The organism is Streptomyces tanashiensis, from assembly GCF_014648895.1.
Classification (GTDB): Bacteria; Actinomycetota; Actinomycetes; order Streptomycetales; family Streptomycetaceae; genus Streptomyces; species Streptomyces tanashiensis.
Map to the genome: position 1 here is coordinate 683,542 of NZ_BMRZ01000001.1, position 110,726 is coordinate 794,267.

Consider the following 110,726-nt stretch of genomic DNA (forward strand, 5'->3'; position numbering starts at 1 on the left):
CATGCACAAGGTCATCGAGCACGTCCTCGACGACGGCGAGTTCCTGGAGACGCAGGCGCTGTTCGCGCCGAACATCCTGACCGGCTTCGGCCGGGTCGAGGGCTTCCCGGTGGGCGTGGTCGCGAACCAGCCGATGCAGTTCGCGGGCTGCCTGGACATCGACGCGTCCGAGAAGGCCGCGCGCTTCGTCCGGACCTGCGACGCCTTCAACATCCCGGTCCTGACCTTCGTGGACGTGCCGGGCTTCCTGCCGGGCGTGGACCAGGAGTACGGCGGCATCATCCGGCGCGGCGCGAAGCTGATCTACGCGTACGCGGAGGCGACGGTCCCGCTGATCACGGTCATCACGCGGAAGGCCTTCGGCGGCGCGTACGACGTCATGGGCTCCAAGCACCTGGGCGCGGACCTGAACCTGGCGTGGCCGACGGCGCAGATCGCGGTCATGGGCGCGCAGGGCGCGGTGAACATCCTGCACCGCAGGACGATCGCCGAGGCCGAGGATCAGGACACCGAGCGGGCGCGGCTCATGCGGGAGTACGAGGACGCGCTGCTCAACCCGTACATCGCGGCCGAGCGCGGCTACATCGACGGCGTGATCCTGCCGTCGGACACGCGCCCGCAGATCGTGAAGGGCCTGCGTCAGCTGCGGACGAAGCGGGAATCCCTGCCTCCGAAGAAGCACGGCAACATCCCGCTCTAGCCCCTCCGGACCCTCAAGGAGCCGACATGATCAAGGTCGTACGAGGCAACCCGACTCCGGAGGAGTTGGCCGCCGCACTGGCGGTGGTCCAAGCCCGGGCCGCGGCCACGGCGGCGGCGTCCGCCGAGGCGGGCGGCCCGGCGGTGCCGGAGGGGTGGTCGGATCCCTCCCGTATCGCACGGACGGTACGGCAGCGGCCGGGCCCGCGGGCCTGGGCGCGGTCGTACTGGCCCGTCTAGTCGTCACAGCCGGAAGGCCGGACCCCGTGTGCGGGGGGTCCGGCCTTTCGCATGCCGCGCCGACACCGCGCGGGCGTCACGTACGGCGGAGGAAGAGGGCGGAGAGCACGGCTCCGGCGGCGACGATCGCGGCGTTGACGAGGACCGCGAGGCCGATGCCGTCGAGGAGCACGGGCGCGGTGACGACGACGGCGCTCATGACCGGGGTGCCCATGGTGATGCCGATCTGCTGGGTCATGGTCGCGAGCCCGGTCGCCATGCCCTGCTCGCTCTCGGGGATGCCCGAGGTGGCGGTGACCATGAAGCCGACGATCGCGAGCATGTTGCCGACGCCGCCGGCGAAGGTCGCGGCGAGCAGCAGCGCGAGGCTGCCTCGGTCGTCGCCGAGCCCGTACAGGGCGAGGGTGGCGACGGCCTGGAGGAGTCCGCCGGAGACGAGGGCGGCTCGGGCGCCGAAGCGGCCGATGAAGCGGGAGGCGGCGACTCCGCCGAGGACCGTGCCGGCGCCGAGGACGCCGAAGGAGAGTCCGGCGGCGAGCGGGGAGAAGCCCAGGACGTCCTGGAGGTACAGGGTCATCAGGAAGACCAGCGAGGTCTCGGTGACGAAGGCGACGAGCCCGGCGAGATTGCCCCACACGACCGTGCGGCGCTTCAGGACGTGGATCGGGACGAGGGGCGAGGCGGCCCGCCGCTCGACGAGGACGAAGGCGGCGAGGAGCGCGGCGCCGACGGCGAGGGCGGTGAGCGCGGTGGGGTCGGTCCAGCCGTGCTCGCCGGTGACGGTCAGGCCGTAGACGAGGGCGAGCAGCCCGCCGGTGACGGTGATCGCGCCGGGGACGTCGAGGCGGGGCCGGACGGCCGGGCGGCTCTCCTTGAGGACGGCGGGGGCGACGAGGAGCACGGCGAGGGCCACCGGCACGTTGACGAGGAAGGCCCAGCGCCAGGAGAGCAGGTCGGTGAGGACGCCGCCGAGGATGGCGCCGGTGGTGAAGCCCGCGGACATGAGGGCGCCGTTCAGGCCGAGCGCCTTGGCCCGCAGCGGGCCCTCGGGGAAGGACGAGGTCAGCAGGGAGAGCCCGGCGGGGGTGACGGCGGCGGTGGCGAGGCCCTGGGCGACCCGGGCGGCCATGAGGACCTCGGGGCCGGTGGCGAGCCCGCCGGCGAGGGAGGAGACGCCGAGGAGGGCCATGCCGCCGAGGAAGAGGCGGCGGCGTCCGACCAGGTCGGCGACGCGCCCGAAGAGGAGGGTGAATCCGGCGGCGGCGAGGGCGAAGGCGGTGGCGATCCACTGGAGGCCGCCGAGGCTGAAGCCGAGTCCCTGGCCGATGACGGGCAGGGCGACGTTCAGGATCGAGAAGTCGACGGCCAGCATGAACTGGGCGAGCAGGAGGACGACGAGGACGAGCCGCATCCGGCCGGTCATCCGGGCTTCGGCACGGTCCGCGGCCGCGGGTGCGGGCGTCGGGTGATCGAGGGCAACCATGCGAGGGACCCCTTAATGGGAGGCTGGTTCCGTTAAGATGTCCCGTACCGTAGCAGAGTCGAAGGCGTTAATGGAACAGGAGACCCGTTTGACTGAGAGCCGGCCGGCCTCGCCCGGCACCATGCGCCCCGGCGGCCGCACCGCGAAGGTCCGCAGGGCGGTCCTCGACGCCACCCTGGACGCCCTCGCCGACACCGGGTTCCACGCCCTGAACATGGACCGGATCGCCGCGGGCGCCGGCGTCGGCAAGACCACCGTGTACCGCCGCTGGGGCTCCCCCGTCGGCCTGGTCACCGACCTCCTCCACGACATGGCGGAGCAGTCGCTGCCCGCCTCCGACACCGGCAGCCTCGCGGGCGACCTGCGGGCCAACGCCGAACTCGTCCGGGCCACCCTCGTGGACCCCCGGATGGGCGCGGTCTTCCGCGCGGTCATCGCCGCGGCGGCCTGCGACGAGGAGTGCGCCCGCGCCCTCGCCGACTTCTACCGGACCCGGCTCGCCGAATGGGCCCCGGTCGTCACCAGGGGCGCGGCGCGCGGCGAGATCCCGGCGGGGACGGACCCCGTCGAGCTCCTCCGCGCCGTCTCCGCGCCGCTCTACTACCGCTTCGCGGTCACCCGCGAGGAGCTGGACGGGGCCGTCGCGGAGCGGGCGGTGACGGCGGCGCTGGTGGCGGCCCGGGACGGGGTGTTCGTACGGGCCTGAGCCGGGCCCTCCGGACGCGAATAGTGCTTCCGCACGGGGGCGCCTGAGTATCCGTACTCAGGCGCCCCGCCCGTCCCGCCCGGAGGATCGGAGGCATGCTGTGGTCCGACCCGAAGAACCAGCCGCCGAAGTTCCTGCGCGACATGCAGGCGATGCTCCGCCGCACCGGCGTGCTGCTGGCGCTCGCGATGGTGGTGGCGATGTTCGTGGCGACCGCGCGCTGACCACGCGCGCGTACGGGCGGGCCACGCGCGTACGGGGGCGGGCCACGCGCGCGTACGGGCCGGGCCACGCGCACGGACGACGGACCACACGCGCGCGTGCGCACGCCCGCCACTGGCTACGCTGCCCCCATGACTGCTGATCCGCGCCGTGTCGTGCTCGCCTCCGCCTCCCCCGCCCGGCTCGGTCTGCTCCGGCAGGCCGGACTCGCCCCCGAGGTGATCGTGAGCGGCGTCGACGAGGACAAGGTCCACGCCCCGACCCCGGCCGAGCTCGCCCTCGCGCTCGCGGAGGCGAAGGCCGCCCATGTCGCCGCACGGCCCGAGGCGTTCGGCGCGCTCGTCATCGGCTGCGACTCGGTCCTGGAGCTCGACAAGCAGGCCCTCGGCAAGCCGGCCGACGCCGCGGAGGCCACGGCCCGCTGGCGGGCGATGCGGGGCAGGGTCGGCATCCTCCAGACCGGCCACTGCGTCTACGACACGGCCGCCAAGCGCTACGAGTCGGCGACGGCCTCCACCGTGGTCCGCTTCGGCGAGCCGACGGACGAGGAGATCGCCGCGTACGTGGCGAGCGGCGAACCGCTGCACGTGGCGGGCGCGTTCACCCTGGACGGCCGCTCCGCCCCGTTCATCGACGGCATCGACGGCGATCCCGGCAACGTGATCGGCCTGTCCCTGCCGCTGCTGCGCCGGCTCCTGCGCAAGCTGGACGTCGAGATCACCGACCTCTGGGCCTGACCGGCGGCCCGGAAGGCGCTACGCGGGCGCCGGCGCCTCCTCGGGGGCGTCGGCCTCCTTGTCGTCCTCCTTGCCGTACGCCACCAGGGTGAGGACCAGGAGTCCGAGCACGGCCACCAGGAAGGTGAAGGCCGGCCAGCCGAGCAGGGCGACGGCGACCGCGCCGAGGAGGCCGTGGACGATCGCGCAGCCGATGAGCAGCCCCCGGCCGAGACGGCCCGGGCGGCGGTCGCGGATGCCCGCCACGAGGGCGACGAGGGCGCAGAGGAGGAGGGCGGCCCCGGAGGCGATGCCGAGCCCCCAGGTGCCGGCGACCATCGCGTCGGGGTCCATGCCGTCGAGGGACATCGACTGGGCCTCCAGGAAACCCGCCATGACGGCGTTGATCGCGACGATGCCGGGCGCTTCGAGGAAGAGCACCGCGGCCGTCACGAGGGCTATCGGTCTGCGGGCCACCTCGGCCACCCCCTGGATTCGCCTGTTACCGACAGTACGATCGACAGCGCGAAGGCTACTGGCCGGTAAACCCTCGGACAAGAGTTCGCGCACGGCGGGCGACGGCGGACGGCGGGGCAAAGAATCGTTGAGCCATTCGTAGGGACTCCACAAAGAAACCCGAATGGGCCCTGGCTACAAGAACAGAGACCTGCGCCACACCTCGGAGCTACTGTGCCGTAAAGGAACCCTGCGTACCGTGGTGCGACAAGGGAATTCACGACCCGAGCGGGCCCGGGGTCACGCTCCGTGTGGGCAAGCTCACCACTGGGGACGGGTCGAAAGGCCGTGTCGGCAGTCCCTAAACTCAGCTTGTTTCAAGGAGGGAGCCATCGTGCGCAAGGTGCTCATCGCCAACCGTGGCGAAATCGCTGTCCGTGTGGCCCGGGCGTGCCGGGACGCGGGTATCGGCAGCGTGGCCGTGTACGCCGAACCGGACCGGGACGCTCTGCATGTCCGGGCTGCTGACGAGGCGTTCGCTCTGGGCGGTGACACCCCGGCCACCAGCTACCTGGACATGGCCAAGGTGCTCCAGGCCGCGAAGGACTCCGGTGCGGACGCCGTGCACCCCGGTTACGGCTTCCTCTCCGAGAACGCGGAGTTCGCCCAGGCGGTGCTCGACGCGGGTCTGACGTGGATCGGCCCGCCGCCGCAGGCGATCCGCGACCTGGGTGACAAGGTCGCCGCCCGTCACATCGCGCAGCGCGCCGGCGCGCCGCTGGTCGCCGGTACACCGGACCCGGTCTCGGGCGCCGAGGAGGTCGTGGCCTTCGCCCAGGAGCACGGGCTGCCGATCGCGATCAAGGCCGCCTTCGGCGGTGGCGGCCGCGGCCTGAAGGTCGCCCGCACCCTCGAAGAGGTCCCCGAGCTGTACGACTCGGCCGTGCGCGAGGCCGTGGCGGCCTTCGGCCGGGGAGAGTGCTTCGTCGAGCGCTACCTCGACAAGCCCCGCCACGTCGAGACCCAGTGCCTGGCCGACACCCACGGCAACGTGGTCGTCGTCTCCACGCGTGACTGCTCGCTGCAGCGCCGCCACCAGAAGCTCGTCGAGGAGGCCCCCGCGCCGTTCCTGACGGACGCCCAGAACGCCGAGCTGTACGCGGCGTCGAAGGCGATCCTGAAGGAGGCCGGCTACGTCGGCGCCGGCACGGTCGAGTTCCTCGTCGGCACGGACGGCACGATCTCCTTCCTGGAGGTCAACACGCGTCTGCAGGTCGAGCACCCGGTGACCGAGGAGGTCGCCGGCATCGACCTGGTCCGGGAGATGTTCCGGATCGCCGACGGCGAGGAGCTCGGCTACGACGACCCGGCCATAAGGGGTCACTCCTTCGAGTTCCGCATCAACGGCGAGGACCCGGGCCGCAACTTCCTGCCCGCGCCCGGCACCGTCACCCTCTTCCAGGCGCCGACCGGCCCCGGCGTCCGCCTCGACGCGGGCGTCGAGTCCGGCTCGGTGATCGGCCCGGCCTGGGACTCGCTCCTCGCCAAGCTGATCGTCACCGGCGCCACCCGCGAGCAGGCCCTGCAGCGCGCGGCCCGCGCGCTCGCGGAGTTCAAGGTCGAGGGCATGGCCACCGCCATCCCGTTCCACCAGGCCGTCGTGGTCGACCCGGCGTTCACCTCCGACCCGTTCCAGGTCCACACCCGCTGGATCGAGACGGAGTTCGTCAACGAGATCAAGCCGTTCGCCCCGGCCGGCTCGGAGGCGGACGAGGACGAGTCGGGCCGCGAGACGATCGTCGTCGAGGTCGGCGGCAAGCGCCTCGAGGTCTCCCTGCCGTCCTCGCTCGGCATGACGCTGGCGCGCACGGGCCTTGCGGCCGGTGCGAAGCCGAAGCGGCGCGCGGCGAAGAAGTCCGGCCCGACCGCCTCGGGTGACACCCTCGCGTCCCCGATGCAGGGCACGATCGTGAAGGTCGCGGTCGAGGAGGGCCAGGAGGTCAAGGAGGGCGACCTGATCGTCGTCCTGGAGGCCATGAAGATGGAGCAGCCCCTCAACGCCCACCGCTCCGGCACCGTCAAGGGCCTGACCGCCGAGGTCGGCGCCTCCGTCACCTCCGGCGCCACCATCTGCGACATCAAGGACTGACGTCGCACGCAGTACGGTACGAAGGGCCCGCAGGCAGCCGCCTGCGGGCCCTTCGCCGAGGGGGTCCGTTCCGCACATGCGCGCCGACGCACGCCGCAACCACGAGCGACTGCTCATCGAAGCCCGCGCCGCCTTCGCGGCACAGGGCGCCGACGCGCCCCTGGAGGAGGTCGCACGCCGCGCGGGCGTCGGGATCGGCACGCTCTACCGCCACTTCCCCACCCGGGCCGACCTGTTGAACGCGGTCTTCCAGGAGGCACTGGCCGAACTGCTCGACCGCTCGCGGGAGCTGGCCGACACGGACGAGCCGTGCCGGGCGCTGGTGGAGTGGCTGCGGGCTCTGATCGCCCACGCGGGCGAGTACCGGGGGCTCGCACACGCGCTGATGTCCGCCTCGTACGACCGGAGTTCGGCCCTGGCCCGGTGCAGCGATCCCCTGCGCGCGGCGGGCGAGCGGCTGCTCGAACGGGCTCGGAAGGCGGGTCAGGTGCGCGCCGACGTGTCGATCGGCGACCTGATGCAGCTCACCAACGCGATCGCGCTGGCGGCGGAGCAGTGCCCGGAGGACGCGGAGCTGGCGGACCGCCTGCTCGCGCTGACGCTGCGGGGCCTGAAGGACTGAGGGGTTTCGGGGACGGCGTGGGACCCCTGGGGGAGGGTCCCTCGGGCGACTTCAGCGGCGGCGCATGTCCGCGACCCGGGCCGTACGCTCCAGCGTCTCCGCGGCCAGTCCGCCGCCCGGTCCCCGGAACTGACCGGCCGCCATCCGCCCGCGCTGGACGGGGAGCGGCATGTCACGGCGGGGCCGGGCGCCCGGGGGGACCTGCTCACCGCCGGTGGGGCCGGTGGCCGCGCCCGTGCCGGCGACGGCGATCTGCACGCCCTGGTCGGCGAGGGCCTGGAGCTCGGTGGCGGCCCGCTCGTCGTGCGCGGGGGGCTCGTCGGTCACCAGGCGGGTGATGACGTCCGTCGGCACCGTCTGGAACATGGTGTCGGAGCCGAGCTTGGTGTGGTCGGCCAGGACCACGACCTCGGCCGCCGCCTGCACGAGCGCCCGGTCCACGCTCGCGGAGAGCATGTTGGACGTGGACAGGCCGCGCTCGGCGGTCAGACCGCTCCCGGAGAGGAACGCCCGGGAGACCCGGAGCCCCTGGAGCGACTGCTCGGCCCCGCTGCCCACGAGCGCGTAGTTGGAGCCGCGCAGGGTGCCGCCCGTCATGACGACCTCGACCCGGTTGGCGTGGGCGAGGGCCTGGGCGACGAGCAGGGAGTTGGTGACCACGGTCAGTCCGGGCACGCGGGCGAGCCGGCGGGCCAGCTCCTGCGTGGTCGTCCCGGCACCGACGACGATGGCCTCGCCCTCTTCGACGAGGCTCGCGGCGACGTCGGCGATGGCCGTCTTCTCCGCTGTGGCGAGATGGGATTTCTGCGGGAAGCCGGATTCTCGCGTGAATCCGCCCGGCAACACCGCACCGCCGTGGCGGCGGTCGAGGAGTCCTTCTGCCTCCAGAGCCCGTACGTCTCTCCGTACGGTCACTTCGGAGGTCTGGACGACGCGGGCGAGCTCGCGGAGCGACACGGCTCCATTGGCTCGCACCATTTCGAGGATCAACTGACGACGTTCTGCAGCGAACACGAAACTGACAGTAACGTGACCGGCCGATACTTTTCAGCACTATGCGCCGAATTGCAGAAGATGCGCACGGACGGGGCCTCCAAGTGGTATGGGAGACCCCGCCGTTGATCGGTTCCGCGCCAGGGCTATGCCCTGCCTTGCCGGGGGTTGTCCGGGTCGGCGAACCGTTCCCGCAGGCGGGAGGCGCGCCGGGACCTGGTGTTACGCCTCGCCCGCGGACTTCCGGGTGTGCAACTGCCGTGCCACTTCCGCGATCGAACCCGACAGGGAGGGGTACACGGTGAAAGCATTTGCGATCTGTTCGACCGTCAGATTGTTGTCGACCGCGATCGAGATGGGGTGGATCAGCTCGCTCGCCTTCGGGGCGACGACACAGCCGCCGACCACGATGCCGGTGCCCGGACGGCAGAAGATCTTCACGAAGCCGTCCCGGATGCCCTGCATCTTCGCGCGCGGATTGCGCAGCAGCGGCAGCTTGACGACCTTGGCGTCGATCTTGCCCGCGTCCACGTCGGCCTGGGTGTAGCCGACGGTGGCGATCTCGGGGTCGGTGAAGACGTTCGAGGAGACCGTCTTCAGGTTGAGCGGGGCCACCGCGTCGCCGAGGAAGTGGTACATCGCGATCCGGCCCTGCATGGCGGCGACCGAGGCGAGCGCGAAGACGCCCGTGACGTCGCCGGCCGCGTAGACACCGGGGGCGCTCGTACGGGAGACCTTGTCGGTCCAGATGTGACCGGAGTCCTTCAGCCGGACGCCCGCCTCCTCCAGACCCATTCCGGCCGAGTTCGGGATCGCGCCGACCGCCATCAGGCAGTGGGTGCCGGAGATGACCCGGCCGTCCGCGAGGGTGACCTCGACCCGGTCGCCGACCCGCTTGGCGGACTCGGCGCGGGAGCGGGCCATGACGTTCATGCCGCGGCGCCGGAAGACGTCCTCCAGGACGGCGGCGGCGTCCGGGTCCTCACCGGGCAGGACGCGGTCGCGGGAGGAGACGAGGGTGACCCGGGAGCCGAGCGCCTGGTAGGCGCCCGCGAACTCGGCGCCGGTGACGCCGGAGCCGACCACGATGAGCTCCTCGGGGAGCTCCTTGAGGTCGTAGACCTGGGTCCAGTTCAGGATGCGCTCGCCGTCCGGCTTGGCGTCGGGCACCTCGCGCGGGTGGGCGCCGGTCGCGATCAGCACCGCGTCGGCGGTCAGCGTCTCCTCGCTGCCGTCGGCGGCCGTGACGACCACCTGGCGGGAGCCGTCCACGGCCTGCCGGCCGGAGAGCCGGCCGCGGCCGCGCAGGACCCGGGCGCCGGCCCGGGTCACGGAGGCGGTGATGTCGTGGGACTGGGCGAGCGCGAGGCGCTTCACCCGTCGGTTCACCTTGCCGAGGTCCACACCGACGACCCGGGCGGCCTGCTCGATGTGCGGGGTGTCGTCCGCGACGATGATGCCCAGCTCCTCGTAGGAGGAGTCGAAGGTGGTCATCACCTCGGCGGTGGCGATCAGGGTCTTCGAGGGGACGCAGTCGGTCAGGACGGACGCGCCGCCGAGGCCGTCGCAGTCCACGACGGTCACCTCCGCGCCGAGTTGGGCGCCCACCAGGGCCGCCTCGTATCCGCCGGGTCCGCCGCCGATGATCACGATCCGGGTCACTGGGATCTACGCCTCGCGCTCTCGTTCTGCCGGGGGGTCCCCCCGCTGGGATGCAGTGCGTACGCCATTGTCCCGCACGCTTCAAGTGCGTACCCCATTCTCCCGCACGCCCGGCGCGGCCTCGCGCCGGGGCCTCCGAAGGGGTGCGGGAGGGCCGCCGGACGGCCGCGGGAGGGCGGGCCCGCGGGGCGCCGGCCGGTGCGCACGGCCCCCGTACGGCCCCCACCTCGGGGTTCTCCGGACACCCCGCCCCCTCCCGTACCCTCGGTCCCATGTCGCTCTACGCCGCTTTTGCCGGCAACCTCGACGCGCGGCTGATGAGCCGCCGCGCACCGCACTCCCCGCTGCGCGGCACCGGCTGGCTGAACGGCTGGCGGCTGACCTTCGGCGGAGAGCAGATGGGCTGGGAGGGAGCGCTGGCCACGATCGTGGAGGCCCCCCGTTCGCAGGTCTTCGTGGCGCTGTACGACATCGCGCCGATGGACGAGGACTCCATGGACCGCTGGGAGGGCGTGGGCCTCGACATCTACCGGCGGATGCGGGTGCGGGTGCACACCCTGGACGGCGAGGAGCCGGCCTGGGTCTACGTCCTCAACGCGTACGAGGGCGGGCTGCCGTCCGCGCGGTACCTGGGCGAGGTCGCCGACGCGGCCGAGTCGGCGGGCGCGCCGCACGACTACGTGATGGAGTTGCGGAAGCGTCCCTGCTGATCCGACCGGGTGGCCGGAATCCCCCATTCGTCGGAAACGACAAGACAACGATCGCATGTCCGTCAGCATCGTCATCTACGCGCGTAGGAATTCTCCGGCTACGCTGCTTCGCGTACCAAATCCGTCCGGGGCTCCCCTCGGACCCCCCTCCCCGAGGCGAGAGAGTCAGTGAACGCAACTGCCACCCCGTACGAGGCCGCCGAGGCCGCTGCCGCACGTCTTCGCGAGCTGACCGGCGTCGAGAACCACGACGTCGCCCTGGTCATGGGCTCGGGCTGGGCGCCCGCCGTCGACGCCCTCGGCGCCCCCGAGGCCGAGTTCCCGGTGACCGAGCTCCCCGGCTTCCCGCCGCCGGCCGTCGAGGGCCACGGCGGCAAGGTCCGCTCGTACAAGATCGGTGAGAAGCGCGCGCTGGTCTTCCTCGGCCGCACCCACTTCTACGAGGGCCGCGGCGTCGCCTCCGTCGCCCACGGCGTGCGTACCGCCGTCGCCGCCGGCTGCAAGACCGTCGTCCTGACCAACGGCTGCGGCGGCCTCCGCGAGGGCATGCGCCCCGGCCAGCCGGTCCTGATCAGCGACCACATCAACCTGACGGCGGCCTCCCCGATCGTCGGCGCGAACTTCGTGGACCTCACCGACCTGTACTCGCCGCGCCTGCGCGCGCTGTGCAAGGAGGTCGACGAGACGCTGGAGGAGGGCGTGTACGTCCAGTTCCCCGGCCCGCACTACGAGACCCCGGCCGAGATCAACATGGTCCGCGTCATGGGCGGCGACCTCGTCGGCATGTCCACCGTCCTCGAGGCCATCGCGGCCCGCGAGGCCGGCGCCGAGGTCCTCGGCATCTCGCTCGTCACCAACCTGGCGGCGGGGCTCTCGGGCGAGCCGCTGAACCACGAGGAGGTCCTGCAGGCGGGCCGTGACTCGGCCGCGCGCATGGGCGAGCTCCTGACGCGGGTCCTCGACCGGATCTGAGTTTTCACCGCGCCCCTCGCACCGGTCGGCCCCTGGGGGCCGACCGGGCTTCGGGGCGCTGCGGCGGCCTCCGACCGCCGGGGTGGTCCCGGCCTCCCGTCGGCCGGTGCCGCTGCGCGGTCCTCTTCCCCACCCCGCCCCTTCCCACAACCGGGGCTCCGCCCCGGACCCCGCGCCTCAAACGCCGGCGCGGCTGGATTTCCAGCCCGCCCGGCGTTTGAGGGCATGGCCGGAGGCCGTACGGGGTCTGGGGGCTCGCCCCCAGTTTCGGGAAGGGGCGGGGTGGGGGAAGGCTCCGCGCAGCGGCACCCCGCACCCCGCCTACCCGCCTCACCCACCGCGCACCCCGGCGCGCCCCGCCCCACCCCGAAAGGCACACCGTGACGCAGGACGACCTCCTCACCCGGGCCCAGGCCTGGCTCGCCGAGGACCCCGACAGCGAGACCCGCGAGGAGCTCGCGAAGCTCATCGAGGGCGGCGCGACCGCCGAGCTGGCCGCCCGTTTCAGCGGCACGCTGCAGTTCGGCACGGCCGGGCTCCGCGGTGAGCTCGGCGCCGGGCCCATGCGGATGAACCGCTCGGTCGTCATCCGGGCCGCCGCCGGCCTCGCCGCGTACCTCAAGGCCAAGGGCCAGGAGGGCGGGCTGGTCGTCATCGGCTACGACGCCCGCTACAAGTCGGCCGACTTCGCCCGCGACACCGCCGCCGTCATGACCGGCGCCGGGCTGCGCGCCGCGCTGCTCCCCCGCCCGCTGCCGACGCCCGTCCTCGCGTACGCCATAAGGCATCTGGGCGCCGTCGCCGGTGTCGAGGTGACCGCGAGCCACAACCCGCCGCGCGACAACGGCTACAAGGTCTACCTCGGCGACGGCTCGCAGATCGTGCCCCCGGCCGACGCGGAGATCGCCGCCGAGATCGACGCCATCCGGTCGCTGCACGACGTGCCCCGCCCGGAGGCCGGCTGGGAGACCCTCGGCGACGAGGTCCTGAACGCCTACCTGGAGCGTACGGACGCCGTCCTGACCCCCGGGTCCCCCCGCACCGCCCGGACCGTCTACACGGCCATGCACGGCGTCGGCAAGGACGTCCTGACGGCCGCGTTCGCCCGGGCCGGCTTCCCGCCGCCCGCGCTCGTCGCCGCGCAGGCCGAGCCCGACCCGGCGTTCCCGACGGTCGCGTTCCCGAACCCGGAGGAGCCGGGCGCCATGGACCTGGCCTTCGAGGCCGCCCGCGCCGTGGACCCCGACCTCGTCATCGCGAACGACCCGGACGCCGACCGCTGCGCCGTGGCCGTGCCGGACGCGGACGTCGAGGGCGGCTGGCGGATGCTCCGCGGCGACGAGGTGGGCGCGCTGCTCGCCGCGCACCTGGTGCACAAGGGCGCCACCGGCGTGTTCGCCGAGTCGATCGTGTCGTCCTCGCTGCTCGGCCGGATCGCCGATGCGGCGGGCGTCGGCTACGAGGAGACGCTGACCGGCTTCAAGTGGATCGCCCGCGTCGACGGCCTGCGGTACGGCTACGAGGAGGCGCTCGGCTACTGCGTCGACCCGGAGGGCGTCCGCGACAAGGACGGCATCACGGCGGCGCTGCTCGTCACCGAGCTGGCCTCGGTCCTCAAGGAGCAGGGCCGGACGCTCACCGACCTGCTCGACGACCTGGCGGTGGCGCACGGGCTGCACGCCACGGACCAGCTGTCGGTGCGGGTCGAGGACCTGGGGATCATCGCGAACGCGATGGCCGCGCTACGCGAGCGGCCGCCGGTCTCCCTCGCCGGTCTGACGGTCGTCTCGGCCGAGGACCTGACGAAGGGCACGGAGTCGCTGCCGCCGACGGACGGGCTGCGCTACCACCTGGAGGGCGCCTACAAGGCCCGGGTGATCGTCCGCCCGTCCGGCACCGAGCCGAAGCTCAAGTGCTACCTGGAGGTCGTGGTCCCCGTCGGTGACGGCAGCGAGCTGGGGACGGCCCGCGCGACGGGCGCGGAGCTGCTCGCCGCGATCAAGCGGGATCTGTCCGAGGCCGCCGGTCTGTAGGGCACGGTCGGAGGGCACGGTCGGAGGGCACGGCCGGAGGGCACGGCCGGAGGGCACGGCCGGAGGGCACGTACGGAATCGATTCCGTACGGGCCCTCCGGCCGTCCGGGTGAACCCCGTACGGCATGTGCCGTGCGGCGCGGACCGTGCGCCGGGTGCGCGCGCCGGGGTGACCCGGTGTCCGTCACCCCCGCGCCGGCGCCGCCCGGGCTCAGCCGAAGCGGCCGTTGACGTAGTCGGCGGTGCGCGGGTCGGCCGGGGAGCCGAACACCGTCTCCGTCGGGCCGTGCTCGACGATGACGCCGGGGGTGCCCTGCTCGGCGAGGAAGAAGGCGCAGGAGTCGGAGACGCGGGCCGCCTGCTGCATGTTGTGGGTGACGATCACGACGGTGACCTCGTCCTTCAGTTCGGCGATGGTCTCCTCGACGCGCCGGGTGGAGGTCGGGTCGAGCGCCGAGCAGGGCTCGTCCATGAGCAGGACGCGGGGGCGGACGGCGAGCGAGCGGGCGATGCAGAGGCGCTGCTGCTGGCCGCCGGAGAGCGCGCCGCCGGGCTGCCGCAGCCGGTCCCTGACCTCGCGCCAGAGCCCGGCCTTGGTGAGGCACTCCTCGACGAGGTCGTCCTTGGCGGCCTTGTCCGCGCGGATGCCGCCGAGCTTCAGGCCGGCGAGGACGTTCTCGTACAGGGACATCGCGGGGAACGGGTTGGGCTTCTGGAAGACCATGCCGATCTCGCGGCGGGCGTGGGTGATGCGGCGGCCCCGGTCGTAGATGTCGGCGCCGTCGAGGAGGACCCGGCCGGCGAGCGAGGCGGTGCCGGTGAGCTCGTGCATCCGGTTGAGGATGCGCAGGAAGGTCGACTTGCCGCAGCCGGAGGGGCCGATGAGGGCGGTGACCTCGCGGGCGGGCATGGCGAGGGAGACCCGGTCGAGGACCTTGCGGTCGCCGAACCAGGCGGAGACGGCGTCGGCTTCGAGCGCGCCGGCCCGGGAGGGTACCGGCGTGCCCGCCGGTACGGGCGGCAGGGTGACGGTGTCGGCGAGATCGGTCACGGGGTGACTTCCTTGCGGTCGGCGGGGTTCAGAGGAGGTTCGGGAGGAGTCGGGTCAGCTGGCCCGAGACGAGGACTCCGAGGGCGACGAGGACCGGGACGGCCGTGACCCAGGTCTGCCTGGTGCCCCAGCGCCGCCGGGCGGCGACGGTGAGCAGGGCGGCGGCGAGCAGCGCCTGGACGCCGAGGAGGATCCCGGGCCAGACGTCGGTCTCCCCGGCGAGCGGTTCCTCGGCCGCGGTGATCCACCCGGCCTTCAGCGGCCGGGGCGGGCTGGGCTGCGCGGTGCCGAGCAGCTTGGCGTCGACCCGGACGACGTCCTCGGGGGTGTACGCGCCGCCGCTCGCGGTCAGCAGGGTGAGCCGGCCCTCCCCCGGTCCGAGGCGGGCGGGCAGCGGGTCGCCGGGCCGGCGGACGGCCGTCACCTCGTACACGGCCTTCCCCTGGCCGGTCGTCACCTCGACGCGGGCGCCGGGCGGGAGCCGGTGCACGCCGAGGAAGGGGCTGCCGTAGCCCCACTGGCGGCCCATGATCACGCTGGCGCCGGGCTGGCCGGGCAGGGCCGTGTCCCGGCGGTGGCCGGGGCCGGACATGAGGACCCCGGAGGTGGTGCCCTCGGCGACGACCTCGCGCAGGCCGAGCGCGGGGATGCGGAGGAGGGCGACGGGGGCGCCGAGGGCGACGGGCCTGCCGTCGTAGGTCGACTGGCCCACGGGCGCGGTGCCGAGGGCGAGTTGCTCGCGCAGTTCGTCGTAGGCGGTGGACTGGTCGCGGGCGTGCTGGAGGTGGCCGACGACCGTGAGGTTGGCCGCGAAGCCGATGAGGAGGGCGGCGAGGACGCACAGGGCCGCCCCGGCCAGGGCGAGCCCGGCACGGGGGGCGGCGGGGGGCGGTGCGGTCGTCACGGGCGGGCGCCGCCCTCGCGACGGCGGGTGCGGCGGGTCTGGAGGACGGCCGCCGCGCCGAGGAGGCAGAGGGCGAGCGAGCCGAGCGCGGCGGACACGGCGGCGCTGGTGCCGGTGGCGGCGAGGCTGCCGGAGCCGCCGTTCGTGGTGGCGCCGGTGGATCCTCCGCTCGTACCGCCGGAGCCGGACCCGGAGCCGGAGGAGCCGGAGCCGGAGGAGCCGGAGGAGCCGCTGCCGTCACCGGTCGTGCCGGAGGTGTCGGCGGAGGCGGTCGGGGTGGGGGTGGGCGTGCCGCTGGGCTCGTCCGTCGGGCCGTCCGTGGGCTCGTCGGTCGGTTCGCCGGTGGGCTCGCCGGTCGGGCTGCCCGTGGGCGTCGGGGTGCCGGTGGGCGTGCCGGTCGGGGTGGGCGTGGGGGTGCCGGTCGGGGTGGGCGTGACGTCCGGGCCCGCGTAGAAGCTCGCGAGCTGCGAGGAGGCGGTGTAGGCGGCCGGGTCGGCGGGCGTGTACTGCGCCAGGACGGGGAACTCGGCGTTGACGGTGTCGCGCATGGTGGCGCCGATGTCCGCCTTGCCGTCGACCAGTTGCTCCGTGCCGAGGTCGACGACCTCGTCCTCGACGAGCGTGAGGAAGGTGACCGTGCCGGCGGCGGTGGCCGGCTGGACCTCGGCCGTGATCGTGAAGGGGCGGCCGACGGGCGGGTTCGCGCTGTCGGCGGTGACGCTCAGGTTGGTCGCCTGCTGCTCGATGGCGGCCCAGTCGTCGCCGGTGACCTCGATCATCCGGGAGAAGTAGTCGGCGCGTGCCTCGCCGTCCGCCGTCTCGCAGGAGAGCCGCAGCTCGTACCGGCCGTCGAGGGGCCCGGCGGGCACGAGTTCGCGCAGCCGGTCCTGGAGCGTGGCGTAGCCGGTGCCGGTGGCGGTGAGCGGGCCGGTGATCGGGGTGGTGCCGAGCGGGCCGCCGGGGACGACCTCGGCGATGGGCGCGCCGAGCGTCGGGTCGCCGGGGTCGACGAGGACGAGGACGCCCTTGACGTAGGGCTTGTCCGGCGCGGTGGGCGCGGGGCAGGCCGCCGCCGCGGTGACGGCCGTCGGGCCGGCGGAGACGGCGCCCGAGGCGGGGGTGAGGGTGAAGGTGCCGTGCCGGGTGGCGGCACCGGCGGGCGTGGACACGGCCAGGACGATCGCCAGGGTGCCGCAGAGGAGCGCGAGTGCCGTGAGCAGCGCCACGGGTGATCTGAGCTGTGCGACGGGGTTCATGGGGCGGGGTTCCTCCGAGGCGGATGGCGGGTCGTTGAGGTGAGCTGAGGCGAGGCGAGGGGGCGTCGTGGGGCGGGGTACGCCGGGGGCCGGGCACCACGCGGGTGCCCGGCCGGTGTGCGGTCAGGAGGAGCCGGTGATCAGCGCTCGCCCTTGACGGTCGTGGCGCCGCAGGCGGTGCCGAGGGTGCCGAAGCCGTAGTTGGCGATGGTGGTGCCGGCGGCGCAGACCTTGGAGGAGGAGCCGACGAAGGTCGACGAGACCGTCGCGTTGGTCAGCTTGGCCGTCGGGACGACGTTGTAGACGTCACGGGTGAAGGGGAAGGAGAGGTTGAGCGTCTTGTCGGCGTTGCGGGGCGCGACGGTGCCGACGGAGCCGAGGACGGCGGCGCCGCGGCGGTCGGTGACGACGGCCTTCTCCTGCGCCGTGTACTGGGCGACGGAGTAGGGGGCGATGTCACCGGCGCTGTCGAGGACGGTGCCGTCGTTCTCCTGGACGCCCTGCTGGACGCAGGCGCCCGGCGCGGTCACGCCGATGGAGGCCAGGAAGAACTGGCGGGTGCCGGAGTTGGTCTGGGGAAGGATCGGGGTGAGCGTCACGCCGTTGAGGGACGTCGTGGTGCACTCGTAGACGGCCTTGAGCTGCGCGGCCGTCAGGTCGGACGGCAGGGCGCTGTCGGAGCGCTTGACCCAGGACACCGCGTCCTTGGCGAAGGGGATCCAGGTGAGGTCCGTGGTGCTGGTGTCGACCGGGCCGCGCGAGGAGCGGGCGAAGTCGAGGCAGCCGGAGTTGGTGTCCACGGCGTTGCGCAGGGCGTCGATGCCGGCCGAGGAGCCGTTCGGGCGGTTGATGACACAGCCGGTCGCCTTGGTCTTGACGGTGGCGGTGCCGGTGGCGTCCCAGGAGGCGATGATCTTCTGGCCGAGGGCGTTGACGACGACGTTGCCGAGGCCGTTCACGACGTCCTGGGTCGTGTCGGAACCGACGCCGGCGAGCGTGCGGTACTGGGTGACCGGGTTGGGGTCGGCCTGCGCGGCGGGGGCGAGGGCGACACCGAGACCGAGGGCGGCCACACCGAGGGCGGCACCGATACGAGCGCGGGACTTGACGTTCACTTCTGATCTCCTCCGCGAAAACGGATGACATGGAATGGACGCACAAGCAGAATCCGGATTCTTTATCCGGCCGGTCCGTCGACCGGCCGGGAACAACAATTCCGTACGGGCTGCCGGGGCGGCCACCACGTTCAGCCGCTCTTCAGGTTACGAATTCCTGTCCTAGGTGAATCCGAGGGAATTCGGCGGCGGCCCGCGATTCCGAGGACGGTGGGCCCGGCGACGCCGGCGAGGCCGCCGACGACGAGGACGGACAGAAGCACCCAGCGGATGACACCGAGGACCTGGGAGGGCGTGCTGCCGGTGCCGGCCAGCTTCTCGGCGGGAGGACCGGCGGAGCCGCCGTCCGCGCCCCCGCCGGAGGCCGTCGACGGGCCGCCCGACGACGTGGCCCGGCCGGTGCCGGCGCCCGCGCTCCCGGCCGTACCGCCGCTCGCGCCCTCGCCGGAAGCGGTGGAATCCGCGCTCCCGGAGACGGAGCCGGAGCCGGCGTCCGTCCCGGCCGCCGTCCCCTGCCCCGCACCCGTTCCGCCGCCGGTTCCGGTGGTGCCCGTGCCCCCGGTGCCGTCGGGCCCGGTCGGGGCCCCGCGCTCCAGGCGGTCGGCCGCCGCGGCCGCCCGGGCCTTCAGCCCGGCGGGCAGCGGGGCGTAGCCGAAGGGCAGTTCGCCGGGGGCGGTGCCCTGCCGCTGGCCGGGTCCGGCCGCGTACCGCAGCACGCGCGCGTAGTCCTTGCGGGCGTCCGCCGGGAGGCTGGTGGAGGCGGCGGCGTAGGTCACGGCCGTCAGCGGGTAGGCGCCGTTCCTGGCCCGCGCCGGGTCGGGGACGAGGACCCCGGGCACGGCGGAGTCCCGGAACTGTTCGACCGCCTTGAGCAGGGACGTCGTGGTCGGCCGGACGTAGGTGCCGTCGGCGTTCCGCAGGGCGGCGATCTGGAGCTGGTAGCGGGAGGCGGACGCGGTGTCGGTGATGCCGTAGGCGTGCCGCTGGCCGATCAGCACGTCCCTGCCGACGAGCTTCGGCCCGTTGGTCACGTTGTCGTGCTGTGCCTGGTCCTTCGCGTTGTTCGTGCCCCGCCGCACCCAGCGGGCGGCGTCGTGCATGTCGAGCGCGTAGGGCGAGCGGTCGGTCATGCCGTACGTGATGGTCTTGTCGTTCGAGGTGAGTTCCGTCTCCGTGGGGTCCGCCTTCATGAATTCGTCGGCGCCGCGCGAGGCGAGTCCGAGGTCCTTGAAGTACGGGTTGATCCGCATCCCCCAGGGGTCCTTCTTCCCCTCCAGGAACTCCCGGGCCTCCTTGTCGGCGCGCAGATAGTTCCAGATGATCCGCGCACTGTCGGAGCGGTCGGCGGCGAGCAGGATTCCGCCGGGGTAGACCTGGGGCGCCTGCGGCGAGCGCTGGAATTCGGGATTCAGTTCCAGGAATTCCGGGTCCCGGACGATGGATTCCGGATTTCCCTTCAGATGGTCCGGGACGGGCGCGGTGTCGGTGAGGAAGCGGACGTCGTACGGATACGAGGCGGTGAGCAGTTTCGCGAGGAGGCGGGGGCTCAGCTTCAGGTCCTCGACGAGCCCGATGCCGCCGGCCTCCCAGAAGAAGCCCACGGTGAGCCCGTTGACGGCGACGGGCGCGTGCACGAAGCCGGCCTGCGCCCCGCCCTCCACGGGCTCGACGGTGAAGGCGAGGCCCGGCGAGGTGGAGGTCGGGTTCAGCAGGCCGCCGCGGGCCAGGTCCTCGCCGCGCTGGGTGAAGGTGAAGCGGGTGGTGCCGTCGGCACAGAGCGCCGACTGCCAGGAGGTGAGGGCGTCGGTGACGAGCTCGGAGCCGGTCATGCGCCGCTCGGCCTTGTCCGTGGGGCAGGGCTCGCGGACCGGCAGGAAGTCGAGCGGGAAGACGATCCGCCGGTCCCAGTTGGTGGTGGAGAACGGGGAGGTGTTCGGCCGGTGGTTGTTGCCGGTCGAGCCGTCGGGTTCGTGGGAGCCGCGGGGCACCACGACGAGCCAGCAGCCCCGGCCCCGCACGTGCGTGCCGGTGCCGACCGGGTCGCCGCAGCCGAGGTGCGGGGCCTCCCGGGTGGTCTGCAGGTTGAAGGCGGCCTCGCCCGTGCCGTCGGGCTGGGTGGCGACGAAGAACTCCTCGTTGGTGTCGCCGGAGCTGAAGTAGGTCCAGTCGGTGACCTTCTTCGTCGGCGGCCCCGACACGGGGGTGAAGGGCACGAACGGGCTGGTCAGCTGCCCGGGGACGTCCGGGTCGGGGATCTGCTCGGCGTACTCCCTCTCCAGCGGGTCGGTGCCGGGCACGAGCTCCCGCCGGGCGATGTGCGTGCCGAAGTTGCCGCCGCTGGTGACCCCGGCGCCGAACTGGCACTGCTCCCGCTTCGGCCCGGCCGGGTCGTCGCCCCAGCACTGCATGATCTGGAGGTAGTCGGTGTTGTAGCTCTGGGTCGGCGTGCCGCCCTTCCAGGTCACCCGCAGCCCCTGCGCGCGCAGGTTCTTCGTCTGGTGGACGGTGACTTCGAGCCGGGAGAAGTCGTCGTACGGTCCCTTGGAGCCGCGCTTGGTGACGGCCGAGCTCCCGCTGTCGGCGGCCGCCGCCTCGGGGCCCGGCACCGGCGGGAGGAGTGCGAGCAGGACGGCGGCGAGCAGGGCTCCGACGCCGACGGCCTTGCGCCGGGCGCCGGTTCGGGCGGTCATCGGGTGCCTCCGGTGCGCTCGGCGCGGGTGGCGAGGGCGCGTCCGACGAGCGGGGGTCCGACGACGGTCGCGAGGAGCAGGACGGCCGAGAGGGCCATGAGCAGTCCGCGCAGTCCGCCGCCGGTGTCGGCGGCGAGGGTGACCGGGGTGCCGGCGATCCCGACGGCGCCGGGGTCCTGGCCGGTGTTCTGGCCGCCGGCGCCCGTGCCGCCTGCCGCGGCCCCGGTGATCACCTCGCCGGTGTCGGGGTCGACGGCCCCGCCGCCGGTCGCGGCGCCGGAGGCCGCGCCCGCGCCGGCGGCGCCCGTACCGCCGCCGCTCGCGGAGGCACCGGAGCCGGATCCCGTGCCGCCGTTCGCGGCGGATCCGCCGGAGGAACCGGAACCGGTCGAGGCGCCCGAGGCGCCGTTCGGCGAACCGCCGCCGGGGGCGGAGCCGTTGGCCGAGCCGGAGGCCGAACCTCCCTGGTTCACCTGCGTGTTCGTGCCGCGTGCTCCGCCCGTGCCGTCGGGGCACTGGGTCGCGCCGCGCCGGTCGCAGCCCTTCGGCATCGGCGCGTTCTTGGCGAGGGTGTTGGTGCCGTCCGCCGAGAAGGTGGGGTTGCGGCAGTCGGACAGGTCGACGGCGCCGGTGGGCGCCCCGGGTATCCGGCGGACCTGCTCGAAGCCCGCCTGGACGAGGTTCCTCGGCAGCGGCGAGTAGCCGAGCTCCTCCGCCTGCTGCTGGCCCTCGCAGAGGAAGTAGCGGGCGAACGTGCCGAGCGAGCGGCCCTTCTCCTCGGTGTGCGGGGCGGTCGTGCTGGTGGGGACGACCATGTAGCTGTAGCTGGAGAGCGGGTAACTGCGGCGGTCGGTGGAGCGGTAGACGCCGTCGAGGATCTGCGTGAGGTAGTCGGTCGAGCTCCGGTCGTCGTTGATCCGGGCCCGCAGCAGGGCGACGGCGACGCTGGAGGCGGTCGGCTCGACGTAGTACCCGGCGGAGTTGAGGATCTTGGCGACCGGGAAGTGGGCGTTGATCGCGTACGAGTATTCGACGTAGGTGATGGCGCCCTCGCCCTGCGGCTGCCGGACGTGCGCGGAGACGCCGAGCGAGCCGGACTTGGCGACGGTGGTCGTGCCGGGCACGACGGGGAAGTACGAGGTCATCCCGCAGGGCGTCTGGCGGCCCGCGCGGCGGCAGTAGTCGTTCCAGACGGAGCCGTGCTCCTTGGCGAGCCAGGTGGTGAACTGGGCGGTCGTGCCCGAGCCGTCGGAGCGCACGACCGGGACGATGCGCCGGGCGGGGAGCGTCAGGCCGGGGTTGTCGGCCTTGATCTCGGGCGCGTTCCACATGGTCAGCTGCCCGGTGAAGACCTTCGCGAGGACGGGCCCGGAGAGGCGCAGGTTGGTGACCTGCCGGCCGCCGATGCGCAGGTTGTACATGAAGGAGGTGCCGCCCGCGACGATCGGCATGTACGCGTAGCCGCGGCCGGGCGGGACGTCGGTGGCGTTGCCGTCCTTGAGTCCGTACGGGATCTCGGAGACGGCGAAGTCGACGGTGCCGTTCTTGAACTGCTCGCGGCCCTGCGAGGAGCCGTTGGCGTTGAAGTTGACCGTGAGGCCGACGTTGGCGCCGATGTTGCGGCGCCACTGCTCGACGGCGTTGGAGCTCCAGGTGGAGCCGGAGCTGGTGATCTTGGTGTAGCCGGCGGCCTGCGCGGCGGGCGGCCGGACCAGGAGGGCGAGCAGCGCGCACAGGACGGCGGCCGCGCCCAGGAGGCTGCGGGTGACGGACACGGGTCTCACGGCGTACTCCTCGGTGGCACGGGTGCGGATCGGCGCCGCTCCTGGCGTTTCGTCAGCTGCCCGGGCCCGCGACCGCCCACGATCCGGGCGAGGACGAAAAGGAGCAGGACGAGGAGCATCAGGACGGCGGCGGTGCCGAAACCACGGGCGATCATGTTCGGTTCGGGCGACTTGACGAGCTCGAAGGTGGCGAGCGGCAGGGAGACCTGGGCGCCGGAGGTCGGCAGGGCGTTCAGTTCGGCGGTGAAGCCGGCGGTCAGCAGCACCGGCGAGGTCTCCCCCACCCCGCGCGCGGTGCCGAGGATGACGGCCGTGGTCAGCCCGGAGCGGGCGGTCGGCAGGACGACGTGCCAGACCGTGCGCCAGCGCGAGGACCCCATGGCGTACGAGGCCTCCCGCAGCGTGCCGGGGACGAGCCGGATGACGACGTCGGCGGCGCGGATGATGATCGGAAGCATCATCACGGAGAGGGCGAGCGAGGCGGCGAGGCCGGAGCGCTCCATGCCCAGGGACAGGATGACCGTCGCGTAGACGAACAGGCCGGCGACGATCGAGGGCAGCGCCGTCATCGCCTCGACGACGGTGCGGACGAGGCGCGCGAAGGGGCCCGGCACCTCGGTCAGGAAGACCGCGCAGACGATCCCGGCGGGCACGGTCAGCGCGAGGGCGATGCCGACCTGTTCGAGGGTGCCGACGACGGCGTGCAGGATGCCGCCGACGTCGAGGGGTTCGAGGGGTCCCGCGAGGCTCATGTCCTCGGTGAAGAAGTTGAGGTGCACGAGGGCCTCGCGGCCCTCCCAGAGGGTGAAGGCGACGACGAACACGAGCACGGCGAGGAGGACGAGCCCGAGGGTGCGCACGACGACCCCGGCGATCCGGTCGCGGACGGCGGGCCCGTCCTCGTCGAAGGAGACGAGCAGCGCGTAGAGCCCGAGGAAGAGGGCGTACGCGACGAGGACGAAGCCGACGGCGCCGCTGAAGGGCAGCAGGCGGGCGAAGAGGAGCCAGGTGAGGGCGAGGGCGGCGGCCGCGGCGCCGAGCACGGCGTACACGTCGGAGGCGCGCAGGGTGCCGGTGGCGCGCCGCCGTTCGGGGCCGGGCGCCGGGGCCTGTCCTGCGGGCGGTCGCAGCGCCGGCCGCTCCGGGGCGATGGTCATGTGGTTCCCCCTGTTACGCGTCGCTGGCGGCGCCGGAGCGGCTGCGGGCGACGATGGACGAGGCGGCGAAGTTGACGATCAGGGTCATGACGAAGAGGGCGAAGCCGGCCGCCATGAGGGCGGACATGCCGAAGGGGGTGGCCTCGCCGTAGCGCAGGGCGATGAGGGAGGACACCGAGCTGGTGCCGGTCTGCAGGACGTGCCACTGGAGGGTGAAGACCTGCGAGATGACCATGTAGACGGCGATGGTCTCGCCGAGGGCGCGGCCGAGGCCGAGCATGGTGCCACCGATCATGCCGCCCTTGCCGAAGGGCAGGACGACGCTGCGGATCATGCCCCAGCGGGTCGCGCCGAGCGCGTGGGCACCCTCGCGCTCACCGGCCGGGGCCTGGGAGAAGACCTCGCGCATGATCGAGCAGATGATCGGCGCGACCATCATGGCGACGACGAGCCCGGCGACGAAGGTCGACGAGGTGTAGACGGTGGGCGGGGCGAGCGGGTCGTCCGGGTCGGCGCCGTCGACGCGGAGGAACGGGATCCAGCCGAGGTACGTGGCGATCCAGCGGGCGATCGGGAGGATCGACTCCTCCAGCCAGAAGACGCCCCAGAGGCCGTAGACCACGGAGGGCACGGCGGCCATGAGGTCGACGGTGGAGATCAGGGTGCGGCGCAGCCGGGGCGGGGCGTACTCGGAGATGTACAGCGCGGCGCCGGTGGCGAGCGGGACGGCCACGGTGATCGCGACGAGCGCGATGAGGACGGTGCCGAGGAGGACGGCGGCGATACCGAAGCGGCCGGCGTCCGGCTCCCAGCTCTCGGTGGTGAGGAAGGAGGGTCCGGCGCGGTCGAGGGCCTGCCAGGCGCGGTGGAGCAGGAAGCCGCCGACGAGGAGCATGACCGCGAGGACGAGGCCGCCGCCGGTGCGGGCGACGGTGCGGAAGACCCGGTCGGGCAGGCCGGGGTCGGCGTGGAGCCGTCTCGGCGTGTCGGGCGGCGGGGCGAGGAACTCGGTCGTCTCGGTCGTCACGGGAAGGACGTAAGTCCTGCCCGGTGGACATGTGTTCCCCTCGATGTGAACGAGGGGAGTGCGCGGGGCAACTTCCGTTCACCGTAAGGCGGTCGAGGCCCATCTGGGCCCCTCGGCGGCGATCAGGGCGCGGAACCGCGCATAGGCGGTGCGGCAGGTGGAATGGCGCTCGTAGGAGCGTCCCGAGAGGGCGGCGGTACGCCCTTCGGCGTCGCGGAGCAGCCACACCCAGCCGTTGCCGCCGGCGGTGTGCTGCACGCCCCCGGCCATGTCCGCGTGCCCGGTGCAGAGGGCCGTGAAGGCCTCCCGGCACCGGGCGTGGTCGTCGTAGCAGCCCCCCGACCGCGCGACGACCCTTCCGTTCTGGGCGACGAGTCGCCATCCGTACCGCCCGTCGGCCCCCATGTCGACCAGACAACGCGTCCCGGACACACCGGTGTCCTTGGTCATCGCCCCCACCCCCACAGTCTCGGCAGGGGCAATGTATTGAGACGGGCGTGACAGTTGGGCGTTAAACCATGTGCGGGTTGCACGCTTCACCGGGCCGTTGCCCCTAGGACATCCGGCCGGGCGGAGGGGGTGCGGCTCAGCCCGTCGCGATCAGGATCACGAGCAGCAGCAGCCCGGCCACCGCGGGTCCGACGATCTCGTACGCCCAGCGCACCTGCGGCTCGCCCTGGGCGCCCGGGGTCTTGGCGCGCAGCTCGGCGAGCTCGCGCAGGTCGGCGACGGTCTTGTCGCTCGGCGCGATCCGGGAGGCGGTGTCCCGCACGTCGGCGGTGACGGACTTGTGGCCGTGGGGATCGTCCTGGGACTCGCGGGCGGCGCGGCGGGCGGCCCTCTTCCGCTGGCGCAGCGAGACGGGGATCGCCCACAGTTGGTACTTGGCGCCCTCCTGCGTGAAGACCTCGCTGGAGTAGCCGGCGCGGATGTCGGCGACCGTGGCCCAGGGCAGCACGATCGACCGGAACGGGTTGCGGATCCGGAGCCGGTCGGCGTTCGCGTACACGGCGGGCCGGATCGTGAAGGCCACGATCAGCGGGACGGCGAGGACGAGACCGGCCAGCGCGATCCAGGGCGAGCGCCCCGCGCCGCGGAGCATCGCGTCGCCCGCGAAGAGGGCCGCGATGACCAGCAGGAAGACCCCGCTCGCGACGCCGAGGGGCGACCGGAAGACCTTGTCGTCGGAGGCCGGAGCAGCCGGCGGCTGCCCGCCGGAGGTCTCTCCGCCGGAGTTCTTCCCTGCGGACGGCTGCTCGGGGGTCGACTCGCGGCTCGGCTCGTGGCTGGGCTCGGGGGTCGGCTCGGGGGTCGTCATGCCGCCGATTGTGCCTCAGGCGGGCGGGTGGGGGCTCAGGCGGCCCGCGCGGCCACGAGATCCGCGTACACGATGATGTTGTCGGGGCGGTGGCCGTCCACGAGCTCCCCGCCGCAGGTGACGAGGCGCAGCTCGGGGCGCGTGGTGTTCCCGTACACCTTGGCGGTCGGGAAGGCGTCCTTGTCGACCTGCTCCAGCTCCCGGACCCGGAAGACGGCGCTCGTGCCGTCGGCGCGGGTCACTGTGATCTCGTCGCCGACCCGGACCCGGGAGACGTTCTTGAGGACCGCCGGGCCGCGGGCGGTGTCGAAGTGGCCGACGAGGACGGCGGGGCCGGTCTCCCCGGGCGTGACGCCCTTGTCGTACCAGCCGATGCGGTCGGCGTCCGCGACCGAGGGCACCTCGACGGTGCCGTCCGTGTTCAGGCCCAGGGAGAGGACCGGGCCGGCGTCGACCCCCGCGGCGGGCACCCGCACCCGGACGGGCAGGGAGCGCGCCAGCGCCCGCACGGGGGCGGTGGTCGCCTGCGGCGCGGGGGCGGTGGCCCGCGCGATGTGGGCGGGCGGGGTGGCGGGCCCGGACCCGCCTCCGGCGGAGCAGCCCGTGAGCGCGACGAGCGCGGCCAGGAGCAGGACGGATGCGGTACGGGTACGGGCGGGGCGACGGCTCACGGAAGGCTCCGGACGGGACGGGTGCGGCCGGTCGCCGCGTGGGGCGCGGCGACCGGCCTGGGGTGGGGTGTGCTCCCGCTCGGGTCAATGGGCGGGGAGGTGCGGTTGCGGGCCCGGGAGGGGCCCCGTACGGGGTCAGACGCGGTCGGCGGCGGCCCGGCGGCGCAGGACGACGAAGCCGAGGCCCGCGGCGGCGAGCGAGGCCGCACCGGCGCCCGCGGCGATCAGCGCGGTGGAGTCGCCCTCGGCGGCGATTTCGGCGCCGGCCGCGACGCCGCCCTTCGGGACGACGGAGGTCTGGCCGCCGTTGTTCACGGTGGTGCCGGTGTTGCCCGCGGGGGCCGGGGTGGTGACCGAGGGCGCCGGGGCGGGCGCGGCGTCCTTCTCGCAGCCCTTGGGGAGCTTCGGGAAGGCGGTCCACAGGTACGGCGTGTCGCCGCCCTGGGTGCGCTGGCCGAGCTGCGGGGTGGCGGTGTTCGCGCCCTTGATGGTGAGGCCCATGCCCAGGTCGGCCGCGTGCGCGCGGTCGACGGTGACGATCGGCATGCCCTTCTCGTCCTTGAGGACGGCGCTCGGGCCCTTCTCCAGGTCGTTGGTGAGCGTCACGGTCAGCAGCGCGAAGACCGAGGGGATGTCCTGCCGGACGGTGCACGCGCCGACCTTGACGACGGGACCGGTGGTGGGGCCGGGGGCGGGCTTGGTGTCCGGGGTCTCGACGAGCCGCGGGGCGGCCTGCGTCATGCTGCCGTTGATGTAGGCGGCGAAGCCGCCGCCGGGCTCCACGACGATGACGGCCTTGCCGTACTGCACGACCTTGCGGGTGCCGTTCAGGGTGGTGAGGACCCGGGTCTCGCCGTTCTCCACGGTCTGGAGGGTGTAGCGGCCGAGCTTCACGGCGAGCTCCACGCGGGTGCCGTTCGCGAGCTCGTACGTGCCCGGGCGGGCGGCGGGGACGTAGTTGCCCTGCCAGGTGGAGGTCAGGCCGGTCTCGAAGAGCACGAGGAACGTGCCGTCGTCGTTGCCGGCGACCGGGTGGCCGTCGGCCTCCAGCGTGCCGACGCGCTGGCCCTCCTTGGTGAGCTCGGCGCGGTAGTGCCCCTCGCCGACCTTGAAGATCTTCGCCTTGGCACCGTTGGGCAGGATCTGGGTCCGGACGTAGGTGCCGCCCTCCTCGTCCGCCGCGACCTCGGCCTTCGGGGCCTCGGTCTTCGGGGCCTCGTTCTTCGGAGCCTCGGTGCGCGGACCCTCCACCTTCACCGTCCCGGCCTTCGGGGACCCGGTCCGGGGGCTCTCCACCTTGACCGTCCCGGGAAGGGCCGGCTTCGTGACCACCGGGCCGTCGGCGGCGAACGCGGCGCCGGCGGCGAGGGCCGGGGTGGTGATCGCGACGCCCGCGACGAGGGCGGTGGCGACGGCGGTGCGGAGGGCGGTGCGCATAACGACTCCTGTGATTCAGGTAGGTGGCGGGCGTGAGTCGCATGCCGCTTTTTCTCGGTCCGACTGTTTCCGGTGAGGTCTGGCTGGCTGCTGAAAGAAAATCTATTGATCTTGCATTCGGGAGCTGTCCGTTCCATGTCACGGGCCTGTGACAGGGCTCACCACGCCGTCGGACCCCCTGTGACCTCGGGCTCCATGAAGGGGCACCCCTGTACAGGTCGCTACGCGCGTAGATATGCTCGACTGGTGACCATGCCCACCACTGCATCCGCAGCATCCGCATTCGCCGACGTGACCGCGTCCGACAGTGCGCTGCGCCGCTTCCTCCACGGGCTGCCCGGCGTCGACGCCGTCGGCCTGGAGGCGCGCGCCGCGTCCCTCGGCACCCGCTCGATCAAGACCACGGCCAAGGCGTACGCCATCGACCTGGCCATTTCCATGATCGACCTGACGACACTCGAAGGCGCGGACACCCCGGGCAAGGTCCGGGCGCTCGCCGCCAAGGCCGTCAACCCCGATCCGACCGACCGCACGACCCCGAAGACGGCCGCCGTCTGCGTCTACCCCGACATGGTGGCCACCGCCAAGGCCGCCGTCGCGGGCTCGGGCGTCAAGGTCGCCTCGGTCGCCACCGCCTTCCCGGCCGGGCGCGCCGCGCTCCCCGTGAAGCTGGCCGACACCGCCGACGCGATCGCCGCCGGCGCCGACGAGATCGACATGGTCATCGACCGTGGCGCCTTCCTCGCCGGCCGGTACATGGAGGTCTTCGAGCAGATCGCCGCGATCAAGGCGGAGTGCGGCGACCGCGCCCGCCTCAAGGTGATCTTCGAGACCGGCGAGCTCTCCACGTACGACAACATCCGCCGCGCGTCCTGGCTCGGCATGATGGCCGGCGCGGACTTCATCAAGACCTCGACCGGCAAGGTCGCGGTCAACGCCACCCCGGCGAACACGCTCCTCATGCTGGAGGCCGTGCGCGACTACCGCGCGCAGACCGGCGTGCAGATCGGCGTGAAGCCGGCCGGCGGCATCCGCAACACCAAGGAAGCGATCAAGTTCCTGGTTCTCGTCAACGAGACCGTGGGTGAGGACTGGCTGGACAACCACTGGTTCCGCTTCGGCGCTTCCAGCCTGCTCAACGACCTGCTGATGCAGCGCCAGAAGCTGGCGACCGGCCGTTACTCCGGCCCCGATTACGTGACGGTGGACTGATCAACATGGCATCTGCATTCGAGTACGCACCGGCACCGGAGTCGCGCTCGGTCGTCGACATCGCGCCGAGCTACGGCCTGTTCATCGACGGCGAGTTCGTCGACGCCGCCGACGGCAAGGTCTTCAAGACCGTCTCCCCGTCCTCCGAGGAGGTCCTCGCCGAGGTCGCCCAGGCGGGCACCGAGGACGTCGACCGCGCCGTGAAGGCGGCCCGGAAGGCCTTCGAGAAGTGGTCGGCGCTGCCCGGCTCCGAGCGCGCCAAGTACCTCTTCCGCATCGCCCGGATCATCCAGGAGCGCAGCCGCGAGCTGGCCGTCCTGGAGACCCTGGACAACGGCAAGCCGATCAAGGAGACCCGCGACGCGGACCTCCCCCTGGTCGCCGCGCACTTCTTCTACTACGCGGGCTGGGCCGACAAGCTCGACCACGCGGGCTACGGCGCGAACCCGCGCCCGCTCGGCGTGGCCGGCCAGGTCATCCCGTGGAACTTCCCGCTGCTCATGCTGGCGTGGAAGATCGCCCCGGCGCTCGCGACCGGCAACACGGTCGTCCTGAAGCCGGCCGAGACGACCCCGCTCTCCGCCCTGTTCTTCGCGGACATCTGCCGCCAGGCCGGGCTGCCGAAGGGCGTCGTCAACATCCTTCCCGGATACGGGGAGACGGGCGCCGCGCTGGTCGCGCACCCCGACGTGAACAAGGTCGCCTTCACCGGTTCGACCGCCGTCGGCAAGGCCATCGCGCGCTCGATCGCCGGCACCGACAAGAAGGTGACCCTGGAGCTGGGCGGCAAGGGCGCCAACATCGTCTTCGACGACGCCCCGATCGACCAGGCCGTCGAGGGCATCGTCAACGGCATCTTCTTCAACCAGGGCCAGGTCTGCTGCGCGGGCTCGCGCCTCCTGGTCCAGGAGTCCATCCAGGACGAGCTGCTCGACAGCCTGAAGCGCCGCCTGTCGACGCTCCGCCTGGGCGACCCGCTCGACAAGAACACCGACATCGGCGCCATCAACTCCTCGGAGCAGCTGGCCCGCATCACCTCGCTGGTGGAGCAGGGCGAGTCCGAGGGCGCCGAGCGCTGGACCGCCGCGTGCGAGATCCCGTCGGCCGGCTACTGGTTCGCCCCGACGCTCTTCACGGGCGTCACGCAGGCGCACCGCATCGCCCGCGACGAGATCTTCGGCCCGGTCCTGTCGGTGCTGTCCTTCCGTACGCCCGACGAGGCGGTCGCGAAGGCCAACAACAGCCAGTACGGCCTGTCGGCCGGCATCTGGACGGAGAAGGGCTCCCGCATCCTCGCGGTCGCCAACAAGCTCCGGGCCGGTGTCGTCTGGGCCAACACGTTCAACAAGTTCGACCCGACCTCGCCCTTCGGCGGCTACAAGGAGTCGGGCTTCGGCCGCGAGGGCGGCCGCCACGGTCTGGAGGCCTACCTCGATGTCTGATGCGACGCGCCTCAGTGTCTTCAAGACCTACAAGCTGTACGTCGGGGGCAAGTTCCCCCGCTCCGAGAGCGGCCGGGTGTACGAGGTGAGCGACTCGAAGGGCAAGTGGCTGGCGAACGCGCCGCTCTCCTCCCGCAAGGACGCGCGTGACGCGGTCGTCGCCGCCCGCAAGGCCTTCGGCGGCTGGGCGGGCGCGACCGCGTACAACCGCGGCCAGATCCTCTACCGCGTCGCCGAGATGCTGGAGGGCCGCCGGGACCAGTTCGTCCGCGAGGTCGCGGACGCGGAGGGCCTGTCGAAGTCGAAGGCGGCCGCCGTCGTCGACGCGGCCATCGACCGCTGGGTCTGGTACGCGGGCTGGACCGACAAGATCGCCCAGATCGTGGGCGGCGCGAACCCGGTCGCGGGCCCGTACTTCAACCTGTCGACCCCGGAGCCCACGGGCGTCGTCACGGTCGTGGCCCCGCAGGACTCGTCCTTCCTGGGCCTGGTCTCGGTGATCGCCCCGGTGATCGCGACGGGCAACACGGCCGTCGTGATCGCGAGCGAGAAGGCCCCGCTGCCGGCCCTCTCCCTGGGCGAGGTGCTCGCCACCTCCGACCTGCCGGGCGGCGTGGTCAACATCCTCTCCGGCAAGGCCTCCGAGATGGGCCCGCACCTCGCGGCCCACCAGGACGTCAACGCGATCGACCTGACGGGCGCGACCGAGGGCGACCTCGCCCGCGACCTGGAGATCGCGGCGGCGGACAACCTGAAGCGCGTCCTGCGCCCCCGTACCGAGGACTTCGCCGAGTCCCCGGGCACGGACCGCATGACCGCGTTCCTGGAGACGAAGACGGTCTGGCACCCCACGGGTTCGCTGGGCGCGAGCGGCTCCTCGTACTAGTCCCACCCCCACGACGGTCCCCGGGCAGCAGCACTGCCCGGGGGCCTTCGTCTTGCCCGGCGGGACCGGTCGACCCCAAGATCGAACGATGATGAGGGGACTGGTCAAGGGAGACAACGCCTTCGTCCCGACGGCGCCGCTGCGCGTCGCCGTGCGGAACGGGGTGGACGTCGCGGTACTGCTGCTGGCGGAGGGGGGCCGGGTCAGGGGGGACGCGGACATCGTGTTCCACGGTGCGCCGGTCCATTCCTCGGGCGCCGTACGGCTGTCGGAGGGCGGGGACGGGGACGGCACGGTGTGGCTGGAGACCGGCCTCCCGGCGGTCGAGGAGGACATCACGCGCGTCCTGGTGGTCGCTTCGACGGAGAGCGGCACGCTGCGGGACGTCGAGGGACTGTCCGTCGCGGTCCTCGGGACGGACGGCACGGCGGTCGTGGGGTACGAGGTGACCGACGCCGGCGGCGAGACGGCGATGGTCCTCGCGGAGCTGTACCGGCGGGCGGGCGGCTGGAAGTTCCGCGCGGTCGGCCAGGGCTACCTGGACGGCCTCACCGGCCTGGCGGTGGACCACGGCGTGGACGTGCCGGAGGGCCACGGCGCGGACGTGCCGGAGGGCCACGGCGCGGAAGCGGCGCCGGACCACGGCGTGGACGTGCCGGAGGACCACGGTGTGGACACGGCCGAGGAAGCCCCGGTGGAGAACCGGGCCCCGGAGACCCGGGCCCCCGAGCCCAAGGCCCCCGAACCGGACCTCCCGCCGTCGCCCCCGCAGGCCGTGGCCAAGGTCGTGGAGCCCCCGGCGCGGGTCCCGGCGGCCCCCTCACTCTCCCCGTTCCCGGAGCCCGTCGCCGACTGGACGTTCGGCGCCTTCTTCGAGCCGCACACGCTCTCCGGCCCCGGCAACGACGTGATCTCCGTCGAGGGCCTCCCGCCCGGCCCGGTCGTGGTCGAACTCGCCCTCAGGACCGAGGGGTACACCGGGGTGTGGACCCTCACCCCGGACAACAAGGAGGACGACCTCCTCGTCAACAGCACGGAGGAGAACTTCCGCGGCCGCCTGCTCGTCGTCGTCCCCGAGAACGGGCGCCTGCGGCTGAAGCTGAGGGCGGACGGGCCCTGGCAGGCACGGGTGCTGCCGCTGGCGGCGGCCCGGCGCCTGTCGGAGGAGACCATGGAGGGCTGGGGCCCGGACGTCCTGCTGCACACGGGAGGGACGGCCGACGCCGCCCTTCACTACCGCGGCAGCAGCAACTTCATCGTCGACGTCTTCGAACTGGCGGGGCACGACGACCCCACCGTGCTCCCGGACGCCAGGCCCGGGTACATCAACGAGATCGGGAGGCGCCGCGAGACCCTGGAGCTGCCCGAGGGCCCGCTCCTCGTCCACCTCGCGCGGGCGGACGGCCCGTGGCGCGCGCGTCTGAAGCAGCCTCGCGCGGCGACCGCCTGGCTCCGCCGGGCCAGGCGCTGAGCCGCTCCCGCGTGCCCGCTACGGCAGCAGCCCGCGCGTGACGCCACCGACCACCGGAAGGTCGGCCACGGCCCCGCCCTTCGTGACGTGGTCGGTCACCAGGTTCGTACCGACCGGCTTGAAGTCGGCGACCTGGGTGCCGAGGCCGTTGTCGAGCGGGTCGACGCCGGTGTTGGCCAGCGGGTCGAGCTGGAGCCGGGTCAGCGGGCCCACGCCGTGGGTGACGCCCGCCAGCGCGCCCGCACCGGCCGCGCCGGCGTCCGTCCTGCTCAGGGAGTCGACGGGCAGCGGCACCGGGGCGGCGGCCTGCGCCCCGGCCCCCGCGCCGAACACCGCGGCACCCGCCGCAGTGACGGTGAGACCTGCCTTCAGCAGGGCGCTGCGGCGGGGGGTCCGGGGGTCTGCGTGACGCGCCATGGAGATCCTTCCAGCGGGTGAGCGGGCGGGCACCGACAGTAGTCGAGGTGTGATGCTCGATACCAACGGCCTTCCTCGGTGGTCCCCTGGACGGGGGAATGCCTCACACTGGTGTTCCGTGAGTTCCCAACCGATCCCGACCCGGGTCGTCCTGCTCGCGGGCCCCTCCGGCTCCGGCAAGTCGTCCCTCGCCGCCGTCACCGGCCTCCCGGTCCTGCGCCTCGACGATTTCTACAAGGAGGCCGGCGACCCGTCGCTCCCGCTCGTCGACGGCAGCGCGGACGTCGACTGGGACTCCCCACGGTCCTGGGACGCGGACGCCGCCGTCGCCGCGATCGTCGAGCTGTGCCGTACGGGGCGGACCGACGTCCCCGTGTACGACATCGCCACCAGCTCCCGGGTGGACCGCGAGCGGCTCGACATCGCGCGGACCCCGCTCTTCGTCGCGGAGGGCATCTTCGCGGCCGAGATCGTGACCCGCTGCCGCGATCTCGACGTCCTCGCCGACGCGATCTGCCTGCGCGGCCGCCCCTCGACGACCTTCCGCCGCCGGCTCCTCCGTGACCTCCGGGAGGGCCGCAAGTCCGTCCCCCTGCTGCTCCGCCGCGGCTGGCGCCTGATGCGCGCCGAGCGCGCCATCGTCGCCCGCCAGGCCTCCCTGGGCGCCCACCCCTGCGCGAAGCCGGAAGCCCTGGGCCGCCTCGCGGCGGCCGCCGCCGGCCGCCACCGCACGCCCGCGGCGAGCTGACCCGGCGGCCGCCCGGCCCGCGGCTCCGCACGCGGAACGCACGAAGCGGGTCGTACGAGACCCCCCGGACTCGTACGACCCGCTTCGCTTTTCCCCGTACCCCCGTACGGTCCCCCGTGTTTCCCCCGTACCCCCCAAGGCCCCGTTTCCCCCGTGGCCCCGCAGGGTGCGTCCCCCCGACCTTCAGGCCACCAGCTCGCCGAAGGACTCCTCCTCGTCACGGCCGAAGCTCAGCACCTCGTCCTCGCGCAGTCGCCGCAGCGAGCGCCAGATGCTCGACTTCACCGTGCCGACACTGATGTCCAGGATCTCCGCGATCTCCGGATCGGTACGGCCCTCGTAGTAGCGCAGCACCAGCATCGTCCGCTGGAGCTCGGGCAGGCGGGCCAGGGCCTGCCACAGGACCGCGCGCAGCTCCGTACCCCGCATCGCGTCCGTCTCGCCGACCGTCTCCGGCAGCTCCTCGGTCGGGTACTCGTTGAGCTTGCGCCGGCGCCAGGCGCTGATGTGCAGGTTGGTCATGGTGCGGCGGAGGTACCCGCCGACCGCGGCCTTGTCGCTGATCCTGTCCCAGGCGCGGTACGTGGAGAACAGCGCGCTCTGCAGCAGGTCCTCGGCCTCGAAACGGTCACCGGTGAGGTGGTAGGCGGTGGCGTACAGGGAGGCACGACGCTCCTGGACGTAAGCCGTGAACTCGGCTTCCGAACAGCCCGTGCGCTCCCCCGTGACCTCCCCGTACGCCGCTCCCCCGTCAGCAACGGCCACCATGTACGGCGCCTTGCGCTGACGCCCGACGCTGCGAACGCACCCCCGCCCGTTCACACCGCCGGACTTCTCCGTGCTCCGCACGACGTCGTGGAGACGCGTGACAACTGCGCTTGAGGTGGTGCTGTGCAGTGCGTTCATCTCGCGCCCCCCGTCGGTTGGAGTGTGTTTCGGTCCGTGTGCCAAGAAGCTTGCCCCCCGGACTTCATGGCGTTGTCCGCCGACTGTCACAGCCGTGTCACAGGGGCCGGAACAGATGCGAGTCCCTGAGCGGTCGAACTCGGACGGCCCCATGGGACAGAATGACGACGTGCCTTTTCTGCTGCTGATCGAGGACGACGACGCCATCCGCACGGCCCTCGAACTCTCCCTGTCCCGGCAGGGTCACCGGGTGGCCACCGCCGCGACGGGCGAGGACGGGCTCCAGTTGCTGCGTGAGCAGCGGCCGGACCTGGTCGTGCTCGACGTCATGCTGCCCGGCATCGACGGTTTCGAGGTCTGCCGGCGCATCCGCCGGACCGACCAGCTGCCGATCATCCTGCTGACCGCGCGCAGCGACGACATCGACGTGGTCGTCGGCCTGGAGTCCGGCGCCGACGACTACGTGGTGAAGCCGGTGCAGGGCCGGGTCCTGGACGCCCGCATCCGGGCCGTGCTGCGACGCGGGGAGCGCGAGTCGACGGACTCGGCGACGTACGGCTCGCTGGTGATCGACCGTTCGGCGATGACCGTCACCAAGAACGGTGAGGACCTCCAGCTCACGCCGACCGAGCTGCGACTCCTCCTGGAGCTGAGCCGGCGGCCCGGACAGGCGCTGTCCCGCCAGCAGTTGCTGCGGCTCGTGTGGGAGCACGACTACCTGGGCGACTCGCGGCTCGTCGACGCCTGTGTGCAGCGGCTCCGCGCCAAGGTGGAGGACGTGCCGTCCTCGCCGACGCTGATCCGTACCGTCCGCGGGGTCGGCTACCGGCTGGACGTCCCTGCGTGAGCAAGGGGATCTACGCACGGCTGCGGCTCTCGAGCCTGCGGCTCCGGCTCGTCGTCGTCTTCGCCCTCGTCGCGCTCACCGCGGCCGTCGCCGCCTCCGGCATCGCCTACTGGCTGAACCGCGAGGCGGTGCTGACGCGTACCCAGGACGGGGCGCTCAACGACTTCCGGCAGGAGATGCAGAACCGGGCGGCGACGCTGCCGCTCCGGCCCACCCAGGACGACCTGCGGCGGACCGCCGAGCAGATGGCGGCGGGCAGCGCCGCCGACTACCAGGTGCTGCTGCTCGGCGAGCGGGCCGCGGGCAAGCCGATCGTGGGCGCCTCCGACCCGGACGACTTCACGCTGGCCGACGTGCCGCGCTCGCTCCAGGACGCCGTGGACACGAAGCGGCAGGTGACGGAGGCCAATCCGTACCCGTACCACCTGTTCTGGCAGCGCACGGAGCGGAACGGGACGCCGTACCTGGTCGGCGGGACCCGGATCGACGGCGGCGGCCCCGCCGGGTACATGTTCAAGTCGCTGGCCGCGGAGAAGGCCGATCTGAACTCGCTCGCCTGGTCGTTGGGGATCGCCACCGCGCTCGCGGTGGCCGGCTCGGTACTGCTCGCGCAGGTCGCGGCGACGACGGTGCTGCGACCGGTGCACCGGCTCGGCGAGGCGGCCCGGCAGCTCGGCGAGGGGAAGCTCGACACCCGGCTGCGGGTCACCGGCGCGGACGAACTCGCCGATCTCTCCCGTACGTTCAACAGCGCGGCCGAGTCGCTGCAGAAGAAGGTCGCGGACATGAGCGCGCGGGAGGAGTCCTCCCGGCGCTTCGTGGCCGACATGTCGCACGAGCTGCGGACCCCGCTGACCGCCCTGACGGCCGTCACCGAGGTCCTGGAGGACGAGCAGGACTCCCTGGACCCGATGATCGCCCCGGCGGTCGCACTCGTGGTGAGCGAGACCCGGCGCCTCAACGACCTGGTGGAGAACCTGATGGAGGTGACCCGCTTCGACGCGGGCACCGCGCGGCTCGTCCTCGACGAGGTGGACATCGCCGACCAGATCACCGCGTGCATCGACGCGCGGGCTTGGCTGGACGCGGTGGACCTCGACGCGGAGCGCGGGATCGTGGCGCCGCTCGACCCGCGCCGGCTCGACGTGATCCTGGCGAACCTGATCGGGAACGCGCTCAAGCACGGCGGTTCGCCGGTGCGGGTCTCGGTCCGCACGGAGGACGAGGAGCTGGTCATCTCGGTGCGCGACCACGGCCCCGGCATCCCCGAGGAGGTGCTGCCGCACGTCTTCGACCGCTTCTACAAGGCGAGCGCGTCCCGACCGCGGTCCGAAGGCAGCGGGCTCGGTCTGTCGATCGCCATGGAGAACGCGCTGATCCACGGCGGTTCGATCACGGCGTCGAACTCGGTCGGCGAGGACGGGACGGTCGACGGCGCGGTGTTCGTGCTGCGTCTGCCCCTGGACGCCTCGGGCATCACGCGCGAGGTGCAGACCCGCAGCAGCCAGGGTGAGGTGGAGGAAGCGTGAGGCGCCGCGTCCATGTCCTGGCGGCAGCGCTCACGGTGCTGGTCACCGGCTGCGGGATCCGGACCACGTCGGTCCCGGTGGACGCGGGCGCGGCCCCGTCCCGGGTCCCGTGCAGCGTGACCGAGGACGGTACGACGGAGACCGCGGCACAGGGCGTGCCGGTCCGGGTCTTCCTGGTCTGCGGCTCACAGCTGGAGCCGGTGGACCGCCGGTCGCCGCAGCCCGAGGAGAAGGCGGACGGCGACCCGGTGCGGACGGCCCGGGGGCTGCTCGCGCAGCTGCTCGCCGAGCCCTCGGAGAGCGAGCGGGAGGCCGGTTTCACGACCGAGGTGCGCGGGCCGCTGACGGTGGCCGGCGGGCACCGCGGCGACCCGGCGGGCACGCTGCGGCTGAGCCGGCAGCCCGAGGACCTGGCGCCGACGGCGCTCTCGCAGCTCGTCTGCACCTTCGCGGAGAGCTCGGCGGGCCCGGGCGGCCACACGGTCCTGCTCGGCGGGCCGGGGGCGTACGCGCCGAAGCGGTACCGGTGCACGACGGAACTCCGCGAACGCCCGGAGTCGACCCCACCGACGGCCCCGCCCCCGTCAACGGGCTGACCCCGTCCCGTGTGGGCAATCGTCCCGCTGGGGCGGGACGGGTGGGCACACGGGACGGCGCCCCGTGCCGGGCCTAGGCCTTTCGTGCCTTGACCCGCACCACGAGCGCACTGCACCAGGAGTGCGGGTTCAGGCGCGGAAGCCTCTGGCGCCGGCAAGGGCGCCTTCCGTTGTTCCCACCCGTTCCGCCCTGCGGAACGATTGCCCACAACGCGGGCGCGGCGGAACCGATTCCTCGGTACGGGGCGTCTTGGGGGGCGTGCAGCGTCAAGGTTCTGGCGGCAGTGCCGCCGTGGTCGTCCGCGTGGCGGGGTTCGTCCTCCTCCTCGCGCATCTGCTGCTCGTCGCCTGGGTCAGCCTGCGCCCACGCGACGTGGCCTGGGTGACCGCGCCGAACACGATCCCGCTGCACGGCCTGCGGGCCGATCTCGCGCTCGGCGGCGCCGAGGCCGCCCGGCTGATCGGCGAGGGCCTGCTGCTCCTGGCCCCGCTCGGGGTGCTGCTCCCGATGGCCGACGGACGGCTCCGTGTCTCCGGGTGGGCCTCGCTGGCCCGGACGACCGCGGCGGGCGCGTTGGTGTCGCTGGCCGTGGAGCTGCTGCAGACCGCGGTGCCGGGTCAGGTGGTGGACGTGGACTCGGTCCTCCTGAACACGACGGGCGTCGCGCTGGCGCATCTCCTGGTGGTCCCGGCCGGCCGGACGCGGCTGCGCCGCAGGTGGGAGGCGGGGAGTCCGTCCTCCTCCGGGGGGAGCACTCCGGGCCGGGGTTCCGCCCTGCTGCGGAACGAGGCGCCTCAGGGTGCGACCCCGACGATTTCCAGGGTCCCGATCGCCCCTTAGACCGACGCTTCGTCCCCCTTCCCGGCGGCAGTATGGAGTCATCGGGAGCCCGGAGAAGCGGCTCCCGGACCGAACTCCGAAGGAGCCCACCATGGCCGCACTGACCCGCCCCCGTGACGGACGCGTGCTCGGCGGAGTGTGCGCGGCGCTGGCCCGGCGCTTCGGCACCTCCGCGACGACGATGCGTCTGATCTTCCTGGCCTCGTGCCTGCTGCCCGGTCCGCAGTTCCTGATCTACCTGGGTCTGTGGATCTTCCTGCCGGCGGAGAAGACCGCGAGCTCGGCCTGGTAGCCGTCGCGCACGCAGCCGAAGGGGCGCGTACCCGGAGATCCGGGTGCGCGCCCCTTCGGCGTGTACGGCGGGTGTCAGCCGATCGGGAGGCCGCCGGCGCCCAGCGGCAGGCCGCCGAGGAGGCCGCCGAGCGGGGTGGCGCCGAGGCCGCCGGCGGCGGCGTCGAGCGGGAGGCTCTGGGTGGCCTGGCCGGCGGCGGCCGGGAGGGTCTTCACGCCCTGGTCGACACCCTGGCCGAGGGCGCCCTGTCCGGCACCGAGGGACTCGGAGGCGCCGTCAGGGAGCGTGGTGAGGCCGTCACCCAGCGGGACGGCCGAGGTCACCGTGCCCAGCGCGTCGGCGTCGAGCGGCAGGGACGGCGCGGCGTTGGCCGCGCCGGCACCGGCGGCGACGAAAGCGGCACCGAGAGCGGCGACACCGAGCTTCTTGGCGGCAGACTGCTTCATCAGAAAATCTTCCTTGGGGAATCCGGGGGCTTCGGGGAAAGCCGGGAGGGGAAATCCTGGGAATCGAGAGCGGCTCTGCAACCTAACCAGCGAACGTCGCCTCCGCAAACACCGAAAAGCGGCCGGGTGTCGTATCGACCCGGCCGCTCCCGCCCTCCCTCGGGGCGCCTCTCAGCCCTCCGTACGGGAAGACTCGCTGGTCGTGGCGGTCTGCTGGAACAGCCATTCGGACTTCAGCTCGGCATATCCGGGCTTGATGACCTCGTTGATCATGGCGAGTCGTTCATCGAAAGGAATGAACGCTGATTTCATCGCATTGACCGTGAACCACTGCATGTCGTCGAGCGTGTAATCGAATGCCTCGGTCAGCAGCTCGAATTCCCGGCTCATGCTCGTCCCGCTCATGAGCCGGTTGTCCGTGTTGACCGTGGCCCGGAAGTGGAGCGTGCGGAGCAGACCGATGGGGTGTTCGGCGAACGAGGCCGCGGCGCCCGTCTGGAGGTTGGAGGAGGGGCACATCTCCAGCGGGATGCGCTTGTCGCGGACGTAGGCCGCGAGGCGGCCCAGGCGGACCGAGCCGTCGTCGGCGACCTCGATGTCGTCGATGATCCGGACGCCGTGGCCGAGCCGGTCGGCGCCGCACCACTGGAGCGCCTGCCAGATCGACGGCAGTCCGAAGGCCTCGCCCGCGTGGATCGTGAAGTGGTTGTTCTCCCGCTTGAGGTACTCGAAGGCGTCGAGGTGGCGGGTGGGCGGGTAGCCGGCCTCGGCGCCCGCGATGTCGAAGCCGACGACGCCGGTGTCGCGGTAGCGGTTGGCGAGTTCGGCGATCTCCAGGGCGCGGGCGGCGTGCCGCATGGCGGTCAGCAGGGCGCCGACCCGGATGCGGTGGCCGTTGGCCCTGGCCTGCCGCTCGCCCTCGCGGAAGCCCTCGTTGACGGCCTCCACGACCTCTTCGAGGGTGAGGCCGCCCTCCAGGTGCTGCTCGGGGGCGTACCGCACCTCGGCGTACACGACGCCGTCCTCGGCGAGGTCGACGGCGCACTCGGCGGCGACGCGGAAGAGGGCGTCCCGGGTCTGCATGACGGCGCAGGTGTGCGCGAAGGTCTCCAGGTACCGCTCCAGGGAGCCGGAGTCGGCGGCTTCGCGGAACCAGATGCCGAGCTTGTCGGGCTCCGTCTCGGGGAGCTGCTCGTAGCCCTGCTCCCGGGCGAGTTCGATGATCGTGCCGGGGCGCAGTCCGCCGTCGAGGTGGTCGTGGAGCAGCACCTTCGGGGCACGGCGGATCTGGTCCGCGGTGGGGACGTTGGGGGTCTGGCTCGTCATTTCCGCACTCTAGCCCCTACGCGCGTAGAACACCTCTCGTGGCGCCGTTTTTCTCGTGGCGGGACGAGGAGCGATCCGCCTAGCCTGCCCGCATGACCTCGACCGCGCCCGAACTCCCGCGCATCCACCGGTTCCTGTCCGACTTCCACCGCCGGCAGGCGGCCCGTACCGTCGAGTTCCCCGGCGCCTTCGCGGTGCTCGACGACGCCTACCGGCACTCCCGGGGGAACAACCACGTGCTCGCCGGAGGGGAGGTGGACCCCGAGGCGCTGGCCGGATACACGGAGGAGGCGCTCGGCCATCTCCCGTACCGCTTCGCGTACGTCCTCGACGAGACGGCCGCCGCCGCCTGCGTGGCACCGATGGAGAAGGCGGGGTACCGGCACGCCACCTCGCTGATCATGGCGCACCACGGCCCGGTGCCGGAGCACGGCGGGGCCCGGGAGGTCGACTTCGACGAGCTGCGCGGCCCGGTCGCCGCGTCCTGGCCGCGCTTCGCCCCGCAGGCGCCGCCGGAGCACATCCGCGACCTGGTGGAGCGCCGGCTGGCTCGGCGGCGCGGGGCCGAGGTCGTGCGGTTCTTCGCCGTGCACACCCCGGAGGGCGAGGTGGCGGCCTGGGTCGACCTGTACATGGACCCGGCGACGGGCGTGGCGCAGATCGAGGACCTGGTCACCGTGGAGGCCCACCTCGGGCAGGGCTACGCGGGACGGGTGCTGGACACGGCACTCCACGAGGCCGCGGCCGCGGGCTGCACGACCCGCTTCCTCACCGCGTTCGCGGGCGACTGGCCGCACCGCTGGTACGGCCGGAAGGGGTTCGCGATCACCGGTGCGGTGGCCCGGTTCGAACGGGTATAGGCACAAGGGGCGTTCGCTCTCCGGACGATACGTAACAGTGACCGCGCGTACGGCTGGCGTACACCTCCGCTTCTGAGACTGTTCTGCCATGGCGCACTTCGCACTCGTGGGGCCGCCCGAAACCCGGAGACCCCGGCTCGGACGTCCCGTCAGTTCCCGGTCGGCGACGGCGGCGGTGGGCGGCGTGGTGCTGCTCCTGCCGGACGGTGAGCCGGTGTCGGCACGACGGGCCTCCGCGAGGGCGCGCGCGGCGATGCTTCCGCTGGGGCGCGGCCTGGTCCGGGCGGGCCGGTCCGAGGGACTCGCTGCGCACGTGGTGCGCTACCGGGCGCGCGGCTGGAACGGGGCGGACGCGGACCTCGTGGCGGACGCCTCCTGGGCGGTCGCGGAGGCCGTACGGCTCTACGGCGACGTACCGGTCTGCCTCCTGGGGCACGGCATGGGGGCGCGGGCGGCGCTGCGGGCGGCCGGGCATCCGGCGGTGAGCGCGGTGCTCGCGCTCGCGCCGTGGCTGCCGGAGGACGACGTGGCGGCGGAACCGGAGCCGGTGCGGCAGCTGGTGGGGCGCAGGGTGCTGCTCGTGCACGGCACGAACGACGCGCGGACGGACCCGGAGCTGTCGTTCCGGTTCGCCGAGCGGGCGAAGAAGGCCAACCGGGAGACCTGCCGCTTCGAGGTCCACTCGGACGGACACGCGCTGCGCCAGTACGCGGACGAGGTCCGGGCCCTCGCCGCGGACTTCGTGCTCGGCGCCCTCTTCGCCCGGCCGGTCGCCCGTCCGGTGACCGACGCGATGGCGGCTCCCCCGCCGCTGGGCCTGCGGATGCCGCTGGCGGCGGGCTTCGGGGGCTCACGCCGGAGGTGAGGGCTCCTTCGGCAGCAGGTGGCCGCGCCTGCCGAGGAGGAACTTCTTGAAGGCGGCCACCGGGGCGGTGTCCGGGTGGCCGTCGAGCCAGGCGACGCCGATCTCGCGGACCGCGCGCGGCGCGGTGACGGTGAGTTCGACGACGCCGGGGCGGGGGACGGCCGGCGGGGGCAGCAGCGCCACGCCGAGCCCGGCGGCGACGAGGCCGCGCAGGGTCTCGGCCTCCTCGCCCTCGAAGGCGACCCGGGGCTTGAAGCCGGCCTCCGCGCACAGGTCGTCGGTGATGCGGCGGAGCCCGTACCCCGGCTCCAGGGTCACGAAGGTCTCGTCCGCGGCCTCGGCGAGGCGCACCCGCTTGCGGCCCGCGAGCCGGTGGTCGTCCGGGACGACGAGCCGCAGCCGCTGCTCGTCCAGGCGCCGGGCCACCAGGTCGGGGGCGTCCGGCACCGGGGAGGTCAGGCAGAGGTCGAGGTCGCCGGCCCGCAGCCGCTCGATCATGGCCTCGCCGTAGTTCTGGACGAGGGTGAAGCGGATCCTCGGGTGGTCCACGCGGAAGGCGCGGATGAGTCCGGGGACGGTCTCGGAGCCCATCGTGTGGAGGAAACCGAAGGCGACGCGCCCGGCGGTCGGGTCGGCGTCGGCCCGCACGGTGTCGGCGGCCCGCTCCACCTCGGCGAGGGCCCGCTCGGCGGCGGTGAGGAAGCGGCGGCCCGCCGGGGTGAGGGAGACCGTGCGGCCGCGCCGGGCGAAGAGGGTGACGCCGAGGTCCTGTTCGAGCCGGACCATGGCCCGCGAGAGCGTCGACTGCGGGACGCCCATCTCGGCCGCGGCACGGGTCACGTGCTCGTGCCGGGCGACGGCTGCGAAGTACGCGAGCCGCGGAGCGAGCAGCGCACCCATGTCTTCTTCGTTACTGTTCGGTGACAGGCGAGGCTGCGACCTGTACTCATGCACCATGGGAACGATTACAGCAGTTCCGTGCATTGGACGCATGAAGCGGAGCGTCCTACGTTCGTGACATGCCTTCCGCCAGTACCAAGGCGGCCGCCACCACCGCGTCCGCCGACACCCGCCTCGCCCCCGGCGCCCCCGGCCACCGCCGGATGAGCCTCGCGCTCTTCGCCGCCGGACTGGCCGCCTTCGCCCTCCTCTACTCCACGCAGGCCCTCCTCCCGGCCATCTCGGCCGAGTTCGGCGCCACCGCGTCCGCCGCCTCCTGGACGGTCTCCGCCGCGACCGGCGCCCTCGCCCTCTGCGTACTGCCGCTCAGCGCCCTCTCGGAGCGCTTCGGCCGGCGCACGATGATGATCGCCTCCCTCACGATCGCGGTCGCCGTCGCGCTCCTCGTGCCCCTGGCCCCGAACCTGGAGTCCCTGATCGCCCTCCGCGCGATCCAGGGCGCCGCGCTCGCCGGACTCCCGGCCTCGGCGATGGCGTACCTCGCCGAGGAGGTGCGGCCCAAGGCGCTGGTCGCCGCGATCGGCCTCTTCGTGGCGGGCAACTCGATCGGCGGCATGAGCGGCCGGCTGGTGACCGGCTGGGTCGCGCAGATGTGGGGCTGGCGGGCGGGTCTGGCCGCCGTCGGCCTGACCTCCCTGGTGTGCGCGCTCGCCTTCCGGGCGCTGCTCCCGAAGGCCCGGCACTTCACCCCCGGCACCCTGAACCCGAAGGCGCTCGCCCGGACCGTCCGGGGTCACCTCGCCGACCCGCTGCTGATGCGGCTCTACGTGATCGGCGCGCTGTTCATGACGGTCTTCGGCGCCGTGTACACGGTGATCGGCTACCGCCTGGTCGAGGCTCCGTTCTCGCTCCCGCAGGGCGTGATCGGGTCGATCTTCCTGATCTACCTGGTCGGCACGGTCGCCTCGGCGGCCGCGGGCCGGCTCGTCGGACGGCTCGGCCGGCGCGGGGCGCTGTACCTGGCGGTCTCGACGACGGCGGCGGGCCTGCTGTTCTCGCTGTCCGACTCCCTCGCCCTGGTCCTCGTGGGCCTGGTCCTGATCACGGCCGGATTCTTCGCCGGGCACGCGGTCGCCTCCTCCTCGGTGAGCCGCACGGCGAAGACGGGCCGCGCGCAGGCCTCGGCGCTGTACCAGTCCGCGTACTACCTGGGCAGCAGCGCGGGCGGCACGCTCGGCGCGATCGCCTTCCACGCGGGCGGCTGGGCGGGCACGGTCCTCATCGGCCTGGTCGCGGTCCTCGGCGTCGTCTCGGTCACCCTGTACGGCTCGCACAGCGCCCGGGTCGCGGAGCGCCGGCTGCATCCGGCCGCGGTCTGAGACAGGACAGAAGGCGCACGCGGGATTGCCCTCCCGTGCTGCAACCTTTCACACTCCCCCGTACGTCCTCAAGGACAGGGACTCTAGGGGGAGTTGACGATCATGAACAGAATCACGCAACGCATAGGCAGAAGGGCGGGCATCGCCGCCGGGATCACGTCGCTCGTGGTGCCGATGACGATCGCGCTCGGTACGGCCCCGGCGCAGGCGGCGTCCTGCAACGTGACGACGGGGCCGTACCAGAAGCAGGTGGAGAAGTTCCTCGGACGGACGGTCGACGGGCGCCAGTCGCTCGGCGACTGCCAGGCCATCCAGGCCTTCCAGCGCAAGCACGGCATCACCCCGTCCGTGGGGTACGCCGGGCCGCTGACCTGGCGCACCATGAACACGATGATCCAGCAGAAGGCGGCCGGGTCGAACCCCAACAAGGACCGCAGGTGTCCGACCAACAAGGGCCGGATCGCCTGCGTCGACCTGACCCGCCAGCTGAGCTGGATCCAGGACGGCTCGCGCCTGAAGTACGGGCCGGTGCCGGTCCGCACGGGCAAGGACGGCACCGAGACCCGTACGGGCGCCAAGAAGATCTACTGGCGGAACATCAACCACTGGTCGACGCTCTACCACGTCTCCATGCCGTACTCGCAGTTCTTCGACGGCGGCCAGGCCTTCCACTCGACCACCAAGTCCATGTGGAACCCGCCGGGCTCCGGCGGCTGCGTCAACATGACGTCGAAGGACGCGAAGGCGTACTGGAACCTGCTCAGGAACGGGGACGACGTCTTCGTCTACGGGCGCAAGCCGGGAACCTGACCCCGGCTGTCGGTCCCCTGCGGTAGCTTCCCTCTCACCGGCACCGAACGGGTGCCGGTGAGGGGTGAGTGGGGTGTGGACCCGATGAGCGACGCCGCGACGGCGACGACCGAGGAACTCGACAAGTACCGCAGGGAGCTGACCGGTTACTGCTACCGGATGCTCGGATCCTCCTTCGAGGCGGAGGACGCGGTGCAGGACACCATGGTCCGCGCCTGGAAGGCCATCGACTCCTTCGAGGGCCGCTCCTCACTGCGGTCCTGGCTCTACCGGATCGCCACCAACGTCTGCCTGGACGCGCTGAACGCCGGCAACCGGAGGGCACGGCCGATGGATCTGACCTCCCCGACCCCGGTGGCGCAGGCGCAGCTCGTCAAGCAGCCGGAGATCACCTGGCTGGAGCCCGTCCCCGACGGCCGGGTGATGCCCTCGGTCGGCGACCCGGCGGAAGCGGCCGTCGCCCGTGAGACCGTGCGGCTCGCGTTCGTGGCCGCGCTCCAGCACCTGCCGCCCAAGCAGCGGGCCGTGCTGATCCTGCGCGAGGTGCTCGCCTGGAAGGCGAGCGAGGTCGCCGAGCTCCTCGACACCTCCGTCGCCTCGGTCAACAGCGCCCTCCAGCGGGCCCGCGCGACCCTCGCCGAGCAGGCGCCGGCCGCCTCCGACCCGGCGAACCCGCTGGACGAGGAGCAGCAGGCGCTCCTGGAGCGCTATGTCGCCGCCTTCGAGGGCTACGACATGAAGGCGCTGACGGCGCTCCTCCACGAGGACGCGACGATGTCCATGCCGCCGTACGACCTGTGGCTCCGCGGCCACGACGACATCGTCGGCTGGATGCTGGGCGTCGGCGAGGTCTGCGCGGGCTCCCGGCTCGTGCCGACCGTGGCGAACGGCTCCCCGGCCTTCGCCCAGTACCACCCGGACCCGGCGGGCGGCTTCAGCCCGTGGGCGCTGATCGTCCTGGAGCTGCGGGACGGCAAGGTCGGCGGGATGGACTTCTTCCTGGACACCGAGCGCTGGTTCCCGCTCTTCGACCTCCCGGCACGGCTGGAGGCCTAGAGATCCAGGGTCTCGTCAAGCCCGGTGAGGCGGAGCAGGGTCCGCAGCTGGGGGCCCGCGCCCTCGAAGCGGATCCGGTGGCCCCGCCGTCCGGCGGCGAGCTTCAGCCGGGCGAGGGCGTCGACGGCGGCGAGGTCGGCGCGTGCGAGCGCGCCGACCCGGCAGACGACCTCACCGGGCGGGGCGGCGGCGAGCTCGGCGCAGAGCCGGGCGACGTCCTCCCGACCGGGCCGGGCGGGCAGGGTCACGACGAGGGGCTGACTGGTGTCCACGTTCCGTACGACCGTCCGGGCCGGCGGAACTCATCGCTAGGCTCGCGATCATGACTCTTGAGCCTGTCGAACTGGTGATCTTCGACTGTGACGGCGTTCTGGTGGACAGCGAGCGGATCTACTGCCGGGTGGACCGGGAGGTCTTCGCCTCCCTCGGTGCCGAGTTCACCGAGGCGGAGATGGCCGAGTACTTCGTGGGCTCCTCGCACGAGATGCTCACCGCGATCGTCGAGGAGCGGCGGGGCCGGCCCCTCGAACCCGGCTGGCAGGCCCCCTTCAGGCAGCGGTACGAGGACGCCCTCGACGCGGAGCTGACCGCCGTGGAGGGCGTCGTCGACGTCCTGGACGCCCTGTCCGTCCCGTACTGCCTCGCCTCCAACGGCAGCCACCCCACCATCCGGAAGAACCTGGGCCGGGCCGGGCTGCTCGACCGCTTCGAGGGCCGCGTGTTCAGCGCCCGCGACGTCGCCCGCGGCAAGCCCGCCCCGGACCTCTTCCTGCACGCGGCCGCGTCCATCGGCGTCCCGCCGGAGCGCTGCGCGGTCGTCGAGGACAGCCCGTACGGCGTCCAGGCCGCCCGCGCCGCCGGCATGCGCGCCTTCGGCTACTGCGGCGGCCTGACCCGCGCGGACCGCCTGACGGGCCCCCGCACGACCGTCTTCGACGACATGCGGGAGCTGCCGGGGTTGCTCGGGGAGCCGGTGCGTCCGGTGTAGGCGCCTCCCACCGGCTCCCTCGGGATCCCCGGTCTCAGGCGATGCGGTCCAGCACGATCGGGTTCGGGGTGAACGTCGTGCCCTCGGCCGCGATGTCCCACGAGTCGTTCAGGGACTTCAGGGCGTAGTCGAACTTCTCCGGGGTGTCCGTGTGGAGGGTCAGCAGCGGCTGGCCCGCCGTCACCGTGTCGCCCGGCTTCGCGTGGAGCTCGACGCCCGCGCCCGCCTGCACCGGGTCCTCCTTGCGGGCACGGCCCGCGCCCAGGCGCCAGGCGGCGATGCCGATGTCGTACGCGTCGAGGCGGGTGAGGACGCCGGTCGACGGGGCCGTGACGACGTGCTGCTCGCGGGCGACCGGCAGGGCCGCGTCCGGGTCGCCGCCCTGCGCCGCGATCATCCGGCGCCAGACGTCCATCGCCGAGCCGTCCGCGAGCGCCTTCGCCGGGTCGGCGTCCTTGATGCCGGCCGCGTCGAGCATCTCGCGGGCGAGCGCGACGGTCAGCTCGACGACGTCCGCCGGGCCGCCGCCCGCGAGGACCTCGACCGACTCGCGGACCTCCAGCGCGTTGCCGGCGGTCAGGCCCAGCGGGGTGGACATGTCGGTGAGCAGCGCGACGGTCTTCACGCCGCTGTCGGTGCCGAGACCGACCATGGTCCGCGCCAGCTCACGCGCGTCCTCGATGTTCTTCATGAAGGCGCCGGTGCCGACCTTGACGTCGAGGACGAGCGAGCCGGTGCCCTCGGCGATCTTCTTCGACATGATCGACGAGGCGATGAGGGGAATCGCCTCCACCGTGCCCGTGACGTCGCGGAGCGCGTACAGCTTCTTGTCCGCCGGGGCCAGGCCGTCGCCCGCCGCGCAGATGACCGCGCCCGTGGTGTCGAGGACGTGCAGCATCTCCTCGTTGGAGAGCAGCGCGCGCCAGCCCGGGATGGACTCCAGCTTGTCGAGCGTGCCGCCGGTGTGGCCGAGGCCCCGGCCGGAGAGCTGCGGCACGGCCGCGCCGCAGGCGGCGACGAGCGGGGCGAGCGGGAGGGTGATCTTGTCGCCGACGCCGCCGGTGGAGTGCTTGTCGGCGGTCGGGCGGGAGAGGGAGTCGAAGTTCATGCGCTCGCCGGAAGCGATCATGGCGGCGGTCCAGCGGGCGATCTCCGCACGGTTCATGCCGTTCAGCAGGATGGCCATGGCCAGGGCCGACATCTGCTCGTCGGCTACCACACCGCGGGTGTAGGCGTCGATGACCCAGTCGATCTGCTCCGGGCTCAGCTCGCCCTTGTCCCGCTTCGTGCGGATGACGGAGATGACGTCCATGGTGGTGCCTCTTTCTACGCGCATAGAGGGGAAAGGGGGGAGCGACCCTTCCCATCGTGCCGGAAGGGCCGCTCCGAGGAACTACTTGGCGAGGTGGTCCGGGCCGAAGGCCTGCGGAAGCATCTCGGCCAGGGTCAGGAACCCGGCCGGGGTCTCCAGGACGAGCTCGGGGCCGCCGAACTCGTACAGGAGCTGCCGGCAGCGCCCGCACGGGACCAGGGACTCGCCCCGGCCGTCCACGCACACGAAGTGCGTGAGCCGGCCGCCCCCGGTCGCCTGGAGCTGCGACACGAGGCCGCACTCGGCGCACAGGGCGAGGCCGAAGGAGGCGTTCTCCACGTTGCAGCCGGAGATCACCCGCCCGTCGTCCACGAGGGCCGCCGCGCCGACCGGGTAGCCCGAGTACGGGGCGTACGCGTGCGACATCGCCTCGCGGGCGGTCTCCCGGAGCAGGTCCCAGTCGGGCGCCGTCGTCACTTGCCCTCGCCCTTGCGGTACGGCAGGCCGTCCGCCTTCGGCATCCGCAGGCGCTGCGCCGAGAGGGCGAGCACGAGCAGGGTGGTGATGTACGGGGCGGCGTCGACGAACTGGCTCGGGACCTCGTCGGTCAGGAAGTACCAGAGGAAGAAGGCGACGGAGAAGCCGGCGGAGACGGCCGCGACCACGTACTTCTTCTTGTACAGCTGCCAGAGGGCGGCGATCACCAGGAGCAGCGCGACGAGCAGCAGCAGCGCGTGGACGTTCTCGGCGCCGCCGCGCAGCTTGAGGCTGTCGGTGAAGCCGAAGAGGCTCGCGCCGAGCGCCATGCCGCCGGGCATCCAGTTGCCGAAGATCATCGCGGCGAGACCGATGTAGCCGCGGCCGCCGGTCTGGCCCTCCTGGTAGATGCCGGTGGAGACGATCGCGAGGAACGCGCCGCCGAGGCCGGCGAGGCCGCCGGAGACGACGACGGCGATGTACTTGTACTTGTAGACGTTGACGCCCAGGGACTCGGCCGCGACCGGGTTCTCACCGCAGGAGCGCAGCCGCAGGCCGAAGGCCGTGCGCCACAGGATCCACCAGGTGGCCGGGATGAGCAGGGCGGCCACGATCGTCAGCAGCGACAGGTTGGTGACCAGGCCGCCGAGGATGCCGGCGATGTCCGAGATCAGGAACCAGTGCTTCTGCTGGAGGTCCATCAGCCAGTCCGAGAGTCCTGGGATGGTGATGTCGGTGATCGGGTCGATGCGCGGGGACTGCTTGGAGGAGCCGCCCTCGGCCTTGTCGAAGGTGAAGTTCGACAGGTACTGGGTGAAGCCGACCGCCAGGATGTTGATCGCCACACCGGAGACGATGTGGTTCACGTTGAACGTGACGGTGATGATCGCGTGCAGGAGGCCGCCGAGCGCGCCGCCGAGGATGCCGACGACGACGCCGGTCCACGGGCCCCACTGGTAGCCGGCCCAGGCGCCGAACCAGGTGCCGAGCACCATCATGCCTTCGAGGCCGATGTTGACGACGCCCGCGCGCTCGGCCCACAGGCCGCCGAGACCGGCCATGGCGATCGGCACGGCGAGCTGGAGGGCGCCGGAGATCTGGCCGACGGAGGTGAGGTCGTCGGCGCCGGAGACGACGCGGACGAGCGAGAAGAGGACGAGGCCGGCCGCGACGATCAGCAGGATCCAGGGCCAGGTCAGCTTGCGGCGTCCGGCCTTCTTGGGCGCGGCGCTCGGCTTGGCGACAGTGCCGGTGCTCATGCCGAGACCTCCTTGTCGGTCTTGATGGCGCCGCCGGCGGCGAGCTCCTCGCCGACCTTCTGCTGCTGGCGGCGGGTGCCGTAACGGCGGACGAGCTCGTAGGAGACGACCACGGCGATCACGATGATGCCCTGCATGATCTGGGTGATCTCCTTCGGGTAACCCGAGACGTCGAGGTTCGAGGACGCCTTGTCGAGGAACGCGAAGAGGAGGGCCGAGAAGAGGATGCCGACCGGGTGGTTGCGGCCGAGCAGGGCGACGGTGATGGCGGTGAAGCCGACGTTGACCGGGAAGGCCAGGCTGTACGTGTGCGACTCGCCGAGCAGGATCGGCATGCCGGCCAGACCGGCCAGGCCGCCCGAGATCAGCATCGCGGTGAGGATCATCTTCTTGGCGTCGACGCCGCTGGCCTGGGCCGCGGACTCGCTCTCACCGGTGGCGCGCAGGTCGAAGCCGAAGCGGGTGCGGTTGAGGACGAACCAGTAGACGACGCCGAGCGCGAGCGCGACGAAGGTGAAGCCGTAGATCTGGCCGCCGTCGCCCATGTCGATGCCGGGGAACCAGCCGGACTCGGCGATCTGACCGGTGGTGAGGTCGTTGGAGCCGGCGGGCTGGACGCCGAAGTTCTTCGGCAGGATGAGCCAGGCCACCAGGGAGGTGGTGATGGCGTTGAGCATGATCGTGGAGACGACCTCGGAGACGCCCCGGGTGGTCTTCAGGATGCCCGCGATGCCGGCCCAGATGGCACCGGTCGCGATGGCGACGATCACGATCAGCAGGATGTGCAGCGGACCGGGCAGGTCGACGGCCGCGCCGACCAGGGCCGAGACCATCGCGGCGAGGCGGTACTGGCCCTCGACGCCGATGTTGAAGAGGTTCATCCGGAAGCCGATGGCCACGGCCAGGGCTGCCAGATAGTAGATCCCGGTCTGGTTGACGATGAGGACCTGGACGTCGGAGTACCCGGCGTTCTCGATCATCAGCCGGATCGGCTCGATCGGGTCCAGGCCCGTCGCGAGCAGCACCAGGACGGTGAGCACGAAGGACGTGACCAGGGCGAGCACCGGGCCGGCGGCCCCGATGATCAGCTTGTCCTTGTCGATCTTCATCATCGGGCGTCACCGTCTTCGGGCTGCTCTTCGGTGCCTTCGAGGCGGCCGGTGGCTGCGCCGGTCATGGCGGAGCCCAGCTGCTCGGGCGTGATGGTGGCGGGGTCGGCGTCGGCGACCAGCTTGCCGCGGTACATGACACGGAGGGTGTCGGAGAGGCCGATCAGCTCGTCGAGGTCGGCGGAGATCAGCAGCACCGCGAGGCCTTCGCGGCGGGCGTCCCGGATCGCGTCCCAGATCTGCGCCTGCGCGCCGACGTCCACACCGCGGGTGGGGTGGGCGGCGATCAGGAACTTGGGGTTGTGGCTCATCTCGCGGCCGACGATCAGCTTCTGCTGGTTGCCGCCGGAGAGGGAGGACGCGGTGACGTCGATGCCGGGCGTGCGGACGTCGTACTCGCGCACGATCCGCTCGGTGTCCTTGCGGGCGGCCTTCGGGTCGAGGATGCCGCGCTTGGAGTTGGGGGCCTCGGTGACGTGGCCGAGGATGCGGTTCTCCCAGAGGGGGGCCTCCAGGAGCAGGCCGTGGCGGTGGCGGTCCTCGGGGATGTAGCCGATGCCGCCCTCGCGGCGCTTGCGCACCGAGGTCTTGGAGATGTCGTCGCCGTCGAGGGTGATGACGCCCGTGTCGGGGCTGGCGATGCCCATCAGGGCCTCGATGAGCTCGGTCTGGCCGTTGCCCTCGACACCGGCGATGCCGAGGATCTCGCCCTTGTGGATGGTGAGCGAGATGTCGTCGAGGAGCTTGCGGCCGGTGGCGGCCTCCTCGTGCACGGTGACGGTGACCGACGGGTCGGCCGGGGCGGCGGTGGTCAGCGGGGCGCCGGAGGCGCCGCTCTCCAGCAGCGTCAGGCCTTCGACCGTGAGCATGGCCACGTCGGTGACCGTCGACTCGCGGGTCTCCGGCGAGGGCAGCTCGCTGCCGACCATCAGCTCGGCGAGCTGCTTGGTGGTGGCGGTCTTCGGGTCGGCGGTGCCGACCGTGGTGCCCCGGCGGATGACGGTGATGTCGTCGGCGACCTTCAGGACCTCGCCCAGCTTGTGCGAGATGAAGATGACCGTGAGGCCCTCGGACTTGAGCTCGCGCAGGTTGTCGAAGAGCGCGTCGACCTCCTGTGGGACGAGGACGGCAGTCGGCTCGTCGAGGATGAGGATCTTCGCGCCTCGGTAGAGGACCTTGAGGATCTCCACGCGCTGCCGGTCGGCGACGCCGAGGTCCTCCAGGAGGGCGTCGGGGCGGACCCCGAGCCCGTACGCGTCGGAGATCTCCTGGATCTTCTTCCGCGCCTTGGCGCCGATGCCGTAGAGCTTCTCGCCGCCCAGGACGACGTTCTCCAGGACGGTGAGGTTGTCGGCGAGCATGAAGTGCTGGTGCACCATGCCGATGCCGCGCGCGATGGCGTCACCGGGGCTGGAGAAGGTGACCTGCTCGCCGTCGACGGCGATGGTGCCCTCGTCCGGCTTCTGCATGCCGTAGAGGATCTTCATGAGGGTCGACTTGCCGGCGCCGTTCTCGCCGATGAGGGCGTGCACGGTGCCCTTGCGGACCGTGATGGCGATGTCCTTGTTGGCGACGACGCCGGGGAATCGCTTGGTGATGCCGTGCAGTTCTACGGCAGGGGGGCTGGACGCGTTGATGACGCACTCTCCTTGGCCGGAAGGAGTGGGAGCGGGGAGGGCAGGGCGGGGCGAAGTTATCGTGCCAGGGAGACATCTACACGCGTAGCGCTGCCGAAAAATGAAAACCCGTACGGGAATGGGCCCGGGGCCCGGGATCCGGTGGGGGTGCCACCGGACGCCGGGCCCGGGCTCAGGTCGTGACCTGCCGGTCCTTACGGAGCGGTCTTGACCGTGATCTTGCCGTCGACGATGTCCTTCTTCGCCTTCTCCACGGCGGCGGTGACATCGGTCATCTTCACGTACGCCGGGTTGGAGTCGGCCAGGCCGACGCCGTCCGTGGCGAGGCCGTAGCGGATCTCACCGGTCTGCGGCTTGCCGTCCTTGACCGACTTGATCACGTTGTAGACGGAGTCGGAGACGTCCTTGGTGACCGAGGTCAGGATGTGGTCCTTGTAGGAGGCCAGACCCGCCTGGTTGTACTGGTCGGAGTCGACGCCGATGGCCCACTTGCCCGCGGTCGCGGCGGCCTCGATGGAGCCCGAACCGGCCAGACCGGCGGCGGCGTAGATCACGTCGGCGCCCTTGTCGAGCTGGCCCTGCGCAGCGGCCTTGCCGAGGTCGGGCTTCGAGAAGCCGTCGAAGTTCGGCGGCTGGGTCAGGTACTGGGTGAGCACCTTCGCCTTGGGGTTGGTGTCCTTGACGCCCTGGGTGAAGCCCGCCTCGAACTTCTTGATCAGCGGAACCTCGACACCGCCGATGAAGCCGACCGTGCCGGTCTTGGAGGCCTTGGCGGCGGCGACGCCGGCCAGGTAGGAGCCCTGCTCCTCGTTGAAGACCAGGTTGGCGATGTTCGGGGCGGTCACCGAGGTGTCGTCGATGAGGCCGAACGTGGTCTTCGGGAAGGCCTTGGAGACCTTCGCGATGGCCGGGGCGTAGGAGAAGCCGACGCCGATGACCGGGTTGTTGCCGGCGCGGGCCAGCGAGGTGAGGCGCGCGACCTTGTCGGCGTCGCTCTCGCCCTGCGACGGCTCGGCCTCGGCGCCCTTGACGCCGAGGTCGTCCTCGGCCTTCTTCAGGCCCGCGTAGGCGGCGTCGTTGAAGGACTGGTCGCCGCGGCCGCCGATGTCGTACGCGATCGCGGCCTTGACGGCCTTCGAGTCGGTGGTCGAGCTGGAGCCCGAGTCGTTCGAAGACTTGCCACAGGCGGTGGCGGAGAGCGCGAGCGCCGCGGAGGCGATGCCCACGGTCGTGATCCTGGTGATCCGGCGCAAGAGGAGGGTCCCTTCAAGACTGACCGAAAGCGCCTCTTCCGGCGCTGGTTTCGCGGCGATCGTAACGCGCGTAGATGTCAGTTAAAGACCCGTTCATGAGTCGTTATCGGATCGTCGCGAACCGGCCAGCCGAGGCGACCGGGGGCGTTCGGCCCGGTACCGCCGGTTATACCGCCCGGACGGGGTGCCCGGACAGGGGTCGGGAGGCGACGCGCCGGGCGCTGGGCCGACCGTGGGACAGCGCTGGGCCGGACGGACGAGCGAACCTGTTCGAAGCGGTTGGCGCCCTCCGCCCGGCCGGAAATCAGCGCTGGGGCGTGGCGCCGAGCAGGGCCGCGGCCGTGAAGAGCTCCACACCGGCCTCGATGCACCGCTCGTCCACGTCGAAGTCGCCGGCGTGCAGGTCCCGGACGCGGGTGTCGCCGGGGGTACGGACGCCGAGGCGGGCCATCGCGCCGGGGACGTGCTCCAGGTACCAGGAGAAGTCCTCGCCGCCGAGGCTCTGCTCGGTGTCCTCGATCGACTGCGGTCCGCGGCGGACCGTCATGGCGTCGCGGAGCAGTTCGGTCACGACCGGGTCGTTCACGACCGGCGGGACGCCCCGGACGTAGGTGACGGTCGACTTGGCCCGGTGCAGGGTGGCGACCTCGTCGATCGCCGCGTGGACCAGGTCGGGCGCGTCCCGCCAGGAGGGCAGGTCGAGGCAGCGGACGGTGCCGGAGAGCTCGGCGTGCTGCGGGATCACGTTGGGGGCGTGGCCGGCCTCGATGCGGCCCCAGGTGACCGAGAGGCCCGAGCGGGCGTCGACCCGGCGGGCGAGGACGGCCGGGACGTCGGTGGCGACCCGGGCGGCGGCGGTGACGAGGTCGGTGGTGAGGTGCGGGCGGGCGGTGTGACCGCCGGGGCCGTCGAGGGTGATCTCCAGGCGGTCGCAGGCGGAGGTGATGGGGCCGACCCGGAGCCCGATCTTCCCGGCGTCGACCCGGGGGTCGCAGTGGACGGCGATGATCCGGCCCACGCCGTCCAGGACCCCGGCCTCGACGGCGTCGGCGGCGCCCCCGGGCAGGACCTCCTCGGCGGGCTGGAAGATCAGCCGCACGGCGTTCGGCAGCAGTCCGCGGCGGTCGAGCTCGGCGAGGACGAGCCCGGCGCCGAGGACGGTGGTGGTGTGGACGTCGTGGCCACAGGCGTGGGCGCGGTTGGCCACGGTGGAGCGGTACGCGACGGTCTTGACGTCGGGGATGGGCAGCGCGTCCAGGTCGGCGCGGATCGCCAGCATGGCCCGGCCCGGTTCCCGGGTGCCGATGTCACAGATGAGTCCGGTGCCTGCCGGCAGGACCTTCGGCGCGAGGCCGGCCGCCTCCAGGCGGGCCTTGAGCGCGGCGGTCGTACGGAACTCCTGGTTCCCGAGCTCGGGGTGCATGTGCAAGTCCCTGCGGAAGGCGACGAGTTCGGCGCGCAGGGAGTCGGACAGCGTTCCGGGCAGGGTGACGGAGCCTGGCTCACGGGACTTCAACTGGTTCACCCTTTGAAGGGTAGGCCCGTGGAAGGGTCAACTGCCCGTTGATCACGAAAAGTTCAGCCCCTTAGGGGAAAGAATCTCGGTTTGGCAGGCATGAAGCTCACTCCTTGTGGGTACGCTCAGCCGAATTCGAGCCGGTCGGCCGGACCGGCCGCCCGGGTGGTGAGCCGGTCGACCTCGTGGGCCGCGGTGCCCGCCACCCCGGACAGGAAGCCCTGCGCGCGCGGCGACGCGGTCGCCCGCAGCCACTCGGGCGCGATCTCGATGACGGCGACCTTCACCCCGGTGCCGGCCAGGGCCAGGGGCAGGGTGTGCACGACCGTGGACGGGAAGCTGACGACCGTGCGTCCGATGGGGCCGCGCCGGGCGATCAGCTCCAGGGGCAGATCGGGCCGGACCACCTGGAGGCCGGTCTCGACCGCGATCCGGTGCAGTTTCTCGGCGCTCTCCCTGCGGTGCGCGAAGTAGCGGGTGGCGCCGTGGGCGCGGGCGAGCTCGTGCACCACGCGCGCGTAGTGGTCGGCGTCGACGACGCCCGTCTCGACCAGGGAGGTGCCGACCAGGTCCGCGCCGCCGGTGAGCAGCGGCGGGCCGAAGCTGTCCCGGGTCCAGGCGTACGTGTTCTCGGTGACCGTGACGCCCGGCGGGGCCTCCACGGGCAGCGAGGTGAAGATCTCGACCGTACGGCCCCGGGTCGGGGCGAGCTTCCGCCGGGCGAGGCTCGTGACCGGGGCGAGGACCAGCTCGCGCGGGCCCATGCTGCCCTTGCGGTGCCAGCGCACCAGGCGCTCGCCGCGGCCGAGCTGGGCGGCGAACTCCATGGTCGCCGTGCCGTCGTCGACGACCGTCAGGTGCCGGGGGGCGAAGAGGGTCAGGAGGAGCTGGACGTACCGGGAGAACGGGTCACCGATGATCACCCGCTCCGCCGAGCGCAGCGGCCGGGCGAGCTCCCGCAGGGTGCGGACGAGCGCGCCCCGGCCGCCGCGGGCCTCCTGCCAGCGGACGGTGAGGCCCTGGTCGCGGGCCAGCTGGGCCATCCGGCGCAGCTGGCCCCGCGACATGGGGTCGGTCGGCGAGAGCACGACGACCGTGAGGGGCGGGGCGGCGTCCGCCTCCGTCGCGGGCACATCGGGTGTCTGCGTGTGTGCCCATTCCAGGACGTTGAGGAGCTGGACCGGGCTCTCGACGAACGCCAGCTGCCCGGTCATGCGGCGACGGTGCCCTGGACCCGGCGGAGCTTCTTCATCGGGCCGAGCTCCGACTCGTACACCTTCTTGACGCCGTCGCCGAGGGCCGCCTCGATGGTGCGGATGTCGCGGACCAGGCGCTGGAGGCCCTGCGGCTCGACGGAGGCGGCCTGGTCGGAGCCCCACATGGCGCGGTCGAGGGTGATGTGGCGCTCGACGAAGGTGGCGCCGAGGGCGACGGCGGCCAGCGTGGTCTGGAGGCCGGTCTCGTGGCCGGAGTAGCCGATCGGGACGTTCGGGTACTCCTCCTGGAGCGTCTGGATGACGCGGAGGTTGAGCTCCTCGGCCTTGGCCGGGTAGGTCGAGGTGGCGTGGCAGAGCAGGATGTTGTCCGAGCCGAGGACCTCGACCGCGTGGCGGATCTGCTTCGGGGTCGACATGCCGGTGGAGAGGATCACCGTGCGGCCGGTGGCGCGCAGCTCGCGCAGCAGCTCGTCGTCGGTGAGGGAGGCGGAGGCCACCTTGTGGGCGGGGACGTCGAACTTCTCCAGGAAGGCGACCGCCTCGGTGTCCCACGGGGAGGCGAACCAGTCGATGCCGCGCTCCTTGCAGTGCTCGTCGATGGCGCGGTACTCGTCCTCGCCGAACTCCACGCGGTGGCGGTAGTCGATGTACGTCATCCGGCCCCAGGGGGTGTCGCGCTCGATGTCCCACTGGTCGCGCGGGGTGCAGATCTCCGGGGTGCGCTTCTGGAACTTGACGGCGTCGCAGCCGGCCTCGGCGGCCACGTCGATCAGCTTGAAGGCGTTGTCGAGGTCGCCGTTGTGGTTGATGCCGATCTCGCCGCAGACGTAGACGGGCTGACCCGGGCCGGCGGTCTTGGTGCCGAGGGTGCGCAGACGGGTGCTCATGGTCGTTCCTTACGGGTTGGGGGTGTTCAGCTCGGGTCCGAGGAGCCAGGCGGCGATCTCGCGGATCGCCCCGGAGCCGCCCGGGGTGACGGTGACCGCGCGGGCGGCGGCCCGTACGGAGTCGTGGGCACTGCTCACCGCGACGGGCCAGCCGACGAGGTGGAAGCAGGGCAGGTCGTTGACGTCGTTGCCGGCGTAGAGGACGCGCTGCGGGTCGATGCCCTCGGCCTCGCACCACTCCTTGAGGGCGCGGTCCTTGCGGTCGATGCCGTGCAGGACGGGGATCCTGAGCTTGCGGGCGCGGGCGGCGACCACGGCGTTCTGCTCGGTGGAGAGGATGAGGACGGGCAGTCCGGCGCGGCGCAGGGCCGCGATTCCCAGGCCGTCGCCGCGGTGCGCGGAGACGAACTCGCGGCCCTCGGCGTCGAGGTGGACCCGGTCGTCGGTCTGGGTGCCGTCGAAGTCGAGGACGACGGCGTCGACGTCGGCGAAGCCGGGCGTGACGGGCTCGTCGAGGAGCGGCGCGAGGGCCTTGGCGCGGGCCAGGTCGTGCGGGTCGTCGATCTCCAGGACCCGGGCGGGGTCGGTGACGACGAGCGCGGTGCGGCCGAAGAAGCGGTGCCCGTGGGTGCGGAAGCCGGCCGCGTCCATCGCGTAGACGGCGCCGGTCTCCAGGAACTCGGGCTCCCGGTCCTGGCGGCGCGGGCGGTGCGCCTTGTCGTGGTTGACGCCGGTGGCGCCCGTCGGGCTGTCCTGGGGATCGCGCCAGAGGAAGCCGTGGGACGGGGCGGCCGTGAAGGCGGTGTCGGCGGCGCCCGAGGTGATCCGCTCGGCGGTCTCGGCGACCTCGGCGGAGGTGAGGAAGGGGCTGGTGCACTGGACGAGGAGGACCACGTCGGCCGGGCGGCCGTGGGTGGCCTCGAAGGCGTCCATCGCGTGCAGGACCGCGGCCTCGCTGGTGGCGGTGTCGCCCGCGATCTCGGCGGGCCGGCGGACGGCCTCGGCTCCGGCGGTGCGGGCCGCCGCCGCGATGGCGGGGTCGTCGGTGGAGACCACGACGTGGGTGACCGGGCGGGCGCCGAGGCAGGCGTGGACGGCGCGTGCCACCAGGGGGACCCCGGCCACCGGGGCGAGGTTCTTGGCGGGCACGCCCTTGGAGCCGCCCCGGGCGGGGATGACGGCGAGCACGATCGGGGACGGCATCAGAGTTCTCCCAGGCGGCGGATGACGGGGGCGACGCGCTGCACGCCGTGGCGGTACGCGCCCCGCGCGGCCTCCCGGACGACCCTGCGCAGCCCGCTCTCGCGGGGCTCGGGCGCGGTGACGTCCAGGCGGTGGCGGGCGAGGATCCCGGGCAGGTAGCCGGGGGCCGTCTCCGCGGTGTAGTAGGGGCTGACGGGGGGCAGGGCGGGGAGCGCGAGGAGCTCGGCGACCCGGTCGCGTGCGGCGTCGAAGGCCGCCTCGTACGGGCTGTCGGAGGCGACGCCCTGCCGGGCGAGCCAGGTCTCGTCGGGCGCCGGCACGTCCCCCTTGTCGAGCCGGTCGAAGGAGGTGAGCAGGCCGGAGCCGACGAAGTGGTGGTTGCCGAGGGCCTCGCGGACCCCGAGGTCGGTGAGGATCGCGGTGGGGATCCGGCGGTGGAGCGCTTCGAGGGCGGCCGTGGAGGAGACGGTGACCAGCAGGTCGGTGCGGTCGAGGACCTCGCCCATGTGCCCGTACACGAGCCGGAAGTTGGCCGGCGGGTCGAGCTCGCGGACCAGCTTCTGGAAGGGGAACTCCTCCAGGTGCGTGGTGTGTTCGCCCGGCTTGGAGCGGAGTTTGAGGAGCACCTCGCGACCCGGGTGGAGACGGGCGTGATCGATCAACCGCCGCAGTACGTAAGCCCGTTCGGCGCGGGTGGCGGGCACGGAGGGCTGGGCGGCGAAGACCAGGGTGTCGCGGCCGGCCTCGGGGGCGTGCGGGGCGCCGCCGAGGAAGGGCAGCGCGGCCTCGACGACCGAGTCGGCGCCGGCGCCGACGCCCTCGTAGACGGCGCGGAAACGCTCGGCGTCGTGGCGGGAGTTGGCGAGGACCACGTCGGCTCCGTGACGGAGCAGGAGGCCGTCGGTCAGCTTCTCGTAGACGACGCCGACGTAGCCGGTGACGATCACCGGGCGCCGCTCCAGGGCGAGGTCGGCCAGGCCCTGGAGGACGGCGCGGACGGTGCCGCCGACCAGGGAGAGCACGAGGACGTCGTACCGCTCGCCGCGCTCCTCCGCGTCCCGTACCTCGCGCAGGAACTCCGCGCCCGTCACCTCGCGCGGGGCGGTCGTGGACACCCCGGTCTCGGCGAGCTGGCGCGGGGTGGGCGTGGCCCGTCCGCGCAGGACGAAACCGGTGGGTTCGGCGGTGGCCGTGGTGATGCGGCGCGCGGTGAGAGCGCCCCATTTCCACCGGGTGTCGGAGTCGGCGAGTACGGCGACCCGTACCGCTTCTCTGGTACTTGCTGGCACGTCGAGGACGCTAGAAGGGCATTCCGCTTTCCGGCCCAACTGGGCCACAACAAACGGTGAACAGAGCCTCTCCGCCTGTTGAAGTGGGTCGCTGTCCGGACATCCGGCGGCTGATTTCCCCTGCGGGTAAAGGCGGTTAATCGGCCCGCCGCCTGGTGTTCACCGAAAAGCTGCCCGACGGTCGGTGGGAATGCCGGGGCGGCGCCTAGCGTCGGCCGCGTGGTCAAGCTCTCCGTCGTCGTGCCGTTCTTCAACGTGCAGACATACGCCCCCGACACCCTCACGAGCCTGCGGGCCAACGCCCGCGAGGACTTCGAGTTCCTCCTTGTCGACGACTGCTCCTCCGACGGGACACCCGAGCTCCTCGAACGGGCCGCGCGCGAGATCCCGGGTGCCGTCCTGATCAGGCACGAGCACAACGAGGGCCTCGCCACGGCCCGGAACACCGGCCTCGACGCCGCCCGCGGCGAGTACATCGCCTTCCTCGACGGGGACGACTGGCTCGCCCCCGGCTACTACGACCGGCTCGTCGCCGCCGCCGACGGGCTGCGCTGCGACTTCCTGCGCACCGACCACGTCACGGTCACCGGGCGCAACCGCGCGGTGCGCCGGGTGCCGGTCGCCCGGCGCGGCGAGGTGCTGCGTCCGCGGGACGCGATCCTGCCGGCGCACCGGACGACCTCGGTCGACTACCCGTACGCCTGGGCCGGGATCTACCACCGGCGGCTCCTGGACCGGGGTCTGCTGCACTTCCCGCACGGGCTGCGGACGGCCGAGGACCGGCCCTGGATCTGGAAACTCCACCGCGAGGCGGAATCGTTCGCCGCGATCGGTGAACTCGGTGTGTTCTATCGGCGCGGGGTGGCGACCTCGCTCACCCAGATCGGCGATGTCCGGCAATTGGATTTCATTCGCGCATTCGACCAGGTGATCGAGGAAACGGCGAAGGACGCGGACGCGGATCTTCTTCTTCCCAAAGCCGTCCGCACGTATTGCGCGGTGATTTCCCATCACATCGGCTCGATCGAACGGTTCGAGCCCGAGGTGGCGCGCCGGCTGAAGGCGATGAGCGCGGGCGCGCTGCGGCGGATGCCCCAGGGGGTCCTCGACGAGGTGCTGACGGCGATGGGCGGGGACCGCGCGACGACGCTGCGACGACTGCGCAGGCGGCGCCCCGCACCACCGCCGGAGGCGCCGGTCCGCGAGGCGGGCGCGGGCGCGAAGTCGACGGAGGTGGCCGCGTGAGCGCCCGCCGCACCACCCAGATCTTCTGCGCCTCCACCCTCTACGGCGCCGTGACGCTCGCCGCCGCGCTCGACAGCGGCGCCTTCGCGCCGGCCGACCGCCGGATCCTCCTCGTCACCAACAACGCGGCCGTCCCGGAGACGACGCCCGCCCTCGACGAGGCCGAGGGCTTCGAGCGGCTGCGCGGCCGCTTCGACTCGGTCCTGTCGTGGAACGAGACGATCTCCCCGCTCCACCCGGCCGGCTGGACCCCGCGCGCGAGCGATCTGCCGCTCCTCCAGCGCCATCTGCGCAAGCTCTGGGACCTCCGCGACGACCGCGTCGAGCTCGCCCTGGAATCGCTCCAGGTGACGCCCGCGCTCGCCATCGCCCAGCTGCTTCCCGACGCGCCCGTCACGGTGTACGCGGACGGTCTGATGAGCTACGGCCCGACCCGCAACAAGATCGACCCGCTGATCGGCGGGCGGGTGGGCCGGCTGCTCCACCTGGACCTGGTCCCCGGGCTCGCGCCGCTGCTGCTCGCCGAGTTCGGTGCGGTGCCGGAGCCGGTGCCGACGGAGGCGTTCACGAAGGTCGTGGAGGAACTGGCGGGACCGCCCGCCGGGCCCGCCGAGGAGGGCCCTGCGCTGCTCCTCGGCCAGTACCTGGCCGCGCTGAACCTGCTGACCCCCGCCGAGGAGGAGGAGCTGCACCTGCGGATGGTCCGGGGCGCGATCGCCCGCGGCCACCGGCGGCTCGTCTTCAAGCCGCACCCGACGGCCCCGGACGCCTGGTCGCGGTCACTCGTGGAGGCGGCCGAGGAGCTCGGCGCCGCCCTCACCGTCGAGGACCGGCCGGTCCTCGCCGAGGTGCTCTACCGCGAGCTGCGGCCCGCGCTCGTCGTCGGCTGCTTCTCGACGGCGCTGCTCACGGCGGCGACCTTCTACGGGGTGCCGGTCGCCCGGGTCGGCACGCGGGCCCTCCTGGAGCGGCTCACCCCGTTCCAGAACAGCAACCGGATCCCGCTCACCGTGGTCGACGCGGTCGTCCCGCCCCTGGAGGCGGAGGGCGACGACACCGCGGTCGGGACGGAGGAGCTGAACGACCTGGTCGCGGCGGTCGGCTTCGCGATGCAGCCGAAGATCCGCCCGGAGCTGCGCGAGCCCGCAGTACGGCACCTCTCGGGCCCGCTCGCCGAGCGCACCCGGCACCACTTCACCCGGCGCCGTCTCACCGTCCTGAACCTGCCGGGCGGTCTGCCGATCCCCCGCCACCCCAAGGTCCGCCGCCTCGCCCGGCGGGCGCTGCGGCTGCGCAAGGCGCTGAAGAAGTAGGAACCGCCACCGAAGACGGCGGGCCCGGGAACCCGTGCGGGGGTCCCGGGCCCGCAGCGCGTGCGATCAGGCGCGGACGATCGGCTCCTGGATCTCGGAGACCCAGCCGGCCGGGTCCTCCGGGCACTCCAGGTACAGCTCACGGGCGTAGCCGGCGGACCGGTAGCCGTTGGTGTCGATCCAGGAGGCCAGGGCCTGCACGGTCGGCAGGATCTCGTCCATGGAACCGCGGTGGACGATGGTGGCCGCCTCCTCGATACCGGGCAGGACGTGCACCTCGACGCCCTCCGCGACGGTGCCCTCGGGCACGGTCGTCGCCGCGTGCACGCGGACCGAACCGTCCCCCTTGCCCGCGTCCTCGTAGTACGCGACGGCCGGGCCGAAGCCGGTGACGCCCGCGCCCTCCAGACGGCCGCACAGCTCCTCGTACAGCGGACCGATGACCGGGGTGATGTCCTCCGGTCCGTAACTCGCGGCGACCGCGCTCAGCTCGGCGACGCGGACGGCGGGGACCTTCTTGACGACGACGTCCTGTGTGGACATGCGTCCCTCACTCTCGATGGCACGGAGCCTCGCACCGACCTGGGCGAGCCGGGCCCGCGCCGCCTCCAGGGCCGCTTCCAGCTCGGCCTGGCGCAGACGCAGCATCCCGCGCAGCTCCTCCGCGCCGAGCTCCTCCCCGAGGATCGCCCCCACCTGTTCGAGGGTGAAGCCGAGGTCCTTGAGCGCGATGACACGGTTGAGCAGGGCGAGCTGGTCCGCGGTGTAGAAGCGGTAGCCGCTGTGCGGGTCGACGTGGGCCGGGCGCAGCAGTCCGATGGCGTCGTAGTGGCGCAGCATCCGGACCGACACCCGCCCGTGCCGGGCGAAGTCTCCGATGGTGAACATGACGCCCCCTACGGAACGGCCTCACACGGTGTGAGGGTCAAGCTTCTCCGGATCAGGCGGCGCTGCTGAGCGAGAGCTTCGCCGCGAAGCCGAGGAAGAGGGCGCCGGCGGCGGAGGTGGCTCCCGCCGAGAGGCGCTTGCGGCGCCGGAACGCCTCGGCGAGCCGTGTGCCGCCGAATATCAGGGTCGTCAGGTAGAGGAAGCTGCCGAGCTGGAGCAGGGTGCCGAGGACCAGGAAGGACAGGGCCGGGTAGGCGTATCCGGGGTCGACGAACTGCACGAAGAAGGAGATCAGGAAGAGGATCGCCTTCGGGTTGAAGAGGCTGATGATCAGCGCCCGGCGGTACGGGTGCTCGGACGGTCCGGTGTCCGGCTCCGCGGCGGCCTCGGCGGCGGTCTCGTGCCGGGTGCGCCACATCGCCAGGGCGGCCCGCAGCATGCCGATCGCCATCCAGGTCAGATAGCCCGCGCCCGCGTACTTCACGATCGTGAAGAGGAGCGGGGTGGTCTGGAGCAGCGAGGCGGCGCCGAGCGCGGCGAGCGTCATCAGCACCGCGTCGCCGGTGAACACGCCGGCGGCGGCCTTGTATCCGGTCCGGGTGCCCTTGCGGGCGGCGACGGACAGCACGTACAGCGAGTTCGGCCCCGGCAGGAGGATGATGAGGACGAGCCCGGCGAGATAGGTCGGAAGATCGGTGACACCCAGCATGAAGCGGAGTGTCGCACACCGGTACGACACTCCGCCGGGGGGTTTCGGTGGGCGGAATCTCCTAGAACGCGTCCGTCGGGACGTACGTGCCCCAGACGGCGCGCAGGGCGTCGCAGACCTCGCCGACGGTGGCGCGGGCCCTGAGGGCCTCCTTCATCGGGTAGAGGACGTTGTCGGTGCCTTCGGCGGCCTTCTTCAGCCCGGCGAGGGCGGCGTCGACGGCCGGCCGGTCGCGTTCGGCGCGCAGCGCGGCGAGGCGCTCGGCCTGCTGGGCCTCGATGGCGGGGTCGACCCGGAGCGGTTCGTAGGGCTCCTCGACGTCGGCGGTGAATCGGTTGACGCCGACGACGACCCGCTCGCCGCTGTCCGTCTCCTGCGCGATCCGGTAGGCCGAGCGCTCGATCTCGCCCTTCTGGAAGCCGCGCTCGATGGCGCTGACCGCGCCGCCCATCTCCTCGACCCGGCCCATCAGCTCCAGGGCCGCGGCCTCGACGTCGTCCGTCATCCTCTCCACGACGTAGGAGCCGGCGAAGGGGTCGACGGTGGCGGTGACGTCCGTCTCGTACGCCAGGACCTGCTGGGTGCGCAGGGCGAGGCGGGCGGACTTGTCCGTCGGCAGGGCGATGGCCTCGTCGAAGGAGTTGGTGTGCAGCGACTGGGTGCCGCCGAGGACGGCCGCGAGGCCCTGCACGGCGACGCGCACCAGGTTGACCTCGGGCTGCTGGGCGGTGAGCTGCACCCCGGCGGTCTGGGTGTGGAAGCGGAGCATCAGCGACTTGGGGTTCTCCGCGCCGAACTCCTCCTTCATCACCCGCGCCCAGATCCGGCGGGCCGCCCGGAACTTGGCGACCTCCTCCAGGATCGTCGTCCGGGCCACGAAGAAGAAGGAGAGGCGGGGCGCGAAGTCGTCCACGTCCATCCCGGCGGCGACGGCCGTGCGGACGTACTCGATGCCGTCGGCGAGGGTGAACGCGATCTCCTGCGCGGGCGAGGCTCCGGCCTCCGCCATGTGGTAGCCGGAGATCGAGATGGTGTTCCACTTCGGGATCTCGGACCGGCAGTACTTGAAGGTGTCCGCGATCAGCCGCAGCGAGGGCTTCGGCGGGAAGATGTACGTGCCCCGGGCGATGTACTCCTTGAGCACGTCGTTCTGGATCGTGCCGGTCAGCTTTTCCGCCGGCACGCCCTGCTCCTCGCCGACGAGCTGGTAGAGCAGGAGGAGGAGCGCGCCGGGGGCGTTGATGGTCATCGACGTGGAGACCTTGTCCAGCGGGATCCCGTCGAACAGCACGCGCATGTCGTCGATCGAGTCGATGGCGACGCCGACCTTGCCGACCTCGCCGTGCGCGAGGGGCGCGTCGGAGTCGTGGCCCATCTGGGTCGGCAGGTCGAAGGCGACCGACAGGCCCATGGTGCCGTTGGCGATGAGCTGCTTGTAGCGGGCGTTGGACTCGACGGCGGTGCCGAAGCCGGCGTACTGCCGCATCGTCCAGGGGCGCCCGGTGTACATCGAGGGGTACACGCCGCGCGTGAAGGGGTACGCGCCCGGCTCGCCCAGCTTTTCGGCGGGATCCCATCCGTCCAGGGCGTCCGGCCCGTACACCGGCTCGATGGGCAACCCCGACTCCGACTCGCGCGCCATGCCTGTGCCTCCCGACAGTCGTCTTCCTCACAGGATGCGCGGTTAGGGCCCCACGTGCGCAACCGCACGCGCGCGGGAAGCATCCCTACGTACACACGACACACTTCGGGGGACAATCATGAAGCGGTCTTCGGCCGTCATACGCAGAGTGGTTCTGGCAGCGGCGGCGGTGGCTCTCGCCGCCGGCTGTACGCCGGACGCGTCCGGTACGGGTACGGGCAGGCCGTCCGCCCCGGCATCGTCCTCGCCGGGGACCCCCGGCGCCACGCCGACCGACGCCCCCACCGCGGACGGCAAGCCGCCGTCCCCCTCCTCGACCTTCCCCACCGCCACGCCCTCCACCGGGGCGCCCTCGGCGAAGCCCCTCATGGGCGACGGCGACGAGAACGAGCAGGTGCGGGAGCTCCAGGCGCGGCTGCGGCAGCTCGACTTCTTCGACCGGGCCCCCACGGGCTTCTACGGGACGATGACCGCGGGCGCGGTCAAGAAGTTCCAGGCGCGCCGGGGGCTTCCCGAGACGGGTTCGGTCGACGAGACGACCTGGCGGCAGCTGCTCTCCGCGAGCCGGAAGCCGACCGCCGACGAGCTGAAGCCGTCGACCACGAACAAGCTGGACACCCCGGACGCGCGGTGCATGACCGGCCGGGTGATGTGCATCAGCAAGGAGAGCCGGACCCTCGCCTGGATGATCGACGGCAAGGTCGTCTCGTCGATGGACGTCCGCTTCGGCTCGGAGAACACGCCGACCCGTGAGGGCCTCTTCACGGTCGAGTGGAAGGCGAAGGACTGGACGTCGACGATCTACCACACGCCCATGCCGTACGCGATGTTCTTCAGCCGGGGCCAGGCCGTTCACTACTCGGCGGACTTCGCGGCCCGCGGCTACGCCGGGGCCTCGCACGGCTGCGTCAACGTCCGGGACCGGGCCAAGCTGTCGGCCCTCTTCGACCAGGTGAAGGTCGGCGACAAGGTCGTCGTCCACTGGTAGGGACGGAAGAGAGAGGGGCGCGGGTGGGACCGGGGGAACGTGTCCCACCCGCGCCGGGTGCGCGGAGCCGTAGGTACGGGGGGAACCCCGGCTCTCTGCGCGGCCGATGACCAGTCGGCATTTCTTACTGCGCCGACGGGCCGAGAAGTGTTACACCCCGAGCGGAACGCGTGCCTCGGCAGTGATTCCGGCGGTGATCCCGGCGGGCGGCGCGGCGGTGATCCCGGCCTGGACCCGGGTGTCGGGAAGGACGACTCCGGCCCGGTCCCCGACGCCGCCGGCGGACCGCTCGGCGCCGTTCCCGCCGCGGGAACCGCCCTTGGACCCCTCCTTCGAGCCACCCTTGCGGTCGCCGTCGGAGTCGTCCTTGCCGTCGCCCTTGGTGTCGTCCCCGGAATCGCCGTCCTTCTCGGGCGTGCCGGTGTCGCCGGACAGGATCCGGTCGCAGTAGCGGCGCAGGGTCTCGCCGTTGCGCAGGGTGTTCGTGAGCTGCTGCCGGCCGGTGGCGTCGAGCTTCCCCGTCCGGAACTCCCGGCAGGCCTTGAGGACCTTCTCGCGGAGGTCCGTGGAACCGGCGCCGTCCTTGCCGCCCGTCCCGCCGGTCGGCCTGCCCGGCTTCGGGGTGCCCGGCCCCGGGGTGACCGTGCCGCGCCCGTCCGGGACGCGGGGGGTCGGGGTGGTGGACCCGGAGTCGCCCGACGGGGACGCGCCGGGCGTGGGGTCGCCGCCGCCCGGTTCCGTCGGGGGTGCCTCGGGGTCCTGGCGTATGCCGGGCTCCTTCGAGACGAGGGGGTCCGCCGTCTCCCCCGCCGTGACCGAGCTGGCGGGCGCCGGGCCGACCAGCGGCAGCACGCCCGTACCGGCGGCGACGGCGACGCCGCCGACCGTGACGGCGGCGACCGCGGCGGCCAGTCCGTACCGTACGGAACGCGCCCAGCGGCGCGCCGGTGCGGTGGCCGGCGCGAGCCGCACCCGGCCCAGGTCGGCGGAGGCGGGCGCGGCGGGCGCGGCGGCCGTCGCCGCGGCGGCCGCGGCCCGCTCGGCGGTGGCCTTGCGGAAGGCGGCGAGCGCCGCCGCCTCTCCGGGAAGCTCGGCGTGGGCGGCCGGGGGTACGGCGGGGACACGGGCCGTGCCGAGGGCCTCGGCGAGGCGCTCGGCCTGGGCGCGCGCACGGTCGTCGACGGCCTCGACCGGCTCGCCGCGGAGCAGCCGCTCCGCGGCCTCCTGGTCGAGCCACTGGTACCGCTCGTCGGCCATCACATGTCCTTCTGCGTACGCGGACGTGATTGCGTCACACCGCGGGGGGCCACGGAGCCCGGCGCGCGGCCGCGTTGCGGAGGGACACCGTCCAGCGGGACGACGGTCCCGTCGGTGCCGTCCGGCCCGTCCTGCCCGCCGTCCGCCCCGAGGAGTTCGGCGAGCTTCTTGAGACCCCGGTGTGCGGCGGTGCGCACGGCGCCGGGGCGTTTGCCCAGGGTGTCGGCGGCGCTCTTGGCGTCGAGGCCGACGACGACGCGCAGGACGACGGCCTCGGCCTGGTCCTGCGGGAGCTGGGCGATCAGCTGCATGGTGTCGCCGGTGGCGAGGGCCTCCAGGGCCTCGCCGGCCGTGTCGGAGTCGGCGGGCTTGTCGGCGAGTTCGGTCTCGTCGGCGCCCACGGCGGGACGGCGGCCGCGCATCCGGATGTGGTCGAGGGCGCGGTTACGGGCGATCCGGGCCGCCCAGCCGCGGAACCGGTCCGCGTCCCCGTCGAAGCGGTCGAGGTCGCGGGTTATCTGGAGCCAGGACTCGGAGGCGACGTCCTCGGCGTCCGCGTCGCCGACCAGCGTGCGTATGTAGCCGAGCAGCCGCGGGTGCACGGCGCGATACACAGCACGGAAGGCGTCCTCGTCCCCGTCCTGCGCAGCGAGCACCGCGGTCGTCAGCTCCGCGTCGTCCCCCAGCACTCCCCAAACCCTGTTCGTCGGTGACGTGGTCGCGCCCCGCGTCATCGCGGCTGGTCACCACCGCCACGCGGCCTCGCGCACCTGCACGCTACGTCGTGTCGCGGCGTCGCGTCCACGCGGTCCGGGGTCTTTGTACAACTTGCAACCTTCGCGTGGCCCGCGAGGGTGTGACAGAAACCGCACCCCTGGCGCTGATAGGAGTACGGAGCCGTGCTGCGGCTCCGTGGACGACGACCGGGGCCTCTCCTGTGGGGGGTGGCGGCCCCGGTCGTCTCCCTTTTCCCCCTCCCGGCGCGCCTTCTCGCCTCTTCTCGCTTCTTCTCACTCTTTCGCGCGACCTCGCGTCTCCGGGTGGACTCCACCTTTCGAGTGTCAACCGACCGTTGACACTGGAGGGGTGTCAACCTAGGGTTGCCTCATGACGAATCCAGTCGGCCCGAATGTCCCCGTCCGTCTCGACGAACTCATCGAAGCCATCAAGAAGGTCCATCCCGACGCCCTGGAGCAGCTCTCGGGCGCGGTCATCGCGGCGGACCACCTCGGCGACGTCGCCGACCACCTCATCGGCCACTTCGTGGACCAGGCCCGGCGCTCCGGCGCCTCCTGGACCGACATCGGCCGCAGCATGGGCGTCACCCGCCAGGCGGCCCAGAAGCGCTTCGTGCCGAAGGGCCCCGACGCCGCCCAGATGGACCCGAGCGCGGGGTTCAGCCGCTTCACCCCCCGCGCCCGCAAGGTGGTCGTGACCTCCCAGGAGGAGGCCCGGACGGCCTCCCACGCGGAGATCGTGCCCGGCCACCTCGTCCTGGGCCTGCTCGCCGACCCCGAGGCGCTCGCCATGCAGTGGCTGGCCGGGCACGACGTGACGGAGGAAGCGGTGCGCGAGGCGGTGACCCCGACTCTGCCGCCGCAGGCCGAGGAGATCCCGGCGCTGATCCCGTTCGACGCGGACTCGAAGAAGGTCCTGGAGCTGACGTTCCGCGAGGCGCTGCGCCTCGGCCACAACTACGTCGGCACCGAGCACATCCTGCTGGCCCTGCTGGAGCAGGAGGACGGGCAGGGCGTGCTGAGCGGGCTCGGCCTGGACAAGGCCACGGCGGAGCGGGAGATCGCGGAGGCGGTCGCGTCGATCGCGGTCCAGACCCCGGAGTCCTGAGCCCGCAGGACGTCGGGCGGTGCGGGCCCGGCGGACGTCGGGCGGTGCGGGCCCGGCGGACGTCGGGCGGTGCGGGCCCGGCGGACGTCGGGCGGTGCGGGCCCCGCGCCGCCCGAGCCGCGGCCGTCAGGCGGTGCGGGCCCGGCGGGAGACGACCGCGCGCAGCACCCGGCCGCCCTCGACGGAGAGCTCACGGGCCCGGCGCAGTCCGGTCGGGCCGTGGGCGACCGTCTCCAGGACGGCCTGCTGGCGGCGGAGCTCCCCGGCGAGCAGCGGGCCCGCGCCGTCCGCGTCCCCGGCCCGGCAGCGCTCGACGAGGCCGTCGGGCACTCCGGCCGCGTCGTACCGCCCGTGCAGGGCGAGCGCCGCGACGGAGCAGTCCCCGGCCCAGGCGCGCAGGGCTTCGGCGGTCCAGGTCTCCGGGGCTTCGGTCAGCATGGCGCGTACGGCCCCGGCGTCCTCCGTGCCGTCGGCGTCGAGGTCGACGCGGGCCTTGGCGACGGCCTCGCCCCAGGCGGCCCCGTCGCCGCGCGCGACGGCCGCCCACACGGGGCGCAGGGCGTCGGCCCCCTCGGGGGCGAGCAGCGGCAGACAGCGGTCGAGGCAGGCGAGTCCGGCCGCGGCCAGCCCTCGCGCGTCGGCCCCGTCGATCAGTTCCAGCAGGCTCCGGCCGTTCCCCGACGTCATGGACGCCTCCTCGCCACCCGATGCGGACGCAGTACTTCCCCTACTGCGCCGGGGGGCGCTTTTTCGTCACTGCGCGGCCGGAATCATGCCAGTGGCCCCGGTGCGCTGCATAGAGGTCGGACGGGCGAGGAACCGCTCCCCCTCCAGCGTCGGGCGCTCAGCGCACCTTCGCCGCGAGCGACCTGAACTGGTCCCAGGTCAGTGTCGGTTTCGCCGGGTCCCAGACCTTCTGCGCGAGGGCCGTGAGCGGCAGGCGGATGCCGTCCGCCACCTGGGCCTGCGTCTGGGCCCGCGACAGGTCGCACCAGACCGCGAAGCGCGCGCCGAGGATCTGGGGGTCGTACCGCGCCGGCACGGGCGTGGTGCCGCGCACGACGAGCGGGGTCCACTGCTCGTAGATCCGGCGGCCGGTGGGGTACGTGAAGTCGTTGGGCTGGCCGAGGACGTAGTACAGGTACTCGTCGTTGAGGTTGACCAGCCGCCGGCCCGCGCTCAGGTACGAGACGGGCTCCCGGGCGCCGATCTCCTTGCCCGTCCAGTACTCGACCTGGAGGTCCTCGGCGGCGCTCACGACCCCGCCCGTGAAGAAGCCGTCGTTCCACGCCTTGAGCGTCTTGCCGGTGGGCCGGACGACGGCCGCGCGGTCGTTGAGCCAGCCGGTGGCGAGGTCCTGGACGCGGCCGGAGGGGCCGTACTTCGCGCGCGCGGCCGCCGCCAGCCCCGGGTAGCTCGCCTCGGGGTTCTTGGACATCAGGGCGACGTACTCGTCGGCCCCGAGGTGCCAGTACGCCCCGGGGAAGAGCTGGGTGTACTCGCGCAGCAGGTCGTCGACGATCCGGGCCGCGGCGGGGTCGGAGATGTCCACGGCCCCGCGCGGGGTCCGGCCGCTCGCGCTGACGAGCTGGAGGTCCGGGTGGGCGGCGATGACGGCGCCGAGGTGTCCCGGCGAGTCGATCTCGGGGACGACCGTGATGTGGCGGCTCGCCGCGAGGGCGAGGATGCGGCGGACCTCGGCCTTGGTGAGGTGCTGCTGCGACACGACCTCGGGGTGGCTGTCGGAGGCGATCCGGAAGCCCTGGTCGTCGGAGAAGTGCAGTCCGAGCTGGTTGAGCTTGAGGTCGCCCATCTCGCGGATGCGGTCCTCGATCCAGGCGGCGGTGAAGTGCTTGCGGGCGATGTCCAGGTTCAGCCCGCGCTGGGGCTTGGCGGGCCGGTCGGTGACGGTCCCCTCGGGTATCGCCCCGGTGGCCTTCACCGACTGCTTGAGCGTGCGGGTGCCGTAGAAGACGCCCGCCTCGTCGGGGCCGGCGATCCGGACCCGGCCGTCGCGGACCGTCAGGGTGTACGACTCGGGGGCGCCCGTCCCGCCCACGGCCAGTTCGACGTCCCCGGCTCCGGCCGCGGCGGCACCGCGGTACGGAATGCCGAGCTCCCCGGCGAGCAGCCGTCCCTCGTCGGCGAGGGCCTCGCTGTTCGCGCCGAGGACGACCCCGCCGGTGGGCGCGGGCTTCCAGCCGGGGCCGCGGGCGGCCTCGTGCGCGCGGACGGAGGGGACGGTGCGGGGCGCGGTGGAGAGGGGGTAGTTCTTCGTGGGCGTCGGCGTGGGCGGCGGCGTCGGGCTGGGCGGCGGGGCGCTCGTCGGCGCGGCGCTCGCGGTCGCTCCCGTGGAGGACGGGCCGGCCGGACCTGACGGAGATCCGTTCGAACAGGCCGCCACGGTGGCCAGTGCCACCGCGGTCGCCAGAAGGGCGGGGCCCCGGCGAGGCCCCCGAATGGAGTACCGCATCAATCGGAATCCTCTCGTACGGATGGCCGTACGACCAGTCGGCACCATGGATCCCGTCACGGGACCGGAAGCCGATCGTCCATCATCTGTTCCGAAACTCTCCCTTCCGGGTGAAATTCGCGCATCCGTCGGACACTTCCCTCATCCCGTCGATAACGTTCAGTCACGCCCACCCCACCCGTCCCGGAGTACCGGAGCCCACGCTGACCAGCGACACCCACGCCCCCTGCCGGAAGCCGGGCTCCGCGGACTCGCCTGCGATACCCGCGCAGCAGTCCCGCCCCCGGCACCCGGGCGGTCTCGTCGGATTCAACGCGGCCTCGCCCTCCGAGGCCGTGGCCCTACTGCTGACCTGCTGCCACAGCGCACGCTGGGCGGAGCGGGTGGCGGCACACCGCCCGTACCCGACCGTGGACGCCCTGCTCGCCGCCGCCGACGAGGCCGGGTACGACCTGTCCCGGGCCGATCTCGACGAGGCCCTGGCCGCCGAGTCCTCCGCGCTGCCGCACCCGGACGCCCCGCCGGCCGCCCGGACCGCGCTGCGGGCCGCCCACGCCGCGTACGAGAGCAGCTTCGGACACGCGTTCGTGATCAGCCTCGACGGAGTGCGTCCCGGGGAGCGGCTCGACCAGGTACTGGCCGGTATCCGGTCACGTCTCGGCAACGAAGCGGAGGAGGAGCGGGTGGTCGCGGCCGAGGAGCTCCGCCGTCTCGCGCGCGCCCGGCTGGCCTTCCGGCTGGCCGAGGGGCTCACACCGCGACACTCCGAGCTGTGATTCCGTCCGAAATACGGCGATTCGGGCCTGTGTGATAGCCCGTCCGTGCCTGTTTGATCACACCGATGGACCCCGCGCGAGCGAACCGACAAGTCGTCGCTACGATGACCGGGGCCGGTGGACCGTACCCGGCCGGGTCAGACCGACAGAGAAGCCGGCCGACCCTGATCCCCGCTCCCGGAGGGTTTTTCCGTGCCGGCTGGAACGCTGTACCGCGGCCGGGAAGGAATGTGGAGCTGGGTGGCTCATCGAGTCACCGGCGTCCTCATCTTCTTCTTCCTGTTCGTACACGTGCTGGACACCGCTCTCGTCCGCGTCTCCCCCGAGGCGTACGACGAGGTCGTCGCGACCTACAAGACGCCGATCGTCGCTCTCCTCGAGTACGGCCTCGTCGCTGCCATCCTCTTCCACGCGCTGAACGGCCTCCGGGTCATCGCGGTGGACTTCTGGTCCAAGGGCCCGCGCTACCAGAAGCAGATGCTCTGGACCGTCGTGGGCATCTGGGTCGTGCTGATGGCGGGCTCGCTGTACCCCGTCCTCGGCCACGCCGCACGTGAACTGTTCGGGAGCTGACGCCACTCATGTCTGCTGACACGACCTCCGCAGCGATCGGCCCCGTCGAGGGCGGCGCGCACTACGACGTGGACAACCCCGCGCCGTACATCGAGGCCCCCCGCAAGCGCACGGGCAAGACCCCGCGCGCGACCCGCGGCAACTTCGAGATGGCCGCATGGCTCTTCATGCGCCTCTCCGGCGTGGTCCTCGTCGTCCTGGTCCTCGGCCACCTGCTGATCCAGCTCTTCCTGGACGGCGGCGTCTCCAAGATCGGCTTCGCCTTCGTGGCCGGCCGCTGGGCGTCCCCGTTCTGGCAGGTCTGGGACCTGCTGATGCTCTGGCTCGCCATGCTGCACGGCGCCAACGGTCTCCGTACGGTCATCAACGACTACGCGGAGCGGGCCAACACGCGCCTGTGGCTCAAGGGCCTGCTGTACACCGCCACGGTGTTCACCATCCTTCTGGGCACGCTGGTGATCTTCACCTTCGACCCGAACATCCGCTAGGCACGGGGCTGAGGTAATCCACGTCATGAAGATCCACAAGTACGACACCGTCATCGTCGGCGCCGGCGGCGCCGGCATGCGCGCCGCCATCGAGTCGACGAAGCGCAGCCGCACCGCCGTGCTGACGAAGCTCTACCCCACCCGCTCCCACACGGGCGCCGCGCAGGGCGGCATGGCCGCCGCGCTGGCGAACGTGGAGGAGGACAACTGGGAGTGGCACACCTTCGACACGGTCAAGGGCGGTGACTACCTGGTCGACCAGGACGCCGCCGAGATCCTGGCGAAGGAGGCCATCGACGCCGTCCTCGACCTGGAGAAGATGGGCCTGCCGTTCAACCGCACCCCGAACGGCACCATCGACCAGCGCCGCTTCGGCGGTCACTCCCGCAACCACGGCGAGGCCCCGGTCCGCCGGTCCTGCTACGCCGCGGACCGCACCGGCCACATGATCCTCCAGACGCTGTACCAGAACTGCGTCAAGGAGGGCGTGGAGTTCTTCAACGAGTTCTACGTCCTGGACCAGCTGATCACCGAGGTCGACGGGGTCAAGCACTCCGCGGGCGTCGTCGCCTACGAGCTGGCCACCGGCGAGATCCACATCTTCCAGGCGAAGGCCGTGATCTACGCCTCCGGCGGCACCGGCAAGTTCTTCAAGGTGACCTCCAACGCGCACACCCTGACCGGTGACGGCCAGGCCGCCTGCTACCGCCGCGGTCTGCCCCTGGAGGACATGGAGTTCTTCCAGTTCCACCCGACGGGCATCTGGCGCATGGGCATCCTGCTGACGGAGGGCGCCCGTGGTGAGGGCGGCATCCTCCGCAACAAGGACGGCGAGCGCTTCATGGAGAAGTACGCGCCGGTCATGAAGGACCTCGCGTCCCGTGACGTCGTCTCCCGCTCCATCTACACGGAGATCCGCGAGGGCCGCGGCTGCGGTCCCGAGGGCGACCACGTCTACCTGGACCTGACGCACCTCCCGCCGGAGCAGCTCGACGCCAAGCTCCCGGACATCACCGAGTTCGCCCGTACGTACCTCGGCATCGAGCCGTACACGGACCCGATCCCGATCCAGCCCACCGCGCACTACGCCATGGGCGGCATCCCGACGAACGTCGAGGGTGAGGTCCTCTCGGACAACACCACCGTCGTCCCGGGCCTGTACGCGGCCGGCGAGGTCGCCTGCGTCTCCGTGCACGGCGCCAACCGTCTCGGCACCAACTCGCTGCTCGACATCAACGTCTTCGGCAAGCGCTCCGGCATCGCCGCCGCCGAGTACTCCGCCAAGCACGACTACGTCGAGCTGCCGGAGAACCCCGAGGCGCTCGTCGTCGCCACGATCGAGAAGCTCCGCAACTCCACGGGCAGCGAGCGGGTCGCCGACCTGCGCCGCGAGCTCCAGGAGACGATGGACGCCAACGTGATGGTGTTCCGCACGGAGCAGACCATCAAGACGGCCGTCGAGAAGATCGCCGAGCTGCGCGAGCGCTACGAGAACGTGTCCATCCAGGACAAGGGCAAGCGCTTCAACACGGACCTCCTGGAGGCCATCGAGCTGGGCAACCTGCTCGAACTGGCCGAGGTCATGGCCGTCTCGGCCCTGGCGCGCAAGGAGTCCCGCGGCGGTCACTACCGCGAGGACTACCCGAACCGCGACGACGTCAACTTCATGCGCCACACCATGGCGTACCGCGAGGTCGGCGAGGACGGCTCCGAGACCGTCCGTCTCGACTACAAGCCGGTCGTCCAGACCCGCTACCAGCCGATGGAGCGTAAGTACTGATGGCTACCCCCGTACTGGACAAGGTCGAGGCGGAGTCCGCCGCCTCCCCGTACATCACGGTCACGATGCGGATCCGCCGCTTCAACCCCGAGGTGTCGGACGCCGCGGTCTGGGAGGACTTCCAGATCGAGATCGACCCGAAGGAGCGTGTCCTCGACGCCCTTCACAAGATCAAGTGGGACGTCGACGGCACGCTGACGTTCCGTCGCTCCTGCGCGCACGGCATCTGCGGCTCGGACGCGATGCGGATCAACGGCAAGAACAGGCTCGCCTGCAAGACGCTGATCAAGGACATCAACCCCGAGAAGCCGATCACGGTCGAGGCCATCAAGGGCCTGACGGTCCTGAAGGACCTGGTCGTGGACATGGAGCCGTTCTTCCAGGCGTACCGGGACGTCATGCCGTTCCTGGTCACCAAGGGGAACGAGCCGACGCGTGAGCGCCTGCAGTCCGCCGAGGACCGTGAGCGCTTCGACGACACCACCAAGTGCATCCTGTGCGCCGCGTGCACGTCGTCCTGCCCGGTCTTCTGGAACGACGGCCAGTACTTCGGTCCGGCCGCGATCGTCAACGCGCACCGCTTCATCTTCGACTCGCGTGACGAGGCGGGCGAGCAGCGCCTGGAGATCCTGAACGACAAGGACGGCGTGTGGCGCTGCCGCACGACGTTCAACTGCACGGACGCGTGCCCGCGTGGCATCGAGGTCACGAAGGCCATCCAGGAGGTGAAGCGCGCGCTGATCACGCGTCGCTTCTGACCTTCGGGTTCGGTGCTTCGGCCCGCTTCTGTACGCTGCGGCGTGCAGGAGCGGGCTTTTTCTTTGTGGAGGACGGGGACTGATGAGCGAGCCGAACCCTTACGCGGACGGTGAGTACCAGTGGGGGCCGGGGCAGCAGGGCGGGACGCCCGGGAGCCCGGCGTACGGATACCCCCAGGGCGGGACGCCCGCGTACGGGTACCCGCAGACGCCGCCGTCCTACCAGCCGACCCTGCCGGGTGGCGTGCCGGTGCCGCCGCAGCAGCCGCCGGCGGGCGCGGGGGCGCCGCTGCTGAGCCTCGGTGACATCACCGTGGTCGGCGACCAGATCATCACCCCGGCGGGCAGCATGCCGCTCAAGGGCGCCGTGTGGAACGCGATGGACATGTCGCGGACCGAGGAGAAGATGCCCACCGTGGCGATCGTCCTCGCCGTCATCTTCTTCATCTTCTGCCTGCTCGGCCTGCTGTTCCTGCTGATGAAGGAGAAGTCCACGACCGGCTTCATCCAGGTCACGGTGACCAGCGGCGGCCGGCACCACTCGACGATGATCCCGGCGACCGGCCCGGACACCATCCACTGGGTCATGGGACAGCTCAACTACGCGCGCTCGCTGAGCATGTGACCCTCGGCCTCCTCCAGGGGGTCAGCCGCCGACGAGCGGGACGAGTCTGAGGAAGACGACCTCCGTCTCCGGACCCACCGTCACCGTGTCGTCGAGCTCCTCGACCTGACGGTCGCCCACCAGGACCAGGAAGCCGTTGCGTCCGAAGGCCTCGACGGCCCGGGCGAAGGCCGCCTCGCCGTCCGCCTCGTGGGCGACCCTGCGGCGGATCAGCTCCCGCAGGGTGAGCCGCTCTTCCGTGACGGGCAGGCGGGGGCCGGCCGTGCGGCCCCCCGTGGTCGTCTCGTCGACGAAGGTCACCGTTCCCATGCCGAGCAGGGTAGGGGCCGCCACCGACAGTGCCCCGGTCAGGCGTGCCAGGACTGGGTGGGGCCGCCCGCCTCGGCCTCGACCATGACCCGGCGCAGCATGTCGTTGAGCAGGCCGCGTTCCTCGGTGCTGAGGACGCCGAGCAGCCGGTACTCCTCGTGACCGAGGACGTCCATCGCGCCGAGCCAGGTCTCGCGTCCGGAGGCGGTGAGTTCCACGACGACCCGGCGCCGGTCGGTCGTGGACTGGGTGCGGCGGACGAAACCGCGCTTCTCCAGGGCGTCGAGGCGCCCGGAGACGGAGGCGGGGGCCAGGTCGAGGTCCTGGGCGAGTTCGGAGGGGGCGGCGCTGCCGCCGCGCCCCGCGAGCTTGTGGAGGGTGTCGAACTCGTGGCGTTCCAGGTCGAAGTCGACGAGGGACTGCTCCCTGACCCGGCGCAGGTGGACCGAGAGTTTCTTCATCCGGGTGACCGCGCCTTCGACGACGGGGTCGAGGCCGGGCAGGACGGGCTGCCAGCGGGCGACGTGCTCGTCGGTCCAGTCGCGCGGGGTGCGCGGTTCCTGCTGTTCCTCGGGGTGCGCCATGGGGTGATCGTACGTCGGCGGGGCGGTCTTCTCCCGAGAAGTATTTCGTTGACGAATTATTCGGTACCGAAATACTCTGCGGTCCATGCCGACAGCCCCCGCGCGCCCCGTCGCGCCCCCACCCGTCCCCCACCCCCTGCGCACCCGCTCCTTCCGCCTCCTCTTCACCGGCCGCGCCCTCTCCCTCCTCGGCGACGCCGCCATCCCCGCCGCCCTCGCCCTCGCCGTCCTGGAAGCCACCGGCTCCACCTCGGCGCTCGCCCTGGTCCTCGGCTGCGCGATGGTCCCCAAACTGCTCCTGCTCCCGGTGGGCGGCGTCGTCGGCGACCGCTTCGACGCCCGTACGGTCGCGCTCACCACGGACCTCGTACGCTGCGCCACCCAGCTCCTCGTCGGCGTCCAGCTGCTCGGCGGCTCCCCCAGCCTCGCCGTCCTCGCGGCCGCCGAGGCGCTCGGCGGCGCCGCCGGAGCCTTCGCCATGCCCACCGGCTCGCCGCTGGTGAAGGGCACGGTCGAGGCGGACGCCCTGCACCGGGCCAACGCGGCGATGGGCGTCGCCCAGAGCGCCACCCGCCTCGCCGGACCCGCGCTCGCCGGCACCCTCGTCCTGACCGTGGGACCCGGCTGGGCGTTCGTCCTGGACGCGGCCACCTTCGCCGTCAGCGCGCTGCTCCTGACCGCCGTCCGGGTGAAGCGCGTCCCGATCCCGCGCCGCTCGCTCCGCGCCGACCTCGCCGAGGGCTGGCAGGAGGTCCGCTCCCGGGACTGGTACTGGACCAGCCTCATCGGCCACAGCGCCTGGAACGGCGCCGCCGCCGTCCTGATGACCCTCGGGCCCGCCATCGCCGTGCACCGGCTCGGCGGCGCCACCACCTGGGTCGTCCTGCTCCAGGTCGGCGCCGTCGGCTTCCTCCTCGGAGCGCTGCTCGCCGACCGGGTCCGCCCCCGGCGCCCGGTCCTGACCGCGAACCTCGGCCTCGCCACGTACGCGCTGCCACTGGTGCTGCTCGCCCTCGCCGCGCCCGCGCCGGTCACGATCGCGGCGTACGGGCTCGCGCAGGCGGGGCTCGGCTTCCTCTCCCCCGTCTGGGAGACCGCCGTCCAGCGCGCGGTGCCCGCCCACGCGCTCGCCCGGGTCACCTCGTACGACTGGCTGCTCTCGCTGGCCGCGATGCCCCTGGGGTACGCCCTCGCCCCGCTCGCCGCCTCGGCGTGGGGCCCCGAAGTGCCGCTGCTCGTCGCCGCGGTGGCGGTGGGCGGCTGCTGCGCGGGGACGGCACTGGTGCCGGGCGTGAGGCGGTTCGGCTAAGGCTGTCAGTGGGGTTCGCTACCGTCCTGGACATGGTGGGGAACACGGGCCCGGGGAGCGGGCTGGACGAGGCGGTCGCGTGCGCGCGAGCCGGAAACGCGGGTGCGCTCGGGGAGTTCCTCGACTCCCTGGACGTGGCGGGGCGCCGGAAGGCGGCGCTCGCACTCCACCGACGGGTGTGCCGGCGGTCGGACGAAGAGGTGGCGAAGCCTGCGCTCGCCGCCCTGGCCAGACAGGAGTTGGTCTGGTCGGTCGCCGAGGCGGACCTGCTGCTCGCCCGGCTCCTCGGGAAGGACGCGGCGGTCGCCCCGCACGAACTGCGGCAGTCGTTCCTCGCGCTGGTGCCGATCGCGGTGGCGGCCGCGGACGAGGCGGGGGACTGCGACCGCCCTCGCCTGCGGGTCCTGCGCGACATGGCCGAGTCTCTGCGGATCTACCGACAGGACGAGTTCAGTCTGCTCCGGGACCGGATGGACGTCCTGCTGCGCCGCGAGTCCCCCGCCGACGAGGGCCTGCTGCGCCGTCACATCCTGGACGGGAACGACGACTACGGTCCGGCGATGCGCACAGCGCACGCGGACCTGCTGTCCGGCACCGGGGTGACGGAACTCCTCGCGCACTGCGCCCTGATGGACCGGCCTCGGGCGTCCAAGGCATGGCGCAGCGAGTCGGCCGCACGACTCGCGCGGGCCGAGGCCGGGGCGGAGGTGGTGCGGCGCCTTCTGGAGGGGATCGCCGCGCAGCCCGAGCACCGGGTCGACGACCCTGATCCGCACGGGATGGGGGCACCGACACTCGCCGACGCCGCCAACACCAGCCTCGTCCGCGGTCTGCTGTGGGCCGCGCTCGACGTCGACGCCGACTGGGTCGTGCCGCTCGTCGGGGCCGTCGCGCTGAACGCGGGGACCGGGCTCGGCGGTTCCGGCGGGTTCTGCCGCAGCCAGACACTGGCCACGACCGCCGTCGCCGTGCTCGGGGAGTGCGGGGGCGCCCGGGGCGGGGAGGCCGTGCAGTGGCTGGGGCGGCTGCCGAAGAAGGTGCGGAACCGGACGGTGATCAAGGGCATCGCCAAGGCCCTGGAGGCGGTCGCCGCCCGCGCCGGGCTCACCCCGTCGATGCTCCGCGAGCGCGGCGTGGCGACGCTCGGTCTGGACGGGCGCGGGATCCGGGAGGTACCGCTCGGGGCGTACACGGCGGAGCTCGCGGTTCGGGAGCCGGGCACGGTCGCGCTGTCCTTCAGGGGCCCGGAGGGGAGGCTCCTGAAGACGGCGCCGAAGGAGGTGCGGGAGACCCGCGCGGAGGAGCTGAAGGGGGTCAGGGCCGGGCTCAGGGAGCTCAAGGCCCTCGTCGCCGCCGAGCGGTCCCGCGTCGAGGAGCATCTCGCGGCGGGCACGGTCTGGCCGGCGGAGGACTGGCAGCGGTACTACGTGGACCACCCGGTGACCGGGGCGGTGGCCCGCGCCCTGCTCTGGGAGGTCGCGGAGGACGACGGCGAGCGGTGGACCGCGGGCCTGCCGGAGCGCACCGGCGGCGGCTGGGCCCTGGCGGGCGAGGACGGGACGGCGCGTCCGGTCGGCCCGGACGCCCGGCTGCGGCTGTGGCATCCGCTGCGGGCCGGGGGCGAGGAGGTCGCCGAGTGGCGGGCGGCGATGGCGGAGCGGGAGGAGCGCCAGCCGTTCAAGCAGGTCTTCCGCGAGGTGTACCCGCTGACTCCGGCGGAGCTGGCGACCGGCGCGTACTCCAACCGCTTCGCGGGACACGTCCTGCGGTACGGGCAGGCGCGGGCGCTGATGGCCGAGCGCGGCTGGGCGGGGAACCACCTGGGGTACTTCTCGGACGGCTGGTCCTCCGAGCTGGTGAAGGAGCTGCCGGTGCCGGGCGAGCTCCCGGCCGGCGAGGGGACGCGCTGGCGGGCCCGGTTCTTCGTGGAACTGGTCGACGAGGGGGCGTACTCGGACGGGGTGGCCCGGCTCTGCTCCACGGACCAGGTGCGCTTCGAGCGCCGGGCGAACACGGCGGGGGCGCCGGGCGCTTCGGCCGGGGCGCGGGGCGCGTGGGAGGCCGCCGCGCTGGCCGACGTACCGGCGCTGGTGCTCTCGGAGGCGCTGCGGGACGTCGACCTGTTCGTGGGGGTGGCGTCGATCGGGGCCGACCCGCACTGGCGGGACCGCGGGGAGGATCGGGCGTACGACGGGTACTGGGAGAGCTGGTCGTTCGGTGAGCTGACCGAGCCGGCGCTGATCCGGCGCGAGACGCTGGCCCGGCTGCTGCCCCGGACCCGGATCGCGGACCGGGTGGAGCTGACCGACCGGTTCCTGCGGGTGCGCGGCGAGCTGCGCGCGTACCGGATCCATCTGGGCTCGGGGAACGTGCTGATGGAGCCGGACGACTCCTATCTGTGCGTGGTGGCCGACCGCGCGCGCGACCGGGGGAAGGTGTTCCTGCCGTTCGAGGAGGACGGCGGGCTGCTTTCGGTGATCCTGTCGAAGGCGCTGCTGCTCGCCGCCGACGACCGGATCACCGATCCGACGATCACCGCGCAGATACGCCGGGGCTGAGGCTCCCGTCCACGGCTTGCGCCAGGAAGGAGAGGAGCAGCCGGGCGGTCTCGTCCGGGCGTTCCAGGGCGGGGAGGTGGCCGGCCCAGTCGAGGTCGACGCGGCGGGCGGCCGGCAGGAGGTTGCCGAGCTCGTCGGCGATCGCCCGGAAGTCGGGCAGGTCATGGGCGCCGACGGCGACGAGGGCGGGGGCCCGGATCGCGGCGAGGTCGTCGCGGGTGACCTCCGGAGCGACGGGGTGGTTCTCCTCGGGGGCGGCGAGCTGGAGGTCGAAGGCGCGCCGCTGCGCCTCCCGGACGTAGGCGCGGGCGGCATCCGAGGCCTCGGGGCCGAGCCAGGTGTCGACGTTGAGCTCGACGGCGGCGTCGAGGTCGCCCGCCTCGATGAGCGCGTCCTCGCGGGCTCCCCAGGCACGCAGCTCCTCGCTGGGCGCCATGCCGGGGAGGGCGGATCCCAGCAGGGCGAGGGCGGAGACGCGTCCGGGGTGGCGGGCGGCGAGTTCGAGGGCGACCCGGCCGCCGAAGGAGGAGCCGACGACGGCGGCCCGCTCGACTCCGAGGCGGTCGAGGAGCTCGCGGACGTCCTCGGCGTGGGTGTGGGGGGCGTCGACGGGGCTGTCGCCGAAACCGCGGAGGTCGCAGCGGACGACACGGTGTCCCGCCCCGGCCAGCGCGTGGAACTGTCCGTCCCACATGCGGCGGTCGCAGACCCCGGAGTGCAGCAGGACGACGGTCGAGGGGCCGGCGCCGGCCAGGTCATGAGAGAGCGTCACCCGCCCGACCCTAGACGGCGGGGCACGGCCGGGCCACCTCTTTCCCCAGCGACTTGAACACGTTCAAGAGGAGGTCTACAGTCATGTCTGCCAGCTTTTGAACGCGTTCAAGGGAGGGTGGGGCATGGACCTCACTGTCGTCGCGTACATCGTCTACCTGCTGATCAGCGTGGCCCTCACCGTCTGGGTCGCCCGCACCCTCAGCCGCAACGGAAGGATCTTCCTCTCCGACGTGCTGCACGGGAACGAGAAGCTCGCGGACGCCGTCAACCACCTCCTGGTGGTCGGCTTCTACCTCGTCAACTTCGGCTTCGTCGCCCTCTACCTGAGCCAGGACGCCGCCGTCGTCGACGCCCGGGCGCTCTTCGAGGCCCTCTCCGTCAAGCTCGGAGTGGTCCTGCTCGTCCTCGGTGTCATGCACCTCGGCAACGTGTACGTGCTCAACAGGATCCGCCGCCGCGGTGTCATGGAACGCGAGCAGGTGCCGCCCGTCGGCCCGCAGGGCTGGACCGCCGCCCCCAAGGCCGGCCCCTGGGCCCCGCCCGCCCCCCAGGGCTGACCGCGGTGACGGCCCCGGCGCACCCCACGACCCCCGTGGGACGTCTGACCGTGCTCTACGACGCCGACTGCCCGCTCTGCGTGCACCTCAGGCACTGGCTGCTGCGCCAGCGGCAGCTCGTCCCGCTCGACCTCGTACCGGCGGGATCGCAGCAGGCACGGCGCCTCTTCCCGGCCCTCGACCACACCGCCACCCTGCGGGAGATCACCGTGGTCGGGGACCGGGGCCAGGTCTACCGGGAGACCTCCGCCTGGATCGTCTGCCTCTGGGCCCTGGCCGACCACCGGGCCAAGGCCCACTGGCTGGCCACCCCGGCCGGACAGCCCTTCGCCCGGATCACCGTCCTCGCCGCCGCGAAGTGGCGCGAGGCCCTGAAGGGGCCGGGGCAGGAGGACGGGCACTGCGGGGACGGGCACTGCGGAGTGCCCGGTCCGCCCGGTTAGGCTCGGCTCCGTGACGGAAGAGAAGAAGGCCCCCAAGAGCGAGCAGACCCGCACGCTCATCCTCGAGACCGCGCTCCGGCTGTTCAAGGAGCGCGGTTACGACAAGACGACGATGCGGGCCATCGCCCAGGAGGCCGGGGTCTCCGTCGGGAACGCCTACTACTACTTCTCCTCCAAGGAGCACCTCGTCCAGGGCTTCTACGACCGGATCGCCGAGGAGCACCAGGCAGCCGTCGAGCCCATCCTGACCGGCCCCGAGAAGGACCTGACCGCCCGGATCCGCGGGGTCTACCTCGGCTGGCTCGACATCGCGGAGCCGTACCACGAGTTCGCGGCCCAGTTCTTCAAGAACGCCGCCGACCCGGACAGCCCGCTCAGCCCCTTCTCCCCCGAGTCGGAGGGTCCGCGCGAGGCCGCGATCGAGGTGCACCGGCGGGTCATCTCCGGCGCCTCGGTCAAGGTCGACCCGGAACTGAAGGAAGCACTCCCGCAGTTGCTGTGGCTCCAGCAGATGGGCCTGGTGCTGTTCTGGGTGTACGACCGCTCGGAGGGCGCGGAGAACAGCCGCCGCCTGGTGGAGCGCCTCGCGCCGGTCACCGCCCGCGCGATCTCGCTCTCCCGCTTCCGGATCCTGCGCCCGCTGGTCAAGGAGACGCACGAGCTGCTCTCCGACTTCATGCCGACGGCGGCCGGGATGGCGGCCTCGGGCAAGCCGAAGAAGAAGGCGAGCCCGAAGCCCTAGGGGAAGCAGGGGGTGTCCCTGGATCCAGGGGATTCCCGATCCAGGGATTCCCTAGATCCAGCTGAGCTCCCACAGCCGCCAGATGCCCGTGCCGTCCGTCAGGTACTGGGAGCCGGCGACCGCCTCGGTGGAGAGGACGTAGTCCTTCTTCTGCCACAGCGGGACGAGCGGGACGTCCTCGGCGACCTCGCTCTGGATGTCCTTGAAGTCCTTCGTGGCGCGGGCCCGGTCGCTGAACTGCTGCGTCGAGGCGATCAGGCTGTCGATCCGCTTGCTGGAGAAGCCGTTGTGCAGGGTGTTCTCGGTGCCGACGAGCGGAGCGGTGAAGCTGTCGGAGTCGGGGAAGTCGGGGAGCCAGCCGACGGGGTAGGCGTCGTAGCTGCCCTTCGCGTACCCCTTCTGGAAGTTCTGCCAGTCGGCCTCGACGACCTTGACCTCGAAGAGGCCGGTCTCCTCCAGCTGCCGCTTGATCTCGGCGGCCTCGGCGGCGTAGGTGGTGTCCTTGCGGAAGCCGTAGGTGAACTTCACCGGCGTCTCGACCCCGGCCTCCTTCAGGAGGGCCTTGGCCTTCTTCCTGCTCGGCTCCGGGTAGACGTCGAAGAAGGCGGTGCTGTGGCCGACGAAGCCCTGCGGGATGAGGGAGTAGAGCGGCTCGACCGTGCCCTTGTAGGCGTCCTCGGTGATCGCGGGGCGGTCGAGGACGGCGGCGACGGCCTGCCGTACGGCCTTGTCGGCCATGGGCGAGCCGGGCCGGACGTTGAAGTTGAGGTTGCGGATCTCGGCGCTCTCCGCCTCGGTGACCCGGGTCCCGTCCTTGGTGTCCAGGGTCGAGAGGAAGTTCGGCGGGAGCTGCCGGTGCGTCACCTCGACGTCCTTCGCCTTCCAGGCGTCGGCCAGCTCCTGGGACTGGCCGAAGTACTTCACGAGGACCGTGTGACCGGCCTTGGTGACGGCGCCCCTGTACGCGGGGTTGGGCTCCAGGAGCGCGGACTCGCCCTCCTTGTACTCCTTGAGGACGTACGGCCCCGAGCCGTCGACCGCGTGGTCCGTGCGCAGCCTGTTCGCCGGGTACTGGTCCTTGTCCACGATCGAGCCGGCGCCGGTCGCCACCTTCAGCGGGAACGTGGCGTCACGGCCGCTCAGGTGGAAGGTGACGGTGCGGCCCTCGGCCGAGACGCTCTTCAGCGTCGGGAAGAGCGGCTGCGGACCGACGTCCGACTTGATGCGCAGCATCCGCTCGAAGGAGTACTTGACGTCCTCGGCGGTGATCTTGCGCCCGTTGGCGAAGGTGAGGTCGTCGCGGAGCGTGCACTGGTACGTGGTGAGCCTGGTGCCCACGAACTTGCAGCTCTCGGCGGCGTCCGGGACCGGCGTGGTGAAGCCCGGCTTGAACGTCAGCAGCGACTGGAAGACGTTGCTGTACATGGCCCATGATCCGGCGTCGTAGGCGCCGGCCGGGTCGAGTGAGGTCACTTCGTCGGTCGTGCCGACGGTGATCGGGTCGGTCCGGACGCCGTCGGAGGGCAGCAGTTGCCAGCCCCCCACTCCGGCGGCGACCAGTACTCCACAAGTGATGAGGATCCGCAGACGGACCGTCGACCGCATTGCCGTGCTTCCTTTTTCTGGTGCCACCCCTGATGCGACGGCCCCCGGAAAACGTCGCGATGGCTGCATCCCATCACACGGTCTTCACAAGCGGAAGGAAAAACTTTCATAGCACATGTATATGTCCGGGAAATGCGAATTTAAGTCGATGAGCAGCCCGTATCGATCTCGCGGCGTGGAGTGACGATGCCCGTTCAGGCCTGCTTCGAGGCGAGTTCGACGATCGTGATGTCCGAGGGTGCCCCGACCCGGACCGGGGGTCCCCAGGCGCCCGCACCGCGGGAGACGTAGAGCTGGGTGTCCCCGTACCGCTCGAGCCCGGCGACGGTCGGGTTGGCCAGTTCGGCGAGGTAGTTGCCGGGCCAGAGCTGGCCGCCGTGGGTGTGGCCGGAGAGCTGGAGGTCCACGCCGTGGCGCACGGCGTCGTGGACGACGATCGGCTGGTGCGCGAGGAGCACCGCGGCGCGGGCCCGGTCGCGGTCGCCGAGGGCCCGCGCGAAGTCGGGACCCTGGCCCTCGCTCTCCCCCGCGACGTCGTCGACGCCGGCGAGGTCGAAGCCGGCCGGGATCTCCACGCGCGCGTTGCGCAGCGGGCGCAGGCCGAGTTCGCGGACGTGGTCGACCCAGGCGTCGGCGCCCGAGAAGTACTCGTGGTTCCCGGTCACGAAGAAGGAGCCGTGGCGGGCGCGGAGCCGGGCGAGCGGCTCCGCGGCGGGGCCGAGGTTCTCGACGGTCCCGTCGACGAGGTCGCCGACGACCGCGATCAGGTCGGGCTGGGTGGCGTTGATCGTGTCCACGATGCGCCGGGTGTGGGCGCGGCCCAGGATCGGGCCGAGGTGGATGTCGGACACGACGGCGATCCGGTAGCCGTGCGCGGCACGCGGGATCTTGGCGAGCGGGACGGTGACCCGCTTGACCCGGGGGCCGCGCAGCACGCCGTACGTGCCGTACCCGACGGTCCCGACGGCCACGGCCGCCGCGGACCCGGCGACGACCCGCGACACGAACAGCCGCCGGGAGACGTCACCGGACGGGGCGGCGGCGGGCGCGGTCACGGGCTCGGGTTCGGTCGCCGACGCGGGTTCGGTCGCCGACGCGCTCGCGGGCTCCGCCGGAGGTCCGGCGTTCCCCGTCGGCTCGTCCGCGGGGACGGACACGGCCGCGGGTACGGGCTCCGCCGGGGCGGCGGCCGCACGGCGGCTCGTCCAGGCGCGCAGGAGCGGCCGGACGGCCTCGCCGACCACCAGGGCCAGGACCAGGTACAGGAGCACGGCCAGCCAGAGGAAGCCCGGCCAGGCGACCGCCTGCTGGACCGGGAAGGGCGCGCCCGCCCGCGCGGAGACCAGCGCCGCGAGCGAGAGCAGCGGCAGGACCACGACGGCGGCCGTACCGAACCGGCGCGCCCGGCTCCCCGCCACGGTGACGTCGCGCACCAGCCGCCGCCACACGTACCAGTGGACCGCGCCGAGCAGCGCGAGCACCACGACCAGGACCAGCAGAAAGACGACCACGCCCCCGGAACCCCTCTTCTAGCCGTCCGCGCGGCGCGCGGCGCGCACCCCACGCAACCCGATCACGCCGATCACCGTCCCCAGGACAAAGGACGTGACGGCAAGCAGCAGATGAACCCAGAAGTAGGCCGTCGGGTCGCCGGCGTCGTCGAAGGCGAGGCCGCTCCCGTCGTTCCAGAGGTTCTTGACGAAGGTGACCCAGATGAACCAGGACCACACCCCGAACGCGAGCAGGAACCAGGAGACACGGCGGCTGAGCTTCATGACCCCAGTATCGCCGTCGGTCCCCCGGCCCCCGCTTCCGGGTGGACGGGGGCAGGTGAACCGCCTGCCGGGGTTCGGATCGGTTGTGCGTACCTGTACGTTCTCGACCGTGTCTGCTTCGAAGAAGACCGCTTGGGCGGTCGCCGCTGCTGTGCTCCTGCCGCTCGTCACCGCCGCGCCCGCGGCCCACGCGGACGGAAAGGACGGGAAGGACAAGCAGCCCAAGCCTCCCGCCGTGATGTCCAAGGTCGGAGGCCCCCTGCTCAGCAGGCCGGGGACTCAGGTGCAGCTCATGCCCGGCGCCCCGGTGCTGCCGAAGGAGCTGTCGGGCCGTTCCTGGGTCGTCGCGGACGCGGAGAGCGGCCAGATCCTCGCCGCGCACAACGCGCACTGGCGCCTCGCCCCGGCCTCCACGCTCAAGATGCTCTTCGCGGACACCCTGCTGCCGAAGTTCCCCAACAAGACACAGAACCACCTGGTCACCAACCAGGACCTGGCGGGCATCGGGGCCGGCTCCAGCCTGGTCGGCATCAAGGAGAAGCAGACCTACAGCGTCCGCGACCTGTGGCTCGGGGTCTTCCTCCGCTCCGGCAACGACGCCGTGCACGTGCTGACCAGCATGAACGGCGGTCTCAACCAGACCGTCAAGGACATGAACGACCACGCGGCCGATCTCCAGGCCCTCGACACCTTCGTGGTCTCCCCGGACGGCTACGACGCCCCGCGCCAGGTCTCCTCCGCGTACGACCTGACACTCATCGCCCGCAACGGCATGCGGAAGGCGGACTTCCGCGAGTACGCCGCCACGCCCCGCGCCGCCTTCCCCGGCGAGGCCAAGCCGGGCAAGAAGCGCGAGACCTTCGAGATCCAGAACACCAACCGGCTCCTCACGGGCGACATCGGCGTCGCCCCGTACCAGGGCATCGCCGGCGTCAAGAACGGCAACACCACGCACGCGGGTGCCACCTTCACCGGCGTCGCCGAGCGCAACGGCAGGGTCCTGCTCGTCACCGTCATGAACCCCTCCTCGAAGGAGCAGCACGCGGTCTACCTGGAGGCCGCCCGGCTGCTCGACTGGGGCTTCGCGGCCTCCGGGAAGGTGCGGCCGGTCGGTGAGCTGGTGCCGCCGCGCTCGGAGCGTCTGACGCCCACCGCTCCCGACGACGGCACGGCTCCGGCGCCCGGCAAGAACGCCCCGGAGGAGCCGGTCCGCGCGGCCGCCGCCGAGAAGTCCGGCGGGGTCGGGATCGCGCTGGCCGTGGCGGGCGGTGTCCTCGTCCTCCTGGCCGCGGCGGTCTTCCTGGTCAACCGCCGCTGGCCGCTGGCCGCGTCGGCGGCGCGTCGTCGCCGTTCGCAGTCCCCGGACGGCCAGGACGCTCCTGGGGCCCCGGGCTCTCCCGACGCCCAGGAGTCCCCGGACCGTCAGGACTCTCCTGAGGCCCCGGCCTCCCCCGGCGTGACTCCGTAGCCGTCCAGGCCGCGCAGAACAGCAGGAGCTTCGCGGTGAAGTTGATCCACAGGAGCAGGGCGATCGGGACACCGAAGGCCCCGTACATCGACTTCGCCGCGACCCCCCTCATGTAGCCGCCGAGCAGCAGCTTCAGCAGCTCGAAGCCGACCGCGCCCATGAGCGCCGCCACCACGAGGTCCCGGCGGCGCGGTTCGACGGCCGGCAGCAGCGTCAGCACGTACAGCAGGATCAGGAAGTCGGCGACGACCCCGACCAGGACGGCGGCCCCCTGGAGCAGGACGCCGCCCGCGCCCTCGCCGGAGATGCCGAGCCGGTCGGCGCTCCAGCCGACGGCGGTGGAGCCGAGCCAGGACGCGGCGAGCGAGGCGAGCGCGACGCCGCCGAGGCCGATGAGGATCAGCGCGTCCTTGCCCTTGAGCAGGATCGGGTTGCCCTCGATGTCGTCGAGCCCCCAGACCGCGCGCAGGCACTCCCGCATGGAGCCGATCCAGCTGATGCCGGTGAGGAGCAGAAGGGCTCCGGCGACGAGTCCGATGGTGCCGGCGTTGGCGACGAGCCCGCCGATGTCGAGCTGGTCGGAGATCCCGGGCACCTGGTCGGCGACCTTGTCCTCGATCCGGTCGAGCTGGTCGTCGGTGAGGAGCGCGGCGCCGACCGCGGCGGCGACCGTGATCAGCGGGAAGAGGGCGAGGAAGGAGATGAAGGTGATCGCGGCGGCGAGCCTGGTCCAGTGGGCCTCGTCGAGGGTCTCGTACGCGTGCCAGGCGTGGGTCCGCATGAGGCGGGTGACCCAGGGGCCGATCACGGGGAGTTTGGTCAGCCAGTCCATGTCGTACGTCTACTCCTCCGCCGTCGGATCAACCCGGTACGAGAATCCCCTGCCGGAGCGCACAGACCCGCGACCGACATCCCGTACGTCGCGGCCCGGGCCACAGTCGGCCGACGTGACGCTCGCGCGGCCCGCCGCCGAGGGAGCGAGGCCTCTTTCCTGACACTCCTTTCATCACCCCTATCGACGAACCGCCATCCAATACCGGCATAAGCGACAGACACGGCTATACGGTCACCCTCATGGCTGTCGAGACCCACGTCCTGGACGACGACTGCGAAGCACTCAGCGGCTGGGGCCGCACCGCCCCCGCCCTCGCGCGCGTGCGGCGCCCGCGCGGGCACGCCGAGGCCGTCGAGGCCGTCCTCGGCTGCGGCCCGCGCGGCGCCGTCGCCCGCGGCCTCGGCCGCGCGTACGGCGACGCCGCGCAGAACGCCGGCGGCACCGTCCTCGACATGACCGGCCTCGACCGGATCCTGGCTCTCGACACCACCGCCGGGCTCGTCGTCTGCGAGGCGGGCGTCAGCCTGCACCGGCTGATGGAGGCGCTGCTGCCGCTCGGCTGGTTCGTCCCGGTGACCCCCGGCACCCGGTACGTGACCGTCGGCGGCGCGATCGCCGCCGACATCCACGGCAGGAACCACCACGGCTCGGGCTCCTTCGGCCGGCACGTGACCGCCCTCGAACTCCTCACCGCCGACGGCGGGATCCGGACCGTGCTTCCCGGGACCCCTCTCTTCGACGCCACCACCGGCGGCCTGGGCCTGACCGGCGTGATCCTCTCCGCCGCCCTGCGGCTGCTGCCCGTCGAGACCTCCCTCATGCGCGTGGAGACCGAGCGCGTCCCCGACCTCGACACGCTGATGGCCCGGCTCACCGCCGACGACCACGCCCACCGCTACTCCGCCGCCCGGATCGACCTGCTCGCCCGGGGCGCCGCCACCGGCCGCTCCGTCCTGACGCGCGGCGACCACGCCCCGTACGACGCGCTGCCCCGGCACCACCGGGCCCGCCGCGCCCCGCTCGCCTTCCGGCCGGTGCGGCTGCCGGCCCCGCCGCCGCACGTCCCGGGCGGACTGCTCGGCCGCGCGTCCGTCGGGCTCTTCAACGAGCTCTGGTACCGCACGGCCCCCCGCGCCGCGACCGGCCGCCTCCAGTCGCTGCCCGCCTTCTTCCACCCCCTCGACGGCGTCCCCCACTGGAACCGGATCCACGGGCGCGAGGGCTTCCTCCAATACCGGTTCGTCGTCCCGTACGGGCAGGAGGAGACCCTCCGGCGGATCGTGCGGCGGATCGCGGACCGCGGCTGCCCCTCCTTCCCCGCCGTCCTGAAACGGTTCGGCGCCGCCGACCCCGGCTGGCTCTCCTTCCCCCTCCCCGGCTGGACCCTCGCCCTCGACCTCCCCACCGGCCTCCCCGGCCTCGGCCGGTTCCTCGACGCGCTCGACGAGGAGGTCGCGGGAGCCGGCGGCCGGGTCCACCTCGCCGAGGACTCCCGGGTGCGGCCGGAGACGCTGGCCGCGATGTACCCGCGGCTCGACGAGTTCCGGGCGCTGCGCGCCACGCTCGACCCCCGGTCCGTCCTCACCTCGGACCTGGCCCGCCGTCTCCGTCTCTAGATCTCCAGGAGTTCCCGTGAAGGACGCCTTCGGTGCCCCGCAGTCCCTGCTCGTCCTCGGCGGCACCTCCGAGATCGGGCTCGCCACCGCCCGCCGGCTGATCGCCCGCCGCACCCGCACGGTCTGGCTGGCCGGCCGCCCCTCCCCCGCGCTCACGGCCGCCGCCGACTCGCTGCGCGCCCTCGGGGCCGACGTGCGCACCGTGCCCTTCGACGCGCTCGACACCGCGTCGCACGAGGAGCGCCTGGGGAAGATCTTCACCGAGGGCGACATCGACATGGTGCTGCTGGCCTTCGGGGTCCTCGGCGACCAGGCGCGTGACGAGTCCGACCCGGTCGCCGCCGTCCGGGTCGCGCAGACCAACTACACCGGCGCCGTCTCGGCCGGTCTGGTGTGCGCGGGCGCGCTCCAGGCGCAGGGCCACGGTTCGCTGGTGGTGCTCTCCTCGGTCGCGGGCGAGCGGGCCCGCCGCGCCGACTTCATCTACGGCTCGTCGAAGGCGGGGCTCGACGCCTTCGCCCAGGGCCTCGGGGACGCGCTGCACGGCACGGGCGTGCACGTCATGGTCGTACGGCCCGGGTTCGTGCGCTCGAGGATGACGGCCGGGCTCGCGGAGGCGCCGCTCGCGACGACCCCGGAGGCGGTCGCGGCCGCGATCGAGCTGGGGCTGCGGCGGCGCTCGGAGACGGTGTGGGTGCCGGGGGCGCTGCGGATGGTGATGGCGGCGGTGCGGCACGTGCCGAGGCCGCTGTTCCGCCGCCTTCCGGTGTGACGTACCGGCCTGCCGGCGTACCGGCGTACCGCCATGTCGGCCTGCGGCGCTAGACCGTGGGCGTCGGCGTGTCCACCGGGCTGCCGCCCTGCGCGGGGACCGCCGAGATCGGGCGGCCGCTGCCGAACTCGTAGTCGTACAGCTTCCGCCAGACCCCGTCCGGGCCCTGCTCGTACAGCGCGAAGGAACGGCAGGTCCAGGCCGCCTCGTACCCGGCGAGCTCCCGGAACGCCCGGTCCATCCCCTCCTCGGAGATGCCGTGCGCCACGGTGACGTGCGGGTGGTACGGGAACTGGAGCTCGCGCACGAGGGGGCCCGCCTCGTCCCGGATCCGGTGCTGGAGCCGGTTGCAGAGGGACACGCCCTCCTTCACCTTCACGAAGACGACCGGGGAGAGCGGGCGGAAGGTCCCGGTGCCCTTGAGGCGCACGGGGAACGGCTGGTGGTCGGCGGCGACACCCGCGAGGTGCGCCTCGATCTCCGGCAGCCGCTCCTCCGCGACCTCCGTCGGCGGGACCAGGGTGACGTGCGTGGGGATGCCGTACGCGGCAGGGTCCCCGAAGCCGGCGCGCCGCTCCTGGAGCAGGCTGCCGTAGGGCTCCGGGACCGCGATCGAAACGCCGAGCGTTACGGTCCCCACGTCGTTCTCCTCCGTCGTCCGTCGTCGAGTCGTGTGTGGTGGTGCAGCCGCCAGTGTGCGGCCTGCACCACCCTCGTGGCCAGGGTCCTTGGACTCAGTGCTTGGCGGGCAGGAAGCCCATCCGCTCGTACGTCTGCGCCAGCGTCTCCGCGGCGACCGCGCGGGCCTTCTCCGCTCCCTTGGCCAGGACCGAGTCCAGCGTCTCCGGGTCGTCCAGGTATTCCTGCGTGCGGGCCCGGAACGGCGTGACGAAGTCCACCATGACCTCGGCGAGATCCGTCTTCAGCGCGCCGTACATCTTGCCCTCGTAGCTCTTCTCCAGGTCCGCGACGGACGTGGAGGTGAGCGTGGACATGATGGTGAGCAGGTTGGAGACGCCGGCCTTGTTCTCCGGGTCGAAGCGGATCACCGTGTCGGTGTCGGTGACGGCGCTCTTGACCTTCTTCGCGGTGGCCTTCGGGTCGTCCAGGAGGTTGATCAGGCCCTTCGGCGAGGACGCCGACTTGCTCATCTTGATCGTCGGGTCCTGGAGGTCGAAGATCTTCGCCGTCTCCTTGAGGATGTACGGCTTCGGGATCGTGAACGTCTCGCCGAAGCGGCCGTTGAAACGCTCCGCGAGGTCGCGGGTCAGCTCGATGTGCTGGCGCTGGTCCTCGCCGACCGGGACCTCGTTGGCCTGGTAGAGCAGGATGTCCGCGACCTGGAGGATCGGGTACGTGAAGAGGCCGACGGTGGCGCGGTCGGCGCCCTGCTTGGCGGACTTGTCCTTGAACTGGGTCATGCGGGAGGCCTCGCCGAAGCCGGTGAGGCAGTTCATGACCCAGCCGAGCTGTGCGTGCTCGGGGACGTGGCTCTGGATGAAGAGGGTGCAGCGCTCCGGGTCGAGACCGGCGGCGAGCAGCTGGGCGGCGGCGAGCCGGGTGTTGGCGCGCAGCTCGGCGGGGTCCTGCGGGACCGTGATCGCGTGCAGGTCGACGACCATGTAGAACGCGTCGTGGGTCTCCTGCAGGGCGACCCACTGGCGGACGGCGCCGAGGTAGTTGCCGAGGTGGAACGAGCCTGCGGTGGGCTGGATTCCGGAGAGCACACGGGGACTGTCAGAGGCCATGCACATCATTCTCTCAGGTGTGGGAACCGATCCCCGACTGCCGGTGTATCAAGAGTGTGGGGACGCGGGAGGGGGGCCTGGTCGACGACGAGGCCGCGGTGATCGCCCGTGTGCGCGCCGGAGAGCCGGAGGCGTACGCGGCGCTGGTCCGCGCGCACACGGCGGTGGCGCTGAGGGCGGCCGTGGCGTGCGGCGCGGGCGCGGAGGCCGAGGACGTGGTGCAACAGGCCTTCTTCAAGGCGTACCGGTCGCTGGGGCGTTTCAAGGAGGGCGGGGCGTTCCGTCCGTGGCTGCTGCGGATCGTCGTCAATGAGACCAGGAACACAGTGCGGTCGGCGGGTCGGCAGCGTGCCGTCGCGGGCCGGGAGGCGGATCTGCTCGGCGGCGAGCCGCGGATACCGGAGTCGGCGGACCCGGCGGTCGCGGCCGAGGAGCGGGAGCGGAGCCGGCGGCTGTGGGAGGCGCTGGACGGTCTCGCCGAGGACCACCGGCAGGTGGTGATCCACCGGTATCTCCTGGAGCTGGACGAGACGGAGACGGCTCTGGCGCTGGGCTGGCCGAGGGGGACGGTGAAGTCCCGGCTGAGCCGGGCGCTGAAGAAGCTGGGGATGGTGCTGGTGGCGGAGGGAGGTGAGGAGCGTGGGTGAGGAGCGTCTGCCGGACGAGCTGCGTGAGCTGGGGCGGCGGTTGCGGGTGCCGGACGTGGACGGCGAGACGATGGCCGAGCGGGTGCTCGCGCAGCTCCTCGCCGAGCGGGTGCCGGTGCCGGTCCCGACGGCCGCGCCGGGCCCGGGCCGGTGGTGGGCGCGCGCGGGCGCGTGGGCGGTGGCCCGGGTGCGGGAGCGGTGGCGGGCGCTCGTGGCGGGCCTGACCGGGGTGCTGATCGTGCTGGTGCTCACGCCTCCCGTGCGGGCGGCGGTGGCGGACTGGTTCGGCTTCGGCGGGGTCTCCGTGCGGTACGACCCGGAGGGCGGCCGGGCCCCGTCGGGCGGGGCGGTGCCGGGGTGCCCCGGCCCGGTGTCCCTGGCGGAGGCCGGGCGCCGGGCGGGCTTCGCGCCGCTGATACCGGGGGCCCTCGGAGCGCCGGACGCGGTCGCGGTGACGGGGGCGGCGGAGCGGGGCTGGGCGGTGATCAGCCTGTGCTGGCGGGACGGGGAGCGGACGGTCCGGCTGGACGAGTTCCCGGCGCGGCTGGAGCTGGGTTTCGTCAAGCAGGTGCCGGTGCAGCCGGAGGCGGTGACGCTGCCGGACGGGACGCACGGGTACTGGTTCGTCGGCCCGCACCGGCTGACGTTCCCGCTGGAGGCGGGGGACGGCTCGGTCTGGACCCACGCGGTGCGTCCGGCGGGCCCCACGCTCCTGTGGACCAGGAGCGCGGGGGCCCTGACCCTCCGCCTGGAGGGCATACCGGACCGGACGGAGGCCCTGCGCGTCGCGGGGACGGCGGGCTGACGGGCCGTCGGTCGGCGACCGACGGGCGGAGGCCCGGGCCGGGCCGGCCGACGGTCGGCCGGCGGAGGCTCGGGCCGGGCGCAGGCCAGGCGGGCTCAGGGCCGGCCGGGCGTCAGACCGGGAGGCCCGGGGCCGGGTGGGCGGCCATGAGGTCGGCGACCTCGGCGCGGACGGTGCGGAGGGTCTCCTCGTCGCCCTTGCCCGCGGCGGTGACGGCGCGGTCGATCCACTCGGCGACCTGGTCCATGTGGTCCGTGGTGAGGCCGCGGGAGGTGAGGGACGGGGTGCCGATGCGGATGCCGGAGGGGTCGAAGGGCTTCCGGGGGTCGTAGGGGACGGTGTTGTAGTTGACGACGATGCCGGCCCGGTCGAGGGCCTTCGCGGCGACCTTGCCGGGGACCTGCTTGGGGGTGAGGTCGATCAGGATCAGATGGTTGTCGGTGCCGCCGGAGACCAGGTCGAAGCCGCGGGCGAGGAGCGCCTCGGCGAGGGCCCTGGCGTTGGCGACGACGGCGTGGGCGTAGTCGCGGAAGGAGGGCTGGGAGGCCTCGCGGAGGGCGACGGCGATGGCGGCGGTGGTCTGGTTGTGCGGGCCGCCCTGGAGGCCGGGGAAGACGGCCTTGTCGAGGGCCTTGGCGTGCTCCTCGCGGGACATGAGCATGGCGCCGCGCGGGCCGCGGAGGGTCTTGTGGGTGGTCGTGGAGATGACGTCCACGTGCCCGGCCGGGGACGGGTGGGCGCCGCCCGCGATGAGGCCGGCGATGTGGGCGACGTCGGCGACGAGGACGGCGCCGGACTCGCGGGCGATCTCGCCGAAGGCGGCGAAGTCGATGGTGCGGGGCAGCGCGGTGCCGCCGCAGAAGATGACCTTCGGGCGCTCCTTGAGGGCGAGGTCGCGGACCTGGTCGAAGTCGATGCGGCCGCCCCCCTCGGAGGCGGCGCCCGGGCGGACGCCGTACTGGACGCCGCGGAACCAGCTGCCGGTGGCGGAGACGCCCCAGCCGTGGGTGAGGTGGCCGCCCATGGGCAGGGCCATGCCCATGACGGTGTCGCCGGGCTGCGCGAAGGCGAGGTAGACGGCGAGGTTGGCCGGGGAGCCGGAGTAGGGCTGGACGTTGGCGTGGTCGACGCCGAAGAGGGCCTTGGCGCGCTCGACGGCGAGGGTCTCGACCTGGTCGATGTTCTGCTGGCCCTCGTAGTAGCGGCGGCCGGGGTAGCCCTCGCTGTACTTGTTCTGGAGGACGGTGCCGGAGGCTTCGAGCACGGCGGCGGAGACGTAGTTCTCGCTGGGGATGAGGCGCAGGGTGTCGGCCTGGAGCCGTTCCTCGGCGCCGACGAGGGCGGCGAGCTCGGGGTCGGCGGCGGCGAGCGCGGGGTGCTGCTGCGGGGTGGTCATGGTGGTGTCCTCCGGGCGTTCGGCGGAACGGTCCCGGGGCTGAGGTGCGCACGGGACCTGGGGCCCGTGATGCCCAGGCGAGCGGCACCTCGTGTGGTGGAGCGCGCACGGCTCCCCCGGGGTCGTTTCCCCGTACGCCAGTCGCCGTGCGTGTTTTCAGGGTAGCTGGCGTGCCGTCGCCGAGGTTTCCCTGTCCGGCATCCGAGCGACGATAAGAAAGGGGCCATACGTACCCCCGAGCCGCAGGACGAACGGAGATCCCGTGTCGAGGACAGAAGACGCGATCGCTTCCGCGGACGCGCACAGCGCTCACAACTACCACCCCCTTCCGGTCGTCGTCGCCTCGGCGGACGGCGCCTGGATGACCGATGTCGAGGGACGTCGCTACCTCGACATGCTCGCCGGGTACTCGGCGCTCAACTTCGGGCACGGCAACCGGCGTCTGATCGACGCCGCGAAGGCGCAGCTGGAGCGGGTGACGCTGACCTCGCGCGCCTTCCACCACGACCGCTTCGCCGAGTTCTGTACGCGGCTCGCGGAGCTGTGCGGCAAGGAGGCGGTGCTGCCGATGAACACGGGGGCGGAGGCGGTCGAGACGGCCGTGAAGACCGCCCGGAAGTGGGGGTACGAGGTGAAGGGCGTGCCGGACGGGCACGCGAAGATCGTGGTCGCGGCGAACAACTTCCACGGCCGGACGACGACGATCGTGAGCTTCTCGACGGACCACGAGGCGCGGGACCACTTCGGGCCGTACACGCCGGGGTTCGAGATCGTGCCGTACGGGGACCTGACGGCGATGGAGGCGGCGGTCACCGAGAACACGGTGGCGGTGCTCCTGGAGCCGATCCAGGGTGAGGCGGGGGTCCTGGTCCCTCCGGCCGGCTATCTCGCGGGGGTGCGGGAGCTGACCCGCCGGCGGAACGTGCTGTTCATGGCGGACGAGATCCAGTCGGGTCTCGGCCGGACGGGGCGGACGTTCGCGTGCGAGCACGAGGGTGTGGTGCCGGACGTGTACATCCTGGGGAAGGCGCTGGGCGGCGGGGTGGTGCCGGTGTCGGCGGTGGTGGCCGACCGTGACGTCCTCGGGGTGTTCCGGCCGGGTGAGCACGGTTCGACGTTCGGCGGGAACCCGCTGGCCTGCGCGGTGGCCCTGGAGGTGATCGCGATGCTGCGGACGGGCGAGTTCCAGGAGCGGGCGGCGGAGCTGGGCGAGCACCTCCACGCGGAGCTGGGGCTGCTCGTGGGCGGCGGTGCTGTGGAGGCGGTGCGCGGACGCGGGCTGTGGGCCGGGGTGGACATCGTGCCGTCCAGGGGGACGGGCCGGGAGATCTCGGAGAAGCTGATGGAGCGTGGGGTCCTGGTGAAGGACACGCACGGTTCGACGATCCGGATCGCTCCGCCGCTGGTCATCTCGAAGGAGGATCTGGACTGGGGTCTGGAGCAGCTGAGGGGCGTTCTGTCAGACTGACAGGGTCCGTTTCGGGGAGGGCGGTGGGACGGCGGCGGGAGGGCCGCGGGCGGTCAACTCGACTCATTGACACGAGACTTGGTCTAGGCCAATGATGCCGCCATGCCGAGACTCCGTCTGCGTCACGCCGTGCGTGCCGCGCTCGCCGCCCTCGTCCCGCTCGCGCTCCTCGGCGCGGTCACGGGACCCGCGCACGCCGCCCCGGCGGCCTGGCCCGAGCCCGTCCCGGTGGTCTCCCACGTCGAGACCACCGACCCGGTCGTCTTCATCACCATCGACGACGGCTGGTACCACGATCCCGCCGCGGCGAAGCTGCTGCTCGACCGCCGGGTGCCCGCCTCGCTCTTCCTGCTCCCCGGCGCCTACTCGTACGACTCCGGCTACTTCCACACCCTGCTCGATCAGGGCCGCTCCCGCGTCGAGAACCACACCGTCAACCACCCCGACCTGACCACCCTCGACGCCACCGGGCAGAAGGCGGAGGCGTGCGGGGCCCGCGACCAGCACCTCGCGCAGTTCGGCGACGGGCCGCGGCTGCTGCGCCCGCCGTACGGCACCTTCGACGAGACCACCCGGACCACCGCCCGCGCCTGCGGCGCGAAGGCCCTGGTGACCTGGACGTACGACCTCACGACCTGGGGCCGGTGGACCCCGCCGACCCCGCGGCTCAAGGCCGGCGACATCGTCCTGCTGCACTTCAACGAGACGGTGACGCAGGACTTGCGGCGTGCCCTGGACGCGGCCGAGGCGGCCGGTCTGACGCCGGCGCCGCTGCGGGACTACATCCCCGGGTAGGACGGGACGCCGCGGGACCACACCCCCGGGTAGGGCGGGCCCTAGAGGATCACGTGCGGGAGGAAGCGGGCGTACTCGTCGGTGACGAGGCCCGCCGACTCCCGGATCCCCAGCCCCGCCGCCTCGCCCTCGACGACCCACGCGCCGAGCACCACCCGGTTGCCGTCGAAGTCGGGCAGCGGGGCGAGCCCCTGGTAGCAGCAGGCCTCCCCGTCCCGTACGAAGGGCTCCGTGCCGGCCTCGTGCAGGGTGACGCCCGCTCCCTCGCGGCCGAGCAGCGGCTTGGCGACCCAGCCGGTGGTCGAGGCGAGTTCGCGCGGCCCGTCGAGGTAGGCGGGCAGCAGGTTGGGGTGGCCCGGGTTCAGCTCCCACAGGATCGCGAGGAGCGCCTTGTTGGAGAGCAGCATCTTCCAGGCGGGTTCGATCCAGCACGTCGTGCCGGTGCCGCCGCCGTTGTCGAGGGTGTCCAGGACGTACCGGCCGAAGCGGTCGGTGGTCAGCCACTCCCACGGGTAGAGCTTGAAGCAGCTGCGGATGAAGCGGAGCCGGTCGTCCACGAAGCGGCGCGAGAGCCGGTCCCAGCCGATCCGTTCGACGGAGAGCGCCTCGGTGTCGAGCCCGGCCTGCTGGGCGGTCTCGCGCAGGTACGCGACCGTCATCAGGTCCTCGCCGAGCTCGTCGCCGTCCGAGTGGGCGAAGTGGACGGGGCCGGGCGGGAGCAGGGGCGCCTGCCGCTTCCAGGCGTCGACGAGCCGCTCGTGGAGCGAGTTCCACTGGTCGGCGCCGGGGAACCGTTCCTCCATCCAGAACCACTGCGGGCTCGCGGCCTCCACGAGCGAGGTCGGGGTGTCGGCGTTGTACTCCAGCATCCTGGCCGGGCCGGTGCCGTCGTAGCGCAGGTCGAAGCGGCCGTACAGGGAGGGGAGTTCGGCCCGTCGCCGCCAGGACTCCGCGACCAGGCCCGCCAGCCTGGGGTCGGTGATCCCGAGCTCGGAGAAACGGTCCTGCTCGACGATGTGCGCGGCCGCCGCCAGACACATCGCGTGCAGTTCCTCGACGACCTCCTCCAGCGCCTCGACCTCGGGCAGCGAGAAGGAGTAGTACGCGCTCTCGTCCCAGTACGGGCGCAGCGAACCGTCCGGGTGGCGGGTCAGCGGATAGACGAGACCCTGCTCCTCGACCGTCTCCTGCCAGCCGGGCCGGGGCTCGATGGTGTGGCGTTCCATGGTGCCGCGCCCGTCTCAGCCGCCGCCGGTGCCGGAGCAGCCGAAGCCGCCGGTGTCGACGGCGGTCTTGTCGAAGCTGCCGCCGCTGACGCGCTTGTCGCGGACGGAACCGCCGTAGTAGTACGAGCCGCGGTGGGTGGAGCCGTTGTCGTCGTCGCTGCCGCCGCCGCTCCGGCACTCGTAGCTCGGCAGCTCCTCCCGGGTCAGCGGGTCCACGCACCGCTTGTCCGGTTCCGAACCGCACGCGGTGATCGTCGCCGCGAGCACACCCATCCCGCCGAGCACCACCGTGCTCGACCTCAGCCTGCGCATGTCCGCCGCCTCCCCTTCACCGTCGCGACCGCCTCGCGACCCCGTCGCGACCCCGTCGCGACCGCACAGTGTAGGCCGGTGATTTCCGGCCTCACGCCCTAGAGTCGTTTCGTGCTCCTCGGGATGATTTGTGCGCTGGCCTCGTCCGTCTGCTTCGGCGCGGCCTCGGTCCTCCAGGCGATGGCGGCCCGCGCCACCGAGCCGGGGACGGGCGGTGGCGTCGATGTCGCGCTGATGTGGCGGGCCCTGCGGCAGTGGCGCTATCTCGCCGGCCTCGGGATGGACGGTCTGGGCTTCGCGCTGCAGATCGTGGCGCTGCGGACGCTGCCCATCTACGTGGTGGGCGCGGCCCTCGCCGCGAGCCTGGCGGTCACGGCGGTCATCGCCTCCCGGGTGCTGCGGGTGCGGCTGAGCCGGGTGGAGTGGACCGCCGTGGCCGTGGTCTGCACGGGGCTCGCGATGCTGGCGCTCGCCGCCGGCAGGGAGGGCCACCGGGAGGGCTCGGAGGCGCTGCGCTGGGCGCTCCTCGGGATCTCCTTCGGGGTCCTGCTGCTCGGTGTGGCCGCCGGCCGGCTGCCGGACAAGCCCCGGGCGCTCGTCCTCGGCCTCGGGGCCGGTATCGGCTTCGGAGTGGTGGAGGTGGCGGTCCGGCTGATCGACGGCATCGACTTCGCCGATCCCGTCTGGTACGCGCTGCTCGTCGGCGGCGGGGCGGCGTTCCTGCTGCTGACCTCGGCGCTCCAGCGGGGCTCGGTGACCACGGCGACGGCGGGCGCGGTGCTCGGCGAGACGATCGGCCCGGCGATCGTCGGGGTGGCCTGGCTCGGGGACCGCACCCGGGAGGGCCTCAACTGGCTGGCGATCACCGGTTTCGCGGTGGCGGTGGCGGGCTCCCTGACCCTGGCCCGGTTCGGCGAGGCCCCCGCCCCCGAGCCGGACCGGGACCAGGACCCGGCCACGGAGCCGTCCGCCTGAGGACCCGCCGGGCGGGTGCGGGCCGGCAGGGCTCCTACGGCAGCACCCCGCACAGGGCCTGGAGGGCGCCCTGCCAGCCGCTGTCCGGGGGTGTGGCGTAGCCGACGACGAGGCCGTCGAGGGTGGACGGCACCGTGGGGCGGCGGAACTGGTTGACGCCCTGCACGGCGAGACCGCGCCAGGCGGCGGCCCGCAGGGTGGCCTGCTCGGTGCCGGGCGGGAGGGCCAGGACGGCGTGGAGACCGGCCGCGATGCCGCTGACCCGGGTCTCCGGGGAGTGCGCGGCGACGGCCGCCACCAGCTGGTCGCGGCGGCGCCGGTAGCGCAGCCGCATCGCCCGTACGTGCCGGTCGTACGCCCCCGAGCGCAGGAACTCCGCGAACGCCAGCTGGTCCGGCGCGCTCGACGACCAGTCCACGGCACCCTTCGCCTCCGCGACCTCCACCGCGAGGTCCCGCGGCAGGACCATCCAGGCGAGGCGCAGACCGGGCGCGAGGGACTTGCTCGCGGTGCCCAGATGGACGACGCGCTCGGGGTCGAGGCCCTGGAGCGCGCCGACCGGCTGCCGGTCGTAGCGGAACTCCCCGTCGTAGTCGTCCTCCAGGACGAGGCCGCCGGAGGCGCGCGCCCAGTCGACGACCGCCGCACGCCGGTCCGGGGGCAGGGCGCCGCCCAGCGGGTACTGGTGGGCGGCCGTCATGAGGACGGCCCCGCACCCGTCGAGACCGGCCAGCTCCTCGACCCTCGTGCCGCGTTCGTCGAAGCCCAGGGCGGGGGTGCCGAGTCCGGCCCGGCGCAGGAGGCCGTCGTGGAGGTCGAGCCCGTACGACTCGACGGCCACGTCCCGCACGCCCCGGGCCCGCAGCACCTGGCCGATCAGCATCAGGCCGTGCACGAAGCCCGCGCAGATCACGATCCGCTCGGGCCGGGCGTACACACCGCGGGCGCGGGCGAGGTACTCGGCGAGCGCGCCGCGCAGCTCGGGCCTGCCGCGCGGATCGCCGTACCCGAAGGCCTCGTTGGGCGCGTCGGTGAGGGCCCGGCGGTACGCCTTGAGCCAGTCGGCGCGCGGGAAGGAGGCGAGGTCGGGGGTGCCCGAGTTGAGGTTGTGCGCGGGCGGGGCGGGCCGGCCCCGACCCCGGCTCCGGCCGGCCGGCGGGGGCTGCGCGGCCGACGGCGCGAGGGTGCGGGGGGCGGTCCGGCGGGCGACCCGGGTCCCGGAGCCCTGGCGGGCGGTGAGCCAGCCCTCGGCGACCAGCTCGGCGTAGGCATCGGCGACGGTGTTGCGGGCCATGCCGAGGTCCGCGGCGAGCGAGCGCGAGGACGGCAGCCGGGTGCCGGCCTCCAGGCGGCCGCTGCGGACGGCCTCCCGCAGGGCGTCCATGAGGCCCGCGCGGAGCCGGGTGCCGCGGAGTTCCAGATGGAGGTCGGCCCCGAAAGTGGCCCAGTCGTTCGCCATGGGAATGGACCATACAGCTGAGCCATCGGCTTCGTACGGTGGACGCATGACGACGACGGAATCGATCGAGCAGACCGTGTACGCCCACGAGCACGCACCCCGCCTCCCCCTCGCCGAGCGCCTCCCCGAGTTCTACCGCGCGATGATCCGGCTGGAGACGGCGGCCGCGAAGGACATCGACCCGACCCTCTACCACCTGATCAAGCTCCGGGCCTCGCAGGTCAACCGCTGCGCGTTCTGCATCGACATGCACAGCAAGGACGCGCTGGCGGAGGGCGAGAGCGTCGAGCGGATCGTGCAGCTCTCCGCCTGGGAGGAGTCCCGGCACTTCTACACCGAGCGCGAACTCGCGGCGCTCGCGCTGACCGAGGCCGTCACGGTCCTGACCGACGGCTTCGTACCGGACGAGGTGTACGCGCGGGCCGCCGCGCACTTCGACGAGACCGAACTCGCCCGGGTCATCGCGGCGATCGTCACGATCAACGCCTGGAACCGGATCGGCGTCACCACGCGGCTGACGCCCGGCCACTACACCCCGCGCACCGCATGACCGCCCAGGCGCTGCGTGCCCTCCACCTGGGGCGGCCCGCGGACGTCCCGCTGGTGCTGCCCGGCCCGTGGGACGCGGCGAGCGCCCGCGCCTTCGAGGCGGCCGGGCATCCCGCGCTCGCCACGCCGAGCGCGGGGATCGCCGCCTCCCTCGGGTACGAGGACGGGGAGACCCCGCCGGCGGAGATGTTCGCCGCCGTCGCGCGGATCGTCCGCTCCGTCTCCGTACCCGTCACGGCGGACCTGGAGGGCGGCTACGGCCTTCCGGCCGCCGAACTGGTCGAGCGCGTACGGGAGTCCGGTGCCGTCGGCGTCAACCTGGAGGACACCGGTCCCGACCGGACGCTCCGGGACCCGCGGGCGCACGCGGACTGGCTGGCGGAGGTACGGGCCGCCGCGGGCCCCGATCTCTTCCTCAACGCGCGCGTGGACGTGTACATCCGGCGGACGCCCGAAGCCCTGGAGGCGGCGGTCGCCCGCTCCCGGCTCTACGCGGAGGCGGGCGCGGACTGCGTCTACCCGATCGCCGCCCCGCCCGCCGACCTCCCGGCGCTGCGCGCCGCCCTCGGCGACCTCCCCCTCAACGTCCTCGCCGTGCCGGGCGGCCCGCCCTTCGGCGAACTCGGCCGGCTGGGGGCGACGCGGATCACGTTCGGCGACGGGTTGCTGCGGCGGGCCCTGGAGAACGTGACGCCGCTCCACGCCCTGCGGGACCTCTGAGCCCGACGGGCCCGCGCCACGCCCCGTGCGGGCCCGCGCCACGCCCCGTGTGGGCCGCGCCCCGGCCCGTGTGGGCAATCGTCCCGCTGGGGCGGGACGGGTGGGCACACGGGACGGCGCCCTTCAGCGGCGCCTCCGCGTTCCGCGCCTTGATCCGCACCACCAGTGCACTGCACCAGGGGTGCGGGTCCAGGCGCGGGAGCCTCAGGCGCCGGCAAGGGCGCCGTTCCGTTGTGCCCACCCGTTCCGCCCCGGCGGAACGCATGCCCACAACGGGTGGGCCCTCAGTGCGCGCCCGGTCTGAAGAAGGTCAGGGCCACCCGGAGGACCTCGCGCTGCTTCGGCCAGTCGGCCTCCGGCCCCGCGGCCAGGATCGCGTACTGGTTGCCGTCCGCGGCCGTGAAGGCGCGGTCGACGACCTTGCGGCGACCGCCCTCGCGGTCGTACGCGTACACCAGCTCGGCGGAGTCCGCCGGGGCGTCCGCCTCTCCGGTGACGCGTTCGAGGCCGATCTCCTCGTAGCCCGGCTTGTTGGCCCGGCCGTCCTCGGACGCGCCGCGCAGCGCCTCGTACGGCGTGATGCCCGCCTCCTGGATGACGAAGACCTGGACCAGACTCCGCCCGTCCGGCGCGTTGAAGAACACGCCCTGGTCGGACTCGGTGCGGTCCCAGCCGTCGGGGACGGCGATCGTGAAGCCCTTCAGGTCCTCCTGCACGCGGTAGCCGGGCGGCGGCGCGCCGTCCGTGGAGGCGGGCGTCTCGGAGGCGGTCTCCGACGGAGTCCCGGTGGTCGGCTCCTCCGTCTCCGAGGGAGCCGGAGGGGTCGGAGGGGCCGAGACGGAGGCCGCGGGGCCCGCCGCCGGACCGTTCGCGTCCCCCCTTCCCCAGACCATCCAGGCGCTCACGGAACCGCCCGCGATGACGGCCGCCGCCACCCCGGCCGCCAGCACGGCACGCGAGCGGGGCCGGGGCGCCGGGGCGGGCGGCGCGGGGTACTGCCAGCCTCCGGACTCGGGAACGTACTCCGGGGTGAACTCCGGTGCGTACGCCGGAGGTGGCGGCGGCGGGGGTGCGACGGGGCCGCCGCCCGGCGAGGCGACGGGACCGCTCCCCGACGCCCCGCTCTCCCAGCTCTGTGTCTCGTCGTTCCAGCGGGCCGCGCCCGCCGGACCGCCCCCGTGACCGCTCATCTCATCCTCCGAGCAGCGCGCCGACGGCCTGCCCCACGGCCACGCCCGAGGCGAGGATCCCGGCCACCGCGCCGGCGTCCGTGAGGGCGCGGCGCAGGGCGGTCAGCCGTCCGGTGCCCGCGCGTCCGGTGCCCTCGATCTCGTCCTCGGCGTCGGAGAGTTCGGCGTCGAGTGCGGCGGTCTGCTCGGAGGCGACGACGCCCCGCAGGTCGGTGCGGAACCGGCGGATGGCCTGGAGCAGCTCCTCCTGCCCGGGATCGCGGGCCGGCGGGGTGCCGTTCACCGTGCTGGTGACGGTGTTGTTGTCGCCGATGGTGACGTTGCCGCTGGTGTTGGTGACGTGGATGCCACCGCTGTCAGGGGAGTGGGCACGGTCAGCCACGGTCGCCTCCGGTCGTCGAAGTGGTGAAGGTCTTGCTGGTCACGGTGTTGTGGTTGCCGAGGGTGACGTTGCCCTTGGTGTTCTCGATGAACGTGCCGCCCTCGGCGACATGGACGATCTTCTGCTCGAACTCGGCGGTCTCGTAACCGGCTTCGCGGAGGGCCACCGTCACGCCGTTCGCGACCCGGTCCTGGACGCTCTTGAGGTAGCGGCTGACGTCCATCTCCTGGAAGAGGGAGGCCTCGTCGTCCGAGCCCAGCTCGCGGACGGAGGCCCACGGCCCCTCGGGCAGGGCGTTGGTGTGGCCGGCGGTGAGCACCCGCCACAGGTGGCCGAGCGCGCGCCAGAGCGTGACGACGGCCTGTCCGGCCGAGCGCGGGGTCCGGCCGAGCGCCCAGACGGCCTTGCCGAAGTGGTGGTTGTGCAGGTAGCGGTGGGCGTTCCGGTCGGCGTACCGGTAGAGCGGCTTCACCGGCCGCAGGACGTGCGGGGCGACCTCCAGCATCAGCATGCCGCCCTGGGCGCGGACGAAGACCGTGGTGACGATCTCCTCGCCCCAGCCGCCGACCCGGACCCGGAGGAAGTGGCGGCGGGTCTCGCCGCCCTCCTCGATGGCGCCCGAGCGGTGCGCCTCGAAGGCCTCGGGGGTGTACGGGGCGGCCGTGCGGGCCGGGAGGCCGTCGACGGGCAGGAAGACGACCTCGTCGATCTCCAGTTCGCGCAGCCGGTCCCGCACGGCGGCCTGGAGCCGCGGCGAGCCGTGCGGGGAGGGCACGCGCAGCGCCTCCAGGAGCGGGACGACGTGCCGCAGGACGGCGCTGTTGTCGAGCGGTTCGGGCGCCTTGCCGTCGAGGTTCTTGCGGGGGCGCAGCTCGACGGAGAGCGACCAGGGCTCGTACGGGGCTCCGGCGCCGCAGAACGGGTCCTCGGAGCCGTACATGATCAGCCGGGCGTGCTGCTCGATCCGGATCCGGTCGCGGAGCCTGCGGAAGCGGCCGCCCTCGGCAAGCTCGGCCGGGTCGGACCGCTGGTCGGCGAAGCGCTCGCGGGAGAGCTCCCGGGTGAGCGCGCGGGCGAACTGGCCGCGCTGGGTGGCCACCGCCCAGGCCACGAGGAACGGCACGGCGATGGTGATCCACACCTCCAGCTTGCCGACGCCCCACACCTCCTGGGCGGCGAGGCCGACCACGAGGTCGAGGAAGTCGCCGGTGTCGGAGACGTCGCCGAGGAGGTCCCCGCCGGACCCGCCGTACCCGCCGTACCCGCCGTACCCGCCGGACTCGTCGTCGGCGAACGCGAGGAGGAAGAGGAACAGCGCGGACTGGAGGAGCATCAGCCGCCCGTACCAGCGCAGGACGAAGGCGGGTACCAGGCGGTAGACGGGGGCGGTGGCGGACCGGCCGCGCACCCAGCGGGCGATGCCGAGCAGCAGGAAGGGGGCGATGAGGAGCGCGATCAGACCCTTGGTGAGGGGGATCGCGACGATCCAGAGGGCCAGGATGCCGGCGGCCCAGGCGAGTTCGACGCGGCGGGCGCGCAGCGCGTGGGCGAGGACGCGGCTCGCGTCGTAGCCGAGGGAGGGGGCGGCGAAGCGCTCCTCGTGGACGTACAGCTGGTCGATGACCGCGTCACGGAACGCGTCGTCGAGGTACGTGCCGGCGCAGAGCAGCCGGGTCGCCTCGCTGGCGGCGGGTGAACGGCGCGGGTCGACGCCGCCGGGCGGCGTGCCGGGCGGTGGGCTCGGTGGCTGACCGGGCTGATGGGGCACGAACGACTGCGCCAAGACTCCCCCGAATGTATGGAACTTTCCGTGTTTACTGCCGAGTTGGCTGTGAACCGGTGGGACAGCATAGGGGAGGCGGCCGTTCCGTGTCGGCAGAGAAAACGGCGCCCCCGCGCCGTACGGTCGGTCGTACGGCCCGGGGGCGCCGGGTGTGTGGAGCTGGAATCAGCTTCAGATGAGGCCGAGCTCGCGGACCGCGTCGCGCTCCTCGGAGAGCTCGTTCACCGACGCGTCGATGCGGGCGCGGGAGAACTCGTTGATGTCGAGGCCCTGGACGATCTCGTACTTGCCGTCCTTGCAGGTGACCGGGAAGGAGGAGATCAGACCCTCCGGGACGCCGTAGGAGCCGTCGGACGGGACGCCCATGGAGGTCCAGTCGCCCTCGGCGGTGCCGTTGACCCAGGTGTACACGTGGTCGATGGCGGCGTTGGCGGCGGAGGCCGCGGAGGACGCGCCACGGGCGTCGATGATCGCGGCGCCGCGCTTGGCGACGGTCGGGATGAAGGTGTCGGCCAGCCACGCCTCGTCGTTGACGACCTCGGCGGCGTTCTTGCCGGCGATCTCCGCGTGGAAGATGTCCGGGTACTGGGTCGCGGAGTGGTTGCCCCAGATGGTGAGGCGCTTGATGTCCGTGACCGAGGAGCCGGTCTTCTGGGCCAGCTGCGTCAGCGCGCGGTTGTGGTCCAGGCGGGTCATCGCGGTGAAGCGCTCGGCCGGGACGCCCTTGGCGGCGGACTGGGCGATCAGGGCGTTGGTGTTGGCCGGGTTGCCGACGACGAGGATCTTGACGTCGTCCGCGGCGTGGGCGGCGATGGCCTCGCCCTGCGGCTTGAAGATGCCGCCGTTGGCGGCGAGCAGGTCGCCGCGCTCCATGCCCGGGCCACGCGGGCGGGCGCCGACGAGCAGGCCGATGTTGGCACCCTCGAAGCCCTTGTTCGGGTTGTCGAAGATGTCGATGCCCTTGAGCAGCGGGAACGCGCAGTCGTCGAGCTCCATGGCGGTGCCCTCGGCGGCCTTCACGCCCTGCGGGATCTCGAGGAGGCGCAGCTTGACCGGCACGTCCGCGCCGAGCAGGTGGCCGGAGGCGATGCGGAAGAGCAGCGCGTAGCCGATCTGGCCGGCCGCGCCGGTCACGGTGACATTCACGGGAGTGCGGGTCATGGCGATCTCCGTAAGACAGCTGGCGGTGGGGGTCCCTGCCCCTGGTGCGGGATAGCTCTCTTGATCGATCGGTGTCTCGACATGAAGAGATATCCAGCGGTCAGGCTATCCGACCCGGACCCCCTCGAATCCCCACCCCCTTGTGGTCCGGCTCACTGCCACCCGTCCGGGGAGGCCTCAGGGGGTGTGCGGCGGGGTCGTCCACGGCTCGGCGGTGCCCGTGCGATGTGCGCCCGGATGCCGGGCCGAGGTAGCGGAATGGTCACTTCCGTGCCACAGCGCGCCGACGGACCTTGAACCGACCTTGGCACGTACATGACCCTGATCACGACGGCGCCCGCCCTCCCACGGGGG

The 110,726-nt window shown here is 72.6% G+C and carries 107 protein-coding genes, 1 pseudogene and 1 riboswitch (1 of these 109 running past the window's edge); of the genes and pseudogenes, 51 read left to right on the plus strand and 57 right to left on the minus strand.

Going from position 1 to position 110,726, the window contains the following annotated elements:
* Both IE237_RS03050 and IE237_RS03055 read left to right on the plus strand, forming a co-directional pair.
* Positions 1–700 carry the end of an acyl-CoA carboxylase subunit beta gene (locus tag IE237_RS03050; protein WP_189800210.1) on the plus strand. 893 nt of this gene lie to the left of the window's left edge, so the window shows 700 of its 1,593 coding nt (coding positions 894–1,593); its start codon lies off the left edge, out of view; its stop codon occupies positions 698–700.
* 26 nt (positions 701–726) lie between these two features.
* A complete protein-coding gene (locus tag IE237_RS03055; protein WP_189800211.1) occupies positions 727–939 on the plus strand; it encodes an acyl-CoA carboxylase epsilon subunit in 213 nt (70 codons plus the stop codon).
* Between the two features lie 76 nt (positions 940–1,015).
* Here IE237_RS03055 and IE237_RS03060 read toward each other — a convergent pair whose 3' ends face one another.
* Positions 1,016–2,422 (minus strand): MFS transporter, encoded by a 1,407-nt coding sequence (locus IE237_RS03060; RefSeq protein WP_189800212.1) that lies wholly within the window; start codon positions 2,420–2,422, stop codon positions 1,016–1,018.
* Between the two features lie 70 nt (positions 2,423–2,492).
* Between IE237_RS03060 and IE237_RS03065 the strand changes: the two genes are divergently transcribed.
* From IE237_RS03065 to IE237_RS03070, 3 genes are all read left to right on the plus strand, one after another.
* Positions 2,493–3,128, plus strand: coding sequence for a TetR/AcrR family transcriptional regulator (locus tag IE237_RS03065; RefSeq protein ID WP_189800213.1), 636 nt, complete (start codon positions 2,493–2,495; stop codon positions 3,126–3,128).
* Positions 3,129–3,223: 95 nt separating this feature from the next.
* Positions 3,224–3,352, plus strand: coding sequence for a morphogenic membrane protein MmpB (gene mmpB, locus IE237_RS41275; protein ID WP_267258901.1), 129 nt, complete (start codon positions 3,224–3,226; stop codon positions 3,350–3,352).
* 129 nt (positions 3,353–3,481) lie between these two features.
* On the plus strand, positions 3,482–4,087 hold the full coding sequence (locus IE237_RS03070; RefSeq protein WP_189800214.1) for a nucleoside triphosphate pyrophosphatase: 606 nt from the start codon (positions 3,482–3,484) through the stop codon (positions 4,085–4,087).
* Between the two features lie 18 nt (positions 4,088–4,105).
* On the opposite strand, the gene IE237_RS03075 is transcribed toward IE237_RS03070, so the two are convergent.
* On the minus strand, positions 4,106–4,543 hold the full coding sequence (locus IE237_RS03075) for a hypothetical protein (RefSeq protein ID WP_189800215.1): 438 nt from the start codon (positions 4,541–4,543) through the stop codon (positions 4,106–4,108).
* Between the two features lie 373 nt (positions 4,544–4,916).
* Here IE237_RS03075 and IE237_RS03080 point away from each other — a divergent pair, with 373 nt between their 5' ends.
* Complete coding sequence (locus IE237_RS03080; RefSeq protein ID WP_189800216.1) at positions 4,917–6,671, plus strand: acetyl/propionyl/methylcrotonyl-CoA carboxylase subunit alpha; 1,755 nt, start codon at positions 4,917–4,919, stop codon at positions 6,669–6,671.
* Positions 6,672–6,747: 76 nt separating this feature from the next.
* On the plus strand, positions 6,748–7,293 hold the full coding sequence (locus tag IE237_RS03085) for a TetR/AcrR family transcriptional regulator (protein WP_189800217.1): 546 nt from the start codon (positions 6,748–6,750) through the stop codon (positions 7,291–7,293).
* 51 nt (positions 7,294–7,344) lie between these two features.
* Here IE237_RS03085 and IE237_RS03090 read toward each other — a convergent pair whose 3' ends face one another.
* Together IE237_RS03090 and IE237_RS03095 are read right to left on the minus strand one after the other, a co-directional pair.
* Entirely contained in the window at positions 7,345–8,271 is a 927-nt protein-coding gene (locus IE237_RS03090; protein WP_189800218.1) for a DeoR/GlpR family DNA-binding transcription regulator, read from the minus strand.
* 237 nt (positions 8,272–8,508) lie between these two features.
* Positions 8,509–9,948: an NAD(P)H-quinone dehydrogenase gene (locus IE237_RS03095; protein ID WP_189800219.1), complete on the minus strand. Its 1,440-nt coding sequence runs from the start codon at positions 9,946–9,948 to the stop codon at positions 8,509–8,511.
* Positions 9,949–10,220: 272 nt separating this feature from the next.
* Between IE237_RS03095 and IE237_RS03100 the strand changes: the two genes are divergently transcribed.
* The 3 genes from IE237_RS03100 (at position 10,221) to IE237_RS03110 (ending at position 13,663) form a co-directional block, all read left to right on the plus strand.
* Positions 10,221–10,658 (plus strand): gamma-glutamylcyclotransferase family protein, encoded by a 438-nt coding sequence (locus IE237_RS03100; protein ID WP_017239758.1) that lies wholly within the window; start codon positions 10,221–10,223, stop codon positions 10,656–10,658.
* A gap of 168 nt (positions 10,659–10,826) precedes the next feature.
* A complete protein-coding gene (locus IE237_RS03105) occupies positions 10,827–11,630 on the plus strand; it encodes a purine-nucleoside phosphorylase (protein ID WP_030687411.1) in 804 nt (267 codons plus the stop codon).
* A gap of 380 nt (positions 11,631–12,010) precedes the next feature.
* Positions 12,011–13,663, plus strand: a complete 1,653-nt coding sequence (locus IE237_RS03110; RefSeq protein WP_189800220.1) for a phospho-sugar mutase — start codon at positions 12,011–12,013, stop codon at positions 13,661–13,663.
* A gap of 211 nt (positions 13,664–13,874) precedes the next feature.
* Here IE237_RS03110 and IE237_RS03115 read toward each other — a convergent pair whose 3' ends face one another.
* From IE237_RS03115 to IE237_RS03170, 12 genes are all read right to left on the minus strand, one after another.
* Positions 13,875–14,687, minus strand: a complete 813-nt coding sequence (locus IE237_RS03115) for a phosphate ABC transporter ATP-binding protein (RefSeq protein ID WP_229842282.1) — start codon at positions 14,685–14,687, stop codon at positions 13,875–13,877.
* A 55-nt stretch (positions 14,688–14,742) separates the two neighbouring features.
* Positions 14,743–15,618 carry a sortase gene (locus IE237_RS03120; protein WP_189800222.1) on the minus strand — a complete coding sequence of 292 codons (876 nt, stop codon included), beginning with the start codon at positions 15,616–15,618 and terminating at the stop codon, positions 14,743–14,745.
* Positions 15,615–16,874, minus strand: coding sequence for a hypothetical protein (locus IE237_RS03125; RefSeq protein WP_189800223.1), 1,260 nt, complete (start codon positions 16,872–16,874; stop codon positions 15,615–15,617). Before IE237_RS03125 ends, IE237_RS03120 begins: the two co-directional genes overlap by 4 nt.
* A 140-nt stretch (positions 16,875–17,014) precedes the next feature.
* Positions 17,015–17,989 (minus strand): type 2 periplasmic-binding domain-containing protein, encoded by a 975-nt coding sequence (locus IE237_RS03130; protein WP_189800224.1) that lies wholly within the window; start codon positions 17,987–17,989, stop codon positions 17,015–17,017.
* A gap of 131 nt (positions 17,990–18,120) precedes the next feature.
* Positions 18,121–20,679, minus strand: coding sequence for a hypothetical protein (locus IE237_RS03135; protein WP_189800225.1), 2,559 nt, complete (start codon positions 20,677–20,679; stop codon positions 18,121–18,123).
* The gene (gene pstS / locus IE237_RS03140) at positions 20,676–22,463 is read right to left on the minus strand and encodes a phosphate ABC transporter substrate-binding protein PstS (RefSeq protein WP_229842219.1); all 1,788 of its coding nucleotides are present in this window, start codon (positions 22,461–22,463) and stop codon (positions 20,676–20,678) included. The genes IE237_RS03135 and pstS overlap by 4 nt, the downstream gene beginning before the upstream one ends.
* On the minus strand, positions 22,460–23,620 hold the full coding sequence (gene pstA / locus IE237_RS03145; protein WP_189800226.1) for a phosphate ABC transporter permease PstA: 1,161 nt from the start codon (positions 23,618–23,620) through the stop codon (positions 22,460–22,462). The genes pstS and pstA overlap by 4 nt, the downstream gene beginning before the upstream one ends.
* A gap of 13 nt (positions 23,621–23,633) precedes the next feature.
* On the minus strand, positions 23,634–24,647 hold the full coding sequence (gene pstC, locus IE237_RS03150; RefSeq protein WP_189800227.1) for a phosphate ABC transporter permease subunit PstC: 1,014 nt from the start codon (positions 24,645–24,647) through the stop codon (positions 23,634–23,636).
* 78 nt (positions 24,648–24,725) lie between these two features.
* On the minus strand, positions 24,726–25,097 hold the full coding sequence (locus IE237_RS03155; protein WP_189800228.1) for a DUF1508 domain-containing protein: 372 nt from the start codon (positions 25,095–25,097) through the stop codon (positions 24,726–24,728).
* Positions 25,098–25,233: 136 nt separating this feature from the next.
* A complete protein-coding gene (locus IE237_RS03160) occupies positions 25,234–25,965 on the minus strand; it encodes a PH domain-containing protein (RefSeq protein WP_189800229.1) in 732 nt (243 codons plus the stop codon).
* A gap of 35 nt (positions 25,966–26,000) precedes the next feature.
* Entirely contained in the window at positions 26,001–26,636 is a 636-nt protein-coding gene (locus IE237_RS03165) for a class F sortase (protein ID WP_189800230.1), read from the minus strand.
* A gap of 135 nt (positions 26,637–26,771) precedes the next feature.
* Positions 26,772–28,073, minus strand: a complete 1,302-nt coding sequence (locus tag IE237_RS03170; protein WP_189800231.1) for a hypothetical protein — start codon at positions 28,071–28,073, stop codon at positions 26,772–26,774.
* Between the two features lie 252 nt (positions 28,074–28,325).
* Between IE237_RS03170 and deoC the strand changes: the two genes are divergently transcribed.
* From deoC to IE237_RS03190, 4 genes are all read left to right on the plus strand, one after another.
* Positions 28,326–29,285 (plus strand): deoxyribose-phosphate aldolase, encoded by a 960-nt coding sequence (gene deoC, locus IE237_RS03175; RefSeq protein ID WP_189800232.1) that lies wholly within the window; start codon positions 28,326–28,328, stop codon positions 29,283–29,285.
* Positions 29,286–29,290: 5 nt separating this feature from the next.
* Positions 29,291–30,727: an aldehyde dehydrogenase family protein gene (locus IE237_RS03180; RefSeq protein WP_189800233.1), complete on the plus strand. Its 1,437-nt coding sequence runs from the start codon at positions 29,291–29,293 to the stop codon at positions 30,725–30,727.
* Positions 30,720–31,613: an aldehyde dehydrogenase family protein gene (locus IE237_RS03185; protein ID WP_189800234.1), complete on the plus strand. Its 894-nt coding sequence runs from the start codon at positions 30,720–30,722 to the stop codon at positions 31,611–31,613. The genes IE237_RS03180 and IE237_RS03185 overlap by 8 nt, the downstream gene beginning before the upstream one ends.
* Positions 31,614–31,701: 88 nt before the next feature.
* Complete coding sequence (locus IE237_RS03190; RefSeq protein ID WP_229842220.1) at positions 31,702–33,084, plus strand: TerD family protein; 1,383 nt, start codon at positions 31,702–31,704, stop codon at positions 33,082–33,084.
* A gap of 18 nt (positions 33,085–33,102) precedes the next feature.
* Here the strand turns inward: IE237_RS03190 and IE237_RS03195 are convergent, their stop codons facing one another.
* Entirely contained in the window at positions 33,103–33,501 is a 399-nt protein-coding gene (locus IE237_RS03195; protein ID WP_189800235.1) for a hypothetical protein, read from the minus strand.
* A gap of 52 nt (positions 33,502–33,553) precedes the next feature.
* Here IE237_RS03195 and IE237_RS03200 point away from each other — a divergent pair, with 52 nt between their 5' ends.
* Complete coding sequence (locus IE237_RS03200; RefSeq protein WP_189800236.1) at positions 33,554–34,249, plus strand: ATP-binding protein; 696 nt, start codon at positions 33,554–33,556, stop codon at positions 34,247–34,249.
* Between the two features lie 183 nt (positions 34,250–34,432).
* Here IE237_RS03200 and IE237_RS03205 read toward each other — a convergent pair whose 3' ends face one another.
* Positions 34,433–35,155 (minus strand): SigE family RNA polymerase sigma factor, encoded by a 723-nt coding sequence (locus IE237_RS03205; RefSeq protein WP_189800237.1) that lies wholly within the window; start codon positions 35,153–35,155, stop codon positions 34,433–34,435.
* 169 nt (positions 35,156–35,324) lie between these two features.
* Here IE237_RS03205 and afsQ1 point away from each other — a divergent pair, with 169 nt between their 5' ends.
* The 5 genes from afsQ1 to IE237_RS03230 all read left to right on the plus strand — a co-directional run bounded on the left by afsQ1 (position 35,325) and on the right by IE237_RS03230 (position 39,260).
* Positions 35,325–36,002, plus strand: a complete 678-nt coding sequence (afsQ1, locus tag IE237_RS03210; RefSeq protein WP_017239746.1) for a two-component system response regulator AfsQ1 — start codon at positions 35,325–35,327, stop codon at positions 36,000–36,002.
* Positions 35,999–37,531: an ATP-binding protein gene (locus IE237_RS03215; protein WP_189800238.1), complete on the plus strand. Its 1,533-nt coding sequence runs from the start codon at positions 35,999–36,001 to the stop codon at positions 37,529–37,531. Before afsQ1 ends, IE237_RS03215 begins: the two co-directional genes overlap by 4 nt.
* The gene (locus IE237_RS03220) at positions 37,528–38,127 is read left to right on the plus strand and encodes a hypothetical protein (RefSeq protein WP_189800239.1); all 600 of its coding nucleotides are present in this window, start codon (positions 37,528–37,530) and stop codon (positions 38,125–38,127) included. Before IE237_RS03215 ends, IE237_RS03220 begins: the two co-directional genes overlap by 4 nt.
* A 259-nt stretch (positions 38,128–38,386) precedes the next feature.
* The gene (locus IE237_RS03225) at positions 38,387–38,968 is read left to right on the plus strand and encodes a VanZ family protein (protein ID WP_189800240.1); all 582 of its coding nucleotides are present in this window, start codon (positions 38,387–38,389) and stop codon (positions 38,966–38,968) included.
* A 91-nt stretch (positions 38,969–39,059) separates the two neighbouring features.
* Entirely contained in the window at positions 39,060–39,260 is a 201-nt protein-coding gene (locus tag IE237_RS03230) for a PspC domain-containing protein (protein WP_189800241.1), read from the plus strand.
* Between the two features lie 74 nt (positions 39,261–39,334).
* Here the strand turns inward: IE237_RS03230 and IE237_RS03235 are convergent, their stop codons facing one another.
* Complete coding sequence (locus tag IE237_RS03235) at positions 39,335–39,706, minus strand: hypothetical protein (protein ID WP_189800242.1); 372 nt, start codon at positions 39,704–39,706, stop codon at positions 39,335–39,337.
* Positions 39,707–39,877: 171 nt separating this feature from the next.
* Positions 39,878–41,032 carry an adenosine deaminase gene (locus tag IE237_RS03240; protein WP_189800243.1) on the minus strand — a complete coding sequence of 385 codons (1,155 nt, stop codon included), beginning with the start codon at positions 41,030–41,032 and terminating at the stop codon, positions 39,878–39,880.
* A gap of 92 nt (positions 41,033–41,124) precedes the next feature.
* Here IE237_RS03240 and IE237_RS03245 point away from each other — a divergent pair, with 92 nt between their 5' ends.
* Entirely contained in the window at positions 41,125–41,892 is a 768-nt protein-coding gene (locus IE237_RS03245; protein ID WP_189800244.1) for a GNAT family N-acetyltransferase, read from the plus strand.
* Between the two features lie 88 nt (positions 41,893–41,980).
* Positions 41,981–42,757: an alpha/beta hydrolase gene (locus IE237_RS03250; RefSeq protein WP_189800245.1), complete on the plus strand. Its 777-nt coding sequence runs from the start codon at positions 41,981–41,983 to the stop codon at positions 42,755–42,757.
* Here the strand turns inward: IE237_RS03250 and IE237_RS03255 are convergent.
* Positions 42,743–43,714 carry a LysR family transcriptional regulator gene (locus IE237_RS03255; RefSeq protein ID WP_189800246.1) on the minus strand — a complete coding sequence of 324 codons (972 nt, stop codon included), beginning with the start codon at positions 43,712–43,714 and terminating at the stop codon, positions 42,743–42,745. The genes IE237_RS03250 and IE237_RS03255 overlap by 15 nt on opposite strands.
* 62 nt (positions 43,715–43,776) lie before the next feature.
* On the opposite strand from IE237_RS03255, the gene IE237_RS03260 reads away from it, so the two are divergent.
* The 3 genes from IE237_RS03260 to IE237_RS03270 all read left to right on the plus strand — a co-directional run bounded on the left by IE237_RS03260 (position 43,777) and on the right by IE237_RS03270 (position 46,902).
* Complete coding sequence (locus IE237_RS03260; RefSeq protein WP_189800247.1) at positions 43,777–45,036, plus strand: MFS transporter; 1,260 nt, start codon at positions 43,777–43,779, stop codon at positions 45,034–45,036.
* A gap of 102 nt (positions 45,037–45,138) precedes the next feature.
* Positions 45,139–45,846, plus strand: a complete 708-nt coding sequence (locus IE237_RS03265) for a L,D-transpeptidase family protein (RefSeq protein WP_189800248.1) — start codon at positions 45,139–45,141, stop codon at positions 45,844–45,846.
* An 84-nt stretch (positions 45,847–45,930) separates the two neighbouring features.
* Positions 45,931–46,902 carry a sigma-70 family RNA polymerase sigma factor gene (locus IE237_RS03270; protein ID WP_189800249.1) on the plus strand — a complete coding sequence of 324 codons (972 nt, stop codon included), beginning with the start codon at positions 45,931–45,933 and terminating at the stop codon, positions 46,900–46,902.
* On the opposite strand, the gene IE237_RS03275 is transcribed toward IE237_RS03270, so the two are convergent.
* Positions 46,899–47,174 carry an STAS domain-containing protein gene (locus IE237_RS03275; RefSeq protein WP_189800250.1) on the minus strand — a complete coding sequence of 92 codons (276 nt, stop codon included), beginning with the start codon at positions 47,172–47,174 and terminating at the stop codon, positions 46,899–46,901. The genes IE237_RS03270 and IE237_RS03275 overlap by 4 nt on opposite strands.
* Before the next feature lie 50 nt (positions 47,175–47,224).
* Here IE237_RS03275 and IE237_RS03280 point away from each other — a divergent pair, with 50 nt between their 5' ends.
* Entirely contained in the window at positions 47,225–47,890 is a 666-nt protein-coding gene (locus IE237_RS03280; protein ID WP_189800251.1) for an HAD family hydrolase, read from the plus strand.
* Between the two features lie 34 nt (positions 47,891–47,924).
* Here IE237_RS03280 and IE237_RS03285 read toward each other — a convergent pair whose 3' ends face one another.
* The 11 genes from IE237_RS03285 to IE237_RS03335 form a co-directional block, all read right to left on the minus strand.
* Positions 47,925–49,202: a thymidine phosphorylase gene (locus tag IE237_RS03285; RefSeq protein ID WP_189800252.1), complete on the minus strand. Its 1,278-nt coding sequence runs from the start codon at positions 49,200–49,202 to the stop codon at positions 47,925–47,927.
* 81 nt (positions 49,203–49,283) lie between these two features.
* Positions 49,284–49,679 carry a cytidine deaminase gene (locus IE237_RS03290; RefSeq protein ID WP_189800253.1) on the minus strand — a complete coding sequence of 132 codons (396 nt, stop codon included), beginning with the start codon at positions 49,677–49,679 and terminating at the stop codon, positions 49,284–49,286.
* A complete protein-coding gene (locus tag IE237_RS03295; RefSeq protein WP_189800254.1) occupies positions 49,676–50,938 on the minus strand; it encodes an ABC transporter permease in 1,263 nt (420 codons plus the stop codon). The genes IE237_RS03290 and IE237_RS03295 overlap by 4 nt, the downstream gene beginning before the upstream one ends.
* Positions 50,935–52,050, minus strand: coding sequence for an ABC transporter permease (locus tag IE237_RS03300; protein ID WP_189800255.1), 1,116 nt, complete (start codon positions 52,048–52,050; stop codon positions 50,935–50,937). The genes IE237_RS03295 and IE237_RS03300 overlap by 4 nt, the downstream gene beginning before the upstream one ends.
* Positions 52,047–53,684, minus strand: coding sequence for an ABC transporter ATP-binding protein (locus tag IE237_RS03305; RefSeq protein ID WP_189800670.1), 1,638 nt, complete (start codon positions 53,682–53,684; stop codon positions 52,047–52,049). Before IE237_RS03305 ends, IE237_RS03300 begins: the two co-directional genes overlap by 4 nt.
* A 194-nt stretch (positions 53,685–53,878) precedes the next feature.
* The gene (locus IE237_RS03310) at positions 53,879–54,937 is read right to left on the minus strand and encodes a BMP family lipoprotein (protein WP_189800256.1); all 1,059 of its coding nucleotides are present in this window, start codon (positions 54,935–54,937) and stop codon (positions 53,879–53,881) included.
* A 304-nt stretch (positions 54,938–55,241) separates the two neighbouring features.
* Positions 55,242–56,462 carry an amidohydrolase gene (locus tag IE237_RS03315; RefSeq protein WP_189800257.1) on the minus strand — a complete coding sequence of 407 codons (1,221 nt, stop codon included), beginning with the start codon at positions 56,460–56,462 and terminating at the stop codon, positions 55,242–55,244.
* Positions 56,463–56,578: 116 nt separating this feature from the next.
* Positions 56,579–57,667, minus strand: a complete 1,089-nt coding sequence (locus IE237_RS03320) for a hypothetical protein (protein ID WP_189800258.1) — start codon at positions 57,665–57,667, stop codon at positions 56,579–56,581.
* A complete protein-coding gene (locus IE237_RS03325) occupies positions 57,664–58,557 on the minus strand; it encodes an N-acetylneuraminate synthase family protein (RefSeq protein WP_189800259.1) in 894 nt (297 codons plus the stop codon). Before IE237_RS03325 ends, IE237_RS03320 begins: the two co-directional genes overlap by 4 nt.
* Positions 58,558–58,566: 9 nt before the next feature.
* The gene (locus tag IE237_RS03330) at positions 58,567–59,760 is read right to left on the minus strand and encodes an acylneuraminate cytidylyltransferase (protein ID WP_189800260.1); all 1,194 of its coding nucleotides are present in this window, start codon (positions 59,758–59,760) and stop codon (positions 58,567–58,569) included.
* Positions 59,760–61,049 carry a DUF6716 putative glycosyltransferase gene (locus IE237_RS03335; protein WP_189800261.1) on the minus strand — a complete coding sequence of 430 codons (1,290 nt, stop codon included), beginning with the start codon at positions 61,047–61,049 and terminating at the stop codon, positions 59,760–59,762. The genes IE237_RS03330 and IE237_RS03335 overlap by 1 nt, the downstream gene beginning before the upstream one ends.
* 219 nt (positions 61,050–61,268) lie before the next feature.
* Between IE237_RS03335 and IE237_RS03340 the strand changes: the two genes are divergently transcribed.
* Both IE237_RS03340 and IE237_RS03345 read left to right on the plus strand, forming a co-directional pair.
* Positions 61,269–62,294, plus strand: a complete 1,026-nt coding sequence (locus IE237_RS03340) for a glycosyltransferase family 2 protein (RefSeq protein ID WP_189800262.1) — start codon at positions 61,269–61,271, stop codon at positions 62,292–62,294.
* A complete protein-coding gene (locus IE237_RS03345) occupies positions 62,291–63,607 on the plus strand; it encodes an alpha-2,8-polysialyltransferase family protein (protein ID WP_189800263.1) in 1,317 nt (438 codons plus the stop codon). Before IE237_RS03340 ends, IE237_RS03345 begins: the two co-directional genes overlap by 4 nt.
* A gap of 66 nt (positions 63,608–63,673) precedes the next feature.
* On the opposite strand, the gene IE237_RS03350 is transcribed toward IE237_RS03345, so the two are convergent.
* The 3 genes from IE237_RS03350 to IE237_RS03360 form a co-directional block, all read right to left on the minus strand.
* A complete protein-coding gene (locus IE237_RS03350) occupies positions 63,674–64,495 on the minus strand; it encodes a MerR family transcriptional regulator (protein WP_189800264.1) in 822 nt (273 codons plus the stop codon).
* A 52-nt stretch (positions 64,496–64,547) separates the two neighbouring features.
* Entirely contained in the window at positions 64,548–65,204 is a 657-nt protein-coding gene (leuE, locus tag IE237_RS03355) for a leucine efflux protein LeuE (protein ID WP_189800265.1), read from the minus strand.
* Between the two features lie 61 nt (positions 65,205–65,265).
* Positions 65,266–66,846, minus strand: coding sequence for an acyl-CoA mutase large subunit family protein (locus IE237_RS03360; protein WP_189800266.1), 1,581 nt, complete (start codon positions 66,844–66,846; stop codon positions 65,266–65,268).
* 118 nt (positions 66,847–66,964) lie between these two features.
* Here IE237_RS03360 and IE237_RS03365 point away from each other — a divergent pair, with 118 nt between their 5' ends.
* The gene (locus tag IE237_RS03365) at positions 66,965–67,834 is read left to right on the plus strand and encodes a L,D-transpeptidase family protein (RefSeq protein WP_189800267.1); all 870 of its coding nucleotides are present in this window, start codon (positions 66,965–66,967) and stop codon (positions 67,832–67,834) included.
* A gap of 150 nt (positions 67,835–67,984) precedes the next feature.
* Here the strand turns inward: IE237_RS03365 and IE237_RS03370 are convergent, their stop codons facing one another.
* Both IE237_RS03370 and IE237_RS03375 read right to left on the minus strand, forming a co-directional pair.
* The gene (locus IE237_RS03370; RefSeq protein WP_189800268.1) at positions 67,985–69,091 is read right to left on the minus strand and encodes a hypothetical protein; all 1,107 of its coding nucleotides are present in this window, start codon (positions 69,089–69,091) and stop codon (positions 67,985–67,987) included.
* Positions 69,091–69,780 (minus strand): RNA polymerase sigma factor, encoded by a 690-nt coding sequence (locus IE237_RS03375; RefSeq protein ID WP_189800269.1) that lies wholly within the window; start codon positions 69,778–69,780, stop codon positions 69,091–69,093. The genes IE237_RS03370 and IE237_RS03375 overlap by 1 nt, the downstream gene beginning before the upstream one ends.
* 418 nt (positions 69,781–70,198) lie before the next feature.
* Between IE237_RS03375 and IE237_RS03380 the strand changes: the two genes are divergently transcribed.
* On the plus strand, positions 70,199–70,936 hold the full coding sequence (locus tag IE237_RS03380) for a Clp protease N-terminal domain-containing protein (protein WP_189800270.1): 738 nt from the start codon (positions 70,199–70,201) through the stop codon (positions 70,934–70,936).
* A gap of 126 nt (positions 70,937–71,062) precedes the next feature.
* Here the strand turns inward: IE237_RS03380 and IE237_RS03385 are convergent, their stop codons facing one another.
* Together IE237_RS03385 and IE237_RS03390 are read right to left on the minus strand one after the other, a co-directional pair.
* Positions 71,063–71,623: a hypothetical protein gene (locus IE237_RS03385; RefSeq protein WP_189800271.1), complete on the minus strand. Its 561-nt coding sequence runs from the start codon at positions 71,621–71,623 to the stop codon at positions 71,063–71,065.
* 157 nt (positions 71,624–71,780) lie between these two features.
* A complete protein-coding gene (locus tag IE237_RS03390) occupies positions 71,781–73,409 on the minus strand; it encodes a beta-N-acetylhexosaminidase (protein WP_189800272.1) in 1,629 nt (542 codons plus the stop codon).
* A 203-nt stretch (positions 73,410–73,612) separates the two neighbouring features.
* Between IE237_RS03390 and IE237_RS03395 the strand changes: the two genes are divergently transcribed.
* The 6 genes from IE237_RS03395 to IE237_RS03420 all read left to right on the plus strand — a co-directional run bounded on the left by IE237_RS03395 (position 73,613) and on the right by IE237_RS03420 (position 78,409).
* Positions 73,613–74,185 carry a 2-oxo-4-hydroxy-4-carboxy-5-ureidoimidazoline decarboxylase gene (locus IE237_RS03395; protein ID WP_189800671.1) on the plus strand — a complete coding sequence of 191 codons (573 nt, stop codon included), beginning with the start codon at positions 73,613–73,615 and terminating at the stop codon, positions 74,183–74,185.
* Between the two features lie 192 nt (positions 74,186–74,377).
* Positions 74,378–74,758 carry a succinate dehydrogenase, cytochrome b556 subunit gene (gene sdhC / locus IE237_RS03400; RefSeq protein ID WP_015035721.1) on the plus strand — a complete coding sequence of 127 codons (381 nt, stop codon included), beginning with the start codon at positions 74,378–74,380 and terminating at the stop codon, positions 74,756–74,758.
* An 8-nt stretch (positions 74,759–74,766) separates the two neighbouring features.
* Positions 74,767–75,246, plus strand: a complete 480-nt coding sequence (locus IE237_RS03405) for a succinate dehydrogenase hydrophobic membrane anchor subunit (RefSeq protein ID WP_189800273.1) — start codon at positions 74,767–74,769, stop codon at positions 75,244–75,246.
* A 25-nt stretch (positions 75,247–75,271) separates the two neighbouring features.
* Positions 75,272–77,026, plus strand: a complete 1,755-nt coding sequence (sdhA, locus tag IE237_RS03410; RefSeq protein ID WP_189800274.1) for a succinate dehydrogenase flavoprotein subunit — start codon at positions 75,272–75,274, stop codon at positions 77,024–77,026.
* A complete protein-coding gene (locus IE237_RS03415) occupies positions 77,026–77,784 on the plus strand; it encodes a succinate dehydrogenase iron-sulfur subunit (RefSeq protein WP_041130880.1) in 759 nt (252 codons plus the stop codon). The genes sdhA and IE237_RS03415 overlap by 1 nt, the downstream gene beginning before the upstream one ends.
* Positions 77,785–77,866: 82 nt before the next feature.
* Positions 77,867–78,409: a hypothetical protein gene (locus tag IE237_RS03420; RefSeq protein ID WP_189800275.1), complete on the plus strand. Its 543-nt coding sequence runs from the start codon at positions 77,867–77,869 to the stop codon at positions 78,407–78,409.
* A 21-nt stretch (positions 78,410–78,430) separates the two neighbouring features.
* Here IE237_RS03420 and IE237_RS03425 read toward each other — a convergent pair whose 3' ends face one another.
* Both IE237_RS03425 and IE237_RS03430 read right to left on the minus strand, forming a co-directional pair.
* Complete coding sequence (locus tag IE237_RS03425) at positions 78,431–78,718, minus strand: hypothetical protein (RefSeq protein ID WP_189800276.1); 288 nt, start codon at positions 78,716–78,718, stop codon at positions 78,431–78,433.
* 38 nt (positions 78,719–78,756) lie between these two features.
* Complete coding sequence (locus IE237_RS03430) at positions 78,757–79,302, minus strand: MarR family winged helix-turn-helix transcriptional regulator (protein ID WP_189800277.1); 546 nt, start codon at positions 79,300–79,302, stop codon at positions 78,757–78,759.
* A gap of 85 nt (positions 79,303–79,387) precedes the next feature.
* Here IE237_RS03430 and IE237_RS03435 point away from each other — a divergent pair, with 85 nt between their 5' ends.
* Together IE237_RS03435 and IE237_RS03440 are read left to right on the plus strand one after the other, a co-directional pair.
* Positions 79,388–80,611, plus strand: coding sequence for an MFS transporter (locus tag IE237_RS03435; protein ID WP_189800278.1), 1,224 nt, complete (start codon positions 79,388–79,390; stop codon positions 80,609–80,611).
* A gap of 32 nt (positions 80,612–80,643) precedes the next feature.
* Complete coding sequence (locus tag IE237_RS03440; protein WP_189800279.1) at positions 80,644–83,169, plus strand: DUF4132 domain-containing protein; 2,526 nt, start codon at positions 80,644–80,646, stop codon at positions 83,167–83,169.
* On the opposite strand, the gene IE237_RS03445 is transcribed toward IE237_RS03440, so the two are convergent.
* Entirely contained in the window at positions 83,144–83,941 is a 798-nt protein-coding gene (locus IE237_RS03445; protein WP_189800280.1) for an alpha/beta fold hydrolase, read from the minus strand. The two genes, IE237_RS03440 and IE237_RS03445, sit on opposite strands and share 26 nt — an antisense overlap.
* 124 nt (positions 83,942–84,065) lie before the next feature.
* Between IE237_RS03445 and IE237_RS03450 the strand changes: the two genes are divergently transcribed.
* The 3 genes from IE237_RS03450 to IE237_RS03460 are packed head-to-tail and all read left to right on the plus strand — an operon-like array spanning position 84,066 to position 85,685.
* Positions 84,066–84,500, plus strand: a complete 435-nt coding sequence (locus IE237_RS03450) for a hypothetical protein (RefSeq protein WP_189800281.1) — start codon at positions 84,066–84,068, stop codon at positions 84,498–84,500.
* A gap of 35 nt (positions 84,501–84,535) precedes the next feature.
* Positions 84,536–84,943 carry a thiol-disulfide oxidoreductase DCC family protein gene (locus IE237_RS03455; RefSeq protein ID WP_229842225.1) on the plus strand — a complete coding sequence of 136 codons (408 nt, stop codon included), beginning with the start codon at positions 84,536–84,538 and terminating at the stop codon, positions 84,941–84,943.
* 10 nt (positions 84,944–84,953) lie between these two features.
* Positions 84,954–85,685 (plus strand): TetR/AcrR family transcriptional regulator, encoded by a 732-nt coding sequence (locus IE237_RS03460; protein WP_189800282.1) that lies wholly within the window; start codon positions 84,954–84,956, stop codon positions 85,683–85,685.
* Positions 85,686–85,736: 51 nt separating this feature from the next.
* Here the strand turns inward: IE237_RS03460 and IE237_RS03465 are convergent, their stop codons facing one another.
* The 3 genes from IE237_RS03465 to IE237_RS03475 all read right to left on the minus strand — a co-directional run bounded on the left by IE237_RS03465 (position 85,737) and on the right by IE237_RS03475 (position 89,065).
* A complete protein-coding gene (locus tag IE237_RS03465) occupies positions 85,737–87,290 on the minus strand; it encodes an ABC transporter substrate-binding protein (RefSeq protein ID WP_189800283.1) in 1,554 nt (517 codons plus the stop codon).
* 194 nt (positions 87,291–87,484) lie between these two features.
* Positions 87,485–88,801, minus strand: a complete 1,317-nt coding sequence (locus tag IE237_RS03470; RefSeq protein WP_189800284.1) for a metallophosphoesterase — start codon at positions 88,799–88,801, stop codon at positions 87,485–87,487.
* Positions 88,802–88,819: 18 nt separating this feature from the next.
* Positions 88,820–89,065 (minus strand): SCO4848 family membrane protein, encoded by a 246-nt coding sequence (locus tag IE237_RS03475; protein WP_189800285.1) that lies wholly within the window; start codon positions 89,063–89,065, stop codon positions 88,820–88,822.
* 292 nt (positions 89,066–89,357) lie between these two features.
* On the opposite strand from IE237_RS03475, the pseudogene IE237_RS41475 reads away from it, so the two are divergent.
* Positions 89,358–90,077, plus strand: a pseudogene (locus IE237_RS41475) (D-alanyl-D-alanine carboxypeptidase family protein); the annotation flags it as partial.
* 292 nt (positions 90,078–90,369) lie between these two features.
* On the opposite strand, the gene IE237_RS03485 reads toward IE237_RS41475, so the two are convergent.
* A complete protein-coding gene (locus IE237_RS03485; RefSeq protein ID WP_189800286.1) occupies positions 90,370–91,365 on the minus strand; it encodes a YihY/virulence factor BrkB family protein in 996 nt (331 codons plus the stop codon).
* A 242-nt stretch (positions 91,366–91,607) separates the two neighbouring features.
* On the opposite strand from IE237_RS03485, the gene dprE1 reads away from it, so the two are divergent.
* Both dprE1 and dprE2 read left to right on the plus strand, forming a co-directional pair.
* Positions 91,608–92,984, plus strand: a complete 1,377-nt coding sequence (gene dprE1 / locus IE237_RS03490) for a decaprenylphosphoryl-beta-D-ribose oxidase (RefSeq protein ID WP_189800287.1) — start codon at positions 91,608–91,610, stop codon at positions 92,982–92,984.
* 16 nt (positions 92,985–93,000) lie between these two features.
* Positions 93,001–93,756: a decaprenylphospho-beta-D-erythro-pentofuranosid-2-ulose 2-reductase gene (gene dprE2, locus IE237_RS03495; RefSeq protein WP_189800288.1), complete on the plus strand. Its 756-nt coding sequence runs from the start codon at positions 93,001–93,003 to the stop codon at positions 93,754–93,756.
* A gap of 49 nt (positions 93,757–93,805) precedes the next feature.
* On the opposite strand, the gene IE237_RS03500 is transcribed toward dprE2, so the two are convergent.
* Positions 93,806–94,396: a 2'-5' RNA ligase family protein gene (locus tag IE237_RS03500; protein ID WP_189800289.1), complete on the minus strand. Its 591-nt coding sequence runs from the start codon at positions 94,394–94,396 to the stop codon at positions 93,806–93,808.
* Positions 94,397–94,490: 94 nt separating this feature from the next.
* A complete protein-coding gene (gene trpS, locus IE237_RS03505) occupies positions 94,491–95,504 on the minus strand; it encodes a tryptophan--tRNA ligase (protein WP_189800290.1) in 1,014 nt (337 codons plus the stop codon).
* Positions 95,505–95,560: 56 nt separating this feature from the next.
* Between trpS and IE237_RS03510 the strand changes: the two genes are divergently transcribed.
* The gene (locus tag IE237_RS03510; protein WP_189800291.1) at positions 95,561–96,151 is read left to right on the plus strand and encodes an RNA polymerase sigma factor; all 591 of its coding nucleotides are present in this window, start codon (positions 95,561–95,563) and stop codon (positions 96,149–96,151) included.
* Entirely contained in the window at positions 96,144–96,956 is an 813-nt protein-coding gene (locus IE237_RS03515; protein WP_189800292.1) for a hypothetical protein, read from the plus strand. The genes IE237_RS03510 and IE237_RS03515 overlap by 8 nt, the downstream gene beginning before the upstream one ends.
* 112 nt (positions 96,957–97,068) lie before the next feature.
* Here the strand turns inward: IE237_RS03515 and glyA are convergent, their stop codons facing one another.
* Entirely contained in the window at positions 97,069–98,352 is a 1,284-nt protein-coding gene (gene glyA / locus IE237_RS03520; protein WP_189800293.1) for a serine hydroxymethyltransferase, read from the minus strand.
* 64 nt (positions 98,353–98,416) lie between these two features.
* A riboswitch (ZMP/ZTP riboswitch) is annotated at positions 98,417–98,507 on the minus strand.
* 107 nt (positions 98,508–98,614) lie between these two features.
* On the opposite strand from glyA, the gene rocD reads away from it, so the two are divergent.
* Entirely contained in the window at positions 98,615–99,820 is a 1,206-nt protein-coding gene (gene rocD, locus IE237_RS03525) for an ornithine--oxo-acid transaminase (RefSeq protein WP_189800294.1), read from the plus strand.
* 102 nt (positions 99,821–99,922) lie between these two features.
* Positions 99,923–100,615, plus strand: a complete 693-nt coding sequence (locus IE237_RS03530; RefSeq protein ID WP_189800295.1) for a polysaccharide deacetylase family protein — start codon at positions 99,923–99,925, stop codon at positions 100,613–100,615.
* Between the two features lie 41 nt (positions 100,616–100,656).
* On the opposite strand, the gene IE237_RS03535 is transcribed toward IE237_RS03530, so the two are convergent.
* Positions 100,657–101,841: a glutathionylspermidine synthase family protein gene (locus tag IE237_RS03535; RefSeq protein ID WP_189800296.1), complete on the minus strand. Its 1,185-nt coding sequence runs from the start codon at positions 101,839–101,841 to the stop codon at positions 100,657–100,659.
* A gap of 15 nt (positions 101,842–101,856) precedes the next feature.
* Positions 101,857–102,153, minus strand: a complete 297-nt coding sequence (locus IE237_RS03540) for a hypothetical protein (protein WP_189800297.1) — start codon at positions 102,151–102,153, stop codon at positions 101,857–101,859.
* Between the two features lie 123 nt (positions 102,154–102,276).
* On the opposite strand from IE237_RS03540, the gene IE237_RS03545 reads away from it, so the two are divergent.
* Complete coding sequence (locus tag IE237_RS03545; RefSeq protein WP_189800298.1) at positions 102,277–103,128, plus strand: DMT family transporter; 852 nt, start codon at positions 102,277–102,279, stop codon at positions 103,126–103,128.
* A 34-nt stretch (positions 103,129–103,162) separates the two neighbouring features.
* Here IE237_RS03545 and pdxR read toward each other — a convergent pair whose 3' ends face one another.
* Entirely contained in the window at positions 103,163–104,587 is a 1,425-nt protein-coding gene (gene pdxR, locus IE237_RS03550; RefSeq protein WP_189800299.1) for a MocR-like pyridoxine biosynthesis transcription factor PdxR, read from the minus strand.
* 46 nt (positions 104,588–104,633) lie between these two features.
* On the opposite strand from pdxR, the gene IE237_RS03555 reads away from it, so the two are divergent.
* Together IE237_RS03555 and IE237_RS03560 are read left to right on the plus strand one after the other, a co-directional pair.
* On the plus strand, positions 104,634–105,137 hold the full coding sequence (locus tag IE237_RS03555; RefSeq protein WP_189800300.1) for a carboxymuconolactone decarboxylase family protein: 504 nt from the start codon (positions 104,634–104,636) through the stop codon (positions 105,135–105,137).
* Positions 105,134–105,856 carry an isocitrate lyase/PEP mutase family protein gene (locus IE237_RS03560; protein ID WP_189800301.1) on the plus strand — a complete coding sequence of 241 codons (723 nt, stop codon included), beginning with the start codon at positions 105,134–105,136 and terminating at the stop codon, positions 105,854–105,856. The genes IE237_RS03555 and IE237_RS03560 overlap by 4 nt, the downstream gene beginning before the upstream one ends.
* 284 nt (positions 105,857–106,140) lie before the next feature.
* Here IE237_RS03560 and IE237_RS03565 read toward each other — a convergent pair whose 3' ends face one another.
* From IE237_RS03565 to IE237_RS03580, 4 genes are all read right to left on the minus strand, one after another.
* Complete coding sequence (locus IE237_RS03565) at positions 106,141–107,046, minus strand: serine/threonine kinase C-terminal domain-containing protein (protein WP_189800302.1); 906 nt, start codon at positions 107,044–107,046, stop codon at positions 106,141–106,143.
* A gap of 1 nt (position 107,047) precedes the next feature.
* Positions 107,048–107,428: a hypothetical protein gene (locus IE237_RS03570; protein ID WP_189800303.1), complete on the minus strand. Its 381-nt coding sequence runs from the start codon at positions 107,426–107,428 to the stop codon at positions 107,048–107,050.
* Complete coding sequence (locus IE237_RS03575; RefSeq protein ID WP_229842229.1) at positions 107,421–109,211, minus strand: AbeC-like domain-containing protein; 1,791 nt, start codon at positions 109,209–109,211, stop codon at positions 107,421–107,423. Before IE237_RS03575 ends, IE237_RS03570 begins: the two co-directional genes overlap by 8 nt.
* A gap of 171 nt (positions 109,212–109,382) precedes the next feature.
* Positions 109,383–110,372, minus strand: a complete 990-nt coding sequence (locus tag IE237_RS03580) for a malate dehydrogenase (RefSeq protein ID WP_189800304.1) — start codon at positions 110,370–110,372, stop codon at positions 109,383–109,385.
* Positions 110,373–110,726 lie beyond the last annotated feature (354 nt).

What these genes read in the sequence shown, in the direction of transcription:
- IE237_RS03135 (WP_189800225.1), bottom strand. Translation starts at nt 20,679, where the DNA reads ATGACCGCCCGAACCGGCGCCCGGCGCAAGGCCGTCGGCGTCGGAGCC.
- mmpB (WP_267258901.1), top strand. Translation starts at nt 3,224, where the DNA reads ATGCTGTGGTCCGACCCGAAGAACCAGCCGCCGAAGTTCCTGCGCGAC.
- IE237_RS03560 (WP_189800301.1), top strand. Translation starts at nt 105,134, where the DNA reads ATGACCGCCCAGGCGCTGCGTGCCCTCCACCTGGGGCGGCCCGCGGAC.
- IE237_RS03155 (WP_189800228.1), bottom strand. Translation starts at nt 25,097, where the DNA reads ATGACCAAGGACACCGGTGTGTCCGGGACGCGTTGTCTGGTCGACATG.
- IE237_RS03390 (WP_189800272.1), bottom strand. Translation starts at nt 73,409, where the DNA reads ATGCGGTACTCCATTCGGGGGCCTCGCCGGGGCCCCGCCCTTCTGGCG.
- IE237_RS03430 (WP_189800277.1), bottom strand. Translation starts at nt 79,302, where the DNA reads ATGGCGCACCCCGAGGAACAGCAGGAACCGCGCACCCCGCGCGACTGG.
- leuE (WP_189800265.1), bottom strand. Translation starts at nt 65,204, where the DNA reads ATGCTGGGTGTCACCGATCTTCCGACCTATCTCGCCGGGCTCGTCCTC.
- IE237_RS03190 (WP_229842220.1), top strand. Translation starts at nt 31,702, where the DNA reads ATGATGAGGGGACTGGTCAAGGGAGACAACGCCTTCGTCCCGACGGCG.
- IE237_RS03250 (WP_189800245.1), top strand. Translation starts at nt 41,981, where the DNA reads ATGGCGCACTTCGCACTCGTGGGGCCGCCCGAAACCCGGAGACCCCGG.
- IE237_RS03545 (WP_189800298.1), top strand. Translation starts at nt 102,277, where the DNA reads ATGATTTGTGCGCTGGCCTCGTCCGTCTGCTTCGGCGCGGCCTCGGTC.
- IE237_RS03465 (WP_189800283.1), bottom strand. Translation starts at nt 87,290, where the DNA reads ATGCGGTCGACGGTCCGTCTGCGGATCCTCATCACTTGTGGAGTACTG.
- IE237_RS03420 (WP_189800275.1), top strand. Translation starts at nt 77,867, where the DNA reads ATGAGCGAGCCGAACCCTTACGCGGACGGTGAGTACCAGTGGGGGCCG.
- pstA (WP_189800226.1), bottom strand. Translation starts at nt 23,620, where the DNA reads ATGACCATCGCCCCGGAGCGGCCGGCGCTGCGACCGCCCGCAGGACAG.
- IE237_RS03260 (WP_189800247.1), top strand. Translation starts at nt 43,777, where the DNA reads ATGCCTTCCGCCAGTACCAAGGCGGCCGCCACCACCGCGTCCGCCGAC.
- IE237_RS03320 (WP_189800258.1), bottom strand. Translation starts at nt 57,667, where the DNA reads ATGACCGGGCAGCTGGCGTTCGTCGAGAGCCCGGTCCAGCTCCTCAAC.
- IE237_RS03365 (WP_189800267.1), top strand. Translation starts at nt 66,965, where the DNA reads ATGAAGCGGTCTTCGGCCGTCATACGCAGAGTGGTTCTGGCAGCGGCG.
- trpS (WP_189800290.1), bottom strand. Translation starts at nt 95,504, where the DNA reads ATGGCCTCTGACAGTCCCCGTGTGCTCTCCGGAATCCAGCCCACCGCA.
- IE237_RS03350 (WP_189800264.1), bottom strand. Translation starts at nt 64,495, where the DNA reads ATGTTCACCATCGGAGACTTCGCCCGGCACGGGCGGGTGTCGGTCCGG.
- IE237_RS03385 (WP_189800271.1), bottom strand. Translation starts at nt 71,623, where the DNA reads ATGACGTCGGGGAACGGCCGGAGCCTGCTGGAACTGATCGACGGGGCC.
- IE237_RS03405 (WP_189800273.1), top strand. Translation starts at nt 74,767, where the DNA reads ATGTCTGCTGACACGACCTCCGCAGCGATCGGCCCCGTCGAGGGCGGC.
- IE237_RS03180 (WP_189800233.1), top strand. Translation starts at nt 29,291, where the DNA reads ATGGCATCTGCATTCGAGTACGCACCGGCACCGGAGTCGCGCTCGGTC.
- IE237_RS03295 (WP_189800254.1), bottom strand. Translation starts at nt 50,938, where the DNA reads ATGAGCACCGGCACTGTCGCCAAGCCGAGCGCCGCGCCCAAGAAGGCC.
- IE237_RS03535 (WP_189800296.1), bottom strand. Translation starts at nt 101,841, where the DNA reads ATGGAACGCCACACCATCGAGCCCCGGCCCGGCTGGCAGGAGACGGTC.
- IE237_RS03530 (WP_189800295.1), top strand. Translation starts at nt 99,923, where the DNA reads ATGCCGAGACTCCGTCTGCGTCACGCCGTGCGTGCCGCGCTCGCCGCC.
- pdxR (WP_189800299.1), bottom strand. Translation starts at nt 104,587, where the DNA reads ATGGCGAACGACTGGGCCACTTTCGGGGCCGACCTCCATCTGGAACTC.
- IE237_RS03415 (WP_041130880.1), top strand. Translation starts at nt 77,026, where the DNA reads ATGGCTACCCCCGTACTGGACAAGGTCGAGGCGGAGTCCGCCGCCTCC.
- IE237_RS03090 (WP_189800218.1), bottom strand. Translation starts at nt 8,271, where the DNA reads ATGGTGCGAGCCAATGGAGCCGTGTCGCTCCGCGAGCTCGCCCGCGTC.
- IE237_RS03230 (WP_189800241.1), top strand. Translation starts at nt 39,060, where the DNA reads ATGGCCGCACTGACCCGCCCCCGTGACGGACGCGTGCTCGGCGGAGTG.
- IE237_RS03170 (WP_189800231.1), bottom strand. Translation starts at nt 28,073, where the DNA reads ATGCGCACCGCCCTCCGCACCGCCGTCGCCACCGCCCTCGTCGCGGGC.
- IE237_RS03125 (WP_189800223.1), bottom strand. Translation starts at nt 16,874, where the DNA reads ATGAACCCCGTCGCACAGCTCAGATCACCCGTGGCGCTGCTCACGGCA.
- IE237_RS03245 (WP_189800244.1), top strand. Translation starts at nt 41,125, where the DNA reads ATGACCTCGACCGCGCCCGAACTCCCGCGCATCCACCGGTTCCTGTCC.
- IE237_RS03280 (WP_189800251.1), top strand. Translation starts at nt 47,225, where the DNA reads ATGACTCTTGAGCCTGTCGAACTGGTGATCTTCGACTGTGACGGCGTT.
- IE237_RS03285 (WP_189800252.1), bottom strand. Translation starts at nt 49,202, where the DNA reads ATGGACGTCATCTCCGTCATCCGCACGAAGCGGGACAAGGGCGAGCTG.
- IE237_RS03425 (WP_189800276.1), bottom strand. Translation starts at nt 78,718, where the DNA reads ATGGGAACGGTGACCTTCGTCGACGAGACGACCACGGGGGGCCGCACG.
- IE237_RS03580 (WP_189800304.1), bottom strand. Translation starts at nt 110,372, where the DNA reads ATGACCCGCACTCCCGTGAATGTCACCGTGACCGGCGCGGCCGGCCAG.
- dprE1 (WP_189800287.1), top strand. Translation starts at nt 91,608, where the DNA reads ATGGCTGTCGAGACCCACGTCCTGGACGACGACTGCGAAGCACTCAGC.
- IE237_RS03435 (WP_189800278.1), top strand. Translation starts at nt 79,388, where the DNA reads ATGCCGACAGCCCCCGCGCGCCCCGTCGCGCCCCCACCCGTCCCCCAC.
- IE237_RS03060 (WP_189800212.1), bottom strand. Translation starts at nt 2,422, where the DNA reads ATGGTTGCCCTCGATCACCCGACGCCCGCACCCGCGGCCGCGGACCGT.
- IE237_RS03200 (WP_189800236.1), top strand. Translation starts at nt 33,554, where the DNA reads ATGCTCGATACCAACGGCCTTCCTCGGTGGTCCCCTGGACGGGGGAAT.
- IE237_RS03360 (WP_189800266.1), bottom strand. Translation starts at nt 66,846, where the DNA reads ATGGCGCGCGAGTCGGAGTCGGGGTTGCCCATCGAGCCGGTGTACGGG.
- IE237_RS03300 (WP_189800255.1), bottom strand. Translation starts at nt 52,050, where the DNA reads ATGATGAAGATCGACAAGGACAAGCTGATCATCGGGGCCGCCGGCCCG.
- IE237_RS03100 (WP_017239758.1), top strand. Translation starts at nt 10,221, where the DNA reads ATGTCGCTCTACGCCGCTTTTGCCGGCAACCTCGACGCGCGGCTGATG.
- IE237_RS03555 (WP_189800300.1), top strand. Translation starts at nt 104,634, where the DNA reads ATGACGACGACGGAATCGATCGAGCAGACCGTGTACGCCCACGAGCAC.
- IE237_RS03240 (WP_189800243.1), bottom strand. Translation starts at nt 41,032, where the DNA reads ATGACGAGCCAGACCCCCAACGTCCCCACCGCGGACCAGATCCGCCGT.
- IE237_RS03485 (WP_189800286.1), bottom strand. Translation starts at nt 91,365, where the DNA reads ATGGACTGGCTGACCAAACTCCCCGTGATCGGCCCCTGGGTCACCCGC.
- IE237_RS03370 (WP_189800268.1), bottom strand. Translation starts at nt 69,091, where the DNA reads ATGGCCGACGAGCGGTACCAGTGGCTCGACCAGGAGGCCGCGGAGCGG.
- IE237_RS03055 (WP_189800211.1), top strand. Translation starts at nt 727, where the DNA reads ATGATCAAGGTCGTACGAGGCAACCCGACTCCGGAGGAGTTGGCCGCC.
- IE237_RS03265 (WP_189800248.1), top strand. Translation starts at nt 45,139, where the DNA reads ATGAACAGAATCACGCAACGCATAGGCAGAAGGGCGGGCATCGCCGCC.
- IE237_RS03270 (WP_189800249.1), top strand. Translation starts at nt 45,931, where the DNA reads ATGAGCGACGCCGCGACGGCGACGACCGAGGAACTCGACAAGTACCGC.
- glyA (WP_189800293.1), bottom strand. Translation starts at nt 98,352, where the DNA reads ATGACCACCCCGCAGCAGCACCCCGCGCTCGCCGCCGCCGACCCCGAG.
- IE237_RS03065 (WP_189800213.1), top strand. Translation starts at nt 2,493, where the DNA reads ATGGAACAGGAGACCCGTTTGACTGAGAGCCGGCCGGCCTCGCCCGGC.
- IE237_RS03160 (WP_189800229.1), bottom strand. Translation starts at nt 25,965, where the DNA reads ATGACGACCCCCGAGCCGACCCCCGAGCCCAGCCACGAGCCGAGCCGC.
- IE237_RS03235 (WP_189800242.1), bottom strand. Translation starts at nt 39,706, where the DNA reads ATGAAGCAGTCTGCCGCCAAGAAGCTCGGTGTCGCCGCTCTCGGTGCC.
- IE237_RS03540 (WP_189800297.1), bottom strand. Translation starts at nt 102,153, where the DNA reads ATGCGCAGGCTGAGGTCGAGCACGGTGGTGCTCGGCGGGATGGGTGTG.
- sdhA (WP_189800274.1), top strand. Translation starts at nt 75,272, where the DNA reads ATGAAGATCCACAAGTACGACACCGTCATCGTCGGCGCCGGCGGCGCC.
- IE237_RS03070 (WP_189800214.1), top strand. Translation starts at nt 3,482, where the DNA reads ATGACTGCTGATCCGCGCCGTGTCGTGCTCGCCTCCGCCTCCCCCGCC.
- IE237_RS03565 (WP_189800302.1), bottom strand. Translation starts at nt 107,046, where the DNA reads ATGAGCGGTCACGGGGGCGGTCCGGCGGGCGCGGCCCGCTGGAACGAC.
- IE237_RS03380 (WP_189800270.1), top strand. Translation starts at nt 70,199, where the DNA reads ATGACGAATCCAGTCGGCCCGAATGTCCCCGTCCGTCTCGACGAACTC.
- IE237_RS03205 (WP_189800237.1), bottom strand. Translation starts at nt 35,155, where the DNA reads ATGAACGCACTGCACAGCACCACCTCAAGCGCAGTTGTCACGCGTCTC.
- IE237_RS03330 (WP_189800260.1), bottom strand. Translation starts at nt 59,760, where the DNA reads ATGCCGTCCCCGATCGTGCTCGCCGTCATCCCCGCCCGGGGCGGCTCC.
- IE237_RS03085 (WP_189800217.1), top strand. Translation starts at nt 6,748, where the DNA reads ATGCGCGCCGACGCACGCCGCAACCACGAGCGACTGCTCATCGAAGCC.
- deoC (WP_189800232.1), top strand. Translation starts at nt 28,326, where the DNA reads ATGCCCACCACTGCATCCGCAGCATCCGCATTCGCCGACGTGACCGCG.
- IE237_RS03450 (WP_189800281.1), top strand. Translation starts at nt 84,066, where the DNA reads ATGGACCTCACTGTCGTCGCGTACATCGTCTACCTGCTGATCAGCGTG.
- IE237_RS03475 (WP_189800285.1), bottom strand. Translation starts at nt 89,065, where the DNA reads ATGAAGCTCAGCCGCCGTGTCTCCTGGTTCCTGCTCGCGTTCGGGGTG.
- IE237_RS03195 (WP_189800235.1), bottom strand. Translation starts at nt 33,501, where the DNA reads ATGGCGCGTCACGCAGACCCCCGGACCCCCCGCCGCAGCGCCCTGCTG.
- IE237_RS03185 (WP_189800234.1), top strand. Translation starts at nt 30,720, where the DNA reads ATGTCTGATGCGACGCGCCTCAGTGTCTTCAAGACCTACAAGCTGTAC.
- IE237_RS03325 (WP_189800259.1), bottom strand. Translation starts at nt 58,557, where the DNA reads ATGAGCACCCGTCTGCGCACCCTCGGCACCAAGACCGCCGGCCCGGGT.
- IE237_RS03440 (WP_189800279.1), top strand. Translation starts at nt 80,644, where the DNA reads ATGGTGGGGAACACGGGCCCGGGGAGCGGGCTGGACGAGGCGGTCGCG.
- IE237_RS03255 (WP_189800246.1), bottom strand. Translation starts at nt 43,714, where the DNA reads ATGGTGCATGAGTACAGGTCGCAGCCTCGCCTGTCACCGAACAGTAAC.